Raw genomic sequence first — 115,343 nt, forward strand, 5'->3', positions numbered from 1 at the left:
GGAATGCACAGATGACCTGAACAGAGTATGTGATGATATTGCAGGCTGCACAGGCGACACAGCTATTGCGCTTTCAAGAATCGCTGATAATGGTGAGTTTTTTGAAACAAAGGCAGCTTACGGCCAGGATGTCGTAACAGGCTTCCTTCGTCTAAACGGAGCTACCGTTGGCGCTGTTGCAAACAGAAGCGAATCTTACGATGCTGATGGCAATAAGACAGAGATTTCCGACGGAACTCTTTCTGCAAGAGGTGCAAGAAAAGCAGCAGACTTCGTAAAATTCTGTGATGCTTTTGAGATTCCGGTACTTACTCTTACTAATGTAACAGGATTTAAAGCTACACTCTGCAATGAGAAGATGATGGCTAAATCCGTAGGTGAGATGGTACATGCTTTTGCATCTGCGACTGTACCGAAGGTAAATGTTGTAATTGGTAAAGCATACGGAACTGCATACGTTGCCATGAACAGCAAATCTGTCGGAGCAGATATGGTTTATGCATGGGATACAGCTGAGATCGGTATGATGGATGCTTCCCTTGCAGCAAAGATCATGTATGAGGGAGCTGACGCTTCTACACTGAATGAGAAGGCAGCTGAGTACAAAGAACTCCAGAACGGTATCGCATCTGCAGCAGCAAGAGGATATGTGGATACTGTGATCAAAGCAGAAGATACAAGAAAATATGTAATCGGTGCTTTTGAGATGCTGTTCACAAAAAGGGAAGACCGTCCATCCAAAAAGCATGGAACAGTCTAAGTGAGGTGAGCGTATGAGACAGTTTTATAAAAAGATCTCTTCTGTCTGCATGGCACTTCTTTGCGTGGCTGCACTTCTGATCGGATGCACAGCTACTGCATGGGCTGCTGATGAGATTGATGATTCTGTAAAGAGTCAGCTTGTCACAACAACCAAGGGCCTGACGGATGCGATCATCGCAATGTCCGAGGATGATATCCAGGGATATCTGGAATCAGAGGATGCTTTCACACAGAGTGCTGCAAGTGCATGGGATGGCTCCAGAGAAGAGCTTGGTGAGAAAAAAGGTGATATCGAGGAGAAAGATATCACAGTGGAGTATTCCGATGATCAGTATACCGTTGTTGTTCCGGTATCCTTCGAGAAAAACAAAGCGAATTTCACTTATGTATTTGATAAATCAGGAACCCCGACTTCTCTTACAGTTGATGTGAATTATACACTGGCACAGAACATGGAGAAGGCAGCGATGAATACAGTGATGGGTCTCGGAACAGTATTTGTGATCCTGGTATTCCTGATCTTCGTGATCTCTCTTTTCAAATATATTCCCGGACTTGTGGAAGGAAAGAAAAAAGAGAGCAAACCGGCTTCGGCAGCCGCAGCACCGGCTCCGGTTGCAGCACCAGTTGCTGAGCCTGCTGTTGAGGATGTGACAGATGATGGTGAGCTTATTGCCGTGATCGCTGCAGCGATCGCTGCTTCTGAAGGCAAAACAAGCACAGACGGATTCGTAGTACGTTCCATCCGCAAAGTCAACCGCAGAAAAAGATAATCATTATTTAGGAGGATTTTAAAATGAAGAGTTATACAATTACTGTTAACGGAACAGCATATGAAGTTACTGTAGAAGAGAACGGAAACGCAGCAGCTCCAGTTGCAGCAGCACCAAAAGCAGCAGCTCCGGCTCCTAAGGCAGCTCCGGCAGCACCAAAGGCAGCAGCTCCGGCAGCAGGCGCAGGTTCTGTTAAGGTTTCCGCAGCGGTTCCTGGAAAAGTTGTAAAAATCGTTGCATCTGTTGGACAGAGCGTAAAAGCTGGTGACAGCGTAGTGATCGTTGAGTCCATGAAGATGGAGATCCCGGTTGTTGCTCCTCAGGACGGAACAATCGCCAGCATCGATGTTGCAGAGGGTGCTGCCGTTGAAAATGGAGATACTCTTGCAACAATGAACTAAACAGGAGGTAGACAAATGTCTTATGTAACAAATACCCTGTCAAACCTGATCCATCAGACAGCATTTTTCAACCTTACCTGGGGAAACTACCTGATGATCGCAGTGGCATGTGTGTTCTTATATCTTGCCATTAAACATGGTTTTGAGCCGCTGCTGTTGGTTCCGATCGCTTTTGGTATGCTTCTGGTAAATATTTATCCGGACATTATGCTGAGCATTGAGGATTCATCCAATGGCGTTGGCGGACTTCTTCATTATTTTTACTTAATGGATGAGTGGAGTATTCTTCCTTCACTGATCTTCCTGGGTGTCGGTGCGATGACAGACTTCGGTCCGCTGATCGCAAACCCGATCAGCTTCCTGATGGGAGCAGCTGCACAGCTTGGTATTTACCTTGCATACTTCCTTGCAATTTTCCTTGGATTTAATGGTAAAGCAGCAGCAGCGATCTCTATCATTGGTGGTGCTGACGGCCCGACTTCCATTTTCCTTGCAGGTAAGCTTGGACAGTCTTCTCTTATGGGACCGATCGCAGTGGCAGCATATTCCTATATGTCCCTGGTACCGATCATCCAGCCTCCGATCATGAAGGCTTTCACAACAGAGAAAGAGCGTAAGATCAAAATGGCGCAGCTCCGTCCTGTTACAAAACTTGAGAAGATCCTTTTCCCGATCGTTATCACAATCGTTGTTTGCCTGATCCTTCCGACAACAGCTCCCCTTGTTGGTATGCTGATGCTCGGAAACCTGTTCCGTGAGTCCGGAGTTGTTAAACAGCTTTCTGAAACAGCTTCCAACGCTCTTATGTACATCGTAGTAATCCTTCTCGGAACATCTGTAGGTGCTTCCACAAGTGCTGAGGCGTTCCTGAACGTAGATACACTGAAGATCGTAGTTCTTGGTCTTGTTGCCTTTGCCTGCGGTACTTTTGGTGGTGTTATGCTTGGTAAGCTTCTCTGCAAGGTTACTCACGGAAAGATCAATCCTCTGATCGGATCAGCCGGTGTTTCTGCCGTTCCTATGGCAGCCCGTGTATCCCAGAAGGTTGGTGCTGAGGCAGATCCTACAAACTTCCTGCTGATGCATGCGATGGGACCGAACGTTGCTGGTGTTATCGGTACAGCGGTTGCTGCCGGTACATTCATGGCGATCTTTGGTGTCTAACCCATTGTCTTATAAAAATTTGTAAGGAGAATAATTATGGCAGAAATAGAGAAAAAACCTGTGAAAGTTGTGGAAACGATCCTGCGTGACGCTCATCAGTCCCTGATCGCTACACGTATGAGCACAGAGCAGATGCTTCCGATCATTGAGAAGCTTGACAAAGTCGGCTACTATGCAGTAGAGTGCTGGGGCGGTGCTACTTTCGATGCTTCCTTACGTTTCCTGAAAGAGGATCCGTGGGAAAGACTTCGTAAACTTCGTGACGGTTTCAAAAACACAAAGCTTCAGATGCTGTTCCGTGGACAGAACATCCTTGGATATCGTCCATATGCAGATGATGTAGTAGAGTATTTTGTACAGAAATCCGCAGCTAACGGTATCGATATCATCCGTATCTTTGACTGTATGAATGACCTTCGTAACCTTCAGACAGCTGTAAAAGCAGCAAACAAGGAGAAAGCACATGCACAGGTTGCAATGGCTTACACACTTGGTGATGCTTACACACTTGATTACTGGACAGATCTTGCAAAACGTATCGAGGATATGGGTGCAGATTCCATCTGTATCAAAGATATGGCAGGACTTCTTGTTCCGTACAAAGCTACAGAGCTTGTTCAGGCTCTCAAAGAGACTGTTAAGATCCCGATTGATCTTCATTCTCACTATACATCCGGTGTTGCTTCCATGACATATATGAAGGCAGTAGAGGCAGGTGTTGATATCATCGACACAGCAATGTCTCCGTTTGCTCTTGGAACATCCCAGCCGGCAACAGAGGTTATGGTTGAGACCTTCAAGGGAACACCATATGATACAGGATTTGATCAGCAGCTTCTCGCTGAGATCGCTGACTACTTCCGTCCGATGCGTGATGAGGCTCTTGATACAGGTCTTCTCAATCCGAAGAACCTTGGTGTAAACATCAAGACTCTTCTGTATCAGGTACCAGGCGGAATGCTTTCCAACCTGACATCACAGCTGAAAGAGCAGCATGCCGAGGATAAATTCTACGAAGTACTTGAGGAAGTTCCGCGTGTACGTAAAGACCTTGGTGAGCCACCGCTTGTTACACCGTCCTCTCAGATCGTTGGTACACAGGCTGTATTTAACGTGATCATGGGCGAGCGTTACAAGGTTGTCACAAAAGAGACAAAAGACGTGTTAAGTGGTAAGTATGGCGCAACAGCCAGACCGTTCAATCCGGAAGTACAGAAAAAATGTATCGGAGATATTGAACCGATCACATGCCGTCCGGCAGATCTTCTGGAGGATGAGCTTGATAAGCTTGAGAGCGAGATGGCACAGTACAAGGAGCAAGATGAGGATGTTCTCACATATGCACTGTTCCCACAGGTTGCCATGGACTTCTTTAAATATCGCCAGGCTCAGAAGACAAAAGTTGATGAGACTGTAGCAGATACCAAGAACGGCGCATACCCGGTATAAAGCACACATAGAAATGCAGATGCATTTCAAAACAGGAAAAGGAGCTTGCTGTATGCAGGCTCCTTTGTGCATAAAAAAGATAAAAAAGGCAGGATAACAGGTAATGTCCAAAGTTGCGATCATAGGCGGCGGCGCCGCCGGAATGCTCTGCGGTGTATATACTGCGCGCAGAGGACACCAGGTTCACATACTGGAAAAAAATGAGAAACTCGGAAAAAAGCTTTTCATCACCGGAAAGGGACGGTGCAACGTCACCAATGATTCAGATACCGAAGAACTTTTTCCGGCAGTGATGTCAAACCGCAAATTTCTTTACAGTGCTTTCTACACCTATGGAAGCAGAGATGTGATGGAATTTTTTGAGAAGGCAGGAGTGCCGCTGAAAACAGAGCGTGGAAACCGGGTTTTTCCGGTATCGGATCATTCATCAGATATTATCCGTGCGCTTGAGCGGGAACTGAAAAAAGCCGGAGCGCAGATCCATCTTCATACAGAGGTAAAGGAAGTTTGTACACAGGATGAAAAAGTTACCGGTGTATTACTTTCGGACGGTACCTTTTTTGAAGCGGATACTGTGGTAGTTGCCACAGGAGGGCTTTCCTACCCGTCCACAGGTTCCACAGGAGATGGATATCGTTTTGCTGCTGAGACGGGACATAAAGTTGTTTCCCAGTCACCATCACTGGTACCACTGGTGGCAAAAGAAGATTATGTCTCCAAACTTCAGGGCCTTTCCCTTCGGAATGTGGAGCTTACAGTAAAATCCGGCAAAAAAGTTCTCTATAAAGATTTCGGCGAGATGATGTTTACTCATTTCGGAGTGACAGGACCGCTGATTCTTTCCGCCAGTGCCCAGATTGGCAAAAAGCTGGAAAAGGAGCCTTTGGAGGCTTTCCTGGATCTGAAGCCGGCGCTTGATGCAGAACAGCTTGATGCCCGGATCCTGCGTGAATTTGATGCAAATCATAACAAGCAGTTTAAAAATGTGATCGGTGTTCTTTTTCCGTCTTCTCTGACTCCGATCATGATCGAAATTGGCGGTATCCCCGGGGAAAAACCGGTACATGAGATCTCCAGGGAAGAGCGTCAGGCTTTTGGCCGTCTGATCAAGGCTTTTCCATTTACGATCACGGGAATGGGAGAGTTTAAGGAAGCGATCATCACAAGAGGCGGTGTGTCAGTAAAAGAGATACAGCCATCCACAATGGAATCCAAAAAAATAAAAAATCTGTATTTTACAGGTGAAGTACTGGATCTGGATGCAGTGACCGGTGGCTATAATCTTCAGATCGCATGGTCTACAGCGTATGCGGCAGCTCAGGCGATAGAATAACAGAAAAGAGGAAGGAGCAACGATTATGGGTATTAATATTGCAATTGACGGACCGGCAGGTGCAGGAAAAAGCACAATTGCAAAAAAAGTGGCAAAGGAGCTATCCTTTATTTATGTAGATACAGGGGCAATGTATCGTGCCATGGCACTTTATCTTCTGGAAAAAGGGATCAGCGGTGACGAAAAAATCTCTGAAGCCTGTCACGATGCGGATATCTCTATCCGTTATGAGAACGGTGAGCAGCAGGTGATCCTTAACGGAAAGAATGTAACTGCGTTCCTCCGTAAGGAAGAGGTAGGAAATATGGCATCTGTAAGCTCTGCAAATCCGGAGGTGCGTGCACATCTTCTGAAGCTGCAGCGCAATCTTGCAGCCGAGAATAATGTAGTTATGGACGGAAGAGATATCGGAACCACCATTCTTCCCAATGCGGAAGTGAAGATCTTTCTGACTGCAAGTGCCAAAACCCGCGCAAACAGACGATATCTGGAGCTTACAGAGAAGGGTGAAGCCTGCGATATGGATGAGATCCTGAAAGATATCGTTGACAGAGATGAGAGAGATATGAACCGCACTGTTTCCCCGCTTAAAAAAGCAGAGGATGCTGTTCTTGTTGATTCATCTGAGATGGGAATTGACGAAGTGGTTGAGAGTATCCTTTCCGTATACAGAAAAAGGGTGAATGGATGAACGTAAAAGTTGCAGAAACTGCCGGCTTCTGTTTCGGCGTACAAAGAGCAGTTGACCGTGTTTATGAGCTGATCGGTTCCGATGCAGCACCGATTTATACACTGGGCCCGATCATCCATAATGAGGAGGTTGTCTCAGATCTCGAAAAAAAAGGTGTGGCTGTGATCTGTGAGAAGGATCTTGGCAGCCTGAAGGGCGGCACTGTTGTGATCCGTTCCCATGGAGTAGGCCGCAGGGTTTATAACACGATCAAAAAATATGGTCTCGGATATGTAGATGTTACCTGTCCTTTTGTGCTGAAGATCCACAAGATCGTTGAGAGAGAAAGCTCCAGAGGTGCCCATATTGTGATCATCGGTGATCCGGGCCATCCGGAAGTACAGGGGATCTGCGGATGGTGTCAGGGACCATATACAGTGATCAGAAATGCTGAGGATGCTGAGAAATTCAATATTTCTCCGGAAAAAGAAGTATGTGTAGTGTCCCAGACGACATTTAATTACAACAAATTTCAAGAATTAGTTGAAATTCTCCGCAAAAAGAGTTATGATAATAATGTTTTAAATATTTTAAATATTTTAAACACTATTTGTAATGCTACCGAAGAACGGCAGAAAGAAGCTAAAGCGATAGCCGGAGAGGTAGACACTATGCTGGTCGTAGGTGGCCGACATAGTTCCAATACTCAAAAGCTGTTTGAAATATGTAAAAAGGAATGTGGAAATACTTACTATATACAAACACCTGTAGACTTGGATTCTGAAATGTTCCAATGCAGTAGTTGTGTAGGTATTACAGCAGGGGCTTCCACCCCAAAGAAAATTATTGAGGAGGTTCAAGAACATGTCAGAGTTAAGTTTTGAACAGATGCTGGAAGATTCCGTAAAAACAATCAGAAATGGAGAGATCGTACAGGGTACCGTCATCGATGTTAAAGATGATGAGATCATCCTGAATATCGGCTATAAAGCAGACGGTATCATCACAAAGAACGAGTACACAAACGATTCAAGCGTTGTGCTTACAGACGTTGTTAAACCTGGCGATACCATGGAAGCAAAGGTTCTCAAAGTAAACGACGGAGAGGGACAGGTTACACTTACCTACAAACGTCTTGCAGCAGAGAAAGGCAACAAACGTCTTGAGGAGGCATTCGAGAACCAGGAGGTTCTGAAGGCTCCTGTAACACAGGTACTTGACGGTGGTCTTTGTGTCAATGTTGAGGAAGCAAGAGTATTCATTCCTGCAAGCCTTGTATCTGACACATATGAGAAAGATCTTTCCAAATATGCAGATCAGGAGATCGAGTTCGTTATCACAGAGTTCAACCCAAGAAGACGCCGTATCATCGGTAACCGCAAACAGCTTCTTCTTGCTGAGAAAGCTGAGAAACAGAAAGAGCTTCTTGCTAAGATCAACGTAGGCGATAAAGTTGAGGGCGTTGTTAAGAATGTTACAGATTTCGGTGCATTCATCGACCTCGGCGGAGCAGACGGACTTCTTCACATCTCTGAGATGTCCTGGGGCAGAGTAGAGAACCCGAAGAAGGTATTCAACGTAGGTGATAAAGTTACAGTTCTTATCAAAGATATCAACGGAGACAAGATCGCACTTTCCCTTAAATTCCCGGAGGAGAACCCATGGCTTACAGCTGCTGAGGACTTCGCAGTAGGAAACGTAGTAAAGGGCAAAGTTGCACGTATGACAGATTTTGGTGCATTTGTTGAGCTTGCACCTGGAGTAGATGCTCTTCTTCATGTATCTCAGATCTCCAGAGAGCACGTTGCGAAACCATCTGATGTACTTTCCATCGGTCAGGAGATCGAGGCTAAGGTTGTTGATTTCAATGGCGAAGACAGAAAGATCAGCCTCAGCATGAAAGCACTCGAGGATAATTCTGCAGAGCAGACAGAGGAGTAATTTCTCAGAAGCTGTACAGCAGATGAATATTTTGAATTTCAGAGGCCGTCACATTTATTGTGACGGCCTTTTTTTGATTGGAATTGCGTAACAGAGATATTATTTAAGAACAGAAAGATAATATGGCAGGCAGTGTTTCAGATAGATTTTCTGTTTTAAAGGATCATGCAGAAAAGCTTCTGTTACAGGAAACCAGGTATAACAGTTGTCCCTTTTGGCAGGCCTTCGGAGCTTTTTATCCATGCAGGCACTTAAGGCTTTTGGTATGGCAGTGTCTTCGGAAGGGATGTAATCGTAATCCTTATAATTGGAGTAGTATTGCTTTAAACGTCCATTTTGAGACTTTACAAGAAGACGGACACGGTTATTCTGTCCGATTATGTAGAATTCTTCACTATGATTTGAAAATTCAACAGGCAGATCGTAATGCATTCTAATTGTAAAGGCCAATTGATCGTCTTGAATTTCACAATTTAGTGATTCGTAATCTTCATTGAAAAGAGCAAGATAGGATAGCATGGAGAAAATTTTTCCAAGTCCAAGAAGATCTTCCCGGTTATGTCCCATAACGATCTCTGCCGCTTCCGGTTTCTTTCCGGAAGCGAATTGTTTGTAAAGGCGGATGCAGGCACCCCCATCACAGTAGTTCCGTTCAGTGATACCGAGAAATGATTCCATGGAAGGCTGATTCATCCGTGAAAGCTTCAAAAGTCCCTTGAGCGGCTTTAGTTCCCGGTAAAGGTCCAGAGAAGGCAGCTTTGCAAAAGGGGAAGGCAGTCCGTAGATCTGATATCGCGCATCCAGATAAGGCTGGTCAAAGCTGTCACCGTTATACTGGATCGTACATGAAAAATCCTGAAGGAATCCAGAAAATGTTTTCAGAAGTTCAGGTTCTTCCTCTTCGTTTTCAATCATCCACTGGTACATCTGCCAGTTGTTTTCTTCGTAGGCTACAGCACCGATCAGATACAGAAAAGTGGAATTTCGTGATAGTCCTGTAGTTTCAATATCATAGAAAATCGGTACAAAACGCTCTGAAAGCCCATGGTTTTTAGTCAATTTTTTAACAGTCTCAAAGTCCGGAAACCCTTGTAAAATCGGCATTTTTTTAACGATCATGTTAATTTTCTCCTTTATGGATTGTATCTGATTATACACAAAAAAATTGCTTTTCAATAGTGCAATTTAAAGTGAAATGAGTTATAGTTATTAGTAGAGTTGATGATAAAAAACAGGAAATGGTACTGGATTTATGTAGGGATTGACAGTGAAAAAATGACTATTATCGCTTCATAAATTAGTTATTCATTTACAGCTTTTTATGAGCTGGTGAATATCTTCTACCGAAGTATATCACAGGATCGTGTCTGGATTCAATCTTTCATACATATCCTGCTCAAAGCAGAAGCTATTTTGTTACTGTTCGCTGGTAATGTTTCGCGAAATGATTTATGGGAGCGAAATAGATCTTGTTTGTCTTGGATGAAATAAGAAAAGGAAAATCAGAAACACAGAATCAACTTTAAAAAAGAGTATATGCGCAACGCAGAAATACCATGTACATGTACTTGCAAAAATAAAGGAGGAGATGAGATCTATGGCATTTTTAACCTTCAGGGGTGGTATCCATCCTTATGACGGCAAAGATTTGTCAAAAAACTGTCCTGTCGAGAAGTATCTGCCGAAGGGAGATCTGGCAATTCTTGTTTCTCAGCACATCGGAGCTCCGGCCAAGCCGATCGTAAAAAAAGGTGATCATGTGCTTGCAGGACAGAAAATCGCAGAAGCAGGAGGATTTGTTTCCGCACCGATACACTCGTCTGTATCAGGAACCGTAAAGGGAATCGAGAAACGTCTGACCGCAGTAGGCGCCATGGGTGATGCGATCATCATTGAGAATGACGGTCTGTACGAATCTGTGGAATATGCACCTGCAAAGCTTTCGGATCTTTCCAAGGAGGATATCCTGAAAAGGATTCAGGAAGGCGGAGTTGTTGGTCAGGGTGGTGCAGGTTTCCCGACACATGTAAAGCTTTCACCAAAGGAACCTGACAAGATCGATCATATCCTGGTCAACGGTGCGGAATGTGAGCCTTATATCACCAGTGACTACCGAAGGATGATGGAAGAACCGGAAAGCATTGTTGGTGGTCTGGAAGTAATCCTGAAAGCTTTCCCGAAGGCAGTGGGATGTATCTGTATCGAGGACAACAAACCGGATTGTATTGCCAGGATGAAAGAAGCCATCAAAGGCAAAGAGCGTATGGAAGTAAAAGAGCTTAAGACCAAATACCCACAGGGTGGTGAACGTACGCTGATCTATGCGGTAACAGGCAGAGAGATCAATTCCACCATGCTTCCGGCAGATGTAGGATGCGTGGTTGATAACGTAGAGACTGTTACTTCTGTTTATAAGGCAGTGATCCTCGGACAGCCGGTCATCAGCCGTAATGTAACGGTTACCGGAGACGGAATCCGCACACCGAAGAACTTTTCCGTTCTTACAGGAACAGATCTGTCTGAACTGGTAGATGCTGCAGGCGGACTGAAGGAAAAGATCGCAAAAGCAATCTCCGGCGGACCGATGATGGGATTTGCGCTGTATGATCTTCATATTCCATGTACGAAGACAACTTCTTCCCTGCTTTTCCTGGAGCGTGACGCAGTTTCCGAGGCGAAGCAGATCCAGACTGCATGTATCAATTGCGGACGTTGTGTAAGCGTCTGTCCGGGCCATGTGGTTCCGGCCCGCCTTGCAACTCTTGCAGAACACGGTGATATGGCAGGCTTCGAAAAAATGGATGGTATGGAATGCTGCGAGTGCGGCTGCTGCAGTTACATCTGTCCGGCCAAACGACCTCTGACTCAGAGTATTAAATCTATGAGAAAAATGGTTCTTGCAGAGCGCAAGAAAAAGAAATAGGGGGAGGAATAACAATGGAACAAATGTATAACGTATCATCTAATCCCCATATCAGGGATAAAATGACCACCAGCCGTATTATGCAGCTGGTAGTGATCGCACTTCTGCCGACAACACTTTTCGGTATCTGGAACTTTGGAGTGCATGCACTCCTTGTAGTGCTGGCGACGGTTGCATCCAGTGTGTTTTTTGAATGGCTGTATGACCGACTGATGCATAAAAAGAATACAACTACTGATTTCAGTGCAGTTGTAACAGGACTTCTGCTTGCACTGAACATGCCGCCCCAGATCCCGATCTGGATGCCGATCCTTGGCAGTGCTTTTGCGATCATTGTTGTAAAACAGCTGTTCGGTGGACTTGGACAGAACTTTATGAACCCAGCCCTTGCAGGAAGATGTTTCCTTATGATCTCTTTTGCTGGAAAAATGACTAACTTTGCAGTTTCCAAAAGCTCCCATGCTGTTGTAGATGCGGTTACACAGGCAACACCTCTGGCAGCGCTTAAAAGCCAGGGATTCATTGAGGGGACTTCTATTCCTGTAAAGAATCTGTTCCTTGGTAATATCCAGGGTACCATCGGTGAGACTTCTGCCCTGGCGATCCTCATCGGTGCAGTGATCCTTCTCGCATTTAAGATCATCGATCTGAAGGTACCTCTTACATATATTGGAAGTTTTGCAGTATTTGTCATTTTCTATATGTTGGGAACAGGCAAAGGCTTTGATGTAAACTATCTTTTCAGTCATATCTTTGGAGGCGGTCTGATGCTTGGTGCCTGGTTTATGGCAACCGATTATGTGACGACTCCGATCACTCCGAAAGGTCAGCTGGTATATGGCTGCTGCCTCGGTATCGTGACAGCGGTATTCCGTCTCTTTGGTGGTTCCGCAGAGGGCGTTTCCTATGCGATTATTTTCTGCAATCTTCTGGTTCCGCTTATTGAAAAAGTAACAAAACCGGTTGCTTTTGGAAAAGGAGGCAAGAAATAATGGGTAAGATTATCAGAAATACATTGATCCTTACGATCATTACAGTAGTTGCCGGCCTTGGCCTTGGACTGGTTTACGAAGTTACCAAAGAACCCATTGCAAGAACCGAGGAACAGGCAAAAAAAGAAGCATGGCAGACTGTATTCAGTGATGTAAGCCTGGAAGATTTTAAAGCTGTAGATGTAGACAAGGAAGCAGCAGATAAAACAGTTTCAGATCTTGGAATCAAAGCAACCGTAGATGAAGTCTGTGAAGCAGCAGATGAAGGCTATGTAGTAACTGTAACCGATAAAGAGGGTTACGGCGGTGATATCCAGATCACAGTTGGTGTAACAAAAGACGGTACCGTCAGCGGCGTTTCCATTCTTTCCATCAGTGAGACTGCCGGACTTGGAATGCGTGCTACAGAAGCGAAGTTCCAGGAACAGTATGTTGGAAAGAATACCGACAAATTCTATGTATCCAAGGACGGCGGCGAAGGTGAGCCTATTGATGCTATCAGTGGTGCGACCATCACATCCAGAGCTTTTACCGGTGCAGTCAATACAGCTATCGGCTATTGCAAAAACGCATTTTAGGAGGGTAGTTGAATATGAATAATTGTGGTGAAAGATTAAAAAACGGCATTATAACCGAAAATCCGATTTTCGTCCTGATGCTTGGTATGTGTCCTACCCTTGCGGTAACGACTTCTGCGATCAATGGTATTGGTATGGGACTTTCCACAACCGTAGTTCTGGTTATGTCAAACATGCTCATCTCCATGCTGCGTAAGGTTATTCCAGACTCCGTCAGAATGCCGGCCTTTATCGTAGTTGTAGCATCTTTTGTAACTATCGTACAGTTTCTGATGGAAGGCTTTACTCCTTCTCTTTATGAGTCACTTGGAATTTACATTCCACTGATCGTTGTTAACTGTATCATTCTGGGACGTGCAGAGAGTTATGCTTCCAAGAACCCTGTCCTTCCGTCTATCTTTGACGGACTTGGAATGGGTCTTGGCTTTACAGTGGGCCTGGTTGCCATTGGTCTTGTAAGAGAGATCCTTGGTTCCGGAAAGGCTTTCGGAGCACAGATCATTCCGGTTGCTGATGCAGCTACCGGTGCTGCCGGCTATACCCCGATCACTATCTTTATCCTTGCACCTGGAGCATTTCTGGTTCTTGCCGGACTTGCAGCGATCCAGAACAAAGTAAAGATCAACATGGCAAAGAAGGGCAAAGATGTTTCCAAGATCCAGTCCGGCTGTGGCTCCAATTGTGCGACCTGCGGCGGATGTCCTTCCGACAAAGAATAAAAAGGGGGAATAGAAAATGGCAAGCTTGATGTTGATCGCAATTGGTTCTGCGCTTTGCAGTAACGTTGTATTGAGTCAGTTCCTGGGAATCTGTTCTTTCCTTGGAGTTTCCAAGAAAACAGAAACCGCAGCCGGCATGGGTGGTGCAGTTGTGTTTGTTATTACTATTGCATCCTTTGTTGCAGGACTGCTTTATAAATTCATCCTGGTACCGACCCATTTTGAGTATCTGAAAACGATTGTATTTATCCTGGTTATCGCGGCACTGGTACAGATCGTAGAAATGTTTCTCAAGAAATTTGTACCATCCCTTTACAAGGCACTTGGTGTATACCTTCCTCTGATCACAACAAACTGTGCAGTTCTTGGTGTAGCACTGAACAACGTTAAATATGAATACAGCATTCTTGAAAGTGTTGTCAACGGATTTGCCACAGGTGTAGGTTACCTGATCGCAATTGTATTACTTGCGGGAATCCGTGAAAAAATGGAATACAACGATATTCCGGAATCCTTCCAGGGTATGCCGATCGTTCTGCTTACGGCAGCACTGATGGCTATTGCATTCTTTGGATTCTCCGGAATCGTATAGGAGGAAGAAGAGCATGAGTATAACAGGAATTATTATGGCTGCAGTCATTGTCGGCGGTACTGGTTTATTCATTGGTATCTTCCTCGGACTTGCAGACAAGAAATTAACCGTTAAGGTAGATGAAAAGGAAGAAGCCATTCTCGGCGTTCTTCCAGGAAATAACTGTGGTGGTTGTGGATATCCGGGATGTTCCGGACTCGCTGCCGCAATTGCAAAGGGAGAAGCTCCTGTAGATCAGTGTCCGGTTGGCGGTGCTCCGGTTGCAGCCAAGATTGGCACGATCATGGGACAGGAAGTAAAAGAAACCGCACGTCGGGTTGCTTTTGTAAAATGTGCGGGAACCTGTGATAAGACGACTGTGAAATATGAGTACACAGGTGTGGAAGACTGCGAGATGATGGCTTTCATCCCTGGCAGCGGTGCAAAAAACTGTACATTCGGATGTATGGGCTTTGGAAGCTGTGTAAAGGCATGTCCGTTTGATGCGATCCATATAGTGAATGGGATTGCGGTCGTAGATCAGGAAGCATGTAAAGCCTGTGGCAAATGTGTTGCCAAATGTCCACGTCACCTGATCGAGCTGGTACCATATGACAAACAGACACGTGTAGCCTGCAGCTCCCACGCAAAAGGTAAGGCAGTTACAGCTGCCTGCGAGCTTGGCTGTATCGGCTGTAAAAAATGTGAAAAGAATTGTCCGTCCGAGGCGATCACAGTTACCGATTTCTGTGCACACATTGATTACGATAAGTGTACAGGCTGCGGTAAATGTAAGGAAGTTTGCCCAAGACATGTGATTCTGTAAAACAAAAAGGACTGCCTGTCACGGAAGTTTTCCGAGTGACGTGGCAGTTCTTTTTTTGGAATAAAGCATGTTGTGCCCGATAATGCATAAATAAAATAAATACATACAAACTTTTGGTTATATTTCAATGAAAAATTGCAGTTTCCGGTTAAAAATATTTGACCGGTGAATTTCAAGGGGCTATAATAGGATATAAATATTCAGTATACTTCAAGGAGAACGAAATTCATGAGTAAGATTATTTTAACTGGCGACCGCCCGACGGGGCGCCTTCATGTAGGTCATTATGTTGGATCTCTGGCAGAGCGTGTGAAGCTGCAGAATTCCGGCTTATATGATGAGATTTATATTATGATCGCAGATGCCCAGGCACTTACAGATAATGCAGAGCATCCGGAGAAAGTACGTCATAACATTCTTCAGGTTGCTCTGGATTATCTGGCATGCGGGCTTGATCCGGAGAAATCCAATATTTTTATCCAGTCCATGGTTCCGGAGCTGACAGAACTTACCTTTTATTATATGAATCTGGTTACGGTAGCACGAGTACAGCGTAATCCTACCGTTAAATCCGAGATTAAGATGCGTAATTTTGAAGCCAGCATCCCGGTAGGCTTTTTCTGCTATCCGATCAGTCAGGCTGCTGATATTACTGCTTTCCGTGCGACACATGTACCGGTAGGTGAAGATCAGCTTCCGATGCTTGAGCAGTGCAAGGAGATCGTCCATAAATTCAATACCGTTTACGGTGATACACTGACAGATCCGGAAATTGTTCTTTCTTCCAATAAAGCATGCTTACGTCTTCCGGGAATTGACGGAAAGGCTAAGATGAGTAAATCTCTCGGAAACTGCATCTATCTGTCTGATGAAGAAGATGTTGTAAAGAAAAAGATCATGTCCATGTTTACAGATCCGAACCATCTTCGTGTTCAGGATCCTGGTCGTGTAGAGGGAAATCCGGTATTTATCTATCTGGATGCCTTCAGCCGCCCGGAACATTTTGCTGAATTTCTGCCAGAGTATCAGAATCTGGATGAACTTAAGGCTCACTATCAGAGAGGTGGCCTTGGTGATGTGAAAGTCAAGAAGTTCCTGAATAATGTTATGCAGGCAGAGCTTGGACCGATCCGTGAAAGAAGGAAAATGTGGGAGCAGCGAACCGAAGATGTGTTCGATATCCTGAAAGCCGGTACAGAGGTTGCCAGAGAAAAAGCTGCCGCAACGCTTCATGATGTTCGTTCTTCCATGCGGATCAATTATTTTGAGGATCAGGATTTCCTTAATCAGTGATAGAAAACAGCGAGAGGAATCACAGGCTTGTATACAGGATCAACCCGGAGATTGTATTCCGGGTTGATTTTTTTTGAAAATTATGTTACTATTGCGTTCATATGGGAAACAGATGTTCAGCTGTTTCAGGGAAGGAGCCTTGAGATTTGATTTCTTTTGTAAAAGGTACCGTAGCAGATATCGGTGAAAATTGTCTGGTTGTGGAAAATGGCGGAATTGGTTATGAGATTTATATGACAGGACAGGATCTTGGGAAAGCACGGATAGGCGATGAAAAGAAGATCCATACCTTTCTCTATGTGCGGGAGGATATTCTGCAGCTATATGGTTTTTTTTCGAAGGATGATCTTGGCATGTTCAAGCTTCTGATCGGTGTCAACGGAGTCGGACCTAAAGGCGCTCTGGGTATCCTTTCCGGGATCAGTGCAGACGAGCTTCGTTTTGCAGTGCTTTCCGATGATGTAAAAACAATCTCCAAGGCCCCTGGAATCGGGAAAAAGACAGCCCAGAAAATGATCCTGGAGCTGAAAGACAAGCTGAAGCTGGAAGATGCTTTTGAGATGAAACTGGCGCATCAGCAGGAAGAAGCAGCTGAGGGAGCATCTGATCTGAGGGATAGTCGTCAGGAAGCGGTGGAGGCGCTTGTCGCATTAGGATACAGTTCTGCAGATGCCCTTCGTGCAGTACGAAAGGTACCGGAAGATGTGCCGGCAGATGATGTAGAAGCAATTCTTCGGGCTGCACTGAAAAATTTTTAACAAATGTAGCAAGAATTCTCCCACATCTTCAGGTGGTGAGATGAATTGCACATCTGAGCATATCTGCTCAAAAAAATCTCTATAGTATAAAAGAAACACTTGTTCTCCCTTCCCTGATGTAGTATACTGAAAAAGAACAATTAGTTCATAAATACATATCCGTCGATATAAGAAAAAGGACGATAAATATAATGGAGTTAGACCATGAAAGATGCATTCTGGGGTCAAATCTTCGGTCTGCTCAGTGCAGGTGGAGCAACGATTGAAACGATACGGCAGTATATAGAAAGCCAGGGTGAGAAGAATGAACCGCACCGTAAAAATAAGGATCTATCCAAATAAAGAGCAGAGAGTTCAGATAGAGCAAACAATCGGCTGCAGCCGCTTTATCTATAACCAGATGCTTGCAGATAAGATCAGCTATTACCAGAAAGAAAAAAAGATGCTCCGGAACACACCGGCCGGATATAAAAAGGAATATCCATGGCTGAAGGAGGTGGATTCCCTTGCCCTGGCGAATGCGCAGTTGCATCTGGAAAGTGCGTTCCGGAAGTTTTTTCGGGAACCAGCCTGCGGATTTCCACGTTATAAATCAAAGAAGCATGCAAGAAATTCATATACGACCAATGCACTAAACGGAAATATCCTTTTGCAGGATACCCATCTGAAGCTTCCAAAGATGTCCGTCATAAAGATAAAACTTCACCGTCAGATTCCATCAGACTGGAAACTGAAGTCTGTAACTGTGAGCCGTGAGCCATCCGGGAAATATTTTGCCAGCCTTTTGTTCTGCTGTGAGAACCAAACAGTGGAAAAAAGACCGGCAGAGAGATTTCTTGGGATCGATTTTGCCATGCAGGGAATGTGTGTATTTTCTACAGGAGAAAGAGCCGGGTACCCTATGTTTTACAGAAAAGCAGAGAAAAAACTTGCAAGAGAACAGAGAAAGCTCTCCCACTGTGAAAAAGGAAGCCGGAACTATCAGAAACAGAAAAAAAGGGTAGCTTTATGTCATGAAAAGATAAAGAACCAGAGAAAAGATTTCCAGCATAAGCTCAGTAGGGAGCTTGCGGAAAGATATGATGCAGTATGTGTGGAAGATCTGAATCTGAAGGGAATGTCCGGAGGACTGCACCTTGGGAAAGGTGTGCAGGATAACGGGTACGGGCAGTTTCTGTTCATGCTGGGATACAAGCTGGAAGAATGTGGAAAACATCTTATAAAAGTAGACCGTTATTTTGCATCCAGCAAGATCTGCAGTGTATGCGGACATAAGAAAAAGGAACTGGCATTGTCGGATAGAATGTATGTTTGTGAATGTGGAAATAGGATGGACCGGGATGTGAATGCAGCAGTCAATATCCGTGAAGAAGGAAAAAGAATCTATAAAGAATGTGCCTGACGGCACAAGAAAAAAATCCGTAACCGGATAAACATAAAAAACAAAACCGCGGGACACGCGGGGATAGCCTGTTTTAGCTTTGCCCTAAAGGGTAATCGAGCAGGAAGCCCCCACTTCAAAATCGTAAGATTTAAGTGGTGGGAGCATGTCACCGCCGTGAGTAAGAGCAAACATGCTCGCACTGAAATGAAATAGAACGGAGCATAGCAAATGGAGAACAGGATCATTACAACAGATGTTACAGAAGAGGATTTTTCCCTGGAGGGAAATTTAAGGCCTCAGAGTCTGGATGAGTATATTGGTCAACAGAAAACAAAAGATACCCTGAAAATTTATATCGAAGCAGCAAAGCAGCGTCATGATTCACTGGATCATGTGCTGTTTTATGGACCTCCGGGGCTGGGAAAGACTACACTTTCCGCGATCATTGCCAATGAGATGGGAACACATATGAAGGTAACATCAGGTCCTGCGATTGAAAAGCCAGGCGAAATGGCTGCGATCCTGAACAACCTTCAGGAAGGAGATGTGCTGTTTGTAGATGAGATACACAGACTGAACCGGCAGGTAGAAGAGGTTCTTTACCCGGCAATGGAAGATTTTGCTATCGATATCATGATCGGCAAGGGAGCATCCGCCCGTTCCATTCGTCTGGATCTTCCGAAGTTTACATTGGTAGGTGCAACAACGAGGGCAGGTCTTCTTTCCGCGCCGCTTCGTGATCGTTTTGGCGTAACACAGAGACTGGAGTTTTATGATAAAAAAGAACTGACGACGATCATTCTACGTTCCGCTCAGGTGCTTGGCGTGGAAATCGAACCCAATGGAGCTGCCGAGATCGCCAAGCGTTCCAGAGGAACCCCCCGTCTGGCCAACCGTCTTCTGAAGAGAGTACGTGATTTCGCCCAGGTGAAGTATAATGGTGTGATCACCTACGATGTTGCCTGCTTCGCATTGGATCTTCTGGAAGTAGATCAGTATGGCCTTGATAAAACAGACCGTCGCATTCTCCAGACCTTGATCCTGAATTTTCAGGGCGGACCCGTGGGGCTTGAAACACTTGCCGCATCAATCGGAGAAGACTCCGGAACACTGGAAGATGTGTATGAACCCTATCTTTTACAGACAGGTTTCCTGAACAGAACTCCACGTGGAAGAATGGCTTCCGTGCTGGCATATACCCATCTTGGATATCCTCGTCCTGATTTATCGACAAAATAATAGAAAAACTTCTATACATTTTTGCGGGAATCAGTTATAATAAAAGAAATTGCGGGTTGTAAGACCGGCAATGCAGAGGAATGTTATTGAGGAAATTACCAGTAACAGATAAATTCAGGAGGCTTTACGAATGGCGGTAAAGAATACAGCACAGGTTGTTATCGATGGAAAGATCATTACTCTGGGCGGGTATGAGTCCGAGGAATATTTTCAGAAGGTTGCAGCCTATATGAATAATAAGATCAGTGAGCTGAGTCAGATGCCGGGATACTCCAGACAGGCCATGGAGACCAAGCATACATTGCTCAGTCTGAATATTACAGATGATTATTTTAAGGCAAAGAAGCAGGCGGAGATTTTTGAACAGGATCTGCAGCAGAAAGACCAGGAGATGTATGATCTGAAACATGAACTGATCTCTTTGAAAATGCAGATTGAAGAGGCGAAGAAGGCAGAACAGGAAGCTCAGGAACAGAAGAATCTTCTGGACGGTAAGGTGAAGGAACTGGAGAAAGAACTTGATGAACTGCTTAAATAAGGATGGGGGATTGCTTCGGTAATCCTCTTTTGTTTTATGGTCATCGGATTGATTAACAGATGGGAGATGAGGGAATACTTTGAAAAATATGATAACAGAACTGCTCTCGCCGGCAGGTTCTTATGAAAGCTTTGAGGCAGCTATTGGTGCCGGGGCTGATGCGGTATATGTAGGGGGACCGGCTTTTGGAGCAAGAGCTTATGCGCAGAACTTCACCCAGGAAGAGCTGATCACTGCCATTGAGACCGCACATATCCATAACCGTAAATTATATCTTACTGTGAATACACTTTTGAAGAACCGTGAACTGGATGATCAGCTGTTTGAATATCTGCTTCCGTATTATGAGGCAGGGCTGGATGCGGTGATCGTACAGGATCTGGGAGTATTTTCTTTTATACGCCGGAATTTTCCGGATCTGGATATTCACGCAAGCACACAGATGACAGTAACTGGACCGGAGGGAATGCGGTTTCTGGAGGAAAAGGGAGCAACTCGTGTGGTTCCAGCCAGAGAGCTTTCCCTGGAAGAGATATCTGCCATGCATAAGGCAAGTCCAATGGAAATAGAGACTTTTATCCATGGAGCTCTCTGTTACAGCTATTCCGGCCAGTGTCTGATGAGCAGTATTTTCGGTGGAAGAAGCGGAAACCGTGGCCGCTGTGCACAGCCATGCAGGCTTCCTTACAGTGTAACCATGGATCACAGAAAATATAAAGGAGACAAGGATTTTTGTGCATTAAGCCTGAAAGATATCTGCACTCTGGATATTCTTCCGGATATCCTGGAGGCGGGTGTTATGTCTCTGAAGATCGAAGGGCGTATGAAACAGCCGGCGTACACAGCGGGCGTCACAGCAGTATATCGAAAATATCTGGATATGTATTTAAGTGGAAAAGAATATCACGTTCAGGAAAAAGACCGGAAGTATCTTCTTGAGCTTTTCAGTCGGGGAGGATCCTGCAAAGGATACTATGATATGTATCGCGGGCCGGAAATGATGGCTTTTGCCAATGAAAAAAAATCCGGTAATATCCAGCCGGAGATCAGAAAAATAAAAGAAAAAATTCATGGGAATTTAATACTTTCTCCTGAAAGTCCTGTTATACTGGAAATAACCTGCAAGGGCCAGACAGTAACTGCTATGGGCGGTGAGGTACAGTTTGCTAAAAATCAGCCAATGGAAGAACAGAGGATCCGTCAGCAGATGGAGAAACTGGGAAATACAGATTTTCAGTGGGAGGATCTGAACATTGAAATAAATGGAAGGATTTTTGTTCCGGTTAAAGTTCTCAATGAAGTACGAAGAGATGCTCTGAGTCAGCTGCGGGAAGCACTGATCGGATGTCAGAAGAGAGCACAGGTTACGAAGCAGCCGACGAAATCTAAGGATCAGGCTGCTTGTCACAGAAGGGTAACAGACAGCCTGCCTGTATATGTATCCTGTGAACGTTCGGATACTGCGGAAGTACTTTTGAACGAACCGGGGATTACAGGTTTTTATTTTCCTTTTGATACTATGGAAAAATATTTTTCACCGGAACTTGCTGCAAGTAGTGAATTATATCTTTCTACTCCACATATCCATCGCGGAGAAATCCCCGAAAAGTGGCTTCGATCAGCTCAAAAATGGTTGGAGCAGGGTATGAAGGGTTTTCTGGTAAGAAACCTGGAATCTTACGCCGTACTGAAAAAAATGGGATATGGCGGAAAATGTATCCTGGATGCATCCATGTATACCTGGAATGATCAGAGTGTTGATTTCTGGCGGGAAGAGGGAGTTCTTCGAAATACAGTCCCCCTTGAGTTGAATGAGGGTGAACTGAAACACAGAGATAATACTTCTTCGGAGCTGCTTTTATATGGGTATATCCCACTGATGCTTTCCGCGCAGTGTGTAAGGAAGAATCTTTTCGGATGCACAGGAAAATATGAGACGGCTTATCTGAAAGACCGCTATAACAGTGAATTTCCGGTAAAATGCAGTTGTGATCCATGGGGAAAAAACATCTCCGAAAAAGCAAAATACTGTTATAATATCATTTATAATAGCATTCCTTACGGACTTCCGGGTGAAAAAGATCAGGTAAAAAAACTGAACCTTCACTCTTTGCGACTGGCATTTACGATCGAAGAGCCAGAGAAAGCAAAAGCGATCTTGAAAGAATTCCGGACGGTTTATCAGGAAAACGGAAAACCTTCCGGACGCAGGTATACAAAAGGCCATTTTAAAAGAGGAGCCGAGTAAAAGTGTATGATTAATGTAATTACAGAATTATCTAAGTATGTGATCCTCACATTGATGATCGTCTATACCTTTCATTGTTTTTATATGGTGTGGCGGCAGGATGAGGAAGAAAAGAGAGAACTGCTCCATCAGCAGCTGACCATGATCTTTTTTATTGATTTTACAGCATTTCTTGTGATCTATTTAAAAAGCATGGATTTCAGGGTCATCCTGTTCTATATCGAAATGATGATCTTTTTTGCAGCGATCCAGATCCTTTATCGAATTATTTATCAGAATGCATCGCTGCTTCTTTTAAATAATATGTGTATGCTCCTGAGCGTAGGATTTATCATGCTCTGCCGGCTTTCACTTCCGTCTGCAACTAAGCAGCTTCTGATCGTGGCCGCAGGTAGTGCAGTATCACTGGTGATACCGGTAATGATACGAAAAATGAAATTTTTAAAGGATCTTACATGGGCTTATGCCGGAATTGGTATTGTACTTCTGGCGGCAGTTCTTGTTCTGGCAAGCACAAGCTACGGTGCAAAGCTTTCTCTTATGGGAATCCAGCCTTCCGAGGTAATCAAGATAACCTTCGTATTTTTTATGGCATCACTTCTGTGTACCAAGGTGGATTTTCGCAAAGTAGTACTGGCTACGATCGTTGCAGTGATCCATGTAGGGATCCTGGTTCTTTCCAGGGATCTGGGTAGTGCAGTGATCTTTTTTGTCACCTACCTTGTACTGATCTATGTGGCAACCAGAAATCCGAGCTATTTATTTCTGGGACTTGGCGGAGGATGCGTTGGTTCGGTGATCGCATATCATCTTTTTGGACATGTCCGTCAGCGAGTCAGTGCCTGGAAGGATCCGATGGCTGTCTATCAAAATGAAGGTTATCAGATCGTGCAGTCTCTGTTTGCGATCGGAACCGGAGGCTGGTTTGGAATGGGACTTTGTCAGGGCTCTCCGGAGAAGATTCCGGTCGTAAAAAATGATTTTATCTTCAGTGCTATTTGCGAGGAACTGGGTGGCATTTTTGCCATCTGCCTGATTCTTGTATGCACAAGCTTTTTTCTGATGATCGTTACTATTGCACTAAAGATCAGGAATCCGTTTTATAAACTGATCGCACTGGGGCTCGGAACAGAATATGCTTTTCAGGTATTTCTGACCATCGGCGGTGCAACCAAGTTTATTCCAATGACAGGAGTTACACTTCCGCTGGTGAGTTACGGAGGTAGTTCTGTCATGTGTACCATCCTGATGCTTGCGATCATTCAGGGACTGTATATTCTGAGGGAAGATGAGGACGAACAAATTGAAACGCAGCGAAAAGAAACGATTGAAAGAAGAGGAAAGAGAGCAACGCCTGAGAGAAAGAGAAATCGCCAGACTCCGTAGAAAAAAGAACCGGCCTTTAACTTTTGTATCGGCCTTCTTTATATTGATCTTTGTCAGTCTGATCGGATATCTGGCCTATTTTGACGCCATAAAAAGCGAAGATTTTATCAACAGCCCGTACAACACCCGTCAGGATACATTTTCGGACCGGGTAGTACGTGGAAGTATCCAGTCTTCGGATGGTGAGGTTCTGGCACAGACCAATGTGTATGAAGATGGAACAGAAGAGAGAACGTATCCGTTTTCCAATATTTTTGCACATGCAGTAGGATATGATACCAATGGTAAGAGTGGTTTGGAATCGGAAGCAAATTTCCAGCTTCTCACCTCCCATTCATTTTTTCTGGAACAGATGAAAAATGAATTCCTGGGAAAAAAGAATCAGGGTGATACCGTGATCTCCAGTCTGAATGCAGATCTTCAGACAACGGCATACAATTCTCTGGGAGACCGGAGAGGAGCGGTAGTTGTACTGGAACCATCCACCGGACGTATCCTGGCTATGGTGAGCAAACCGGATTTTGATCCGAACACGATCGCACAGAATTGGGATACCCTTGTTAATGATGAAAGTAACAGTAGCCTTTTAAACCGTGCAACCAATGGAGCTTATCCTCCGGGATCAACATTTAAGATCGTCACGGCACTGGATTATTTCAGACAAAAGGGATCACTGGAGGGATATTCCTATCTGTGTCAGGGAAGTATCACAGTGGATGACCACACGATCCAGTGTTACAATGGTGCAGTACATGGACAGGAGGATTTTTATTCCGCATTTGCACATTCCTGTAACTGTGCATTTGCAGATATGGGACTTGGTCTGGGAGGAGATACTCTGAAAAGTACTGCAGAGGATCTGCTCTTTAATAGGGCGCTTCCGCTGAATTCCTATAAAACCAGTCGCTTTACCCTTGATAAAGATTCTCCGAATGCACTTGTGATGCAGACCTCGATCGGCCAGGGTAACACTCTTGTTTCTCCGATGCATATGGCATTGATCACAAGTGCCATCGCCAATGATGGTATACTGATGAAGCCAACCATGATCGATAAGATCGTGAATAATTCCGGTGATGCGGTCAGGGAAACAGAAAAAACAGAATACAAACGTCTGATGACAAGAAATGAAGCCAATATCCTTGGAAAACTAATGAAAAATGTAGTTGAAAACGGTACGGCTTCCGCATTGAACGGACGAGGATATACTGTTGCCGGAAAGACCGGTTCTGCGGAGTTTGATGAAAATGGCTCCAGTCATTCCTGGTTTGTGGGTTATTCTAATGTAGATGATCCGGATATCGCTATTGCTGTGATCGTGGAAAACGGCGGAACCGGAAGTGAAGCGGCAGTTCCCATTGCGGCCGATGTTTTTGATGCATATTATTTCGATTAAATTGAGAACAGTATCTGCTTCTTGCCCCTTGCCTATAAGGTGAAAAAGAGGTATACTATAGCCAGTGCAAAAGACACACGCATTACAGGAGGATTGCAATATGATAGAAGCAACAAGCTGTGGCGGTGTGGTAATTCATCGGGGTAAGATCCTGGCATTGTATAAATCCTACAGGAACCGTTATGAAGGATGGGTGCTTCCCAAAGGAACTGTAGAAAAAGGAGAGACTTTTGAACAGACTGCTTTACGTGAAGTAATGGAAGAAGCAGGTGTTCGGGCCTCTATCGTGAAATATATCGGCAAGAGCCAGTATAATTTCACCGTTCCGGAGGATGTGGTAATGAAAGAGGTACACTGGTATCTCATGATAGCTGATAATTATCATAGCAAACCCCAGCGAGAGGAATATTTTGTAGATTCCGGATACTATAAGTTTCATGAGATCTATCATCTTCTCCGTTTTTCCAACGAGAAGCATATCGTGGAACAGGCCTATCAGGAGTATCTGGAAATGCGAAGTGAGGGCGTCTGGGCGAAACAGCAGAAGTATTTTTAACAACAGGACAGGGCTGTGTACATACGCAGCCCTGTTTGGCATTATAACGGAGGTGAGGGCAGATTGCTGAAATGGATGAAAAACTATTACATAGGAAATGATGTAAAAAATCCTACTAGAATAAGAACCAGGATCACTGCTGGTAAATTCGTGCCGGATATCTACGTTGTTACTTTGTCTGATAATCCCGGAAATATTTTGGAAATTCTTCCCGCAGGCATGCTTGTACAGCGAAGCGCCAGAGCCACCTGTCCTTTGATCGTTGGAATGGCTAGAGGGAAATCCGGTGCTATACAGATGGTACAGGATATGATCGAACAGGTTTATACCGAAACTGGAAATTTTAAAATAAAAGAATATCTGAAAAACAGGTGAACCAATGCTGCATATATTATGGCTGATAATAAAATGGATATTGATCCTTCTGGGGATTCTGATCGGGCTGATCTTTCTGATCCTGCTGCTTCTTTTATTCTGTCCGATCAGATACAGAGGGAAATTAAAAAAAGACCGTACGGATAGTCTTCGTGAAATACATGCTACCGGTGAAGTGAGCTGGCTGCTTCATATAATTTCTGCACAGGTATTCTGGGAGCAGGGCGTTCTGAAAACAAAATTATGTTTTTTAGGGATTCCTTTGGAAAAATTTAAAAATCTGTTTCGTAAAAAAAGGGAACCAAGAGCTCTTTCCAACTCCGGAAATCAAAATGCCAAAAAACAGGCAGAGGCTTCCAGAAGCCATGAAAAGACATCAAAAAACGAAAATCAGAACGATACCGCAGAGCTGCAAATGTCTGAGCCTCAGGAAGATACTGTTGAAGATATAAATGAAATTTTGGAAAATGTAATAATGGAGCCGATATCGATTTCCGAAGAAATATCGGAAGAATCGGAAGATGAAAAGAAGCTTCGGACAAAGATTGCAGATTTAATTTTGAATATAGTGGGAAGAATAAAAACTGCAGTTGGAAATCTGATCCGAATCGTACAGAATTTTCTTGGAATCCCCAAAAGAATTCTGAAAAAAATTCAAAGTCTTGCATTAACAATCCGGAATTTCTGTGATAAGATAAACTGGTGGAAGGAGTTTTTAGACCATCCCCGAACCAGAGAGGCTCTTTCCTTTCTGTGGAAAAATGCAAAAAAACTGATTTATCATGTGCTTCCGACAAGGATCACCGGAAAAATCACATTTGGCAATGAAGATCCGGCAGTTACAGGTATGGTATTGGCTGTATTAGGAATGACGATTCCTTTTCATAAAAACAAGATCGAAGTAGCGCCTCTTTTTGATGATGAAAATGTTCTTGAAGGAGAGATCCTGTTAAAGGGAAGGATTTATGGAATTGTAGTTCTCAAAACAGCAGCAGAGCTTTATTTCAATAAAAATATAAAATACGTCATCCACCGATGGAGACATAAGGAGGTAAATCATGGAGAAAGAGAATAATTTCAAAGATACCGTGAATTCATTATTTAAAGGAATGGATGGCTTTGTATCGGCCAAAACAGTGGTTGGCGATGCCATTCATGTAGGTGATACCATTATCCTTCCTCTGGTCGATGTATCCTTCGGCGTGGGAGCCGGAGCTTTTGAAGGGGACAAGAAGAATAACGGCGGCGGAGGTCTTGCCGGAAAGATGTCTCCCTGTGCAGTGCTTGTGATCCAGAATGGAAGCACCAAACTTGTAAACGTAAAAAATCAGGATGGTCTTACCAAAGTCCTGGATATGGTGCCGGATTTTGTGAACCGTTTTGCACCAGGTGCAGGCAATGCTGAGGATACAGACGGGAAAGAAGAGTAGTATTCCATTCAGATTTCATGCATATACTGTAATAAAAAACAGGAAATGAGCAGACAGGAGTGGGAAAGCTAACTGGTTTTATGCTGTTTTTTATTGGTGTGGGCATGGTTCTTGGTATCCTTATTACAGAGAATTTTATTGTGATCGCAATGGCAGTCGTATGTCTGCTGTGCGGATATCATATGTTTTGCAGATAAGCGGGAAGTGTGCACCTGGCATACTTCCCGCTTGTGATTTATATGTCTTAAAGATAAAAAAAACAGCCCCCGCATTCTACGGGGGCATACGATATTACTTACGCTCTTTCAACTTTTCCGGATCTTAAACAAGAAGTACATACATACATTTTCTTTGCTCCGCCGGCAGTTGTTTTTACTCTGACGGATTTAACGTTAGATTTCCACATTTTGTTGGATCTTCTATGGGAATGACTCACATTGTTTCCGAAATGAGCTCCTTTATCGCAGATTGCACATTTAGCCATGAATAGCACCTCCTTTTATCAACAGTCACCATTTTAACAGATGAATTGCTCTTTTGCAAGCAAAAAAAGGAAATTTATCAAAAATTCTGCAAAGAGTTTTAAGGAAAGTATTCCATACCTCCGGGAACAGGGCGGATCATGGTGGAATTAAGCGTTGTGTGTATGGTTTAGATCAATTTGAAACATAGAAAATTACCCAGTGCGAATTAATTTATCGTTTTTTCTTTGGCCTGGTCTCTTTCCTGAATCTGAATAGAACATATTCTTGTTGAACTGGCATATGAGGATAGGAAAAACGGGAAAATGCAAAAGAATTTGGCAGGTAGTTCGGAATCCGAAAATGTGGTATGATTATAGGTGGGATATCAGAAGCGTCAGGAGTTGAATAGATTGTGAAGACGGAAGAAATTTTTAAATATGTGCAGAAACAGTACGGAACAGTCCCGGAATATTTATGGAGTACATCGCCAGACAGTGCAGTACTTCGACATAAAAACGGAAAATGGTATGCAGTGATCATGACTATTGAAAAATCGAAACTGGGATTAGAAGGAAAGGATCCGGTTGATATCATGGATGTAAAGTGTGATCTGGACATGACGAATTTGATTATTCAGACTCATGGATTTTTACCTGGATACCATATGAACAAGCAGCACTGGATCACGATTTTACTGGATGGTTCGGTTAGTAAAGCAAAGATACTGGACTTTTTGGACATGAGTTATGACCTGATTGATGGCGCAGGCAGAAAGGAAAACAAATGAGAAAAGCAATCGTATATGCATCTGTACATCATGGAAATACAGAAAAATTAGTAAAAAGTGTAGCAGAAGCGTGCCAGATCGATTTGATCGATGCTGTAAAACAACCCGATGCAGATGTGAGCAGTTATGATATGATTGGGTTTGCATCAGGAATCTATTTTTCAAAATTTCATCAGTCGATATTGGGATTTGCAGAGAAGAATCTACCGGACGACAAAAAGGTATTTCTGATCTGTACTTATGGTGGAAGTGCGAATTATAAATCCATTGAGCAGATTTTGGACAAGAAGCGTTCCAAAGTGATAGGAAAATTCGGGTGCAAGGGTTATGACACATTTGGTCCATTTAAACTGGTTGGTGGAATTGCAAAAGGGCATCCAGATGAAGAAGATATAAAAAATGCAGTTGCGTTTGTAAAAGGATTATAAGTAGATAAACGAAAAGGAAAAACCGGCTTCATAGTATCGGCCAGTATGCTCCATCGCAATTCGGGGTTTCCCTTCAATAGAGTGGATGAGCTTAATTTTTTATAAGATAAAACAAATTGAATTCTATCATTGCGTAATCATAAAAAAAGCAATATATTCATACCGTGAAGTCTGCAAAGTGTTGATTTTAAGCCATTTCTGGATATGTGATTGATTCAGAGATATGGTTTTGTGACGTTTTGAGTTGACTTTTTACCGGTAATAGCATATGATAATAACAGCTAAGGAATGTGGTGAGATTCCAAGTGGCAAAGTGAAAGCCCTCAGAGTTGCAGCTCTGGGGGCTTTCTTGCTCGTTACGGTGAGTTATTCCGTTTAGGCTGTTGCTGCCTATCGTCTACCGTCCAGCCGTTTGCATATGTAGTAGCTAACTACGCCTGCTACAACGGAGACAAGGAATGAGGTGAGAATTTCTTCCATCGTGGCCACCTCCTTTCTGCTGGAGGTTCGACAGCTCTTTTAGTATAGCATAGGTTAGAACGATTTGAAATATAGAAAATTACCCGGTATTGTGGCTTTTTATTTTGACAATTTTTGTGACAAATAAAAGAAAACAGACGCAATCAGACGAAGAGTTGCCGTATACAAAAGCACTGGAAACCATTGAAAATAAAGGACTTTTTTCTATAAGATAAAACAAGTTGAACTCTATCATTGCGTAATTATAAAAAAAAGGTTATAATAGTTTTATATAATTTAATCTGAATGAAACAATGGAGGTAACCATATGAATGGACGTATAGATTCCGGATTGGGTCAGATCGTAATTGATACAGATGTCATTGCGACTTATGCCGGCAGTGTGGCGGTAGAGTGTTTTGGTATCATCGGAATGGCAGCTATCAGTATGAAGGATGGCCTGGTCAAGCTTTTGCGTATTGACAGCCTGAAACATGGTATCAGTGTTAAGATCACGGATGATAATAAGATCCGGCTGAATTTTCATGTCATCGTAGCATATGGCGTGAATATCAGTACTATTGCGGACAATCTTGTCAACAATGTAAAATATAAAGTCGAAGCCTTTACAGGAATGGAGATTGAAAAGATCAACATTATGGTTGAGGGCGTGCGTGCAATAGATTAGTTTTAGAGGAGGAACTTGTGGTGAATAACAAAACCATAGATGCTAAAATACTTTCCAGAATGTTTCTGTCCGGAGCAAAGAATCTGGAAGCGAAGAAAGAGTGGATCAATGAACTGAATGTGTTTCCTGTACCTGATGGAGATACGGGAACCAATATGACGCTTACCATCATGTCTGCTGCTTCTGAAGTAGGTGCTCTTACAGATCCGGATATGGAATCCCTGGCAAAGGCAATTTCTTCCGGTTCCCTCCGTGGAGCCAGAGGTAATTCTGGTGTTATCCTGTCACAGCTTCTGCGTGGATTTACCAGAGGTGTGCGTAAACTTACAGATCTGGATGCACCTGCCATTGCCGCAGCTATGGAGCGAGGCGTTGAAACTGCATACAAAGCAGTTATGAAACCAAAAGAGGGAACCATTCTTACTGTAGCCAGAGCTGCAGCAGACAGAGCAGCAGAGCTTGCTGATGCTGCAGAAGATCTGGATGCTTTTTTCGACGGGATCTTTCAGCATGCAGAGGAAACTCTTGCCAGAACACCAGAGATACTTCCAGTCCTGAAAGAAGCAGGTGTTGTGGATTCTGGCGGACAGGGACTTCTGGAAGTTTTCCGTGGTGCCATCGACGGATATCATGGAAAAGAAGTGGATTATTCCCAGTTTGAAGCAGCAGCTCCTAAGATCACAAAGATTTCTCCTCAGGCAGAGGCAGATATCAAATTTGGATATTGTACAGAGTTTATTATCCTTCTTGAAAAACCGCTTCCACAGGATGAGATCGACCGTTTCCGTGAATTTCTGGATTCCATCGGTGATTCCATTGTTTTGGTAGCTGATGATGAGATTGTCAAGGTACACGTGCACACCAATCATCCGGGACAGGCTTTTGAACGCGCACTCACGTATGGTCAGCTTTCCCGTATGAAGATTGACAATATGAGAGAAGAACATCAGGAAAAACTGATCAAAGATGCGGAAAAACTTGCAAAAGAACAGGCAGAAAACAAAGAACCTCCAAAGGATCATGGATTTATTTCCGTATCCGTAGGTGAGGGACTTTCTCAGATCTTCCGTGAGCTTGGCGTAGATTATCTGATCGAAGGCGGCCAGACTATGAATCCGAGTACCGAAGACATGCTCAATGCTATTGAGAAAGTAAATGCAAAAACAATTTATATTTTCCCGAATAACAAGAATATTATCCTTGCAGCTAACCAGGCAAGAGATCTGACTGAGGACAAGGAGATCATTGTAGTACCAACCAAGACAATCCCACAGGGAATTTCCGCAATGATCAGCTTTGTTCCGGAGAAGGGCGGCGAAGAGAACCTTGCTTCCATGACCGATGCGATTTCCAGAGTGAAGACCGGACAGATTACTTATGCAGTCCGTGATACACGCATTGATGACAAGGAAATCCATGAGGGAGATATCATGGGAATCGGTGATGCAGGTATCCTTGCAGTAGGCAGAGATCGACTTCAGGTAGCGGAGGAGATGGTAGCAGAGATGGTTGACGAGGAATCTGAGATCATCAGTGTTTACTATGGTGAAGATGTATCTGAGGAAGATGCAGAGGCACTTTCTGATTCTCTTACCGAGAAATATCCGGAGTGCGAGGTTGAGCTGAACCAGGGTGGACAGCCAATTTACTACTATCTGATTTCTGTAGAATAAAGAGCACAAAAAATGAATGATAAGACACCTTTACGTGAATTAAAAGGCGTGGGTGAGAAAACAGAGAAGCTTTTCCAGAAGATCGGGATCACGACTGCGGAAGAGCTTCTCCGTTATTATCCGCGGACTTACGATATATATGAGGAGCCTGTGGAGATTGCATCAGCAGAGGAGGACAAAACAGTCTCTATCCGTGCCACTATAGCAACAGGTATTTATATTAACCAGATACGCAATCTCCAGGTTCTGACAACAACTGTGGCAGATGCAAGCGGCCGATTGCCGGTTGCCTGGTTCAATGCGCCTTATTTGAGGGGAACACTCAAAAAGGGCAGTGTGTTTATCCTCAGAGGAAAGATCATCAGAAAAAAAGGCCGTCCGCAGATGGAACATCCGGAGATTTTTACCCCGGCAGCTTATGAGGAGATCATTCACAGTATGCAGCCTGTATATGGTCTGACGAAAGGACTTTCCAACAAGATGATCACGAAGTTGGTCCATCAGATTTTGGATACAAGGCCTCTCCATGGGGAATATCTGCCGGAGGAGATACGGGAACGCTATCAGCTCGCAGATGCCAATTATGCGATCCGGACTATCCATTTTCCGAAAAATATGCAGGAGCTTCTCACAGCCAGGAAACGTCTGGTATTCGATGAATTTCTGCTTTTTGTGCTGGCAATACAGCTCTTGAAGGAGAAAACAGAAGAGGCTCCAAACACTTTTTCAATGAAACCAGTATGGACAACCGAGGAGATCATAGAAGGGCTTCCCTATGACCTGACCGGAGCCCAGAAGAATGTCTGGCATGAGATCGAACGGGATCTGAGCGGTCATAAGCTGATGTCCAGGCTTGTACAGGGGGATGTTGGTAGCGGCAAGACCGTGATCGCATTTTTAGCTATGGTACTTTCAGCAGAGAATGGATTTCAGAGTGCATTGATGGTACCGACAGAGGTTCTGGCAAATCAGCATTACGAAGGCTTTCTGAGGCTGATGGAAGAACAGAATATCGCTTCCTGCCATCCGGTGCTTCTGACAGGATCTACCACAGCCAGACAGAAGCGTGAGATCTATCAGAAGATTGCAGACGGTGAAGTGAATGTGATCATCGGAACTCATGCCCTGATCCAGGAAAGGGTGGAATATAAGAATCTGGGGCTTGTGATCACAGATGAGCAGCACAGATTCGGCGTTCGCCAGAGGGAAGCGCTGACGACCAGAGGAAATCCGCCTCATGTACTTGTTATGAGCGCAACCCCCATTCCCCGGACACTGGCGATCATTTTATACGGAGATCTGGATATTTCGATCATTGACGAGCTTCCTGCAAAAAGACTTCCGATCAAGAATTGCGTAGTAGGAACTTCCTACCGTCCCAAGGCGTATTCTTTTATTGAAAAGCAGGTGCAGATGGGAAGGCAGGCTTATGTGATCTGTCCTATGGTGGAAGAGAGCGAAGGCCTGGAGGCAGAGAATGTTACAGATTATGCCAGAAAGCTTCAGGAGATCCTTCCAGGGGAGATCAAAGTAGAAATCCTTCACGGAAAGATGAAGCCAAAAGAGAAAAACAGGATCATGGAGGCGTTTGCTTCCGGCGAGATCCAGGTGCTGGTATCTACTACAGTTGTGGAGGTTGGAGTGAATGTGCCAAATGCTACCGTTATGATGGTGGAAAATGCAGAACGTTTCGGGCTTGCCCAGCTTCATCAGCTTCGGGGCCGTGTAGGGCGTGGAGAGCATCAGTCTTACTGCATTTTTATCCAGGGAAATAATGAAGAAAATACTTCTAAACGTCTGAAGATCCTCAATGAATCCAATGATGGATTTTATATAGCCGGAGAAGATCTGAAGCTTCGGGGCCCAGGAGATCTTTTCGGTATCCGCCAGAGCGGACTGATGGAATTTAAGATCGGTGATATCTACAATGATGCGGGAATCCTGAAGAATGCAAGTGAAGCAGCTGGTGAGATCCTGGCACTGGATTTTGATCTTATCCTGCCTCAGCATAAGGCTTTAAAGGAGCATCTCAAGGGGTATATGAGTGAAGAACTGGAAAATCTGGGGATCTAATTGGATGGAGCAAAGCGAAGAATCAGAACTTCGTTTTAGTATAAAAAGAAAAAGGGAGAAAACAGGATGAGGAGAAAAATGATCAAAAAACTTCTGTGTGTCGTTTTATCAGGGTCTATGATCTTTGGCAATGCAGGGATAACCATGGCTTCAGAGACAGAACCGGAAACAGTCCAGGAAAATGTAAATGAGGAGACTGACAGTCCAGAGGAAAGTTTTTCTGAGGAAGATATTTTTGAAGATGGAATCTCAGCAGACGATGAAGCAGCAGAATTACCTGATAGCACAGAACAGGAATTAGAAGAAGAGCCGGAAGAAGCGGATAATATAGAAATGTCGGAGGACACTGAAAATCTTTCGGAAGAACCGGAAACAGAAGAAATGGCAGAAAGTGATGACTTTTCTGATGGAGAAGAAGATGCTGTAAGTGCTTCCGCAAGCATGATGGATGGAGGAATCACCGGAGATATTGCTTGGTCAATTGATACATCCGGATGTCTTACATTAAAAGGAAACGGTGACTATGATACCTCAGATTATTATTGGGATGCAGAAAGGGGCTGGAGTAAATGGCAGGATGATATTAAAACAGCCATAGTTGAAATTTCCGGAATCACAAAGACAAGAGCTATGTTTAAGGGATGCAGGAATCTTACCAGGATCACTTTTAAAAACTGTGATTTCAGTAAGGTGACAGACATGGCCTTTATGTTCTCAGATTGTGAAAGCCTTACACGGCTGGATACTGGTTCATTGAAAACCGGAAATGTATCTCATATGCAGGGAATGTTCCGAAATTGCAGTAAATTAAAAACTCTGGATGTCAGTAAATTTGATACTTCAAAAGTTAATGATATGAATAGCATGTTTTTAGGCTGTGAAAGCCTTACACAGCTGAATGTCCGGAATTTTAATACTTCCAGAGTGACAAGGATGAGCGGAATGTTCCGTGAATGTCGGAATCTTAAACAGTTGGACGTCAGTAGATTTAATACAGCGAATGTTACGACTATGGAGGAGATGTTTTATTGCTGTGAAAGCCTTACACAGTTGAATGTCAGTAATTTCAATACAGCAAATGTTGTATATATGAACGGTATGTTCGAACGGTGCGAAAGTCTTACACAGTTAAATGTACGAAACTTTAATACATCAAATGTAGAAGATATGGGCAAAATGTTCTGTACTATGAGCAAGCTCAAGTCTCTGGATCTGAACAGTTTTAATACTTCTAATGTACAGAATATGTATTTCATGTTTTATGGAAATGAGTCTTTAACAAGCCTCAATATTAAAAATTTTGATACATCCAAGGTAGTAGATATGAATTCTATGTTTGGCGAGCTTAAAAAAATGACTTCTCTGGATGTTTCTGAATTTAACACATCAAAAGTAAAATCTATGGAAGGAATGTTTTCACGCTGCTATGCGTTAAAAGCTGTGGACGTGAGCCATTTCAATACTTCTGAAGTGGTAAAGATGGGATATATGTTTAACTCCTGTAGCAGCCTGGAATCTCTAAACCTCAGTAAGTTTAATACATCTAGCGTCAATGATGCAAGATATATGCTGTACTATATGGATAATCTTAAAACACTGAAAACGATCCCGAACCTGAAGTGCTCTATAGAACTTCCATTTACCATGTCAGACAGCTCAGGCAAAAAATATACGACCATGCCAACGAACAGTAAATGTATCACTTTAAAGGTAGTTGCTTCAAAACCAGTAGTTAGAAAGAGCATCAAAACGGCAAAGGTAACTGTAAAAACCGCAACTTACAATGGAAGTCCGCAGAAGCCAGGTGTAACTGTTAAACTTGGAAATACAACATTAAAAAGCGGCACAGATTATACAGTAACTTATTCTAATAATACAAAAACGGGAACAAAAGCTGTTGCAAAAATCACAGGAAAGGGAAGTTACAAAGATTCTGTTTCTAAATATTTTACCATCAAAGCATGCAGTCTTGACGGTAAAGTTCAAGTTAATTTGAAGACAACGATTTACACCTGGGATGGACAGGCAAAAACTCCCGCATTTTCTATTTATATGCCGAAAGCCAATGCGGCCGGAATGATCTCATTACAGAATGAAAAAGATTATACATATAAATATCTTAATAATAAAGAACCTGGAACAGCAACCTTACAAATCACAGGAAAGGGCAATTTTACAGGTACAAAAAAAATAGCTTATAAGATCAGCAAAGCAAAACAGCCGGTAAAAGTTACACCAGGAAGTATTACAAAACTTTATACAGACAAAGGCAAATCCTACAAAATCAGTGTTTCAGGAAAAAAAGAATTTGCAAAAGTGACATATTCAACCACTAATGCAAAAATTGCATCTGTAAAAAATAGCAAGATTATGCTTAATGGAGAGGGAGTGGCAACAGTTACTGTAAAAGTTGCGGCGACCAAACATTATCAGGCACAGAATATTGCAATTAAGATTAATGTGCTGAAAAGACAGAATATTACCACTGCTGTAAAGAATGGGGCAAAAATAGCGTATTCCACTACAATGAAATCTCTTGGTGCCAAAGTTCCTTCAGAAGGTGGGAAACTTACTTATAAGTCCTTAGATACCAGTATTGTTTCTGTGGATTCCAAAGGTAATTTGAACTTTAAAAAGGCAAAGAAGCTTGGAAAAGTTACAATCCAGATCACTGCAGCGAAATCTTCTTCCTATGCTCCGGCAACCAGGAAACTGACGATCACTACGGTAAAAGGAACTCCATCTGTCAGCTGTGTACAGCAGCAGGAACGTAAGATCTATGATGGAGCATTCAATCTCGGGGCAAAAGCAGATCAGAATGCAACATTGGTTTATTCCAGCAGCAACAGTGCTATTGCATCGGTAGCTTCTGATGGAACGGTTACTTTGAAGGAATGGCAAGAAAACGATATTCAGAGAGAAGTGCAGATCACAGTTACTACAAAAAGTACAACGTTTTATAATGCAGCGAAGCCGGTAATTGTTAATCTTACTGTTATTAAAAAGAAAAATCTGCAGCAGAGAATTGAAGATGAAAAAATCAAATTTCCTGATGGGAAATTTTGGAACCATGTTGTAAACAGTTATTCAGATCTGACAGATAATCTGGACAGCAGCGGAGCTCCTGAAAGATTTCAGGATACGATCAGTGATGTTCCATGCAAACATCACGGAACTCAGAGCGGAATTGATCCGATACCAGGTAATGGCGAGTATGATTGCAATAAGTTTGACGGGGCTATCCAGTGTGATGGGTTTGCAAGAAAAGTATTTTATGATATCTGGGAAGGGCAGAGAGTATCAGGCCTTCAGAGAATATATGATAATAATGTTCAGGTAGGAGACTATGTGCGCATCAATAATAATGGACATTCGGCTATCGTTACAGAAGTTTACAGTGATTCATTTAAAGTGATAGAGTGTAATCTGGATGGGGACGGACGTCATCATAATTGTCTGCTGCGTCATAACTGGACATATAGTAAAAGCAGTGTAACTTATCGTGTACATGCTGTAAATTACAGCCTTAACTAATAGACTTTTGAAACTTTTCTTTACAAAACTTTCAAATCGTAGTATTGTATTGCATGAGAAAAGATTAACAAATCCCTTGTAAGGAGGCTATAAACATGGCTAGAACAAAGAAAGCTGCAACCAAGACAACTGTAAAAACGGCTTCAATAAGCGAGACTCCTGCAAAATCTGTAGTAACCGCATCCGAAGAGAAAGCCGTTAAGGCTGAGACAACGAAGACAGACGATGCAAAAGCTTCTGTAGAAACAAAAGCAGCTGAGAAGACAGCTGAGGTAAAACCTGCCGCTGAGAAACCAGTAGAAGAAAAAACAGCAGAAGTAAAATCTGCTGAAGAGAAAACAACAGCTGTAAAATCAGAAGAGCCAGCTAAGAAAACCGCTGCCAAGAAGACAACAACACGAAAAACAACTGCAGCTAAGAAAACAACAACCAAGACGGCTGCTAAGACAACAGCAGCTAAGAAAGCTGAGCCAGTGACAGAAGTATATGTTCAGTACTGGGGCAAAGAGATACATACTTCAGAGGTTGCTGACAGGATCAAAAAGATCTGGACAGAGGATATGGGCAAAAAAGCCTCTGAACTGAAAGACCTCAAAATCTACATTAAACCGGAAGATAATGGTGCACATTATGTGATCAACGGAGATGTTACAGGATTTATCGGACTGTAAAAAGAATCTCTGATAAAAAGTATATAAAAGAGTATGTAAGATGGCCTGCTATAGAGTCAAACTATAGCAGGCTATTTTTTTTGTGTATTTGACCAAATGAGAATAGCATGATATGATTCACCTAACAAATAAACATACTAATTAGATAGGGATATGGTGAAATGAAACAGGTATTATGCTTTGGAGATTCCAATACATGGGGATATGACGGAGAGAGCAGAGAGAGACTACCGTGGGGAGTACGCTGGACAAGCCTTCTCCAGGAAAAACTGAATAAAGAAGAATATCGCGTGATCGAGGAAGGACTGTGCGGAAGAACAACGGTTTTCGAAGATCCGCTCCGCGACGGAAGAAAAGGAACTGCACTTCTTCCCACACTTCTGGAAACACATGCCCAGGCGGATGTGATCACTCTAATGCTGGGAACCAATGACTGCAAAACTGTTTTTGGAGCATCCGCAGATGTAATTGGAAAGGGAATCACAAGACTGCTGGATCAGATCCAGGAATACGCACCAAGAGCGAAAGTCCTTCTCATGTCTCCCATCTATCTGGGAGAAAAAGTATGGCAGGAAGGATATGACCAGGAGTTTTCCAGAGAGTCTGTGATCGTTTCCAGAAATCTGCAGCCTGTTTATGAAAAAATCGCAGCTGAACGTCATATCAGTTTCCTTCCGGCAGCATCCTATGTACATTGCTGTGACGCAGATCAGGAACATCTGAATGCAGCAGGACATAAGAAATTTGCAGAGGTTGTATATCGAAAAGTACAGGAATTGCTGTAAATGAATATAGGATTTTAAGACTTTTGGATCTTATATAAAATAAAAAGATGTTGTCTGGCAGTTTTTCAGTTCTGTCAGACAGCATCTTTTTTGCATGAGCTTAGATCAACTCAGCATAGCAATGAAACTACCTGCGCGTACAGATTTAGTACTGCTGGCCGCCCTGGGAGCTGCCGGACATCTGGCGTTCCTGTGCCTCAATCATCTTTTTGACCATATATCCGCCTACGGATCCATTCTGTTTGGAAGTCAGGTTTCCGTTGTATCCGTCTGTAAGCGGAACACCCAGCTCGTTTGCTACCTCATATTTGAAACGGTCAAGTGCGCCCTTTGCTTCCGGTACAACTGCTTTGTTAGAAGAAGTGTTACTTGGCATAATTCATTTCCTCCTTGGTTGTTATTTGGTTTGATGTTACATTGCTAGTATGTGAAAACCATAAAATAATACACTGGCAGTTAAAGGAAATTTAACATATAAAATATTTCCGTTCATAAATTATACCGCGGTAAAAAAAACGAATGTATGGTTGCTTTTTGACGGGAGTTGCGGTTATAATAATCTCCGCATCACATATAATATCTGTCAGACAAAAAAGTAAGGGGGTCCCGTGAAAAAGAAGCGTTATCCTACATACAAGAGAAAATATAAACGAAAAAAACAGCCCAGGCGAAAAATACTTACAGCCATTATCCTGTGTGTCATCCTTGCAGTATGTAATGGCTGGATGCCGCCGCGGAGCCTGAAAGAGGTAAAAGATCAAAGCCGGATCTTCGGACAGGTATTTCTTACATATATAGAAGAAAATGCACAGATCCTCTGGGAAGATATTTCGGAATCCGCTTCCGATGCAGTGACAGGATTACTGAAACAATCTCAGACGAAGACAGGAGGGCAGACAGAATCTGTTTCTCTGGATCAGATTCCGGAATACAGCGGCAGTCCATATGTGGAGATCAATGGAAATATACCCTCTTTTTCTGATGAAAAAAGCGCAGGACCTGCATACGAATTTTATAGTGAACTAGATTCCCTGGGGCGCTGTGGTTATGCAGAATCCAAGATCACACCTGAGCTGATGCCTGATGAAGAGCGAGGAGCGATCGGAATGGTGAAGCCTACAGGATGGCATACTGTAAAATATGAAAATGTAGATGGCAGGTATCTGTATAATCGCTGCCATCTTATCGGATATCAGCTGACTGGAGAGAATGCAAACAGGAAAAATCTTATCACAGGAACCAGATATCTCAATGTGACGGGAATGCTTCCTTTTGAAAATGAGGTTGCAGATTACGTGCACAGTACAGGAAATCCCTGCATGTATCGTGTAACTCCGTTTTTTAAGGGAGATGAACTGGTAGCCCGGGGTGTGGAAATGGAAGCCGAATCCGTTAAAGACCAGAAGATATCTTTCCATGTTTTTGTTTATAACATACAGCCGGGAATTGAAATTGATTATACTACAGGAAACAGCTGGGAAGAATAGAGTATATGGAGTAACGCCGGGGAAAATATTAATTTTTCATGAATTTACATGAATTAAATTGCACTTTTTTGGGCGTTATGCTAAAATCAGTTACAGAGTTATATGATTTTACCTATATAAAGGGGAGAAAAGGGATGTAACCCAAGGGCAGAGAATGGAGAGGTGAATTATGAATTTAGGAATTATTGCGCATAACAGTAAGAAAGTTCTGATTGAAGACTTCTGTATTGCATACAAGAATATCCTTGCCAAACATGAAGTATATGCAACCGGAACAACAGGAAGAAGAATTGAGGAAGCAACCAGTCTTCACGTTCACAAGTTTCTTGCCGGAAGTATAGGCGGAGACAAGCAGTTTATGGAGATGGTAGAGCGTCAGGATCTGGATATGGTGATCCTGTTTTATAACCCTGTCATGATGGACCCGGTAGAGCCGGATATCATGAGCATTGTTAAACGCTGCGACCAGTACAACATTCCGGTTGCTACAAATATTGCCACTGCGGAACTTCTGATCCTTGGACTGGCCCGCGGTGATCTGGATTGGAGATTAAATCTGAAATGAGAGTCATAGCAGGAAAAGCACGTAGATTAAACTTAAAAACCATTCCCGGAAATGAGACACGACCAACAACAGACCGTATTAAGGAAACTCTTTTTAACATTCTCCAGCCTGAAATACCGGGTTGTCGGTTTCTGGATCTGTTTTCCGGAAGCGGAGCGATCGGTATTGAAGCTCTGAGCCGTGGAGCCGAGTATGCTGTGTTTGTGGAAAAAAATCCCAAAGCATGTACTTGCATCCGCGAAAATCTTTCATTTACAAAACTCACGGATGGTGGTAAACTGCTGAACATGGATGTGCTTCAGGCACTGCGTTCACTGGAAGGCGGAGAACCATTTGACTGTATTTTTATGGATGCACCATACGAACAGCATCTGGAACAACCAGTCCTTGAGTATCTGGCTGACAGCACTCTTGCAGATGAAAACACGCTGATCGTTGTGGAGGAAGATCTACATACGGATTTTTCTTATGTAGAGGACCTTGGATATCATCTGGTACGTTCCAAGGAATATAAAACCAACAAGCATGTTTTCCTAAAAAAATGAAAGAGAGACAGACATATGATAACAGCAGTATACCCGGGAAGCTTTGACCCGGCAACCTATGGCCATCTTGACATCATTAAGCGGGCAAGCATTTCATTTGACCGGGTTATAGTGGGAGTTTTGCATAATTCTGCAAAAAGTCCGTTGTTTTCTGTAGAAGAACGTGTTAAGATACTAACAAAGGCGACAAAAGATATCCCGAATGTGGAGGTGAAAGCATTCGAGGGCCTGTCAGTGAACTTTGCCAGGGAAAACTATGCCCAGGTGATCGTTCGAGGGCTTCGTGCTGTCACGGATTTTGAATATGAACTGCAGATGGCCCAGACTAATCGTGTTCTGGCACCGGATGTGGACACCGTTTTTCTTACAACCAGTCTGGAATATGCATACTTAAGCTCCACGATCATGAAAGAAGTTGCTAATTTCGGAGGAGATCTGAGCAAATTCGCTCCACGTGAGATTACGGATGCAGTCGAAGAGAAATTGAAAAAAAGAGAAACAGAGAAATAAGGAGAGTGTATTATGAGCAGCAGAATTGAACAGATTATTCAGGAGATTGAAGAGTATGTGGACAGCTGTAAATTCCAGCCTCTTTCCACTACCAAGATCGTAGTGAACAAAGAAGAGATTGAGGAGTATTTACGTGAACTTCGTCTGAAAACTCCGGATGAGATCAAACGTTATCAGAAGATCATCAGCAATAAGGATGCGATCCTTGAGGATGCTCAGGCTAAAGCTGACAGTCTGATCGCAGATGCTCAGGCCAAAGCTCAGGAACTTGTTACACAGCATGAGATCATGCAGAAAGCATATGCACAGGCAAATGAGACCATAAATGCTGCAAACAAGCAGGCTCAGGAGATTCTTGATTCTGCAACACAGGATGCAAACAGCATTCGTCTCAGTGCGATCACATACACAGATGATATGATGGCTAATATCGGTTCTGTCCTGAATCAGACACTTGAAGATGCCGGTGGTAAATACAAAGCATTTATTGATGCTCTGCAGAGCTGCCTTGAGGTTGTTAATCATAATCGTCAGGAGCTTGCACCACAGACTGCTCAGGCAGCGGCAATTTCCAATACCTTCCAGGATGATGACAGTTCTTCTATAACAAAAGAAGACGAAGATCTGTTAGACGATATCGGAGAAAACTAGGATCAGGAATATCGCACTGGCGTTCAGACATTTTGAAATAGCGTAGGGGATCAGTGACAAACTGTTTTCCAATACGCTTTTTGTCTGAGCCATGACGCAAAAGCCACCAAAAGAAGTCAGGAGCATAGAAGCAAGGTATCTGCTTTTCCATGGCAGTGGTGCGCCGGCAATCTGTTTCAGCCCGGTAGTTAGTTCCAGTGGTGCTGTGAACAGCATACAGCTTTGTGCATGAAATGGCCAGTAAAAGCTGATACTGGCGAGTATCAGTGAGAAGAGGAGAATATAGCCCCCGAGACGTGTGATGGTTTCAAATCCGTCCATGATCGAGACATCCAGGATGACTCCTATGGAGTCCTGTTGGTATGTCTCTTTTTTTATCTTGTTTACGCAGACAGAGTCCACGGTATGCCCGCGATATACAACGAAACGAAAAAACAGCATACAAAAAAGATCTGCCGCCAGAAAAGTGAGGATCATCTGTACTGCTGATATCTTATTTTTCAAGAGTATCCCGGAAAGATAGGAAATGATAAATGCGGGACTTGCATTACAGCTAAACGTAAGAAGATATTCCCCTTCTCTGCGGGAAATCTGCTGGTCTATGTACAGATCATGTGCCAGTTTGGCTCCCATAGGATATCCGCATAACAGACCCAGGATCAGAACATAGGCTCCAGCAGGTGAAAGCCCGAAAAACGTTTTCCAGAAGAAAGCAGATGGTTTCAGAAGCTTCCGGATATTTCCAGTTTTTAATAATGCTCCTGTCAGGATCAGAAATGGCAGCAGAGTGGGAATCATGATATTCAACCACAATCCAAGTCCATTTTTTACTCCGGTAAGAGCTTCTTTTGGGTGAAAAAGCAGAAAAAACAACAGGCAGATATAGAAAAATATGATTATTTTTCGTTTCATAAAAACAGGTCCTTGCTTTTTTTACAGTATATGATTATTATAAAAGACAAATGAATTTATGAAGCAGAAGGAGGCAGAATTTATGCCAGTATTAGAAAATTGTGAACCAAAGAGAGTTTTTCATTATTTTGAAGAAATCTGCAAGATTCCTCATGGTTCCAGAAATACAAAACAGATCAGTGATTTCCTTGTGGAATTCGCGAAGGATCATGGATTCAGATATGTACAGGATGAGCTGAATAATGTAGTGATCTACAAGCCAGGCACACCAGGATATGAGAATTCTCCCACAGTGATCATCCAGGGCCACATGGACATGGTATGTGAAAAACGACCAGATGTAGATCATGATTTTACAAAAGATGGTTTGAACATCTCTGTAAAAGATGGTTATATCACAGCCAACGGAACAACTCTTGGCGGTGATGATGGTATTGCAGTTGCTTATGGCCTTGCCCTTCTTGACAGTACAGATATTCCACACCCTCCGCTTGAAGTACTGCTCACTGTTGATGAGGAAATTGGTCTTCTTGGTGCAGTCGGTCTGGACTGCAGCGTGCTGAAGGGAAGAAGATTTATCAATTTGGATTCTGAAGCGGAGGGAAGTCTCTGGATCAGCTGTGCCGGCGGTCTTTCCGGTATCAGCCATATCCCTGTCCAGCGTGTAGAAGGAGAAGGAGAAAAGGTACAGGTCAAAGTCTGTGGACTTATGGGCGGACATTCCGGTGCCGAGATTGACAAGAACAGAGCGAATGCCAATAAACTTATGGGACGGTTTCTTTACGGACTTAAGAAAAAAGCGGAATATGCCCTTATTTCTCTTACAGGCGGACAGAAAGACAATGCCATTACAAGAGAGTGCACCGCAGAATTTCTTACGGATTCCGTTGCTGAGGTAAAAGCTTACGCAAAAGAGCTCCAGGAGCAGCTCCGTGAAGAATATACTGGTTCTGACGAAAACATTACTTTTGAAATAACAGAAAAGGGTACTGCAACAGCAGAGGTTCTTCATCCTACAAGTCAGGAAAAGATCGTATTTTATCTGCAGAATGTACCATTCGGAATCCAGAAAATGAGCGGAACCATCAAAGGCCTGGTGGAAACCTCCAGCAATATCGGTATCCTCCGTCTGGATAGGGACGAGCTTTTTGTAAGTTCCAGTGTAAGAAGCTCTGTAGACGCTGCATGCAGTGCATTATCTGATAAAATTGAATATCTCACAGAATTTCTTGGTGGTGACTATGAAGTACAGGGGGCATACCCGGCATGGGAGTACAGAAAGGAATCTCCATTACGAGATAAAATGGTTGCAGTTTTTGAGGAAATGTACGGACATAAGCCTGAAGTCGTAGCGATCCACGCAGGCCTTGAATGCGGGCTTTTCTATAAAAAAATGGAAGGACTGGACTGTGTATCTCTTGGACCGGATATGAAGGATATCCATACATCCGAGGAGGTTCTCAGCATTGCTTCCACAGAAAGAGTATGGAACTATCTTGTACAGGTTCTCAAAAATCTGAAAGACTGATTCCGTTCGAAGTATGTTCGAACTTTTACCCTGGAGAGACGTAAGGTTTCTCCAGGGTATTTTTATGCCCTGATAAAAAAATATTCATAAAATACAGAATTATACATATATATAGATTTGTGGATGCATCACACAAAAAGGAAAATAATTCTATATTTTTTTAATAAAAAATTGATAAACAATCCCTTTTTTTTCAAAACATATGTTATAATAAAAAATGTATGCCGCTGTCACCAAAACCAAAAAGAGACTGGCGGCAGATGATAAGGAGCGAGCAACATGGAAATACAGTTATGGCGAAGTATTTTGTGCCCTTACGAGCTGGCTGTCAAAGAACTGACAGTCAAGTTTAAACATATGATAGAAGAGTATCACGAAAATGATCGTTATTCTCCCATTGAACAAGTCAGTGGAAGAGTAAAAAGCGTTTCCAGTATCCTGGAGAAAATGCAGCGTAAAGATATCCCGATTGAACAGCTGGAAACAGAAATGGAAGATCTGGCAGGAGTACGGATCATATGTCAGTTTGAAGAAGATATCGATACCGTTGCTGCGATCATCCGAAAAAGAACAGATATGGAAGTCAAAAGTGAAAAGAACTATCTGACGCATATCAAGCAGAGCGGTTACCGGAGTTATCACATGATCCTTTATTATACAGTGGAGACTATTCATGGGCCGAAACGGCTTCAGGTAGAAATACAGATCCGTACCATGGCAATGAATTTCTGGGCAACGATCGAACATTCCCTTCAGTATAAATACAAAGGTGATATGCCTCCTCATGTAGCAGAACGTCTTAGTAAAGCATCCGATGCGATCATTTCGCTGGATCATGAAATGTCTTCTGTGCGCAATGAGATCATGGATGCCCAGAATTCATCTCAGATGCAGTCCAATCTTGTAAAGGATATTTTGAATAATATTGAAAATCTCTACCGTGTTTCCAGTGAACGGGAAGTCAGCAAAATACAGGATGAGTTCCTGCGAGTATTCAAAACCAAGGATTTGCGTCAGCTGGAACGCTTCCACAGGCAGCTGGATATCATTGCAGAGGGTTATCGTGCCCAGGCAGTCCATCACAGCATATGAACACAGGGCAGACAGTACTAATACACATACATACGAGGAATTATAAATGCAGGATTTTTTACCAGTTACAAGAGAAGATATGAAGTCAAGAGGCTGGGATGAGTTGGATTTTGTCTACGTGACAGGAGATGCCTATGTGGATCATCCGTCTTTTGGATCTGCGATCATTGGACGTCTTCTGGAAAGCAGAGGATATCGTGTAGGCATGATCCCTCAGCCTGACTGGCGAAAGAAGGAGAGCATCCAGGTGTTCGGGGAACCGCGCCTGGGTTTTCTCGTTACAGCAGGAAACATGGATTCCATGGTGAATCATTATACGGTTTCCAAAAAGCACCGAAGCACAGATGCCTATTCTCCGGGAGGAAAAATGGGATTAAGACCGGACAGGGCTTCTGTTGTATACAGCAATCTGATCCGGCAGACCTATAAACATACGCCTATCATTCTTGGTGGGATCGAAGCCAGCCTTCGAAGAATGGCACATTACGATTATTGGGAAAATAAGGTCAAGCACAGTATTCTGATCGATTCCGGTGCGGATCTGATCTCTTATGGAATGGGGGAACATTCCATCCTGGAGATCGCAGAAGCCCTGCAAAGCGGGATTCCGGTCCAGGAGATCACATATGTGGCAGGGACGGTTTTTAAAAGCCACGATATCAGCAGGGTTTACGATCCGGTGGTCCTTCCGTCATTTGAACAGGTACAGACCGATAAAAAAGCTTACGCGGACAGCTTTGCCATTCAGTACCGAAACACGGATCCATTTACAGCAAAGCCTCTGGCAGAATCTTATGGGAACCGTGGATATGTGATACAGAATCCACCATCTCAGCCCCTGACACAGATGGAAATGGACGATGTTTACGATCTGCCTTATACAGGACGATATCATCCCATGTACCAGAAAGAAGGCGGGATTCCGGCACTGAAAGAGATCAAATTCAGTCTGACCAGCAACAGAGGATGCTTTGGAAGCTGTAATTTCTGTGCGCTGACCTTTCATCAGGGCCGTATCCTTCAGACAAGAAGTCACGATTCCATTCTGAAAGAAGCTGAAAAGATGACGGAGGATCCGGATTTTAAAGGCTATATCCATGATGTAGGAGGCCCTACGGCTGATTTTCGTTATCCTTCCTGCAAAAAGCAGCTGACAAAAGGAGTCTGCAAGGAGCGGCAGTGCCTGTTTCCTTCTCCGTGTAAGAATCTGACGGTAGACCACAAGGATTATCTTCAGCTTCTCAGAAAGGTCAGGAATATCCCCAAAGTTAAAAAAGTTTTTGTCCGTTCCGGCATTCGGTTTGATTATCTGATGGCAGACCCGGATAAAACTTTTCTTAATGAGCTTGTGAAATATCACGTCAGCGGTCAGCTGCGGGTAGCACCGGAGCATGTTTCTGATGAAGTCCTGAAGTTTATGGGCAAACCCAGGCACGAGGTTTATGAGGGCTTTCTGAAGGAATATGAAAAAGCAAATGCGCGGACTGGTAAGCAGCAATATGCCGTTCCGTATTTCATGTCGTCCCATCCCGGGTGTACAATGAAGGAAGCCGTGAAGCTTGCAGAATACGTCCGTGATCTTGGATTTACGCCGGAGCAGGTTCAGGATTTTTATCCAACGCCATCAACACTTTCTACCTGTATGTATTACACAGGAATCCATCCGCTGACAGGCGAAAAGGTATATGTGCCGAAAAATCCACACGAAAAAGCAATACAGCGAGCACTGATGCAGTATAAAAATCCGGAAAATCGCGAACTGGTCCTGGAAGGACTTAAGATGACCGGACGTATGGATCTGGTCGGCTTTGGACCGAAATGTCTGATCCGTCCCAGAGAGCTTCATAAAAAAGCCAAAAAAACACAGACAAGGAGTTCGGCACATGAAAGATACCAGAAAAAGAAAAACAAAAAAAGGTGATTTCGGTTATTTTAACAGCGAAAAAAAACGAAGACTCCTGATCACCGCAGGATTATTTTCGCTTCCACTGCTCATTTTCTTTGTGGCGTGGGCCGTCAACGGAACAAGAATGACAGTCTGGACGGTTCTGACCGTAGTAGGCTGTCTGCCAGGATGTAAATCCATGGTAAGCCTGATCATGATCCTGTTACGTCATCCTATGGATGAAAAGCTCTATAAAGAGATCCGCAAGCATGCCGGTGACCTGGTCATGTCCTATGAAATGTACATGACTTTTTATGAGAAAAGCGGTTATCTGGACGCTGTTGCCGTGTGCGGAAATACAGTAGTGGGTTATACCAGTGATCCAAAAGCAGATATCGCCTACCTTGCAGAGCAGTCACAGAAAATCATCCGTAAAAACGGATATAAAGTAGATGTAAAGATCCTGAAGGACCTGAAGCCCTATCTGGAACGTCTGGATTCCATGAATGAGCACAAAGAATCTTTGAGAAACGGAATTAAATTCACACCGGATGAACGATACCCGGATCTTTCCAGAGAAGAACTGATCAAACATACGATCCTGGCAATCTGTCTGTAGGAGCATTATATAATGAAAGAATTTATCATTAACGAAAACGAGGCCGGACAGCGTTTTGACAAATATTTGGCCAAGCTTCTCCGTGAAGCTCCAAAGAGCTTTTTCTATAAAATGATGAGGAAAAAAAATATCACGCTCAATGGAAAAAAAGCCACCGGGAATGAAAAGCTGTTTTCAGGAGATCATGTAAAACTGTTTTTAAGTGATGAAACATTTGAAAAATTCAGCGGAAATGATTCTGCTCCACGGGCACATTATGCTCTGGATATCATTTACGAGGATGAAAATATCCTGTTGATCAACAAACCGGCAGGAATGCTTTCTCAGCCTGCTGATGACGGAACCCCTTCACTGGTAGAATATCTGACTGGCTATCTTCTGAAAAATGGCTCTCTTACAGAGAATGATCTGAGAACCTTTCGTCCTTCCGTATGCAACCGCCTTGACCGCAATACCAGCGGGCTGATAGCGGCAGGCAAAAGCCTTTCCGGTCTGCAGGAACTTTCAGGGATGTTCAAGTCCAGGGAACTTCATAAATATTACCTCTGTCTTGTGGAGGGAGTTTTAAAAGAAGAAAGATATATCAAAGGTTATCTGGCAAAAGATAAAAAAAGCAATAAAGTAACCATCTATAAACAAGAGAAAGAAAATGCCCTTCCAGTGGAAACAAAGTATTATCCGTTGGGTACCAATGGAACCCGTACCCTTCTTAAGGTTGAACTGATCACAGGACGTGCACATCAGATTCGAGCTCACCTTGCTTCGGAGGGACATTCGATTGTTGGTGATCCCAAATATGGAAAAGCCGATAAAAAACTGAAAGGACAGCTGCTTCATTCTTTTCGAATGGAGTTTCCATCTATGAAAGGAAGCCTGTCATATTTATCCGGGAAGGTCTTTACGGCACCGCTTCCGGAAATCTTTCTCAGAACACTAAAAGAGGAAAAGTTGGAGGAGAGTTATTATGAAAATCTGGAATGAAATATGGGATTACGTCAAGATGATCATCATCGTGGTAGTTGTAGTCCTGGTTATCAACAATGTAGTACTGATCAATGCAAAGATCCCGTCAGAATCTATGGAAAATACCATTATGACCGGGGATCGTATCTTTGGCTATCGTCTGGCCTATGGTCTGAATATGGATGTATTTGGTCACGAGATCTCAAAAAAATGGAAAGATCCGGAACGCTTTGACATTGTGATCTTCAAATATCCGGATGATGAGTCCCAGCTGTTCATCAAACGTATCATCGGTCTTCCAGGAGATAAAGTAGAGATCAAAGATGGTAAAGTTTATATCAATGATTCAGAGACACCTCTGGATGATTCCTTTGTGTCGGAAACTCCTCTTGGAAGCTTCGGACCATACGAAGTACCGGAAAACTGTTACTTTATGATGGGAGACAACCGTAACAATTCCAAGGATTCCCGATACTGGCAGAATACATATGTACAGTTTGATCAGATCGTCGGAAAGGCGGAGATCCGTTATTTCCCATCCATCAAACTTCTAAATTAAAGGGCAGACTTTATGGCAACATGGAACAGCAGAGGACTTCGTGGTTCTACTCTGGAGGAACTTATCAATCGTACCAATGAGCAGTACAGGGAAAAGGGACTGGCCCTCATCCAGAAAATTCCGACCCCTATCACTCCGGTTAAAATGGATAAAACCTCCCGGCATATCACGCTGGCATATTTTGAACAGAAAAGTACCGTAGATTATATCGGAGCAGTACAGGGAATCCCTGTCTGCTTCGATGCAAAAGAATGCTGTGTAAAAACTTTTCCCCTTGCGAACATTCATCCTCATCAGGTAGCATTTATGGATGAGTTTGAAAAGCAGAAGGGGATTGCTTTTTTTCTGATCTATTTCAGCGCAGATAATGTTTTTTATTATCTTACCCTTCGTAAGCTGAAGGAATTCTGGAAAAGGATGGAAGACGGCGGACGAAAAAGTTTTCGTCGGGAAGAGCTGGACGAGGAATTTTATCTTTCCGGAAAAAATGGATTTCTGGTTCCTTATCTGGAAGGGATCCAGAAAGATCTGCAATTACGGGATTGACTTTTGGAAAGGTTTCCTATATAATCAAATTTAAGTTTTTCTGTGGTAGCATGGTAGCGAATTAAAGTGAAACACAGAAAATCTCAAAACGTGTTACGGAGGAAATGAACATGCAGCGTATTTTTCATACACCTGAAGGTGTGCGGGACATTTATGGAGAGGAATGCAGCCGCAAAAAACGGCTCCAGAAGGAGCTCCACCAGGTGTTTTCAAGATATGGATATGAAGATATAGAAACACCGGGATTTGAGTATTTTGAAGTGTTCAGCAATGAAGTAGGAACGATCCCATCCAAGGATTTATATAAATTTTTTGACAGAGAGGGAAACACACTTGTTCTCAGACCCGACTTTACACCGTCCGTTTCCAGAGCATGTGCAACTTATTTTGATCCGGAAAAAGGACCTGTAAGACTTTGTTATACCGGAAATACATTTATCAACAATTCCAGTTACAGAGGTCAGATGAAGGAAAATACTCAGATGGGTGTTGAGCATATGGGAGATGATTCTGCAGCAGCAGATGCTGAGATCCTTGCTATGACCGTGGAGTGTCTGAAGGCAGCAGGACTTACCGAATTCCAGGTTAGCGTAGGCCAGGTAGATTATTATAAATCCCTGCTTGCAGAGGCAGATCTGGAGCCGGAGATAGAAGAGCATCTTCGTGAGCTGATCTCTCAGAAGAATTATTTTGGTGTGGAAGAGCTTCTTAAGGGACAGAATTTAGGCGATAACCTTTCCAAGGCTTTTGCTGAACTGCCTCAGATGTTCGGTTCAGCAGAAGTGCTGGAAAAAGCAAAAAAACTCACCTCCAATCCGGAAGCACTTTCTGCAGTAAAACGACTGGAAGAAATTTATGAGATCCTGAAAGTATACGGCTGTGAGAAATACATTGCTTTTGATTTTGGAATGCTCAGTAAGTTCCGTTATTATACAGGGATCATTTTCCAGGCCTATACATACGGAACCGGTGAACCTCTGATCAAGGGCGGACGCTACAACGAATTGATGAAGCATTTCGGAAAACCGGCTTCTTCCATTGGATTTGCCATTGTGGTTGATAACCTGATGCTCGCGCTTTCCAGACAGAAGCTGACCGTTCCGTCCGGTGATAAGACCATTGTGATCACTTATGATCCGGGAAATCTGAAAAAAGCGATCCAGGAAGCAATGGAGCTTCGAAATAAAGGCAAAAAAGTGGCATTGTGCCCGGCAAAGGAGGAGCAGGACTGATGAGATATCTTACATTTGCCCTCACAAAAGGGCGTCTGGCCAGCAAAACACTGGATATGTTTGAGAAGATCGGTATTACATGTGAGGAGATGCGTGACAAAGATTCCCGAAAGCTGATCTTTACCAATGAGGAACTGAAGCTGAAATTTTTCCTTGCAAAAGGTCCGGATGTGCCGACTTATGTAGAGTATGGTGCAGCAGATATTGGTATCGTAGGTAAGGATACCATTCTGGAAGAAGGAAGAAAGCTATATGAGGTTATGGATCTTGGATTTGGAGCATGCCGCATGTGCGTATGCGGCCCTGAAAGCGCCAGAGAAGTCCTGAATAACAATCAGCTGATCCGTGTAGCTACAAAATATCCAAATATTGCAAAGGATTACTTCTATAACAAAAAGCATCAGACTGTGGAGATCATTAAGCTGAACGGTTCCATCGAGCTTGCACCGATCGTAGGACTTTCCGAGGTTATCGTGGATATCGTGGAAACCGGAAGCACCCTTCGCGAGAATGGCCTGAAGGTGCTGGAAGAAGTCTGCCCGCTGTCTGCACGTATGGTAGTCAATCAGGTCAGCATGAAAATGGAAGATGAACGGATCCGCAAACTGATCACAGAACTTCGAGGTGTGATCAAATAAACTGAATAACAGATGAACCTCCAAAATACAGAAAGAAGGCAGAATTTATTATGCGTAAGGTAAAACTCACCAAAGAATCTACAAAAGATATCCTGGAAACTCTCTTAAAAAGAAGCCCTAATAATTATGGAAAATACGAGGATGCAGTAGCAAATATCCTTGCCAAAGTAAAAGCCGAGGGAGATACCGCGTTATTTGCATTTACCAGAGAATTTGATAAAGTCGAAGTGACAAAGGATACGATCCGTGTAACCCCTGAGGAGATCGAGGAAGCATACAAGCTGGTAGATCCTTCCCTGATCGATGTGATCAAAAAAGCATTGGTGAATATCCGCAGCTATCACGAAAAACAGCTTCAGAACAGCTGGTTCACAAGCACAACAGACGGAACCATGCTTGGTCAGAAGGTAACCGCTCTGAACTGTGTAGGTGTTTACGTTCCCGGTGGAAAGGCTGTATATCCGTCTTCCGTGCTGATGAATATCGTTCCTGCAAAAGTTGCCGGTGTTGACCGTATTGTAATGACAACACCTCCTGGAAAAGACGGAAAAGTAAATCCAAGCACACTTGTTGCTGCCAATGAAGCCGGAGCAGATGAAATCTATAAAGTGGGTGGTGCACAGGCCATCGGAGCACTTGCATATGGAACCGAGAGTATTCCAAAGGTTGACAAGATCGTAGGACCCGGAAATATTTTTGTTGCGCTTGCAAAAAAGGCAGTTTATGGATACGTAAGCATTGATTCTATTGCCGGCCCAAGCGAGATCCTCGTTCTTGCAGATGAGACTGCAAATCCTCGTTATATTGCAGCAGATCTTCTTTCTCAGGCAGAACATGATGAGATGGCATCTGCGATCCTGATCACAACAAATGAGGAATTTGCAGATCAGGTAGATAAAGAAGTCAGAGGTTTTGTTGAGGTACTTTCCAGAAAAGCCATTATTGAGAAATCCCTGGAGAACTTTGGTTATATCCTGATCGCAGAAGATATGGACGAGGCCATTGAGGCTGCCAATGAAATTGCTTCTGAACATATGGAGATCGTCACAAAGAATCCTTTTGAAGATATGATGAAGGTACGAAATGCAGGTGCGATCTTTATCGGAGAGCACAGCTCTGAACCCCTTGGAGATTATTTTGCAGGACCAAACCATGTGCTTCCTACCAATGGAACTGCCAAATTTTTCTCCGCACTTTCTGTAGATGATTTTATCAAAAAATCCAGTATTGTATATTATTCCAGGGAAGCACTCCGAAAGATCCACAAGGACATTATCCAGTTTGCCACATCGGAACAGCTGACTGCACACGCAAATTCCATTGCAGTCCGTTTTGAGGAAGAGGACAAGGAGAACGAATAATGGCAAGAGAAGCACTGATTGAAAGAAACACAAAAGAAACGCAGATACGTCTGCAGCTGAATATTGATGGAACAGGAAGTTCCGATATTGATACAGGCATTGGCTTTTTTGACCATATGCTGGACGGTTTTACGCGCCATGGACTGTATGATCTTACGCTGAGAGTCCACGGTGATCTGAATGTAGATGATCATCACACCATTGAAGATACAGGGATCGTCCTTGGAAACGCTATCCGTGAGGCAGTTGGCGACAAAAAAGGAATCAAACGTTACGGCAGCTGTATCCTTCCTATGGATGAAGTGCTTGTGCTCTGCGCAGTAGATCTTTCCGGAAGACCTTATCTTGGATGGGATGCAGCGTTTTCTACGGAAAAAATAGGAGATATGGCTACAGAGATGGTAAAGGAATTCTTTTATGCAGTATCCTATTCCGCAGCAATGAATCTTCACATCAAGGTTCTTTCCGGAGGAAACAGCCATCATGTGGCAGAGGCCATGTTTAAAAGCTTTGCGAAAGCCCTTGATGCAGCAACACAGTACGATTCCCGGATCACAGACGTGCTTTCTACCAAGGGAAGCCTCTGATACAGAAGGAGACCACTTATGAACAAACAGTTGATCCCATGCCTTTATCTTCATTCAGAAAAGGCGGTAACCGGATTTGGACAGAGAAATCTTTTCGGAGACGGAAATGTAGAAACACTTGCAAAATTTTACGGTGACAATGGGGCAGATGAGCTTCTGGTATTTGACTTTTCTTCCGCAGATGCAGAGCATGACCGTGCGATCGGAAAAATCCGTGATATCTGTCAGGTATCTGAGATCCCGGTGATCGCAGCGGGAAATATCAAACGTATGGAAGATGTAAAAAAGCTGATCTATGCGGGATGTGCCAAAGTTGTACTGAATTTTTCGAAAGAGAATAATATCAAGCTTCTGGAAGAAGTATCCCGGCGCTTTGGAAAAGAGCGTATGATGATCAGCATCTCTGATCTGAGAGAATTCACAGAAAATCAGGATCTGATCGAAACATATGCAGACACTGTTCTGGCTTTGGACACTGTCGAAAATGAAATTGCAGAGATTTCTCAGATTTCCATTGTTCTTCATACCGATGAAAACAGATCTGAGAACGTTCTGGAGCTTTTAGGAGAACCAGCTGTGTCCGGACTTTGCGGTGCTTATGTAAGCAGTCTTGAAAATGATCTGCATACATTTAAGGAAACCTGCGAAGAAGCCGGAATTCCGGTAAACACATATAAAAGTAATATTGCATGGTCGGACTTTAAATTAAACAGTGACGGAATGGTTCCGGTTATTGTCCAGGATTACCGGACGGATGAAGTACTGATGCTGGCCTATATGAATGAGCTTGCTTTTAACACAACATTGAAGCTTGGAAAAATGACATACTGGAGTCGCAGCCGGAATGAGCTCTGGACCAAAGGTCTGACATCCGGCCACGTACAGTATGTAAAGTCTCTTACCATTGACTGTGATAATGATACGATCCTTGCCAAAGTGGAGCAGGTGGGCGCAGCCTGCCATACAGGAAACCGTACTTGTTTCTTCAAACCGCTGATGAAAAAGGAGTACGATGATACCAATCCTCTTCACGTGTTCCAGAATGTGTATGATGTGATCACTGACCGAAAAGAACATCCAAAGGAAGGTTCCTATACCAATTATCTTTTTGATAAAGGAATCGACAAGATTTTGAAAAAAGTCGGTGAAGAATGCACAGAGATCGTCATTGCAGCCAAAAATCCGGATAAAGAAGAGATTAAATACGAAATTTCAGATTTTCTTTATCATATGATGGTACTCATGGTGGAAAAAGGAGTCAGCTGGGAAGAAATCACCAAAGAATTGGTAAAAAGATAAATTATATATCATTCAGGAAAAAAGCTTTTGTACGTCGGATCAGAATGAACGGTTACGAAAGCTTTTTTCTGTTTTCCCGGAATCTTAAAAGAATATGTACAATTTCGGTTAGGCATGATATACTTATCGTCAAAAGTGCGGAAATATAAAAAAGGAAAAGGGAAACAACCAATGATCAAAATTGATGACTGGGTGATTGAAAAAGGAGAGAAGGCACAGGGGAAAATTAAGATCACAGGATACGGCATAGCAATGCCGGCAACTGTGATATGCGGAGTGAAAGACGGACCGACGATACTGATCACAGCAGGAATACACAGTGCGGAGTATGTGGGGATCCAGGCGGCAATGGAACTTGCAAAAGAATTTCAACCGGAAGAACTGAAGGGAAATGTGATCATCGTTCCACTGGTCAATGTCAGCGGCTTTGAGCATCGCACCATGAGTCTGGTCTATGAGGATGGCAAGAACCTGAACCGCGTTTTCCCCGGAGATCCTGAGGGAACAGCTGCAGATCGTATTGCCTATGCTATAGTGACAAAGCTTTTTTCCATAGCAGATTATTATATCGACCTGCATAGTGGAGATGGGTTCGAACAGCTTCATCCCTATGTTTATTATGTAGGGGTTGTAGATGAAAAAACAGCAGAGAAGTCATTACATATGGCACGGCATATCGGCGTAAAATATGTGGTCCGTTCCACAACTGCCACAGGTGGCGCCTACAATTATGCTTCTTCTCTTGGAATTCCAAGTATTCTTATCGAAAGAGGCGGACACAGCTACTGGACCTGGGAGGAAGTAGAACAGGATAAAAGAGACGTCCGTCACCTTGTTTTTCATCTCCAGGGAAAGGCGTGTCATGGTCTGAAGCATTACCGTCAGATGCTTCTTGAAAATGTAGTCTATGAATATGCGCCGTATACCGGATGCTGGTATCCGTCCAAGAAGCCTGGAGAATACTTTTTTAAGGGGGAAGAACTGGGTGAACTGAGAGATTACTATGGGAATTTACTTTACACATCTATTGCAACTGAAAACGGAGTCGTACTTTATCAAACAGCCAGTCTGAACATTATTGAAGACGGACCAATGATCGCATATGCAGCGATCACGGAGACTCTGACCTGATAGTAAACAACCTTTTCAGAACGCTTCTGTCTGAAATCATATTGAAACAGTAAGAAAACCGGGTTTTACCATTTGCTATTCTATTTGTAAAAATAGCGAGGTAAAATCCGTGTTTTTTTAGCAGATCAGATAAATCCAATTGTCATATCCCCCATGGGGGATATATACAATTCAAGCATCTTTAACAAAATTTATGAGTTTTCTAAAAATATAACATTTTTCCATAGACATAAACTATAGTTTTATCATATAATGTTGCAGTAATTTAACAGCATTTGCTGATTTTCACATCAGCCGTTGTAAGTTCTGAGAGGATTAATAGGGAAACCGGTGTAAATCCGGTACGATCCCGTCACTGTAAGGGGGAATCCTCAGACAAAGTACCACTGGTCGAGTGCGTGAGAAATAGACCGGGAAGGTGTCTGAGGGTAAGGATCCTAAGTCAGGAGACCTGCTTGCAATTGTTTTAAAATGATTCTTACGGAAGATAGGAAGCATATTTATTTTGTATGCCCGTATTTCGTCACGGGCTTTTTTCGTGCAAATTTTCTAAAATTCCATGCATATTCTGCATATTAAGAATCCAATAGTTTCTTTTATCTAACTCAATTAAAACGGCAATGTTAAAATCGCATCAAATGAGGAAAGGAGTAAAACGTGACAAAGAAACAAGTAGGAAAAAGATTTCTCCAGATCATCATTGTATTATTTGGAATCAGCTTTTTCACATTTGGACTGACCTACCTGTCACCTGGTGATCCTGCGGAGATCATGCTGACAGAGTGTGGTAATCTTCCTACACCAGAGCTTCTGGAACAGACAAGACATGAGCTTGGCCTTGATCAGCCCTTTCTCGTGCAGTATGGTTCCTGGCTGAAGGGTGTTGTTACAGGAGATATGGGACAGTCCTATTCTTTCAAAATGCCGGTAACAGATAAACTGGTATCCTGTTTCTGGCCGACGCTGAGGATGTCGTTGCTGGCACTTCTGATGATGGTCATTATTTCCATACCGCTTGGAATCCTGGCCGCTGTATATCAGAACAAATTCCCGGATTATTTTGTGAGAGGAATTACCTTTGTGGGAGTATCTGTTCCAAGCTTCTGGCTGGGCCTGATCCTTCTCAGCATCTTTGGTGTTCAGCTTCGCTGGATCAATGTTGCAGGAGGCAGTACGGATTTTAAATCCATGATCCTCCCGGCGCTGACTCTTGCACTTGCTATGTCTGCAAAATATACCAGACAGGTAAGAAGTGCAGTACTGGAGGAACTTCACCAGGATTATGTCACAGGTGCAAGAATGCGTGGAATCAAGGAAAGCGTCATTCTCTGGAAACACGTTCTTCCTAATGTTATGCTTCCGCTGGTAACGCTGCTGGGACTTTCCCTTGGAAGTCTTCTGGGAGGTACTGCAGTTGTAGAGATCATTTACAACTGGCCTGGAATGGGAAATATGGCAGTAAAGGCGATTTCCTGTCGTGACTATCCTCTTGTACAGGGCTATGTACTCTGGATCGCGATCCTGTACATGTGCATCAACCTGCTTGTGGATCTGTCCTATACTTATCTCGATCCAAGACTTAAGGAGGATAGATAATTGAAAAAGGTATTACGAACATTCAAAGAAAATAAACAGTTCACTCTTTTCTTCATTCTGGGTCTCGTGGTGATCGGAATTGCGATCTTTGCGCCGCAGCTCTCACCATATGATCCACTGGATGCAGTTATGACCGAATCTCTGCAGGAGCCAAGCTCCGCTCATCCGTTCGGAACGGATAAGCTTGGACGAGATCTTCTTTCCCGTGTTATCTTCGGAACAAGAACCTCTCTGATCATGACCTTATGTCTGGTTGCGGTGATCTTTGTCATCGGTACATTTTTAGGAGTTATTGCCGGATATTTCGGCGGCGTTGTGGATGCAGTGATCATGCGTATCGCAGATATGATGATTTCCTTCCCTGGGCTTGTACTGGCCATTGCCATTGCCGGTATGCTTGGACCAAACCTGGTCAATGCCGTTATCTCCATTGCGGCTGTAAGCTGGACAAAATATGCCCGTCTTGCACGAAGTATGGTCTTGAAAGTCAAGAAGAGTCTTTACATAGAGGCAGCTATAGTAAACGGAACAAAGACCTGGAAAATTCTTCTTGTACACATTCTTCCCAACATGGTAACCCAGATGGTGGTAACTGCGGCAGCAGATATCGGAACTATGATGCTGGAGCTGGCTTCCCTTTCATTCCTGGGATTTGGTGCAACTGCGCCGACACCGGAGTGGGGACTGATGCTGAATGAAGGAAGAACCTACATGGCAAAGGCGCCATGGCTTATGATCTACCCTGGTATCGCTATCGTGATCTGTGTTGTTGTTTTCAACATGCTTGGAGACAGCATCCGTGATGTACTGGATCCGCGCCAGGATCAATAAAACAACTCTGTAACAAACCAACACCATATGATCAGTATATTATCTTTAGGAGGATGAAATGAGAAATAATGTAATTAAAAAAGTGCTGGCTGCTACACTTGCATGTATGATGACTTTTTCCATGACAACAGTGGCTCAGGCAAAAGGTGACAAAAAAAGTGATAAGGAGATCACCATCGGAGTAACAAGCTTTGCAGATACACTGGAGCCGACAGAGCAGTATTTCAGCTGGGTTGTATCCCGTTATGCGATCGGTGAGTGCCTTACAAAATTCGATGAGAACGGTGAGATCGTTCCATGCCTTGCAGAAGAGTGGGAGAACAGCGAAGACGGAAAGACATGGACCTTCAAGATCCGTGAGGGCGTAAAATTCTCCAACGGTGACGATATGACACCGGATATGGTAAAAGCTTCCATCGAGCGTACCGCTGAAAAAAGTGACCGTGTTCCGGAATTCTTTGATCTTGACAGCATCGAGGTTGACGGACAGAACCTGATCTTCCACCTGAACAGAGCAAATGCAAACATGGCCGGATGCCTTGCAGACCCGCTGTTTCTGATCGTAGATACAAATGTAGATGATTCTACATTTGCCATGGAAGGACCGATCTGTACAGGACCTTACGCAGTAGAGTCTTTCAGCCCGACGGATTCCTGTATCGTAGTAAAAAATGAGAACTACTGGGATGGAGAAGTTCCCCTTGATAAAGTTACACTGAAATGTGTGGATGACCAGACAACACGTTCCATGGCTCTTCAGACAGGTGAGATCGATATCGCTTACAACCTGAAAACAGAGAACCTGGTTGAGTTTGAGGGAAATGACAATTACGACATCCAGGAGCTTCAGTCTCTTCGTTCCACCTATGCATTCATGAACCAGAATGAGGATCATGCACTCAGCGATAAGGCTCTTCGCCAGGCACTTCTTCGTGGCCTTGACAAGGAAACATACTGCAACACTCTTCTTGAGGGGGGTGCAACAGCTGGTAAAGCACCGGTTCCTCCAACACTTGACTTTGGATTCGATGATCTGAAGGATGAGAATTCCTATGATCCGGACAGCGCAAAGAAGATCCTTGATGAGGCCGGATACAAAGATGTTGACGGTGACGGATTTGTAGAAACTCCTGACGGAGATCCTCTTGTTCTTGATTTTGTTATCTACACAAGCCGTGCCGAGCTTGGTGTATACGCACAGGCAGCACAGGCCAGTCTGAAGGAGATCGGTATCAACGTAAACCTGAATACAGTAAGTTATGAGACACTTCTTGACATGAGAGATTCCGGTCAGTATGACCTTCTGATCTGGAACGTGCTGGTAGCAAACACTGGAGACCCTGAGAACTACTTAAGAGAGAACTGGTACAGCTCCTCTGCAAACAATACTGCAGGATACAATAACCCGGAGGTTGACAAGCTTCTTGACGAGCTTGCGCAGACATTTGATGAGGACAAGAGAAAAGATCTCATCATCGATATTCAGCAGGATATCATGGATGATGCTGCAACTGTATTCTTTGGTTATGAGACAACCTACCTCTTCTCCAACAAAAAGGTAACAGGTGTTAAAATGTATCCGATGGATTACTACTGGCTGACAAAGGATATCACTCTTGCCGAGTAAAGGAGCGTTTATTTATGCTTGAGATCAAGGATCTTTCCGTTCAGTACGGAAAACAGGCACCTACCATTGAACATTTCAACCTTTCCATGAAGAAGGGTGAGATCATCAGTGTGGTAGGCGAGAGTGGAAGTGGAAAAACAACCGTGATCCGTGCTGTCCTCGGCGCACTTGCCGGAGGTGGCCGGGTCAGCACCGGAGATATTCAGTTTCACGGACATTCTCTGCTTTCCAATACAAAGGATGAATGGAGAAATTTAAGGGGTACCCGCATTTCCATGATCTTCCAGGACTGCGGCGGAACCCTGAACCCTATCCGTAAGATTGGAAGTCAGTATGTGGAATATATCTGTACACATACGGATGTATCCAAAGCAGAAGCATGGAAGAAAGGCTGTTCCATGCTTCAGAAAATGCGTCTTCCGGACGCGGAAAATATCATGAAAAGTTATCCACACCAGCTTTCCGGTGGCATGCGCCAGCGAGTTGGTATTGCCATGGCCATGACTTTTAACCCAGAGCTGCTTCTTGCAGATGAGCCGACCAGTGCGCTGGACGTTACTACACAGGCACAGATCGTACGCCAGATGATGGAGCTCCGTGATGATTTCGGAACCGGCATCATCATCGTTACCCATAACATTGGTGTAGCGGCTTATATGGCCGATCAGCTGGTTGTTATGCAGCACGGAAAAGTTGTGGATCAGGGAACACGTGATGAAGTCATGAATCATCCGACCAGTGACTATACAAAGAAACTGCTGGCTGCAGTGCCGGAAATGGAGGGACAGCGTTATGTTTAAGGAATCCGATATCGTGCTCAGTGCAAAACATATCGTAAAACAGTTTCCGGCTTCCGGCGGCAGAACTTTAACAGCCTGCAACGATGTGAACCTGAACGTTTATAAAGGAAAAACTCTGGGAATCGTAGGAGAGAGTGGCTGCGGTAAATCAACCTTTGTCCGCATGGTCATTTCTCTTGACAAACCGACCAGCGGAGAGATCCTTTACCATGGAAAAAACCTCTCTGATCTTTCCAAAAAAGAAACCTGGCTGAACCGTCAGAACATGCAGATGGTCTTCCAGGATCCGTTGGCGTCCTTTGACCCGAAAATGAAGATCGTGGATATTCTTACAGAACCTCTGATTAATTACGGAAAGCTGAAAAGAAGCGAAAAGGAAGCGAAAGCCAGAGAGCTTCTGGAAATGGTAGAGCTTCCCGGAGATTTTGCAGACCGTTATACCCATAACATGAGTGGCGGACAGCGTCAGCGTATCAGTATTGCCAGGGCACTTTCCCTGGAACCAGAGATCCTGGTATGTGACGAGGCTACCTCTGCACTCGACGTTTCCGTACAGGAGTCCGTGATCCGGCTTCTGGTACGTCTCCAGAGGGAGAAAAACATCAGCATGCTTTTTATCTGCCATGACCTGGCTCTGATCCGTTCCTTTGCTCATCAGATTGCTGTCATGTACCTCGGGAATATCGTGGAGGTAATTCCTGGAGAGGACGTGGCAAAAAAATCTCTTCATCCGTATACGCAGGCTCTTTTGGAAGCACAGTTTTCCATTCATATGGATCAGAACAAAATGATCGAGAGCATCGAAAGTGAGGCCCCCAGCCCTCTGGATGTTCCTCATGGCTGCCCATTCCAGAATCGTTGTGAACACTGTATGGAGAAATGCAGGACGATCCGTCCTGTGCTTACAGAAGTAGAGCCCGGACATGAAGTAGCCTGCCATTATGTAACGGAAAAATAAAGAAAGGCACAAAACAGTATGATTTTTAAAAACTTTAAAGTACTGGGCATTCTGCTGTTGCTGCTTGCCGTTTTTACAGTTGGCGGAAAAAAAGTTTCTGCTGCTGTCGAAGACGGAGATATCCAATATACAATAGGTGTTGTAGTATATAATCAGAACAGCCCGGAAATGAACATGTTCATGAACTATTACAGAGAATATATCCAGCAGGGATTTCCGGTAAAGTTCTATTTTTCAGGAAATATCAATTCTGCGGAGGATGAGTGCGATTTCATCCGCGCAATGAAACAGCAGGGTGTGAGCGGGATCATTTCTTTTTACGGACAGGATATCCAGAAGATCGTAGAAACCTGCGATGAGGAAGAAATGTATTATGTTCTTGGTTCTGGAAACGTCAGTGATGAAGATTATGACAAGATAAAAAACAGCCAGTATTTTCTTGGAAGCGTAGGGCCGGATGCAAAAGCAGATTATGAAGCCGGCTATAATATGGCAGAGTATTTTGCAGATGCAGACACCAGCAAATATATTGTGCTGACAGGTGGTTCCTCCGCTGGAAACTACATGCATCTTCAGAGAGCGATCGGTGTTCTGGAAGCTCTGGCTGAGAAGGAGGGGCTGACTTATTCCGAGGATGTTGAGAAGCTTGCGGCATCTGAGGAAACAACCGTTGTAGATACAGGAAAAGATGATATCAGCATTACCATCTGTCCTGGCTATATGACAGCCCCAAAAGGAATCAATAATCTGAAACATGCTTTTGTAGACGGAAATTATGATGCAGTTCTCTGTACCTTCAATGTAGATGAGATCATGAAGATCGTTACAGCAAAAGAAGATGAGCAGGGCTCCAATATCAAGATCGGAGCAGTTGACTGCTTCTCCCAGGAAAACCATGATGAGATCAATACTGAGGATTCCTTTGGAAATCCTAAAATTGATTGCATTGCCGGTAAATATGCATCCATGGGCGGTCCTGCTTTTGCGATCCTGTACAATGCAATGGCCGGTTATCCGGAGGCAAATACAGACGACGCTGATTCTAATACAGTGCGTCTGTATCAGGGCTTCTGGAGTGCATCCGATAAAGCTTCTTTCAATAAGCTTTACGGATATACACAGGACATTTATGAAAATGCATACAGCTGTGCAGATCTGATGAAAGTGATCAAGTCATATAATCCAGACACTACACCGGATGATATGAAAGCACTGACAGAAGCATATACAGTGGAAGATGTGCAGAAGCGTATGGAAGAAAAATAAACAGGGATTTTGAAAAAGAGCTGGGCCGCCTTATATGGTTCAGCCCTTTTTCATCATATAAAATACTTTTTTATGTAAAAAAACGAAAAATCCTCTTTACTTTCTAAAGTTAATATAATAAAATCTATAAATATGTGTAAAACTGGTTTAAAAGCAGAAATCATGGGGATGCATAAGCAAAATCCCTCATGTTTTGTAATTTTAAAGCAGAAACATGGAAGGGAGAGAAACAATGACAACAGCACATATTTGTATAATGGCAGCCATTATCGTCTATCTGGGTGCAATGATCTTTGTAGGTTATCTATGCTCCAAGAACAATAATGACAGTTCTGATTTCTATCTTGGAGGACGAAAGCTTGGACCACTTGTCACAGCTATGAGCGCAGAGGCTTCTGACATGAGCAGCTGGCTTCTGATGGGCCTGCCGGGACTTGCTTATCTTACCGGTATTGCAGATGCAGGCTGGACAGCCATTGGCCTTGCGATCGGAACTTACGTAAACTGGAGGATCGTGGCAAAAAGAATCCGCCGCTACACACATGTGGCAGGAAATTCCATTACATTGCCATCCTTTTTCAGTAATCGTTACAGAGATGAGAAAAAGATCCTGCAGTCTATCGGAGCGATTTTTATCGTGATCTTTTTTATTCCGTATACAGCTTCCGGATTTGCAGCCTGTGGTAAACTTTTTGCAAGTCTCTTCGGTGTAAAATATCTGCCAGCTATGATCATCAGTGCACTGGTCATCGTTGGATACACCACACTGGGAGGATTCCTGGCAGCATCTACCACGGACTTTATCCAGAGTATCATCATGTCCATCGCTCTTGTGATCGTATTTGTATTCGGGATCAGCACAGCAGGTGGTATTGAAGCAGTTGCAGACCATGCAAGATCACTACCCGGATATCTGACTATGTTTACTACATATGATCCAACAACCGGAACAGAACAGGCATATCCACTGCTTAATATCATTTCCATGCTTGCATGGGGACTTGGATATTTCGGAATGCCGCATATTCTTCTTCGTTTCATGGCGATCGAAGACGAAGAGAAGCTTACACTTTCCAGAAGAGTAGCAACTACATGGGTAGTGATCTCACTGGCAGTAGCAGTACTGATCGGTGTGGTAGGACTTGGAATGACAGCAGCAGGAGAGTTTGACCTTCTGGAAGGCTCCGCATCTGAAACAATTATCGTTCAGATCGCAGATCTTCTCAGTAAACATGGTGTAATTGCAGCAATCCTTGCAGGACTCATCCTTGCAGGAATCCTGGCATCCACCATGTCAACTGCAGATTCTCAGCTCCTGGCAGCATCCTCAGCAGTTTCTTCCGACCTTCTCGGAAGCATCCTGAAGGATAAAGAAACAAAAAAAGAAAGCATGGTAGCCGATAAGATCACGCTTCTTCTCATCGCAGTAGTAGCCATGTTTATTGCACGTGACCCGAACAGCTCTGTGTTTACTATCGTATCCTTTGCCTGGGCAGGCTTCGGAGCCGTATTCGGCCCGGTGGTACTTCTGGCATTATTCTGGAGACGTTCCAACTGGCAGGGAGCCCTGGCAGGAATGATCTGTGGCGGTTCCATGGTATTTATCTGGAAATACGGAATCAGCACGCTCGGCGGCGCCTGGGGAATCTATGAACTTCTTCCCGCATTCCTGGTGGCCATTGCAGCAAACATCATCGTCAGCCTCATTACCAAGGCACCATCCAAAGAGATCACCGACGAATTCGACCTGGTAAACCAGAAATAAAATATTTTTCGATAATAGTCAATAATTCACACGGATACAAAACAAGCCCGATACAGATTATAGTAAAGATATCTGTATCGGGCTTGTTATCTTTTTATTTAATAAATAAAGTCACACCGCCAAAGTTTTTCCCTCAAGCTTTTTTAACAACTGCTCCATTGTTAAATTCAACACCGGATGTCGAAGATACGGTGCGATCTCCACCATAGGCTTCAAAACAAAATCCCTGTTTTCCATATCAATATGAGGCACATGTAGTTCCACTGTATCAATGATCTCATTATCGTAAAACAGAATATCCAGATCCAGTGTCCTTGGTCCCCAGTGAATGATCCTTTTCCGGTCCGCAGCCTGTTCCAACACATGCAGCCTGTCAAGAAGCTCCTCCGGAGAAAGCAGCGTCCGGACTCTTAAGGCTCCGTTGAGAAACTCATCCTGCTCCACATCCCCGTAAGGCTCCGTTACAAGATACTCGGAAACCTTTTCAACAACAATCTCTTTCATATCCCGAAGACCCTGGATCGCATTGTCCAGGTATTTCTTCTTATCCCCCATATTGGAACCAAAAGCAATATAAGCCGTATGCCAGCCTCGGGTAATTTCCACAGCAACAGTTTTCAGTGGAAGTCTTACCGGAGCCCAGGGCTTTTCAATACGAAGGGTGACCTTTTTTAACAATGGGAGAGAAAGTAGCAGCATCTCTGCCAGATTCTCCACAGCAGCCTCCAGAAGTTTATAAGTATTTTTCTGAAGAAAATCGGTGATCATATGACTGACTTCCCCATAATTGATGGAAGCAGAAAGATCATCTGTCAGCCCTGCCGGACGTGTTTCTGTATACATAACAGCAGAAACAACAAATTTCTGTCCGAGAGCTGTTTCCTCCGGAAACACACCATGGTTTGCAAAAATTTCAAGATCTCTGATTTCGATTTTATCCATCAGTTCCTCCTAGCGCCCAAGAATAGCTTCTGTCATCTGGATGACACGTTTATTTTCTTTGATGTCATGAACACGGACAAATGCACACCCCTTCATAACACCGATCACCGATGTGGCAAGGGTTCCCTCTACACGCTGATCTACAGGAAGATCAAGCGCAAGTCCGATCATGGATTTTCTGGAGGTACCAAGAAGCACCGGATATCCCAGCTTCCGGAAAAGCTCCAGATTATCCATGGTCATCAGGTTCATCTCATATGTTTTACCAAATCCGACACCAGGATCAAGGATGATCTTATCATCGGCAATACCGGCACGCTTGGCAATATTGACACATTCCTGGGTTTCTGCCAGCATATCCACAATAAAATTATTGTATTCAGTATTATCTTTGTTATGCATCAGACAGCAGGGAGCCTGATATCTGGCAATGACAGGAGCCATTTCAGGATCATATTTCAGTCCCCAGATGTCATTGATAAGATCTGCTCCGTGTTTCAGGGCTTCTTCCGCAACACATCCCTTATAGGTATCTACAGAGATGGGGATATCAAAACGCCCTTTTACTGCTTCGATAACAGGAAGAATACGCTCGATCTCCTCCTGTGCGCCAACCGGTGTATGTCCCGGACGTGTGGATTCCCCACCGATATCAAGAATATCAGCACCTTCGGCGATCATAGCTTCTGTATGTTTCAGGGCATGATCCATATCGTTCCATTTTCCGCCATCTGAGAAAGAATCCGGTGTGACATTTAGGATACCCATAATATATGTTTTGTTTTTTACATCAAACTCACGATTTCCGATTTTCATGGAAAAACCTCCTAATATTGGATCGTCATATTTTTTTTAGCAGGAGACCAGTAACATTCCGGCTCTGCTTTACAGGAAAAACAGTTTCTGGAGCTTTTGTCCGCAGTATAGAGCAGTTTTCCAAGAACTGTCGGATCCGTCTGAGCTCTGTGACCACGTATTGCCGCAATGATCGCTTCCATCTCTTCCATAGAAAATCCAAGCTCGTTTAAGATCTGTCCTGCGATAGCAGCACCGGCCTCATCATGAGGAGTGCCATCTTCATACTGTCTGGCCCGTCCGATATCGTGAAGAAGGGCAGTACAGTAAATCAGTTCCTTTGAAATAGGAGCATTTTCCTCAAGTGCCCGGATATAGGCAAGGCGTGCCACATCCAAAAAATGCTCCGGTGTATGTCTGCAGAATTCACGGTCAGTCTCCAGAAGCTGAAGCTTATTAAGCTCATTCTGATAGAGCGGATGATTCCAGATCTGATTCACTCTGTCCATCAGTCCTTGACCATAGCAAGGAACTGTTTCTGAAGCTCCATATTTTCTTTAAATTCACCTCTGGTAACAGTCGTAACCGTTTTGCTTCCCGGCTTTTTGATTCCACGCATGGTCATGCAGGTATGCTCCGCTTCCAGCATAACCATGATTCCCTTAGGAGCGAGAACACGTTCCAGCGCATCTGCGATCTGCACAGTCAGACGTTCCTGGATCTGCGGTCTTCTTGCATACACATCAACGGTACGGGCCAGCTTGCTTAAGCCGGTAACCTTGCCATTTGGGATATATGCGATATGAGCTTTACCGTAAAAAGGCATAAGATGATGTTCGCACATGGAATAAAAGGTAATATCCTTTTCCAGAACCATTTCATTGTTCTCTACATGAAACTGTTTCTGAAGATGTTCATCCGCTTCATTATCAAGTCCGCCATAAATTTCCTCACACATGCGGGCGATACGTTCCGGAGTTCCCTGCAGTCCCTCTCTGTTTACATCCTCGCCGATTCCCTCGAGAAGAAGCTTGATCGCCTCTTCAACTTTTGCTTTGTCTACCATAAATAACAACCTCCATTTGTTAAAAAAATCACGTTTTTCGGAGACTGTCTCTTTTATTTTTGCGCATAAAAAAAGATATCTCCAATTGTAATAGAACGTATGTCGAAAAAGCCCTACACAATATGAGATATTCTCTTATATTGCTGCAACGGGTGCGGATCTCATACCGTAAGACGTACTTTTCGTTCTGGCGACAACTCCCCATTCGCCAAACACTTGACGCATAAAATCCTATTTTGCATATCATTCATTTCATGGACAAGTATACCATATACTGATATAAGAAGAAAGGGAAAATGATAAAAAAATATCACAAAAATAGGGAATATGTTCTATGAATTATGCGATAGAATCTATGGATATGTCAGATTTTTGCAGATTATATTCCGACAAATATAAAAAGAATTACAAAGTAGAAAATCCCGGAACAGAAAACCGCTGTTCCGGGATCACAAAGCTGTTAATGACGTATCATTTTCATCAGATTCACAATTCTGTCAAGCTTAGCTGCCTCTGCCGGACTTTTCCCCATTTTCAGAACTTCTATGATAGTGGAGATCTCATCAGAGTTGAAATTTAAGCCCGCATTTTTTCCTTTAGAAGCTGCGCCCATGATAAAAGGCAGAAGTTCGGACGGATTTTTCCCCAATCCCTGATCTGCCAGTCCCTGAAGCATGGAAAGCTTCTGAGGGTCCATTCCGGAAAGCCGGGGATTATTTTTCCAGTCATCACTCATGGATTCTCACCTCCTGACGAATCTTCATTCATGATCTGAAGCATCTGGATCGTAGCCATAAGACTGGTGATATGATCGATCTGACGGCGATTTTCTCCGCCACAGCACTTACGGATATCCTGCAGCATTTCCAGAGGATCGGTGCCGGAAAAACCGGTAGCCTGCAGATCGGCTGTTCTACGGCTGCTTTGAAAAAGCGACATGGTATTCCGAAGTTCCCGGACTTTCGTATACACAGATAAAAACCGCTGCCCGGAAGAAGGAAGGTACGGGATCATGGCTTTCAGCATCTGATCCTGGTCACTTTCCACCATTTCATCCAGAGCAGTACGTGCGATAGGCTCCTGTTCCATAAAAAAATCCTTTTTCCTGAAATCTATGAATTTGCAGAAAGAAATATGACAGAAACCTTCTCTGGTCATATTATATATAGAAGAAATTTTTCAAAGGAATGTGATTATGGAATCTGAAAAAAAACAGGAACTTGTCATTGATGGAAATTCTTTTTATGAAATAGATCTGAAATGTCTGAAAGAGAAAAAACAGAAACAGGAGGAAGCAGAAAAACGGCAGCAGAAAAGGCAGAGGAAATAACCTCTGCCTTTTCAAAAGATCAGCAGCAATTGTTGCAGCCGCATCCATTTCCGCACAAAAGCAGAAGAAGGATGATGATCCAACAGCTGTCGTTGCAGCCGTTGTTATTACAGCCACAGCCACTGTTGTTTCCACAGCAACACATCAGACAGATGATCCAAAGGATACAGGAGCAGCTGTTTCCACCGTTTCCAAACAGGGAATTTCCGCAGCCATTATTACAGCCACAGTTATTGTTACATCCACATCCTGTGCTGCATCCGGAATCACAACCACATCCGCAATCACATCCACAATTGGTAGCCGCTAAGTCACTCATCGATAAGTCCTCCAGCAAATTTTATTTACACTTCATCATATGGCAGGAGTCCGTCCACAGTTACAAAAAAGTTGACAGTGTTTATTCATTACGATATAATAAACGAAATGTAACATTTTTGTAATTTTTGAGACAAACTAGCTTTTATATCTAAAACAGGAAATGGGGAAAATTATGAAGAGTTTCAGAACCAAAAAATGGCTGAAGGGTCTGATGCTTGCCATGCTGCTGATCGTGGGAAGCACAGTCTTTTCTGCTTCTGCAAAAGAGGTACAGGCTGCCACTGCAGGCTTTAAAACTATCGATGGAAAAACATACTACATAAAAAGTGATGGGAGCAAGCAAAAAGGCTGGCTGACCCTGGGCGGATACAAGTACTACTTTAACACAAAGACTGGAGTACAGGTAAAGGGCTGGATGAAGGTCAATGGCAAATATACTTACTATTTTACAAAAGGCAAGGGGGTTATGGCAACCGGCTGGATGACAGATTCCAAAGGCCATAAACGCTATTTCAACCCCAAAACAGGTAAGCTTACCACAGGCTGGGTAAACTGCAGCAAGGGAAGGAAACGTTATTTCACAAAAGGCGGAGGCATTATGGCAACCGGCTGGCTCACCAACAGCAAAGGGCAGAAACGTTATTTTTACAAAACTTCCGGTTATATGGCAACCAAATGGGTAAAAAACAAATCCAAAAATATCAGCTACTATTTTGCCACCAGTACCGGTTATATGTATACTGGTCTGAAGACGATCGATCAGAAGAACTATTATTTTAAATCCAACGGTGTCATGGCAGTAAGTACCTCCGTGACAGTGAATGGAATTACATACTCCATCGCAGCAAACGGAGTGGCCACTGCGAAGACTACCAAACCTAATGTAAATGTCGGAAACGGAAATGTTGAAATTTATGATACCAGAAACAGCAGATATTACACCATGGTCAAGGAATATAAGAGTCATCCCGGAATTGCAAACGGAAAGACCTCAGATGAAGCACTTCTGGCCGCGCTTTGCGAATCAGAAGCAGGCGATCAGGGCAAGATCGGAATGGAAGCAGTAGCACTTTGTGTTCTGAATCGTACGATCAAATCAGACAAGGAATTTCCATCTACGATACGAGGTGTGATCTATGAGAATATCGGAAGCAGCACAACCCCACAGTATTCTGTAGTGCGGAACGGGGCCCTTCTCAAACGTCTCAATGGTCAGTTTGAAAACCGTACTCTTGCTTATCAGGCTGCAAGAGAAGCAATGACTATTTTCAATAAACATGTCACTTCCGGCAAAGCCAGAACACTCAGAGGATTTAAACAGAAAGATTTTAATTATATGTATTTCATGATGACCAGCTATTTCTGGAACCAGAATCTGAATTTCAGCAAAGTGAAATATGAAACTTATAAAGGCCATACATTTTTTGTAGACTGGGTATAAGCAACATAGTCTCCGGCAGTAAACTTTGAACAAACAGGCGTATGGACATAAAATTGAAAATTTAAGGAGAAGCAAATATGCAGGTAAAAATCTATACGGATGGTGCAGCCCGGGGAAATCCGGATGGACCGGGAGGCTACGGAGCAGTTCTTCAGTACATCGATACCAAAGGCCAGTTACATGAACGTGAACTGTCCAGAGGCTACAAAAAAACCACAAACAACCGGATGGAACTGATGGCAGCCATCGTAGCACTGGAAACACTGAACCGCCCCTGCCAGGTGGATCTGTATTCCGATTCCAAATATCTGGTAGATGCTTTTAATCAGCACTGGATCGATTCCTGGCTAAAGAAAAACTGGAAACGTGGAAAAAACGAAGATGTGAAGAACGTAGATCTCTGGAAACGCCTTTTAAAGGCCAAGGAGCAGCATCAGGTAAGCTTCCACTGGGTTAAGGGACATGCAGATAATCCGTTAAATGAACGGTGTGATCAGCTTGCCACATCAGCGGCAGACGGCAATGACCTTTACGTAGATGAAGGAATAAATGGCTTACAGAAATAAAAGTTCCACTTATCACTCACAGAAAACCCGAAACATACCGCGCGAATTTATGCGATCAGCGTAAATTCTGTGCATCGCGAAGCGTGTTACTGAGAACAGAGTAAAAAGTAATATTCTGCCACTTTAAGTTGTCAAAGCAATATTAAAATTTCTTGACAAACAAAAAAGCAGTTTGTATACTTCATATAGTATAGTAAAAGGCTTGGAAGGGAAAAAGTAGCTTGAGGAAAACCCCACAGAGAGCAGCCGGCAGGTGAGAGGCGCAGGGTAGAACTTTTGTGAATACATCCCGGAGCTGCGCACCGAATCGGGACTTGATACTGTAAATTATAAACTTTATAATAATAACGTATTATAGATAGGCTGCGACGGAATGGCACCCGTTATTGTGCTGAAGTGTTTTATATCTTGATATATATGGATATAACGGGATGTAGATTCACTTTATGAGGCAGGAAATGCGAGTTTTCTGTAAATTTAGGTGGTAACGCGGGACCCGGTTCTCGTCCTAAACGGACAGGAACCGGGCATTTTTATTTTTTACGCTGATACTGTAAATTATAAACTTTAATAAAAGCGTAAACATAAAAGCTATACAGGAGGAAAGAACAATGACAGTTTGGGAAGAACTGAAAGCACGTGGCCTGATCGCACAGGTTACAGACGAAGACGAGATCAAAGAGATGGTAAATAACGGAAAAGCCACATTCTATATTGGCTTTGACCCTACAGCAGACAGCCTTCATGTAGGTCACTTCATGGCTCTTTGCCTGATGAAGAGACTGCAGATGGCAGGAAACCGTCCGATCGCCCTTCTCGGCGGCGGAACAGGAATGATCGGTGACCCGTCCGGAAGGACCGATATGCGTCAGATGCTGACAAAAGAAACCATCCAGCACAATATTGACTGCTTCAAGCAGCAGATGAGCCGTTTCATCGATTTCTCTGATGGAAAAGCTCTTATGGTAAACAATGCTGACTGGCTTATGAACCTTAACTATGTAGAGCTTCTCCGTGAGGTAGGTGCTCACTTTTCCGTAAACCGTATGCTGACAGCAGAGTGCTACAAACAGCGTATGGAGCGAGGCTTAAGCTTCCTGGAATTTAACTACATGATCATGCAGAGCTACGACTTCTACATGCTGTACCAGAAATACGGCTGCAACATGCAGTTCGGTGGCGATGACCAGTGGAGCAACATGCTTGGCGGTACCGAGCTGATCCGCCGTAAGCTTGGCAAGGATGCCTATGCCATGACCATCACACTGCTTCTCAATTCTGAGGGCAAAAAAATGGGAAAAACACAGTCCGGAGCTGTATGGCTTGATCCGAATAAGACATCCCCGTTCGATTTCTACCAGTACTGGAGAAATGTAGACGATGCTGACGTTATCAAATGTATGCGTCTTCTTACTTTCCTTCCTCTTGAGGAGATCGACGAGATGGCCAAATGGGAAGGTAGCGAGCTGAACAAAGCCAAGGAGATCCTTGCATACCAGCTGACAGAGCTTGTACACGGTGAGGAGGAAGCCAAGAAAGCACAGGAGGGTGCCCGCGCACTGTTCTCAGGTGCAGATACTTCTCATATGCCTACAACAGAGCTTTCAGAGGAAGATTTTGACGAGGAAGGAAAAATCGACCTGATCACACTTCTTGTAAAAGCAGAGCTGGTACCAAGCCGTTCCGAGGGGCGCCGTGCGATCCAGCAGGGTGGTGTATCCATCGATGGTGAGAAGCTCACCGATATTTACCATACGGTTGAGAAGGATGCTTTTGCAGGGGACGGGATCGTTCTGAAACGAGGCAAGAAAAAATTCAAAAAAATCTGTGTAAAATAATTTCCCATATCTGTGACATTTCCTGGATAAAGCTACGGCATTCCGGAAATGCTGACAGGTAGGGTTGACACAAGGAGGATAACAACATGAAAAAGTACGGAGTGAACGAACTTCGTAAGATGTTCCTTGACTTTATGGAGAGCAAGGGCCATCTTGTAATGAAAAGCTTTTCCCTGGTTCCTCAGGGAGATAAGAGTCTTCTGCTGATCAATGCAGGTATGGCTCCGCTGAAACCATATTTTACAGGTGCTGAGAAGCCGCCAAGAACAAGAGTGACAACCTGCCAGAAATGTATCCGTACCGGAGATATCGAAAATGTAGGTAAAACCGCACGTCACGGTACTTTCTTTGAAATGCTTGGTAATTTCTCTTTTGGTGATTACTTCAAGAAAGAAGCCATCCACTGGTCCTGGGAGTTTCTTACTGAGGTTGTAGGGCTTGATGCAGACCGTCTCTACCCATCCATTTACCTGGATGATGATGAAGCCTTCAATATCTGGAACAAAGAAGTAGGGATTCCGTCTGAACGTATTTTCCGTTTCGGAAAAGAGGATAACTTCTGGGAGCATGGCGCAGGTCCATGCGGTCCATGCTCTGAGATCTACTATGACCGTGGCGAAAAATACGGCTGTGGTAAACCCGGATGTACGGTAGGCTGCGACTGCGACCGTTACATGGAAGTATGGAACAACGTTTTCACACAGTTCGAGAACGATGGAAACGGAAACTACACAACCCTGAAACAGAAAAACATCGATACCGGTATGGGACTTGAGCGTCTTGCTGTAGTTGTTCAGGATGTTGATTCTATTTTTGATGTAGATACAATTTGTGCACTTCGTAATCTTGTATGCGAGATCGCACATAAAGAATATGAGAAAAACTATGCAGATGACGTTTCCATCCGTCTGATCACTGACCATATCCGTTCCGCAACATTTATGATCTCCGATGGAATCATGCCAACCAATGAGGGACGTGGATATGTTCTCCGCCGTCTGATCCGCCGTGCAGCACGTCACGGACGTCTTCTTGGCATCGAGGGAACTTTCCTTGCAAAATTAAGTGCACAGGTGATCGAGAGCTCCAAAGCCGGATATCCGGAGCTTGAGGAGAAGAAAGAGTTCATCTTCCGTGTACTGACAAATGAGGAGAATCAGTTCAACAAAACTATCGATCAGGGACTTCGTATCCTTTCCGACATGGAAGAGGATATGAAAAAAGCAGGTGAAAAGACTCTTTCCGGTGACAACGCATTCAAGCTTTATGATACGTACGGATTCCCTCTTGACCTTACAAAAGAGATCCTTGAGGAAAAAGGCTACGGCATTGACGAGGAAGGCTTCCAGAAAGCAATGGAGGAACAGAGAGTCAAGGCACGTACTGCCCGTGAAGTAACCAACTATATGGGTGCAGACGCAACCGTATACGATGATATTGATGTAAACGTAACAACAGAATTCGTCGGCTACGATCATCTTACCTTTGATTCCAAGGTTACTGTCCTTACCACAGAAACAGAGATCGTAGATTCTCTCACAGAGGGACAGAAGGGTACCGTATTTGTAGAGCAGACTCCTTTCTATGCAACAATGGGTGGACAGGAAGGTGATACCGGTGTGATCGAGACTGCAAACGGTAAATTTGTTGTTGAGGACACCATCAAACTCCGCGGCGGTAAATTCGGCCACGTAGGACATATGGAATCCGGTATGATTTCCTCAGGTGAGACAGTATCCCTGAAGGTAAACGAAGAAGCAAGAAAAGATACCGAGAAAAACCACAGTGCAACACATCTTCTTCAGAAAGCACTGAAAACCGTTCTTGGTTCCCACGTAGAGCAGAAGGGTTCTCTGGTAACTCCGGACAGACTTCGTTTTGACTTTGCTCATTTTCAGGCTATGACAGCAGAAGAACTCCAGGCAACAGAAGAGCTTGTAAACAAAGAGATCCAGGCAGGTCTTGATGTTCATACAGATGTCATGGATGTGGAAGAAGCCAAGAAATCCGGAGCAATGGCTCTCTTTGGTGAGAAATATGACCAGAAGGTACGTGTAGTATCCATGGGAGACTTTTCCAAAGAGCTCTGTGGTGGTACTCATGTAAAGAATACAAGCTCCATCATGCTCTTTAAGATCGTGTCCGAATCCGGTATCGCAGCTGGTGTACGCCGTATTGAGGCACTTACCGGCAAAGCAGTTATCGAATACTACAGAAAGCAGGAAGAGCTTCTCCATGAGGCTGCAAAAGCATTAAAGGCCAATACAGCCGAGGTTGTAGAAAAAATCAGTCACCTGCAGGCTGAGGTAAAGGCTCTTCAGAGCGAAAATGAATCTCTCAAGAGCAAAGCTGCCCAGAGTGCACTTGGCGATGTCATGGATAAAGTTGTTGAAGTAAACGGCGTAAAACTTCTTGCAGCCAAAGTTGAGGGCGTTGACATGAATGGCCTGAGAGACCTTGGTGACAAACTGAAAGAGCAGCTTGGCGAAGGAGTTGTCCTTCTTGCAGCAATAAACGGCGGCAAGGTAAATCTCCTTGCAATGGCGACTGACGCAGCTCAGAAAGCAGGCGCCCATGCAGGAAATCTGATCAAGGCTGTAGCAGCCATCGTTGGCGGTGGCGGCGGCGGACGTCCGAACATGGCACAGGCCGGCGGAAAGAATCCGGAGAAGGCACAGGAAGCTATGGACGCAGCAGCAGGAATCCTTGAAAAACAGCTCACAAAATAACAAAATTGTGCGTGATCTACAATTTTGACATTTTTTTCATAAAAATCGAAAAAGATGTTGACGAAACCACATGTTATGCTATATAATAACACTCGTGCAAGAAAAATACCCAGACAGTTGTATTTTAGCACAATCTACAACTGGAGGGAGGTTAGGTGTGAGTCTATGTCAAACGTTATCGTAAAAGAGAACGAGACTTTAGATAGCGCTCTTCGCAGATTCAAGAGAAGCTGTGCTAAAGCGGGAATCCAGCAGGAAATCCGTAAGAGAGAGCATTACGAGAAGCCAAGCGTTCGTCGTAAGAAAAAATCTGAAGCCGCAAGAAAACGTAAATATAATTAATTGTGCGCAAAAATCCCTGGCTATATGGTCAGGGATTTTTAATTAAATAGAAACAGGAACGTTTGACGAAGGAAAGAAATATGAATTTGTGTATTAAACTGATTATCAAACCATTGCGATCGCTCCTTAAATTATTATTTAATCGAATTTTTTATGTAGCTCTGGCTCTTGTTGTGCAGCTGGCATGGCTGCTGATCGCCCTTTTCCGGCTTATGGAATACTCCAGATGGGTGACGATCGGAATGCAGGCCATAGGTTTTCTGGTTGTTCTGTGGATCGTAAATAAAAAGATCAATCCATCTTATAAGCTCGCCTGGACGATGCTGATCCTTATTTTTCCGGTATTTGGTGTTTCCCTGTACCTTCTTTTCGGTAAGTCACGGATCGGCGCTGTAATGGAGCAGCATTATCAGAATCTTATTGATGAAACTGCTGAATACCTGGAAGGCTCAGAGCTCACAAGAAAACGTTTAAACGAAGACGACCGTTCCATGAGGATCCAGTCGGATTACATCTGGCAGTATTCAAGATATCCGGTTCACGAGAATACCACAGCAGAGTATTTTCAGGTAGGAGATGATATGTTTCCGGTTCTGGTGCATGAACTGGAGCAGGCAAAGCATTTTATTTTTATCGAGTATTTCATCATAAATGACGGGGTAATGTGGCAGACGATCCTTAATATCCTTGAAAAAAAGGCTAAAGAAGGAGTGGATGTCCGACTGATCTATGATGGCTTCGGCTGCCTTACCACATTGCCATACAAGTATGATCAGGAGATGCGCCGGCGAGGAATCAAATGCGAAGTATTCAACCGGTTCCGTCCGATTCTTAATATAATCCAGAATAACCGTGACCACCGTAAGATCTGTGTGATCGATGGCTGGACCGGTTTTACCGGCGGCATCAACCTGGCTGACGAATATATCAATCAGCGAAAACGGTTTGGCCACTGGAAGGATACAGCCGTTATGCTGAAAGGAGAAGGCGTCTGGAATATGACAGCTATGTTCCTATATATGTGGGGAATCGTTACCAGAACAGATACTTCTCTTGATTTCGGAAATTATGTTCCGCACAGGTGGCACCCCAACGAATTTCCGGGAAACGGTTATGTCCAGCCATTCTGCGATTCCCCCCTGGACGATGAGATCGTAGGAGAGAACGTTTATCTTAATATTATCAATCGCGCCAAAAACTATGTTTATATCTGCACACCATATCTGATCATAGATAATGAGATGATGACCGCCCTGTGCCTCGCTGCAAAAAGCGGTGTAGATGTCCGGATCATGACACCAGGTATCCCGGACAAAAAAATGGTATTCCTGCTGACACAGTCTTATTATAAGCAGCTTCTGGAAGCAGGTGTAAAGATCTACGAATACCAGCCGGGATTTTTACATGCAAAATCTTTTGTCTGTGATGACAAAGTAGGCGTCGTAGGAACCATAAATCTGGATTACCGAAGCCTTTATCTGCATTTTGAAGATGGTGTCTGGATGTATAAGAATGATGTGATCCTGGACATCCGGGATGATTTTACAGAAACCCTGGAGTACTGTGATCCCATTGATCTGGCATTCTGCCAGAAGAGAAATATTGTGGTACGTGCCATTCAGAACGTATTGAGAGTTTTTGCACCGCTATTATAAAAACTCTTTGACAGACAACTGTAAATTCTGTATGATATATCAGACGGGAGTTTAATGCTCCCGTCTGATATTGTCTAAAGAAAAATAATTTATAGATACATATGAAATTTTTAGTTATTGGAGGAATTGATTTGAGCCAGAACAAAGAAACAGAGATCCAGCTTCAGTACATTGAAAAATGTAAAGAGCTTCTTGCCAAAAGCAGTACGAAACGTCCCACCTTCCACATCCAGAATGAAGGATGCCAGATGAACTCCATCCAGACAGAGTCTATTGCGGCCATCATGGAAAAAATGGGATATGAAATGGTAGATACCGAGGATGCTGATGCAGTTGTATTTAACACCTGCACAGTCCGGGAAAATGCCAATCAGAAGATCTATGGACATCTTGGACATTTAAAGAGCATCAAACGGGAGCACCCGGATATGAAGATCGTACTGTTCGGATGTATGATGCAGGAGCATCACGTAGTGGAAAAGATCCGCAAGGATTATAAATATGTAAATCTTGTATTCGGAACCCATAATATCCACAAATTCCCGGAGCTTTTTTACCGGACGCTGCAGACCGACGACCAGATCATTGATATCTGGAAGGAATCCGATGAGATCGTAGAGGGCATGCCAACTTCCCGCAAATACTCCTTCAAAACAGGAGTCAGCGTAATGTTTGGCTGCAATAACTTCTGCAGCTACTGCATCGTTCCTTATGTCCGCGGCCGCGAAAAGAGCCGCGAGCCACAGGCCATCATCCGCGAGATCGAGGAACTGGTCGCAGATGGCGTTACTGAGATCATGCTTCTTGGCCAGAATGTAAACTCCTACGGTAAAACTCTGGAAACACCGGTGACCTTTGCAGAACTTCTGAAAGAAGTGGAAAAGATTGAAGGGCTGAAGCGTATCCGTTTTATGACTTCCCATCCGAAGGACCTGTCCGATGAGCTGATCCAGACCATGGCAGAGAGCCAGAAGATCTGTCACCATCTGCATCTTCCGCTGCAGTCCGGAAGCAGCAGAGTCTTAAAGGAAATGAACCGCCGTTACGACAAGGAGAAATATCTGGAGCTGGTAAATAAGATCCGTAAGGCGATCCCGGATATTTCGCTGACAACAGATATCATGGTCGGATTTCCGGGAGAAACAGAAGAAGATTTCCAGGAAACACTGGATGTTGTAAGAAAAGCAAATTACGATACTGCCTTCACATTTATTTATTCCAAACGAAGCGGAACCCCTGCAGCCGGCATGGAAAATCAGGTGCCGGAGGACGTGGTAAAAGACCGTTTCAGCCGTCTTCTTACCCTGGTACAGGAAAAGGGCCGGGAAAATTCCTCCCGTTTCCAGGGAACCATTCAGGAAATCCTGGTAGAAGATGAAAACCGTGAGAAGGGTACTCTTACTGGCCGTACCCAGCATAATCTTCTGGTTCATTTCCCGGGAGAAAAAGATCTCATCGGCAAATATGTAAAAGTAAGCCTGGATACCTGCAAGGGGTTCTATTATTTCGGACATATCGTGGAAGAGTAGAATTATAGACAAGTCCCCACCCAATGCTTATTGCTTTTCGCAACCCCGTTGGGGACTTACCTGATTCGGCTAATTATAAGTTTATATTGCCCGCTCATTGCCATTATCGGATGAGCGGGCTTTTTTATTATAAAAATACTGTTTCTATTGACAAATACCCCATAAGGGTATATATTATTCCATATAAATAGGATACCCCATGAGGGTATTTATGGGAAAGGAGAGACAGCTTATGTCTGAAAAGAAAGTCTGTCCCTGCTACTGTGAAAAACACACTGCACGCTCAGAAGAGGAGAAAAAAAAGCTGATCAACCGTCTGAAACGTATTGAAGGCCAGATCAGAGGCATTATAGGAATGATGGAGAATGATGCCTACTGTAATGATATCCTGATCCAATCTGCCGCAGTCAATGCTGCAGTGAATGCGTTTAATAAAGAGCTGCTTGCCAGCCACATCCGCACCTGCGTTGCCCGGGATATCCGGGAAGGTAAGGATGAGACCATTGATGAGCTGGTAGCAACCCTCCAGAAGCTGATGAAATAAAGGGACAAACTGGATTTTAGGAGGTACTGAAAGAAAATGGAACAATATAATGTAACTGGTATGAGTTGCGCCGCCTGCTCTGCCCGTGTGGAAAAAGCCGTATCAAAAGTTCCGGGGGTAAATAGCTGTTCCGTCAGCCTTCTGACCAATTCCATGGGAGTTGAGGGAACCGCTTCATCCGGCGAGATCATTGCCGCAGTGGAAGCCGCCGGATATGGTGCATCCTTAAAGGGCGGAGCTGCCGGAGCAAAGATTTCCATGTCTGCGGCAGAAGAAGCGCTGGAAGATCATGAAACTCCAATCCTAAAGAAACGCCTTATCACATCCGTGGGATTTTTGCTGGTGCTGATGTATTTCTCCATGGGGCACATGATGTGGGGATGGCCACTGCCGAAATGGTTTGACGGCAATCACGTAGCCATGGGACTGGTACAGCTGCTCCTAGCTGGTATCATCATGGTGATCAACCAGAAATTTTTCATCAATGGATTTAAGAGTCTGTGGCGCCGTTCCCCAAATATGGATACTCTGGTAGCTCTTGGCTCCATGGCATCCTTCCTGTGGAGCGTCTATGCATTGTTTGCCATGACAAGAGCACAGGTAGATGGAGATTCTGCTGCAGTTATGAATTACATGATGGATTTTTATTTTGAATCTGCAGCCATGATCCTCACACTGATCACCGTAGGAAAAATGCTGGAAGCCCGTTCTAAAGGAAAGACAACGGATGCACTTAAAAGCCTTATGAAGCTGGCACCCAAAACTGCGGTCGTGGTACGAAAGGGACAGGAATTTACCGTTCCTATTGAGCAGGTTCAGAAAGGAGAAACCTTTGTCGTCCGCCCGGGAGAGAATATTCCGGTGGACGGAATGATCCTGGAAGGAACCACCGCAGTCAATGAATCCGCACTGACCGGCGAGAGTATCCCGGTTGATAAAGAAACCGGAGATATGGTTTCTGCGGCAACTGTGAATCAGTCCGGATTTATCAAATGCGAAGCGACCAGAGTGGGAGAGGATACCACCCTTTCCCAGATCATCAAAATGGTCAGTGATGCGGCAGCCACCAAGGCACCGATCGCAAAGATCGCAGACCGTGTTTCCGGTGTGTTTGTACCGGCAGTGATCACAATCGCAGTGATCACAACGATCATCTGGCTTCTTGCAGGACAGACCTTCGGTTATGCTCTGGCAAGGGGGATTTCCGTTCTTGTCATCAGCTGCCCCTGCGCACTTGGCCTTGCAACACCGGTTGCCATTATGGTCGGCAACGGTATGGGTGCCAAAAACGGAATCCTTTTCAAAACAGCTGTTTCCCTGGAGGAAGCAGGAAAAGTCCAGATCGTCGCTTTGGATAAAACCGGAACCATTACAAGCGGTCAGCCGGAGGTAACAGATATTCTCCCGGCAGAGGGAGTTACAGAAACAGAGCTTCTCACTCTGGCCTGTGCACTGGAGAAAAAAAGTGAACATCCTTTGGCAAAAGCCGTTCTCAAAAAAGCCGAGGAAGAGAACCTTGCCACAGGTGAAGTAACCGGCTTCCAGGCACTTCCGGGAAACGGACTTTCCGCTATACTTGGAAGTGACAAACTGACAGGCGGAAGCATGAAATTTATCAGCAGCCAGACAAAGGTTTCCGCAGACCTTAACAGGAGAGCCGAGCAGCTTGCAGAGCAGGGAAAAACGCCCCTTCTTTTCACACGAAACGGTAAACTTCTGGGAATCATCGCAGTTGCGGATGTGATCAAGGAAGACAGTCCCCGTGCAGTAAAAGAGCTTCAGAACATGGGAATCCGTGTAGTTATGCTTACCGGTGACAATGAGCGTACCGCAAAAGCCATCGGAGCTCAGGCAGGAGTTGACGATGTGATCGCAGGAGTTCTTCCGGATGGAAAAGAAAGTGTGATCCGCGCTCTGAAGGAGCAGGGAAAGGTTGCCATGGTCGGTGACGGTATCAACGACGCGCCGGCACTTACAAGAGCCGATATCGGAATTGCCATCGGTGCAGGAACAGATATTGCCATTGATGCGGCAGATATCGTTCTGATGAAGAGCCAGTTAAGCGATGTTCCAGCGGCAGTACGTTTAAGCCGTGCCACACTTCGGAATATCCATGAGAATCTTTTCTGGGCATTTTTCTACAATATAATCGGCATTCCCCTTGCAGCAGGTGTCTGGATCCCACTTTTCGGATGGACCTTGAATCCGATGTTCGGAGCTGCGGCCATGAGTCTTTCCAGCTTCTGTGTTGTAACAAATGCACTGCGTCTGAATCTGTTTCAGATCCACAATGCAGCCAAAGACAAAACGATCAAAAATCCGGTAACATTACACATCAGTCATGATGAAAATATAAAAGAAGAAAAGGAGAACAAAACAATGGTAAAGGTAACGGTCAATGTAGAAGGAATGATGTGCGGACACTGTGAGGCACACGTAAACAAAGCCATCCAGGCAGCTTTCGGAGCAGAAGACGTAGTTTCTTCCCACGAGAACGGAACAACTGTATTCTCTGTACCTGAGAAGGTTGACGAGGCAAAGGTTGAAGAAGTGATCAAGGAAGCCGGTTACGAGTTTAAGGGAATCACCCAGGAATAAACCGGATTTTTAAACCACATATTTGCCAAATGGCCAAAAGAAACAGTTCTGTAAAAGCGGAGCTGTTTCTTTTGTCTCATACAGAAAAAATTTTCCACTTCTATAAATCCGGCTAATATCTTTATAGTTTATTCTGAAAAAGCAGGATTATCCGCCAAATTGGTTTTTATTTTCAATTCTCTTATGCTATACTGATAGCGATTATGGATATAGGAACGATAACAGAAATCGTTAACATCATAGTAGTAGAGAGGAGCGCATTATGAGCGGATTTTTTGGAGTAGCATCGAAGGATGACTGTGTACTGGAGCTTTTTTACGGAGTGGATTACCATTCTCATCTGGGAACACGCCGCGGAGGTATGGCTGTTTACGGAGAACATGGATTTGACCGTGCCATCCACAACATTGAGAACACGCCTTTCCGTACAAAATTTGACGGAGATGTGGGTTCCATGAAGGGAAATATGGGAATCGGATGTATTTCTGATTATGAGCCTCAGCCCCTTCTGTTCAGTTCCAGGATCGGCAGCTTTGCCCTCACTTTTGTGGGAAAGATTAATAATTACGATGAACTTCTGCAGCAGCTGTATGATACGACCAAGGTACATTTTCAGGAGATGACCAATGGAACAGTCAATGTGACCGAACTGATCGCTGCACTGATCTGTGAAAAGGACAACTTTGTGGAAGGTATCCAGTACGTACAGGGACTGATCGACGGCTCCATGACTCTGCTCCTTATGACAAAAGACGGAATTTATGCAGCCCGTGACAAGATGGGCAGAACTCCTGTGGAAATTGGCCGCAAAGAAGGGTCATACTGTATTTCCTTTGAAAGTCATGCCTATATCAACCTTGGATACGAAGATTATAAAGAACTTGGCCCCGGAGAGATCGTATTCGTAACAGCAGACGAAGTCAAAACTCTGGTTGAGCCCGGAAAGAAAATGAAGATCTGTTCCTTCCTCTGGGTTTACTACGGATATCCGACAGCCTCTTATGAAGGTGTAAATGTAGAGGAGATGCGCTACCGCTGTGGAAGCATGCTTGCAAAGAGAGACGGCGATTCCGTGCACCCGGACATTGTAGCCGGTGTTCCGGATTCCGGCATTGCCCATGCCATCGGATACGCCAATGAATCCGGCATTCCTTACGCAAGACCATTCATTAAATATACACCAACCTGGCCCAGATCTTTTATGCCGACCAATCAGAACCAGCGTAACCTTATTGCCAAAATGAAACTGATCCCGGTACGTGCGCTGATCAAAGATAAAAAACTTCTTCTCATAGACGATTCCATCGTACGTGGCACCCAGCTTCGCGAGACAACCGAATTTCTGTACCGCAGCGGAGCCAAAGAGGTTCATGTCCGTCCTGCCTGCCCGCCAATCATGTACGGCTGCAAATATTTAAACTTCTCACGTTCCAAATCTGAGATGGAGCTGATCACTCGTCAGGTGATCGAGAAGAGAGAAGGCCTCAACTGTCCACAAGAAGTTCTGGATGAATATGCAGATCCACATACAGAGAAATACGAGCAGATGGTACAGGATATCTGCGAGATGCAGAATTTTACCACCCTTCGCTATCACAGACTGGATGATCTTCTGGAATCCATTGGGATCGATCCTTGTAATGTATGCACATATTGTTTTAATGGTAAAGAATAAAAAATGTTTTGAAAATAGAGCTGCTGTTTCAGATGAGCCTCCTTAACTCCCGGTTGCATTTTGGATATCTGCGGCTTATAATAAATGCGGATATATCTTTTGTGATATATCCGCGTTTTTTATATCAGTTTTTTATGTCATGGGAAATTATTTCGTAATGTTCCAATGACAGAGTATCACAAAAAAAATTTTCAGGAGCATAAACATGATTTTTCCTATAAAAGCCGTGATATTTGATGCAGACGGCGTCCTTCTGGATTCGCTCTCTGTTTGGAAGGAGCTTGGAAAACGATATATTACAGATCTGGGATATCAGCCGGTTGCGGAAATGGACGAAATCCTTTTTCCTATGAGTATGGAGCAGGGAGCGGACTGGCTGAAAAACAGGTTTACTCTTGCGTATTCCGAAGAAAAGATCGTGATGGATCTGAAATCCCGGATCCGTAAATACTATTTTGAAGAGGTCCCGGCAAAATCAGGTGCCAGAGAACTTCTTCAATGCCTTGCAGAACAGAAAATCCCGGCTGCGGTGGCAACCTCAAGCCCCAGGGAACATATCTGCCGGGCGCTGGAAAGAAACGGACTTCTTTCCTTTTTTGATAAAATCTATACCACCAGTGAGATCGGAGAAAGCAAACATTCTCCGAGGGTCTATCTTACAGCTGCAGAAGCACTGGGAACGGAGCCATCCCGGACGCTGGTTGTGGAGGATTCTCTCTACGCGTTGCAGACTGCCGGAAATGCAGGATTTCTGACTGCCGGTATTTATGACGCATTAGGAGAACCGGATCAGGAACAGCTGAAAAAGGATGCCTATATCTACTGTCGGGATCTGACAGAGTTACAGAACCATATATTCACAGAAAACGGAGGAAACCAAAGATGAAAACAGCATTAACCATCGCAGGCAGCGATTCCAGCGGAGGAGCCGGGATCCAGGCCGATATTAAAACCATGATGGCAAACGGAGTATACGCCATGAGTGCCATCACCGCGCTGACTGCCCAAAACACCACCGGTGTCACAGCCATCCAGAATGCAACCGCAGAGTTCCTGGGTCAGGAGCTGGACTGTATTTTTACGGATATCTTTCCGGATGCAGTAAAGATCGGAATGGTTTCCGAAAGTGATCTGATCCATATGATCGCAGGAAAGCTCCGACAGTATCGGGCAAAAAATATCGTGGTGGACCCGGTTATGGTTGCCACAAGCGGTGCAAGACTGATCAGTGAGGAGGCGGTGGATGTTCTGAAGGAAGAACTGTTTCCTCTTGCAGATCTTCTCACCCCCAATATCCCGGAAACCGAGGTGCTTACCGGACGGAAGATCAAAAGCGCCGATGATATGATCGAAGCTGCAAAACAGGTTTCCAAGCAGTATCACTGTGCAGTTCTCTGCAAGGGCGGACATAAGCTCAATGATGCCAATGATCTTCTCTATGTGAATGGAACATATCAGTGGTTTGAGGGAAAAAGGATCGATAATCCCAATACCCACGGAACAGGATGTACTCTTTCCTCGGCCATCGCATCCAACCTTGCAAAGGGATTTTCCATGGTGGAATCTGTAAACCGTGCCAAGGACTATATTTCCGGAGCCCTTGCTGCCATGCTGGATCTGGGAAAAGGAAGCGGCCCTATGGATCATGGCTTTGCGATAAAGAACAGTTATACAGAGGAGGCATAAGATTATGACAGTTACAGAACGGATCACAGCTCTTCGAAAACAAATGAAGGAAAAGGGAATCGATGCTTATCTGGTTCCGACCGATGATTTTCATGGTTCTGAGTATGTTGGGGATTATTTTAAATGCAGAAAATACATCACCGGATTTACCGGTTCTGCCGGAACTGCCGTGATCATGCAGGACATGGCCGGACTCTGGACAGACGGAAGATATTTTATCCAGGCTGCACAGCAGTTAGAGGGAACTCCGGTTACTCTGTTTAAGATGGGAGAACCGGACGTACCAACGATCCACAAATTCCTGGAAGAAAATCTGAAAGAGGGAATGTGTCTCGGCTTCGATGGCCGTACCGTAAGCGCAGAAGAAGCAGAGACGCTAGAAAAAATCCTTCAGAAAAAACAGGTACATTTTTCTGTAAATGAGGATCTCATCGGAAATATCTGGGATGATCGTCCGGCACTTTCCTGTGAACCGGTAATGGAATTATCCGAAAAATGGGCCGGAAGATCCAGAGCAGACAAGATCCGTGAGATCCGCAGCAAACTGAAAGAGAAGGGCGCAGACCTCTTTATCCTCACTTCCCTTGATGACATTGCATGGCTTTTAAATATCCGCGGAAATGATATCCACTGCTGCCCGGTAGTTCTTTCCTATCTTGTGCTGGATGACAGTGAGCTCCGTCTTTTTGTCAATGAAAAAGCCTTTTCGGATTCTGTTAAGGAAGCACTTTCCAAAGACGGTATTGCCATTTATCCATATGATGATATTTACACCTATGTACAGACGATCCCCGAAGAGAAAAAGGTATTTCTTTCCAGAAGCAATGTAAACAGCCGGCTGGTCAGCAGTATTCCAAAGACGGTAACGATCCTGGACGGTGAAAATCTGACCCTTCTCCCAAAAGCCATCAAAAATGAAACCGAAGTCCAGAATGAAAAGACTGCCCACCTCAAAGATGGCGTTGCAATGGTGAAGTTTATCCACTGGCTGAAGAAGAATGTGGGAATGAAGGAGATCACCGAGCTTTCCGCTGCTGATAAGCTCTATGAATTCCGTTCCGGACAGGAGAATTTTCAGGGAAACAGCTTTGATCCCATCATTGCCTACGGTGCACATGGAGCCATTGTCCATTACAGTGCAACAGAAGAAACCAATATTCCACTGGAGCCAAAAGGGCTGGTTCTGATGGATACAGGCGGACATTATCTGGAGGGCACTACTGATATCACCCGCACCGTTGTACTTGGCCCGGTTACTGAAAAAGAAAAAAAATATTTCACAGCAGTACTCCGTGGACACCTGAACCTGGCAGCAGCAAAATTCCGTTACGGCTGTACCGGCCTGAATCTGGATGCCCTGGCTAGAGGACCTCTCTGGGCTATGGGAGAGGATTACAACCACGGAACCGGCCATGGCGTAGGTTATCTTCTCAATGTACACGAAGGACCGCAGAGCTTCCGCTGGAAAAGCCCTGCCGCGCTTCCGGCTCCTGTTCTGGAAGAAGGGATGATCACCTCCGATGAACCGGGATATTATGCGGAAAATGAATTCGGCATCCGTCACGAAAATCTTGTAGTTTGCAAAAAAGCCGAAAAAACATCCTACGGCCAGTTTATGAAATTTGAGCCACTGACTCTGGTCCCATTTGATCTGGAAGGTGTCGATCCGGAACAGATGGAAGCAGGAGAGCGCAAATTGCTCAATCAGTATCATGCCCTTGTATACGAAAAGATTTCTCCGTATCTGAATGAAGAAGAACAATCCTGGTTAAAAAAAGCCACACAGGAAATATAACCCGGAATTCACCTTAATATTTCCTTCCGACAGATACCATAAGAAACGCAAAACCATTTCAGGGATAAGAATAAATCCAACCAGGGAGGTACTTAGCGCCTATGAAAACAGAAAATAGAATTGATCACTACATCGATCTCCACGCACATCTGGACGGCTGCATTACCACAGAGATAGCCAGAAAACTTGCCTCATTGCAGCAGATCACGCTTCCGGCTGCCACAGATGAAGAGCTTCTTTCTCTCCTTTCTGTGCCGGATACCTGCGAAAATCTCAATGATTTTCTGAAATGCTTTGACCTGCCTCTTTCCCTTCTTCAGACAGAAGAGGCATTGGAAGAGGCTGTTTATCTTATCCTTTCTGAAATGAAAGAAGACGGTGTGATCTACGCAGAACTTCGTTTTGCCCCACAGCTCCATACACAGAAGGAAATGACTCAGGAAACAGCGATCCATGCTGCATTACGTGGTCTGAAAAGAGCTCCCATCCCCGGTAATCTGATCTTATGCTGTATGCGCGGTGATCTTAACCAGAAAGAAAATCTGGAAACTCTGGAGCTGGCAAAAAAATATCTTGTTGAAGATGGCGGCGTGGTTGCTATCGATCTTGCAGGAGCCGAGGCACTCTTTCCAACAGAAAATTACGAGGCGCTTTTTGCAAAAGCAAGAGAATATCAGATTCCATTTACCATCCATGCAGGCGAGGCCGGAAATGCAGAGGATGTAAAAACAGCTGTCCATATGGGGGCAGTCAGGATCGGTCATGGTGTGAGGATCGCGGGAAATAAGGAAGTGATACAGCTTGTAAAGGATAAGGGGGTTTTTCTGGAAATGTGCCCTACAAGCAACCGCCAGACAAAAGCTATGGAAGAAATGTCTGCTTATCCGCTGAAAGCATTTCTCGAAATGGGACTTAAGGTAACCTTAAATACCGATGATCCGGCGATCGAAAGAACAACCCTTTCCCGGGAATTCCGATATATGGAATCTCTGTTAAATCTTACCCAGGAGCAGAAAAGGCTGCTGCTTCTGAATTCTGTGGAGGCAGCCTTTACTTCCAGGAACAGAAAATGGAAACTGAAAGAACAGCTTCTTTTCTGAACTGTGTGAAAACTATCAGGCGAAAGGATAGCCCTGGACACCAATTTTGAGTTGGTCTTAATTCTGAAAACCCGGAACTTCATGAGGGAATGATACGATTTGACATTATATTCTATGTCAGGATGAAGGATGGATTATCGCAGATTATTATCAATGTAGAAGCCCAAAAGGACGAACCAAATGGGTATGATATATTGAATCGGGCAATCTTTTATGTAAGCCGTATGATTTCCTCACAAAAGGAAAGAGATTTTTCAAATTCAAATTATAATGATATCAAGCGAGTTTATTCCATCTGGATTTGTATGAATATGCCGGAAAATAGTCTGGAACACATTCACCTGGTGAAAGATAGTATTGTAAATTCCCATGCATGGAAAGGCAAACTGGACTTGGTTAATATCGTAATGATCGGACTTGCCAAAGAACTTCCGAAGCATGAGGAGAAATATGAATTACATAGATTACTGGGAGCATTGTTATCTCAGGATTTAACAGCAAACGAAAAACTGGATATCATTGGAAATGAATATGCAATTCCAATGGAAAAGGATTTTAGAGAGGATGTGAGTATTATGTGTAATTTGAGCCAGAAAATTAAAGAGACTGGAATTGAAACCGGAATTGAGATGGGTAAACGGGAAATGATTATGAAAATGTACAACAAAGGTTATACAGCTGCTCAGATCGCGGATGTAGCTGAAATGGACGAAAAAAAGATAAAAGATATCATAAAAAATGCTGAATTGTTGACAGTATAAAAGATTGAACAGAACTATAAAAGTTCTGGACAGCTACACTATCTGTAAATTATAACATATTATGTATCAGCTGCGATACAGGTATTTCCACAACAGTTACAAAAAGATGGTGAACCGGACTGAATCCACCATCTTTTTTCTTTATCTTCTGTTATTAATAACCTCTCTCGCCATATCTGCAAGTTCTCCGGCAGATAATTTTCCATCTATTTGCAGCAAATCATACTGGATGCCATCCTTATTCCAGTTAACGCTTTGAACCTGACTGACTTCAATCTGAGAAGCACTGTCATCGTAACTGAATACAACTTTTCCACTGGACTGGTCTTTTTTATCTTGTTCTGTCAATTCGTAATCATCTGATACCACTTTATTTATATAATGTACATAATACAAATTTGTTCCATTTACAGTGGCAATAATATCACCTGACGGAGTAAGTTTTGAGTTAAATTTCTGCTGTTCAAACAATACAACATCTCCATTCTTCTGATAATCAAAGGACACAGATTTAAAATTCTCAATTACATTTGCATTGCCATCCTTAAAACTGTTTTTTATAATATTGCCCTCTTTGAAGCAGTACCCGTTCTCAAAGGTATCAATCAATACCGGTCTATACCCAATATCCTTTGTAATCTGTTCTGACGTTGGAAGAGATGTATAATCAGCACGTGATGCAGATGAACCTGTCCACATTGAAATCTTTCCTGTTGCTGCCATAGCAGTAACTCCAATTGTAAGTGTTGCAGCTATCAACAAAGGTAATATTTTCTTTTTTGATCTCATAGTCGTTTGCTTCCTTTCTGTATCTGCGAAGTCAAGTTTTGCATAAACTCTCTGTCTGATATTCTCTGTATCAATATCAAGAGCATTGCAGGAAGTATCTGCCTGTTTTTGTATTCCCAATTCTTTAAGCAAATTTTTTCTTCTCATAATTTTTCCTCCGCATCCGATAACATTTTTCTGAGTTTTCTTTTTCCTCTTGAAAGTCTGGTCTTAACTGTAGAAATATTAAGTCCCATTGCTTTTGAAATATCCTTGATTTTTTCATCAAATTTATACCGCCTTACAAAAATCTCGCTGTCAGGTTCGCCAAGGCTCATAACTGTTTCCCTTACATAATTATTGTGAAAATTCTCTTCCATGAAATTTTTGCCATCTGACAGTTCAATATCTTCAAGAGATGTATGATCCATCTTTCTGTTTATCCGTTTCAGAGCAAAATTCCGGGCAACAGCAGCAAGATATGACCGTAATGTACCTTTCTGCAAATCTATCCTCCCGGTATTCTTCCAAAGTACAACAAACACATCTGCCACAATTTCTTCAATATCCTCTTTCGGCAGTGAATTGCCGGCCATATGATACAAAACAGTACTCAAATACGGCGTATAAATTCGGATTGCTTCATCTATGGAATTTTTTTCTCTGTTCCTGAGACGCTGCAAAAGTTCTGCTTCATCTGTCATATCAATCCTACTTTCTTTTTAATATTTTCAAAAATTAAAAGCTTTTAACCTTTACATTCTTATATATCCTGTCAAAGAGCAAAAAGTTTCAATTTTAGAAAATTATGATATTGATACACCACTTTACAACTTTTTTATAAAAAAATATCGTACAGGATTTCCTGATGCATAATGAATTTGGTATAAAACATTACAAAGGAAAGTGACCCTGTACGGCAAAAACATTATACAGCGAAAAAAGCACTGATAGGTAGACTTCAGCAATATTTTTTGATCTATTTTGAAACTTTTTCTGTTCCGACAGCAGATACCTTATTTCTGCTGATATTATCTATACTGAGCCGCACACAACGGTTCCAACTATCTGAATGGACACTGCTTTGTGAGAGTCATGCTCTGCGTACCTGTCTGGAATGGAGATAAAGTATCTCATCTTTCCGTTCCTCTTGGTTATCGTATGTGGCAGAAAAAAGAGTCTAAACTGGAACTGGCAGCCTCCATGATCCGGCAGGTTATGCCTGAATTTCACAGCAAAGATCATGTCATCATCCCTTGTGACAGCTGGTATACAAAACAGAACCTGGTATCCATCGTTGATGAATATCCGAATCCGGATCTGATTGGCAATGCAAGGAGTGATTCTGTCATGTATGATCTTACTTATGTCTATTTTTTTGTTTGTAAAATTTCTGAAAATATTCTGGTGAAATGGTAGTATAATACGGAGAATGAAAAAAACGTAAGAGAGTAAAAATGAAACTACCGGATAAATTAGCACCGTTTCTGGAATTATTGCACATATACAGAGAAACTGGGTGAGAAAACAGTAAAAGCATATCGGATTGATTTAAGCAGTGTTTTGTTTTTGTCGCCTGTGAAAAGCAAGACAAAGAGAAGCTTGAGGAATATATTACGGAATTACATAAAAAATACAAACATAAACAGAACAGCGATTAAAAAAAGTAGATATTTCGTTGGCAATGGAAGAGGCAACGGAAAAAAATACTTTTATGAGAACCGATTTCCTTTCCGATGCATCTAATTAGTGTAAAAGTAAACATGAGTAGTAATCCAGCTGGACAAAAGGAGAAGACAAAGTTATGACAAAAGATGTATTTATTAAGGAGGTTCGGGATGCAGAAGCCATGCTGTATCATATATCGAAGTCCATTCTGAAGAATGACTCTGATTGTGGGGATGCTGTGCAGGAAACAATTCTTAAGGCATATGAAAAACTTTCCACTTTAAAGAAAGAAAAATATTTCCGAACATGGATCACAAGGATATTGATCAATGAATGCAAAGGGATTCTTCGGAAAAGAAAAAATGTTATTCCATATGAAGAATATATGGACAATATGAAAATGACTGAGGAGGACAGATACAGTCATTTGTATATGGCGATTATGGAACTTCCGGAGGATCTGAGGGTTTTGGTAACATTGTATTATTTAGAAGGATTTTCCTTGAAAGAGATCAGTGAGGCTCTGGATATTCCGGAAGGAACGATCAAAAGCAGACTTTCACGTGCAAGAGAGTTTTTGAAGGTGCAGTTATCCGAAGAAGAGAAAAGACCGGCAACTGGGAAAAACAGCAAGCAATTAAAGAGAATAACAGGAAAGGGGAAAATGTCATGTTAGAGAAGAAATGGAATAATATCGCACCGGAAGTACCACAGGATTTTCATAATAAATTTGAAGATACACTAAAACAGATTGAACAGGCGGATTCAGTTGATAAAAAATACAAAAGAAAAAAAATCAGTGGACGATTATTGATTGCAGCAGCAGTAATCTGTACTGGTATGGCTGTCACTGTGGCTGCAAAAGAGTTCTTTAAATGGAGTGATTACCTGGTGAAAAGACTGAATCCATCGGAGGAACAGCAGGAGACACTGCAGGAATCAACTTATATTCAGAATATAGACCAGTCTGTAACACAAAATGGTGTGACGGTTACCCTGACAGATTCTATTCAGGATCAGGGATTCCTGTATGCTTTTTTTGAAGTGAAAACAGATGACAGTATTTCTATGACTGATCATACTTCTTTTGAGGAGATGACACATTTTAAGATCGATGGAAAAGAAGTATATGCAGTGGACGATAACAGATTTGGAAGTTTCAATACTGGGGTAGGACAGGATGTGTTACTGAAAACAGATCAAAATTCTGCACATCTTAAATATTTTAACGCCTGTATATCTTATGACGGTGATTATGATCTGAGTAATAAAACAGTAGAAATCACATTAAAGAATCTTACGGAGGAAGGAGATTATGATACGACTGTTATTACAGATGGAACATGGGATTTTAAATGGACTCTGGGTGCAGTAAAGCCTCCGACAACTCTGGAAGTGAACCGGAAATGTGATTTTGGAGGTTATGAAATCACAGTGAAAAAAATGGAAGTAACGCCCCTTTTATGGTCATTATATCTTGATTATGATGAAGCTATGAAGGTGTATGAAGATGAAAAAAACAAATTTGAGTACGCAGGTACGGATTATGGCATGGATCTTTATGCCAGAACTAGTATTGACCAGGTGCGTTATAAAGATGGAACGGTTTTAACACTTGATAGGACCATGGGAGGCATCGCTGGCGGTGGAGAAAAACAGGATAAGGAAAATGGTGTCATGATCATCAGAAACAGCTTCCCGCAACTGGTTGATGTAGATAACCTGCAGGCGGTACATTTTGGGAACATTGACCAGTGGCTTGAAGTGCGGGAATAAAAGTTTTTTCGGTGATACAGAAAAATCCTCCCATAATTAGAGAATGAGAAAATACAAAAAGAACCGATACAAGGTCTTTGCAAGACTGATATCGGTTCTTTTTGGCTAAGTCTGCCAACTGTAAAATTTTGTTTATATATTAACGCATCCTGTTCATGTACAGGAAACGGATTCTAACGTATACTGAAATTATTGATTACAAGGTCTACATGAACTGCAAATACAGATTCCGGGTTATATCCGGAAGCCATATTTTGCACTTACCGGTAAAATCTGTAATAGTTGGCATAAAAATTCATTACATATTCGATATAAGCTTTAAATCTTTTCATTGTCTGTTCCTCCTTACTTTATCTTATGGCTGTATTATAAAGCAGGTTGACCGGGAATTCATGCCAAATAGAAAGAAAAAACAGACAAATCTTGCCAAAAAAGGAGTGGGTAAATGTTTCCTGTATATGAGGAGAAAAAAGAAAAGATGACAGATATGAAATCATCAAGAGAAAAAATCTGGATGAACGATGCAAAGCCATTTGGTTATGAGATTCTGGATATAAAAATTGGTGGCGTAATTACAAGACTTAAAAGTACAGGATACCGGATTGACAATTATCTGAATGGAAATGTGCTTCGTCTGGAAGAGGAAAGACTTCCCTATTTTACCAAAGGAATGGACAAGCGGGAGAACTTATGGAATCGCATCATCAGTGGATGCGATTTGAATGACACGATCTGATAAAGGTAAATGAAAGGAATCAGGCTACGTATGAAAATTCTAGTGATTTTAATAATTTTTGTATTTGCATTGTCTCTCTTTCGAATGATTCTGGAATGGAGTAAAAATAATAATTCTTCCGTAGAATCTGTGGATGCTGTTGTATCAGAAAAAATAGGGGAAATATATCAGCAGCAGATACCAAATGCAGGTGACCCGACAGGAAGTCATGGTTTTACAGTGCATGATATCCCCAGCTTTAAAATCAAATTCCGCATGACGGACTATACAGAAAAAGAATTTGATGTTGACAAGAAAGCATTTAAAAATATAAAAAAAGGAGATTCCGGAGTGCTGACTTATCAGGGATGCAGATATTTGGGATTCATAAAAGACTGATTATTTGCTCCCAGATGTTCTCACCAGCGTTATAAACGATCAGAAAATAACGGTTTATACAGGAAATCAAAACTATTCTCACAGAATGGTTTTGGTTTCCTTTTTTGCTGTTACAAATCAGTTACAACTGCATTATAGAATTTAATGTATAATTAACCTGTGAAAAGATAGTTATAAAAACATGTGAGGTAATAATTATGAAGGCAAGAATTCTTGTGATAGAAGACGAAATGTCAATCAATGACCTGCTATGTATGAATTTGGAGATTGCAGGGTATGAAACAGTGGGATATCTGGATGGAAATGAGGCATATGAAGCAATTATTCAAGATCATGCGTTTCAGTGTGCACTTGTAGATATCATGCTTCCCGGAAGAGACGGATATAGCCTGTTACCGAAACTGAAGCAGTATGAAATCCCCGTAATATTTCTTACCGCAAAGGGAGATATCGCGAGCAAGATAAAGGGATTAAAAGACGGTGCAGAAGATTATATTGTAAAACCATTTGAAATGCTGGAAGTGATGGTCCGTCTTGAAAAAGTACTGGAACGTAATGGCACTGTACAAGAACAGATTCAAATTGGTGATGTCATCATTGATACTGCTAGTCGTACTGTTACAAAAATGGGCATGGAAATCTATTTAAAGCCAATGGAATATAACTGCCTCATGGTGTTCGCCAAAAATCCGAATAAAGCACTGACCAGGAATCAGATTCTGCAGGAACTGTGGAATGAAGAGTTCTGCGGAGAAACAAGAACTGTGGATGCACATGTGGGTCGTATCAGGAAAAAGCTTGGCTGGCAGGATAAGATTAAAACAATTCCCAGAATCGGTTACAGACTTGAGGTGGATTTATGAAACTCTTAATAAAGATCTTTTCTCAGACTACATGTATCATTTTGTTGGTATCGTCAGGGATCTTTCTCTATACCACTTATTGTTGGAAAAATCAGAGTATACAGAATATCAACAGTTATGAAAGCAGTATATTCAGAACAAATATCTTACAGTTTGAAAATAAAACAAGCCTTTCTGACAATCAGAAACAGAATGCCGACAACGAAATGCGCCCCCAAATAGTTACTTATGCTTTTCGGCAGGTTTTTCATGACAGCGCGGTTTTATATCTTGATGGAAAAATGATCTATAATGGAACTGTTTATGAATTCGATGTAAAAAAGTTAAGAGAATTATGTGAAAGTAAGGCAAACATGGTGGATCATGGCAGCAACAGTGACGGTCATGGCCCTATGATCAGTCAGATAAATGGAAGGACACTTTTGTTATTTTACTATGGCAATGTAAATATGGGATATCAGATTGTTACTTATAAAGATATAACAGATGTAATAGAAAAAAGTCATCTGCTGTTTTTTCAGACGGGTGGATTTACTTTATCTTTGATCGTGGTGATGGGAATTGTCCTTTATTTGAGCCTTCGAAAAATCACAGCACCGCTTACAAGCCTAAGAGAAGCTACGCTTCTTGTTTCTGAAGGTATTTATGATTTTAAAGTACCGTCAGAGGGCAATACAGAACTTGCGCAGGTAGGTGCAACCTTTAATTTTATGACAGGTAAAATAAAAGAACAAATTGAAAGTCTTTCTAACATAAACCGGACACAAAAACAGCTTATTGGAAGTCTGGCTCATGAGCTGAAGACCCCAATGACTGCAATCATAGGCTATGCAGATACATTGCTTACTGTGCGCCTAACCCCGGAAAGGCAGGAGAAGGCTCTGATTTATATTGAAAATGAATGTCGCAGGCTTTCAAGACTTTCTATGAAAATGCTGGAATTAACCGGACTCTACGAAGCTTCGGAAGACTCATTCAATCCAGCTGAAATACAGGTGGATAATTTCCTGAAAGAAGTAAAAGAACTCATTGATTGCAGGCTTCAAGAAAAAAACATCTCTCTTGATGTATTTTGTGAACCAAAAGAATTGGTAAAGAAGTTCGATCAGGACTTAATGATAAGTGTAGTGACAAATCTAATTGATAATGCAGTCAAAGCTTCCAGGAAAGAATCTAAAATTGTGCTTGAGGCAACCCCAGACCATCTGATGGTTCAGGATTTTGGAAAGGGAATACCGAAAGAGGATCTGGAAATGGTGACGGAACCATTTTATATGGTAGACAAATCTCGTTCCAGGGCAAAAGGAAGTGTAGGGCTCGGTCTTTCTTTATGTCAGAAAATTATAGAACTGCACGATTTCCAACTGAAGATTGAAAGCAATCCGGGAAAAGGAACTACCGTCTCTGTTTTCTGGTAATCACACTAACGTTTACATATCAGTTACAAATCGCGAAAGATTTGGTGTAATGCTCGATGATATACTTATAACAACCTTAGAAAGGAGATTTTACCAGAAATGAGAAAAAATATTAAAAAGTTTGCAGGAATAGTGCTTTGTATTGGAATGTTTACAGGATGCGCACAGACCCCGGATTCTTCTTTGGTAAAGCCGAAGGGGAGCAAGGCTGTAGATGCTTATACGGAAGCGGATGATGTTAGCGGTTCTAAAGGAGAAGCATCTGAAAGCAAGAACGATGACGGTTCAGAGTCAAAGACAACCATCAGGAATCTCATTGATGCTCCTCAAAATTATAAAAGCCATGTGGAAGATGACAGTGCCAAGCTCGTGGTAAATACAGATGCAAGCGTAGAAATTCCGGAAGTGGAAAAGATATCTGCTATTTCTGTCACCGCGGCAGAAGTTACCCAGGAGCTTCTCGACCGTATTACAAACGCATTCTTCTCAGAGGCAAAACTTTATACCATGGATAGTTATTACGTGAAGACAAAGGATGAAATTAAAAAAACTCTGGATGAACTAAAAGAAGACGTTGCAAACGGAAACCTGGATCCGTATAACTATGGAACAGATGATGATGGGAATTATGTCTATGATATCTATGAAGATATTGAGACATGGGAACAGGAATATGAAACTGCTCCGGAAAAGAAAACCCTGACAGAGGCAAAACCTGTTGCCGGAAATCCTTTCGATTGTATTGCACAAATGCCAGACGATTCACAATACTATTATAAAATATCTTCCGCTGGCTCCGATACCTTGTCAGTCAAGATCAAGAAAGCAGCAAACAAGGGCGGGGAAAAAATACCGGAGGATGCAATGTGGTGTGATTACGGATATTCTGAAGAGGAAGAAAAACCCACAGAAGAATCTATCGGGCTGTCCCTGGATGAAGCAAAAAAACTTGTAAAGGAAAAAGTTGAAAAAATGGGCATCACAGATTTACAGTTTTCTAACTGGAATTACGCGGTGTGCAAAAGTTTTGAAGGCGATAATAGTTCAGGTAATTTTGGAAAAGGATATAGAATTGATTATGCACGTACCATAAATGGTGTGCCGGTAACTCAGACAATTGCAGACGGTGGGGCATTGGAAGATATGGACAGCACAATGGAAACATGGTCTTATGAAAGTCTCTGTTTCTATGTCGATAAAGATGGCATAGAAAGCATGACTTATTCAAATCCCTACACAATTGGTAAAATAAAGACAGAGAATTTAAATCTTCTTTCATTCAGCGAGGTTATGAAAATTTATGAAAAAATGATGGTGGTAACAAACGCTGATAATATGCAATATGAAAATTCCAGGGTCTATAATATTGATCGGATCGTTCTTGGCTATGCCAGAATATATGAGCCGTCTACTGACGCACACACAGGTATTTTGATCCCCGTCTGGGATTTTTTCGGCAGCATGACTTCAGAAAGTGAATATAACGGAGAAACAGAATCAAATACCAGTAAAGATCCGAATGAAAGCTTCCTTACCATTAATGCCGTGGATGGCAGTATTATAAACCGGAATCTGGGTTACTGACATGAGACAGGTATTTGGAATTGTAAGGTACAATTTCTTCGGATTTTTACGCAATCCCAAAGTTATTTTTATATTTCTGTTAGAATTTGTACTTAGTTTCCTGCTTACAGGCAGAATCATGGTTGTAATGGAGACCTACGATACACCGGTACAGGCCATTGAACCATTTATCTGGACATTTGGGGATGGGATAGCAGTACTGTCCAGTTCGCTGCTCTTGCTTCTTATGTTTTCTGACCTGCCGAAGATGACACCTATTACTCCGTACCAGCTGACCCGGACAACCAAGAGGAAATGGCTTTTAGGTCAATTCATTTATGTTATTCTTGTAACTGTTTTATATACGGTTTTGATGCTGTTGTTTACGGCCGTGCTGTGTATGAAAAAGAGTTATCCAGGTAACCTGTGGAGCGAAACTGCGGCTATGCTTGGTTATTCAGAGTTAGGAAAAAACCTGCAGGTCCCTTCTACAGTAAGGGTCATGGAAAGTATCTCACCCTATGGCTGTATGCTGCAGGTTTTCTTCCTTCTGTTTTGTTATTCGCTGACCTTAAGCTTTGTAATCCTTGTAGGAAATCTCTATAAAGGGAAGACTAAGGGGATGATTTTTGGCCTTCTTTACAGTGTTTTTGGTTTTTTATTGGACCCGAAAGTACTGGCTGCAATTTTACATAAAGAAAAATACGAAATGTATCAGGTAAATGTATTAATCTGCTGGATCAGTCCTCTGAACCAGGCAGTATACGGAAAACATAACTTGGGTTATGATCCATTGCTCCCGAAAATCCCGCATTCCTATATGTTTTTTCTGGGTATTTTAGTTCTTCTTGCAGTTTTTGCAATTAACCGGATGAAAAAATATACCTTTGAATTTCTTGGAGAAAAGACATGATCGGAAGGGGGAAAACCTATGTGGGGTGAAACAAAACGTATGTTTTTTAATAAGAATTTTCTGGCAGCATGGCTGATAGCCTGCATTTCCATAGCCATTGGACAGACTTATCCCAGCTTAAAAAAAGCACTGACATGTGGTACTTTTATCAGTATACTGGAAGGTTCCTTAAAAAGTCAGGCAGTATCTTTTGCCATTCCGGTAGCAGCCGTATTGCCATGGAGTGATTCCATTCTGCAAGAATATAAAAGTGGATTTTTAAAGGAGATACTTCCCAGAACGACTCGCAGACAGTATATCGAAGGTAAAGTTTTTTCCATTATGGTATCTGGTTTTATGGTCTGGACGTTATCTATACTAACGGTACTTTTTATCAATTTTATTGTGTTCTATCCGCTGGAGATACAGGGTGCTATTCAGAAAGAAGCACTTCTGGACTTGCTCATGAAGGCATTCCGGACAGGACTTATCGGAAGTATCATAAGTACTTTCGGTGGAAGCTGCGGGATTTTATGGGATTCTGCTTACATGGTATATGGAATCCCTTTTGTAAGCTTCTATTTCGGAATTATTCTTTATGACCGCTATTTTAAAAATCAGATATGGTTTTATCCAGTAGAATGGATACTGGCTGATAAAAATTGGGGACCGGACAAAATAGGAGTTTGGCTATTTCTACTGTTGTTTTTATTAGTAATGCTGGGAATTCTGGGAGGTGTTTTATATGGAAGATTGGAAGAAATCTGAAGGGACATTTAATCTGGCCTGTGATCCGCAAAGAGTAAGTGGAATGATGCAGAACACCTGCGTAAAAATAGAACACGTGACCAAACGTTTCGGTGAAGACATCGTGTTACAGGAAGTAAATCTTTCCTTGAAAACAGGGAACGTCTATGGGATTGTTGGAAATAACGGTTCCGGAAAGACCGTCCTTATGAAATGCATCTGTGGGTTTCTCCCTGTAACTACGGGCACTATTTTTGTATTTGGAAAAAAAATAGGCCATGATGTGGATTTTCCTGAAAGTCTTGGAGTTATTATCGAGACTCCCGGTTTTCTTACACAATATACGGGCTTTAAAAATCTGGAGATCCTGGCAGACATGAATGGCCGGATCTCGAAGGCCGATATCCGCATAGTCTTAAAAAGGGTAGGATTGGATCCGGACATGAAGAAACCAGTCGGAAAATATTCCCTTGGAATGCGTCAACGCCTTGGTATTGCACAGGCCATTATGGAAGATCCTCTGTTTTTGATCCTGGATGAGCCGTTTAATGGACTGGATAAACATGGCGTGGAAGAAATAAGAGAACTGCTGCTGGATTTAAAAGCAGCAGGAAAAACCATTTTGTTGGCAAGCCATAATGAAGAGGACATCAGAATCTTATGTGACCACGTATATGAAATGGATGGAGGAATCTTAAGAGAAAGGACTGCCTGATAATGAAAAATTTATTTGTAAAAACGGCATTAGTATTGTGTACGACAATAATATTTCTTCCAGCTACCGTTTTTGCCACAGAGCCTCAAAACACGGAAGTTACATCTGCTGAAGAAGGATTTACGGACTCAGATCCGTCCGTATCTTATGAGAATGACAACTCGTTAACCCTTGATGAAAAAGAGGATGAATCTACGAGTACCGAACCTCCGAGTACCGAACCTCCGGCAGAGGATGAAAAGACTCCTGATAAAGCTGATACCGATAAAGAAAATCCGGATCCGGATATTTTTACATCAGGAGATGACTTTGGTGATGGTTCTAAATCGAATCCTTTTCATGTTGTAATAGACAGTGATAATCCGGAAGACGGTGACGCCCCGCAGATAACAGATCCGGTTATAGACAACGGGTATTCGGGCGGTGGGGGAGGAGGTAATTCAACATCAGACTCATCAAGTGAAAAAATATTACATAAACCGCAGGTATTATTAGAAGACAGCAATCTTTCAGGTGGACGATTGGAGGCTGGTTCTACAACAGAAATGTCGCTGACATTTCGAAATAAAAGCTGCAGTCAAAATGTATTTGGTTTAAAAATTTCCCTTTCTACAGAGAACAAAGGAATCGAATTTGAGAAAAACTCTTTTTATGTACAAGTCCTGGCTCCTGGTGAAGCAATTACTTTGGAACAGATGATTACTATAACAGAAAACTGTGATCCTGGCCAGGCTGTCATTACTTTTTCTCTGGATTATGAAGATTCGAAAGCAACGGCAACCACCGGTACAGAATTACTGTCTTTTCAGATCATCCAACCGGTTCGTGTTAAGCTGGAAGCTTCAGATATTCCATCTGTTTTATACACTATGGATACAGTAGAGATCCCGGTAAAAGCAATGAATCTCGGAAGAGACAAAATATACAATGCAAGTGTCAGCTTAAAGGCTGATGAATTAAGTTCAAACGATACTGCATTCTTAGGGACCATAGAGGCCGGAGATTTATCCCAGGGAAGTCTTCGCATATATGTAAAAGGAAAAACAGGAAAATGTGCAGGTCAATTAATTCTTACGTATGAGGATGCCGATGGCAAATCATATGAGGAAGAAATAAAATTTGATTCTGAAATCAAAGAAACCCAGATAAAGTCCTTAAAGGTTGAAGATGACCAGGAGAAAACCAATAATTGGTGGTATTCCATAGCTGCAGTTGTTGCAGTACTGCTTATTTCCATAATCCTGCTTCTGGTCAGAAAGCTTCATAAGAAAAATATCCTTCTTGAAGAAGCGAGAAAGGCGGCTTCTCATTGAAAAGAAAAAAAATAGACAGCTTTACCTTATTTGTCATACTTCTGCTGGCATTGATACTTACATTATTAGGAGTGCTACTGGCAGGTATGAAAGAAGAAAAACGGCAATTTACTGTGTTGCTCCCACTTGGAGATCTGGCTTATGATGAAGATTTTTTGCAGAAAGCGAAGAAGATAAAAGGTATAAAAGAAATCTGGCCAGTCATAGAAGTCCCGGTTGTCATCAAAATTGAAGATTATACGGAAACAACGACTTTTTCAGGAATTGATATGAATGCGTTTGGAAAAAATCCAACTCAGAATGAACTGGGGAAGATGCCGTTGTTATTGCTGGGAAATGGTTCCCTACGGGATATGAAAGACTATAATAATCATGCCATTTCAAAAAAACAACAGGAAAAATTTTTAGAGATGGGTGAAAACCTGAATATTTTTTATTTCCTGGATGAAAAAGAGAAGGATACTTCCAAAGCCACAGATGATCTTACCACTTTATCCGGCAATTCCGCAAGAGAACCGCAAACCTCATATATGCCCTGTAAAGCCGCTGTAGTAATAGAAGGCAACGAAATCTACATACCCATTTCCCAGGCACAGGATCTCTGCAGAGAAATAGGAGAGCCTTCTGAAATCAGTAAAGTATATCTAAAAATAAATGGAAAAAATAACCTGGAGAACGCAAAGAAAATACTTTCAGGAATTTAACATAATATATAGCAAGAAGTCTCTTTCCTTTACAGATGTGCAATGAATTGTAAAAGCACTGTACGAACGCTGTAAAAGCAAAAAAGAACACTTGGTTGGTGATGCAGTTCATGGTATAATAGTATCAGTTGATAACATAAATGATAAAAAAGCTAATTTTGTTAAAAAAGGATCACAATGTACATTTAGAATATCAGATTTACCGCCTTTTGATCATGTGGTTGTAATGTTCCGTGCATAGCCCAGAATGGAACTAAGTAAATTTATCAATGTCTGTCCCTTTTTCAAAATCTGAGATTTAATTGGCAGAAGTATATCACATGATAATGTTTATGGTATGGAAAAAAGCTTTCGTTGTAGCCTATGGTTTTGCATGGAAAGTTATTGGATAAAAGATACTGATTAATACTTGGTAAAATGAGGGAGCTCACAAATGAAAAAAATTACAATTGCCTTAATTATGGTTATATCATTAATAGCACCAATTCAGACAATGGCGGAGAGTGTTACCCAGAACGGTACAATAATAGAGCCTTTGGAACAGAATATTGAACAGATCATCGATGAAATCACTTCTGAACCGCGTCCAATAAATTCTGATGCAATACAGAATGTAAAAGAATATATTAGTGAATATTTTGGCAATCTGGGATATGACAATATAGAATACCAGAAATTCGAATATAACGATGAAAACAATGAGAATGCAATAAGGCATTCCTCGCAGGCGGATGTGTTTCTGGCATCAACAGCCGAGAATGCAATTGTTGACGGCATTGGTGAAAATATCATTGTGACAAAAAACTCATCTATTGATACTACAAAAAATCTGATCATAAGTGCCCATTATGACAGTGCAGAAGATTCGGTGGGCGCCAATGATAACGGTTCCGGAGTGGCAGCAGTGCTTGAACTGGCAAGGATTTTAAAAGATACAGAGATACCGTATAATATAAAATTCATCCTGTTCTCGGGCGAAGAGAAATATATGCTGGGTTCAAGATGGTATGTTGGTAAGCTGACGGAGGACGAGCGGAAACAGATCATCGGAGTAATAAATATTGATACTATTGCAGAAAAAAGTGATCTGGGTTATATGGCGATGATCGAAGGAAACAAAAGACCAGACAATGCGGAATATGATGATGAGGGATTGAAAAAACTGGCAGAATTAAATAAAAACAGTATGTCAGAACTATTTACACCCAGTGACAGATTTTTCCTGACAATGGCAACCAACAGTGACCATTATCCGTTTGCATTAGTGAATATCCCGGCAGTATCTATTGTCCAGGACTGGCAAGATGGTTTGAACGTGAATGATAGTTCTGATGTAAAAGAAAATATGGATATGCAGAGAATTGTGGAAGTGATTGATCAGGTTATGGAAGTACTTCCAACGATCAATTAAATTTATATCAAAAATCTCCCACTAATGGTAGTGCCAGATAAAAAACATTGTAGAAGTCAGTAATATTAATGTTTTTCATGGTGCTAGCACAGTGTGAAGTCGAAATAATCAAATACTGACAGAGACTAGGAGGTGGAATAATGAAAAAATGGATCGTGATGCTGGCGGTACTTGTTATGTTCTGTCTGGCGGGATGCGGGGAAAAGCCGATGACAGCAGTGTATTTTCATACAGATGATAACAGCTGGTATTTTGCGGATCTGGACACGGACACGATTTTCTCCGGAACGATACCGGATAAGCTTACGGATGAGAATGGAAAGAAGCTGACAGAGGAAGATATGACAGACGGAGATGTTTACCTAATCTATGGAGATGGTATCATGCTGGAAAGCTTCCCGGGACAGTATCCGGGAATCACAAAGATGGTACGGAAAGAACAGGGCAATCAGGAAAAGGCCGATCATTACCGGAAGGAGCTGCTTTCCATGATGCGTCCGGTGACTGGAGAGTGATAAAATAAAGCTTTTTTAGAAAAATATTAAAAGAAAATATATATCCATTTCTTCTATATTTTGATAAACTATATATTAAGGCCACTGAGAAGAATAAATTTTAACAAATGTAGCAAGAATTCTCCCACATCTTCAGGTGGTGAGATGAATTGCACATCTGAGCATATCTGCTCAAAAAAATCTCTATAGTATAAAAGAAACACTTGTTCTCCCTTCCCTGATGTAGTATACTGAAAAAGAACAATTAGTTCATAAATACATATCCGTCGATATAAGAAAAAGGACGATAAATATAATGGAGTTAGACCATGAAAGATGCATTCTGGGGTCAGATCTTCGGTCTGCTCAGTGCAGGTGGAGCAACGATTGAAACGATACGGCAGTATATAGAAAGCCAGGGTGAGAAGAATGAACCGCACCGTAAAAATAAGGATCTATCCAAATAAAGAGCAGAGAGTTCAGATAGAGCAAACAATCGGCTGCAGCCGCTTTATCTATAACCAGATGCTTGCAGATAAGATCAGCTATTACCAGAAAGAAAAAAAGATGCTCCGGAACACACCGGCCGGATATAAAAAGGAATATCCATGGCTGAAGGAGGTGGATTCCCTTGCCCTGGCGAATGCGCAGTTGCATCTGGAAAGTGCGTTCCGGAAGTTTTTTCGGGAACCAGCCTGCGGATTTCCACGTTATAAATCAAAGAAGCATGCAAGAAATTCATATACGACCAATGCACTAAACGGAAATATCCTTTTGCAGGATACCCATCTGAAGCTTCCAAAGATGTCCGTCATAAAGATAAAACTTCACCGTCAGATTCCATCAGACTGGAAACTGAAGTCTGTAACTGTGAGCCGTGAGCCATCCGGGAAATATTTTGCCAGCCTTTTGTTCTGCTGTGAGAACCAAACAGTGGAAAAAAGACCGGCAGAGAGATTTCTTGGGATCGATTTTGCCATGCAGGGAATGTGTGTATTTTCTACAGGAGAAAGAGCCGGGTACCCTATGTTTTACAGAAAAGCAGAGAAAAAACTTGCAAGAGAACAGAGAAAGCTCTCCCACTGTGAAAAAGGAAGCCGGAACTATCAGAAACAGAAAAAAAGGGTAGCTTTATGTCATGAAAAGATAAAGAACCAGAGAAAAGATTTCCAGCATAAGCTCAGTAGGGAGCTTGCGGAAAGATATGATGCAGTATGTGTGGAAGATCTGAATCTGAAGGGAATGTCCGGAGGACTGCACCTTGGGAAAGGTGTGCAGGATAACGGGTACGGGCAGTTTCTGTTCATGCTGGGATACAAGCTGGAAGAATGTGGAAAACATCTTATAAAAGTAGACCGTTATTTTGCATCCAGCAAGATCTGCAGTGTATGCGGACATAAGAAAAAGGAACTGGCATTGTCGGATAGAATGTATGTTTGTGAATGTGGAAATAGGATGGACCGGGATGTGAATGCAGCAGTCAATATCCGTGAAGAAGGAAAAAGAATCTATAAAGAATGTGCCTGACGGCACAAGAAAAAAATCCGTAACCGGATAAACATAAAAAACAAAACCGCGGGACACGCGGGGATAGCCTGTTTTAGCTTTGCCCTAAAGGGTAATCGAGCAGGAAGCCCCCACTTCAAAATCGTAAGATTTAAGTGGTGGGAGCATGTCACTTGCTTTGTGGAACAGATTGATATTTACAGGGAGGAATCGTATTTCAGATTCTTCAAGTACATAAGAGTTCACTTTTCGTTGTATTTTAAAGAAAGAGAGACATGGAAACTTTGGAACAACAGCGAAAGTATCTTTGAAAAAGATCAAGGGATTACAATAAAATGATATGTAAATGAAGAGTAAGGGGAAAAATGCTGATTACGGATATTATTAACATTTTGGGGAATGAATTTAGTAGTATATATTGCGTAAATCGTCAAGATCAGTACATTCAGATTTATAGACATCTAAATGAAAACACAGAGTTAGATGAATTAATGAACGAGAAGAAAACATATGAAACCGTAATACAAAAGTATATAGAGACCAATGTATTTGAAGAAGACAGAAATAAAATGCTGGTTGCTACGGATTTTAATAATATATGCAAACAACTGCAACTGGTCTCACAGTTCACAATACATTACAGGATAAAAAATGGTAATGATATTTTGCGTTATCGTATGAAATGTGCAAGAATTGGAAATGCAGATACATTCGAAAAAATAGTGTTTGCGTTTGCAAGTGAGGATTCAGATATAAGATTAGATGAGTTAGGCATTATGAACTTGAGCAGCACCGGTGAGAAAAGAAAAAGCATCTTTTCTCTGCTTATTAAGTGATGATTGTGAGCTGGATCATCGGAGAATGGACAATGTTATTAATGAGTTTGTAGAGAATGCTCCGATTAAAGGAATAAAGATTAAATATGGTATTTACAAAAATATAGATAAGAATCTTTCAATAGCTACCATATATGATTATGCATCTATGGCGGCAGAAACAGTTATGGAAGATTATAATCATGACTATGCGTATTATACAGATGAACTGGCGCAGAAGAGACTTTATAACCAAATGATAGAAAACGATTTTACAGATGCTTTGAAAAATAAGGAGAGATTGGTATAGACGATATTATTTGGATTATTAATCGGCAGGGATAGTCACTTTCCCTTTATATTCCTGCAGGTTTTACATAAGAAGATGGATTTCGGTCAGCAAAGGCAGCTCCCACAATGCCTTTTGGATATCCGCTTCTGCAAGTTGTAGTAAGTAATTGCTTCCCATCAAAATCATGGGGAAAGCGAACTGGTCTGAAAGACCGCCAGTTAGTGTGATGATGATAAGGAGATTTTGAAACTGATGACAGACAGAGATTATGCAATTAAATCAGTGAAAGAAATTACCTTCCATATGGCAAGTCATGCACAGGATTAAGACATTATACTGATATTAAAGAACTGATGACAAGCTACCAGAAACTGATTTTAGAAAACCAGTTGTATTGGAAGAACTGGATATGGAGTGCCAGGAGAAAATCAATGAAGATATGGCATATGCATTGAGTTATTTGAGCATTTATAACAATCAGCTGAATGTGCCAAAGATGCACCGGGAAATGAATAACCTGATGATCATTTATGGCTTGTCTGATATGATCTATCGTGGAATGACACTGGTGAAGTTCTATGCACCGAATGGTGTGATGCTCAGTGAAATCCTTCATTCCTGTTTTTGCAGTCATTATAATAAGACAGATGTGGAAGTACAGCAGGAGCTAGGAATAGGCAGGACTTCTTTTTATAAAATGAAGAAGCAGGCACTTGGATATTTAGGATTTTATTTTTACGAGATCGTGGTACCGCAGGCAAAGGATAAAAGATTTAAACCGTCACTGGGCGTTGAGGAAGAGTAGGTTAGTAATATGAGATACGAAGATTCGATGAAAGGTGTAGCTGATCAAATAATCAAAGAACAGCAGCGAGCCAGTAAAATTAAAAACAATCCAGAAGAGTTCCATTGGCATGACGAATATGCAACGTTGAATTTCTTTCGGTTTATCTGCAAAAATATCGGTAACTTGAGAAATGGAGAAATTGAAAAAATGGTCACACGTTTAAAGTACATAGATCAGAAAGCAGTGGAAAACCATGTGAATGGTGCTGTTTGGGCATTTGATTATGATAAGATGTTCTGTGTATTGATGGAAAATGAAATTTGTCGAAAGGTGTGTGAAAAGAATAAATATAACAGTTGGATGAACCTGATGGGACAGTATTGTGTTTCAAGGACTTAAAGACGAAGAAAGTTGTTGGAGAGAAATAATTTCCAGCAACTCTGTCTTTAATGAATAGAGTTCATTTTTTTATTCAACTATTCCCATGATATATACAATATGTAAATGTGCAATTCAAATATCAGTTTATGCTAAGTACAAAAATAATAATAATTACTATTATTGACAAAAGAATAATTATCATGTATAATACAGATATACAAGAAACAAAGTGTTAGAAAAATTGCTAGGAACTTGGTAACAAAAATAAATCGACATTGAAAATGGAAAATGACTATGAAAAAATATGAATGTGAACCATGTGGATATATTTATGATCCGGCAGTAGGAGATCCAGACGCCGGTATCGCTCCAGAAACTGCATTTGAGGATATTCCAGATGACTGGACATGCCCAATCTGCGGATTAGGAAAAGATGTTTTCGTTCCTGTAGAAGACTAAGCAGAAAATGCAGGTACGAAACTGCCAGACATTAAAAGAGCCTAAGAGAACATATAAAAGAAATGGAGGTCAAATTATGACTTACGATTTAAACATTACCTTTGATGACAATTTAGTAACAGGAAATAAAACAATCGATACACAGCACAAAGAATTGATTGACCGTATCCAGAACTTTGTAACTGCCTGTCAAAATGGCGACAGCAAAGTAAAAGCAATCAAAATGCTGGATTATCTGGATGAATATACTGACTTTCATTTCAAAGAAGAGGAAAAGCTTCAGGAAAAATCCGGTTATCCAGAGCGTGAAAAACATTATGAAAAACATGAAGAGTTTAAAAAGACAATTCAAGAACTGTATGAATACCTTCAGGAGTATGAAGGACCAACAGATCGGTTCAGTGAACTTGTACAGAAAAATGTAATCGACTGGCTGTTTGGACACATTAAAACATACGACCGCTCTGTGGCAAAATTTATCTTTATGAAACAAAATCCAGACCGATGCTAAAATAAACCAGGGAACGAGTTCACTCAGAATGTAGACAACGTGATGAAGTAAATTAGGGGCTGTCACAATGCAGCCCCTTTCCTGTTATAGCGATATTCTAGGTAATATATTGCGCTGGCATGACATATTATTTTACTACTACTATATGGGAAGAGCAAGCAGCTCTTCTTTTTTTTGTCCTTTTTATCCAATTTTAAGTTGTAAAGTCTCTTTTCATTCGACAAAATTCTCCACAGACAGAGGATATGCGACGAGCATTGATATGAACATCTATTTATGGAAAGAGGATATTGAAGACGGGGAATCGGTAATGACAGCCGAATATAGACCTGTAGAATACGGAAAGGACTATGATGTTGTCAATAATCCTGATAAATTTCAACTATATATAGATGGAAAAGAGATTAAATAGTAATCTCCTGAAAGCAAGCTTTTTGTCAATTATTTCAAAGAAAAATTAAAGGATAACAATACATAGTTTTGACAATGATATTTTGAAAAAATTTATAGGAATGCTCTATTATCAAATTGACATAGGAATATGGTAGCGTATAATTAGAATTGAATACACTGAAAAAATGGAGGAATTACATGAAAGCACATAAATATTGGTCAGTAGGAGCATTGATCACAATGCTTGGGACTTTTTACACTGGATATAAAAAGCAAAAATCAAGTCACAAATACTTTGCTTTAAGTTCTATGTTATGTATGGTAATGGCGATATATACAGGTCATAAAATGATTACCGGGAATAGGAAGAAAAAGGCGAATAAAGAGAAAGATACAGAAAGGGAGGGATAAATAATGTTGGAAGTAGGGGTTAAGGCACCGGATTTTGAGTTGCCAGATCAAAATGGGAAAATACATAGATTATCGGATTATACAGGAAAAAAAGTGATTTTATATTTCTATCCCAAGGATAATACAGCGGGATGCACGAAACAGGCATGTGGGTTTTCTGAGCGATACCCTCAGTTTACCGAAAAAGGAGCAGTTATTCTTGGAGTCAGTAAGGATTCTGTATCCTCTCATAAGAGATTTGAGGAAAAATATGGATTGACATTTACACTTTTAGCAGATCCAGAGCGGAAAGTTATTGAAGCATATGATGTATGGAAAGAAAAGAAAAATTATGGCAAAGTCTCTATGGGAGTAGTAAGAACCACATATCTTATTGATGAACAGGGGATTATTATAAAGGCAAATGATAAAGTCAAGGCTGCAGATGATCCTGAAAATATGCTCAAGGAATTAGATTAATGAAGATAATATTATCCCCTGCTAAAAAGATGATTACAGATACTGACAGCATAGCGCCGGATGGATTGCCTGAATTTATTGAAAAGACGACAGAGATACAAAGTTGGTTGAAAAGTAAGTCAAAAGAAGAACTGAAGACTATCTGGAAATGTAATGACAAAATTACAGAACAGAACTTCAATAGATTGGAAAACATGGATCTTTATCATTTACTTACCCCAGCTGTCTTATCATATGAAGGAATTGCTTTTCAATATATGGCTCCATCCGTGTTTGAGGACAGTCAATTCGAGTATGTACAAAATCATTTGAGAATAATATCTGCATTTTATGGTGTGCTAAAACCAAGGGATGGTGTGACACCTTATCGTTTGGAAATGCAGGCGAAGGTTGGAATAGGAGAAACAAAAAATCTGTATGAGTACTGGGGAGATTTATTATACCGCTCAGTGATTGATAACAGCAGGATTATAATCAATCTGGCATCGAAAGAATACTCTAAGTGCATAGAAAAATATCTGACACGACAGGATAGATACATTACGATTACATTTTGTGAGTTATCAGGAGATAAACTGGTGACAAAAGGTACATATGCTAAGATGGCCCGTGGTGAAATGGTTAGGTTCATGGCTGAAAACAGAATTGAAAATCCTGAGGATATTAAGAAATTTGATAGACTAGGCTATTCATTCCGCTCTGATTTATCATCAGATGCAGAATATGTTTTTGAACGGAAAAAATGATGATTGAATGATTATTTTAAATAAAAGGTAATCAGTAATATTGATTATTATAATAATAGTAATTATTACTATTATTTATTGACAATAAACAGATTGAGATGCACCACGAAGAGAGATATCGTGCACTTCTTAAGAATATTGAAACTGCACAGGTGTTTGAAAAGAGTGAAGTTAAGGTATGGGAATGCCGTAACTGTGGACATGTTGTGGTAGGAACAAAGGCACCTGAGATATGTCCAGTATGTAACCATCCACAGAGTTATTTCGAAATACGTGAAGAGAACTATTAAAGAGAAGGAGATTATTACAAAGAAGAAAGTGATTATTAAAAAAAGCAGTAATGATAGGCTGTGGCTTTGTTGGTTCTGCATCGGTTGGTAAAGAAGCATTAAAGTTTAAGAATCGACGGATGCTTTGAAGAAAGTTATAGAAACAATTGGATTTTAAATTTTAAACATAGGAAGATAAAAAAGATGGAAGTAAAATATTATGTATGCAATCATTGTGGAAACATTATTGAAATGTTAAAGGATCAAGGCGTACCAGTAATGTGTTGCGGAGAGGCTATGCATGAGTTAAAAGCTGGAGTGACAGATGCTGCTGTTGAGAAGCATGTACCTGTATATACAGTGGACAAACAGCATGTACATGTTGTGGTCGGTGAAATAAAACATCCAATGCTTGATAATCATTTCATTGAATGGATTACACTAAATACAAATCAGGGTATTTATAGAAAACAGCTAATTCCAGGACAGGAACCTATTGCGGATTTCTGCCTCTGTGATGGAGAATATGTAGAAGAAGTATACGCATACTGCAATCTTCATGGACTCTGGAAATGCTAAAAACACTTGACTTTCGTGCTAAGATTACAAAATAATTCAGATACAACAGTAATATATGCTGTGTATTAATATATTTATAAGGAGGAATAAACTAATGAAATATGTATGTGACGTTTGCGGATGGGAATATGATGAAGAGGAAGGTTATCCTGAAGGTGGTATTGCACCAGGAACAAAGTGGGAGGATGTTCCAGAAGATTTTGAATGCCCATTATGTAATGTTGGAAAAGATCAGTTTTCAGAAGTTGAATAGAAGCCTAATCTTGTGTTAAATACAGATGGATAAACCAAAACCCTGGTGCGTGAGCAACAGGGTTTTTTATTGCGATATTTTGTGATGATATCACAGAAAATAATCTACCTTTTGCTTATAATGTAGTTAGAAACTAAGTAAGGAGGTAGTCTAAATGAGATTAAAAGATAAAGTTGCAATCATTACGGGTGGAAGCCGTGGTATAGGATTTGCTACAGCTGATAAATTCTTGAAGGAAGGTGCTTCAGTTGTGTTGGCAGCAAGTTCACAGGAATCGGCAGATGTTGCTGTAGATAAATTAAAAGAAAAATATCCCAATGCAATAGTTGCTGGAATTAGTCCAAATCTGGCAAGCATGGAGTCTGTCAGAAAGGCTTTTAAAGAGGCAACTGAAAAATATGGATGTGTCGACATACTGGTAAATAATGCAGGGATTTCAGAAAACACCTCATTTATGGATTATACAGAGGAGACTTTTGATAAAGTCATGGATCTAAATGTAAAAGGAGTATTTAATACTACTCGTGTAGCAGCAGAATGTATGGTGGCAAGAGGCAAGGGGGTCATTCTCTCAACTTCTTCCATGGTGAGTATTTCGGGACAGCCAAGTGGGTTTGCTTATCCGGCATCGAAGTTTGCAGTAAACGGATTGACTGTATCATTAGCAAGAGAACTAGGACCTAAAGGTATTCGTGTTAATGCTGTTGCACCTGGGATTACAGAAACTGATATGATGAAGGCCGTGCCAAAGGAAGTTATCGAACCTATGATTGAAAGAATTCCATTGCGTCGTCTTGGACAGCCAGAAGATATTGCCAACGCGTTTGTGTTTCTTGCTTCAGATGAGGCGAGTTACATTACAGGTGTTATATTAAGTGTAGATGGTATGGCAAGAAGTTAAGTTAATGAGGTATGGTGATGTAATCACGGAAAATAAATGAAATTAAGACTATAATAAATCTACAAAAAGAGAAAGATAAGGAGGACTGTAAAATGTCTGCTATTAATATCAATAAAAATAATTTTCAGAACGAAGTACTGAATTCCGATAAACCCGTTCTTTTAGATTTTTGGGCATCTTGGTGTGCGCCTTGCCGTATGGT

General features: G+C 42.5%; 120 protein-coding genes, 2 pseudogenes, 2 riboswitches and 1 other annotated feature (2 of these 125 running past the window's edge). Of the genes and pseudogenes, 109 read left to right on the forward strand and 13 right to left on the reverse strand.

Annotated features, from left to right (window positions below):
- The 9 genes from CCC17_RS13530 to rpsA form a co-directional block, all read left to right on the forward strand.
- On the forward strand, positions 1-760 hold the 3' portion of the coding sequence (locus tag CCC17_RS13530) for an acyl-CoA carboxylase subunit beta (RefSeq protein WP_022426761.1). 677 nt of this gene lie to the left of the window's left edge; only the last 760 of its 1,437 coding nucleotides appear in the window; its start codon lies beyond the left edge, outside the window; the stop codon is at positions 758-760.
- Between the two features lie 13 nt (positions 761-773).
- Positions 774-1,535 (forward strand): OadG family transporter subunit, encoded by a 762-nt coding sequence (locus CCC17_RS13535; RefSeq protein ID WP_287083264.1) that lies wholly within the window; start codon positions 774-776, stop codon positions 1,533-1,535.
- A 23-nt stretch (positions 1,536-1,558) separates the two neighbouring features.
- The gene (locus CCC17_RS13540; protein WP_118071451.1) at positions 1,559-1,936 is read left to right on the forward strand and encodes a biotin/lipoyl-containing protein; all 378 of its coding nucleotides are present in this window, start codon (positions 1,559-1,561) and stop codon (positions 1,934-1,936) included.
- 15 nt (positions 1,937-1,951) lie between these two features.
- Complete coding sequence (locus CCC17_RS13545; protein ID WP_015524871.1) at positions 1,952-3,100, forward strand: sodium ion-translocating decarboxylase subunit beta; 1,149 nt, start codon at positions 1,952-1,954, stop codon at positions 3,098-3,100.
- Between the two features lie 36 nt (positions 3,101-3,136).
- On the forward strand, positions 3,137-4,549 hold the full coding sequence (locus CCC17_RS13550) for an oxaloacetate decarboxylase subunit alpha (protein ID WP_015524872.1): 1,413 nt from the start codon (positions 3,137-3,139) through the stop codon (positions 4,547-4,549).
- A gap of 103 nt (positions 4,550-4,652) precedes the next feature.
- Positions 4,653-5,882: an NAD(P)/FAD-dependent oxidoreductase gene (locus CCC17_RS13555; RefSeq protein WP_287083265.1), complete on the forward strand. Its 1,230-nt coding sequence runs from the start codon at positions 4,653-4,655 to the stop codon at positions 5,880-5,882.
- Between the two features lie 25 nt (positions 5,883-5,907).
- Entirely contained in the window at positions 5,908-6,573 is a 666-nt protein-coding gene (gene cmk, locus CCC17_RS13560) for a (d)CMP kinase (RefSeq protein ID WP_270390689.1), read from the forward strand.
- The gene (gene ispH, locus CCC17_RS13565) at positions 6,570-7,436 is read left to right on the forward strand and encodes a 4-hydroxy-3-methylbut-2-enyl diphosphate reductase (RefSeq protein WP_138277486.1); all 867 of its coding nucleotides are present in this window, start codon (positions 6,570-6,572) and stop codon (positions 7,434-7,436) included. The genes cmk and ispH overlap by 4 nt, the downstream gene beginning before the upstream one ends.
- On the forward strand, positions 7,417-8,493 hold the full coding sequence (rpsA, locus tag CCC17_RS13570; protein ID WP_015524876.1) for a 30S ribosomal protein S1: 1,077 nt from the start codon (positions 7,417-7,419) through the stop codon (positions 8,491-8,493). The genes ispH and rpsA overlap by 20 nt, the downstream gene beginning before the upstream one ends.
- A gap of 99 nt (positions 8,494-8,592) precedes the next feature.
- Here the strand turns inward: rpsA and CCC17_RS13575 are convergent, their stop codons facing one another.
- Complete coding sequence (locus CCC17_RS13575; protein ID WP_287083266.1) at positions 8,593-9,612, reverse strand: ribonuclease H-like domain-containing protein; 1,020 nt, start codon at positions 9,610-9,612, stop codon at positions 8,593-8,595.
- A 478-nt stretch (positions 9,613-10,090) separates the two neighbouring features.
- Between CCC17_RS13575 and rsxC the strand changes: the two genes are divergently transcribed.
- The 19 genes from rsxC to CCC17_RS13670 all read left to right on the forward strand — a co-directional run bounded on the left by rsxC (position 10,091) and on the right by CCC17_RS13670 (position 27,902).
- Entirely contained in the window at positions 10,091-11,416 is a 1,326-nt protein-coding gene (gene rsxC / locus CCC17_RS13580; protein WP_021650509.1) for an electron transport complex subunit RsxC, read from the forward strand.
- Between the two features lie 14 nt (positions 11,417-11,430).
- Positions 11,431-12,408, forward strand: a complete 978-nt coding sequence (locus CCC17_RS13585; RefSeq protein ID WP_021650508.1) for an RnfABCDGE type electron transport complex subunit D — start codon at positions 11,431-11,433, stop codon at positions 12,406-12,408.
- Entirely contained in the window at positions 12,408-12,986 is a 579-nt protein-coding gene (locus tag CCC17_RS13590) for an RnfABCDGE type electron transport complex subunit G (protein WP_287083267.1), read from the forward strand. Before CCC17_RS13585 ends, CCC17_RS13590 begins: the two co-directional genes overlap by 1 nt.
- Before the next feature lie 14 nt (positions 12,987-13,000).
- Positions 13,001-13,705 (forward strand): electron transport complex subunit RsxE, encoded by a 705-nt coding sequence (gene rsxE / locus CCC17_RS13595; protein WP_015524883.1) that lies wholly within the window; start codon positions 13,001-13,003, stop codon positions 13,703-13,705.
- Positions 13,706-13,721: 16 nt separating this feature from the next.
- Positions 13,722-14,297, forward strand: a complete 576-nt coding sequence (locus CCC17_RS13600) for an electron transport complex protein RnfA (protein ID WP_015524884.1) — start codon at positions 13,722-13,724, stop codon at positions 14,295-14,297.
- Positions 14,298-14,310: 13 nt separating this feature from the next.
- A complete protein-coding gene (locus CCC17_RS13605; RefSeq protein WP_287083268.1) occupies positions 14,311-15,102 on the forward strand; it encodes an RnfABCDGE type electron transport complex subunit B in 792 nt (263 codons plus the stop codon).
- 228 nt (positions 15,103-15,330) lie between these two features.
- Positions 15,331-16,395, forward strand: coding sequence for a tryptophan--tRNA ligase (trpS, locus tag CCC17_RS13610; RefSeq protein WP_015524886.1), 1,065 nt, complete (start codon positions 15,331-15,333; stop codon positions 16,393-16,395).
- A 146-nt stretch (positions 16,396-16,541) separates the two neighbouring features.
- Complete coding sequence (gene ruvA / locus CCC17_RS13615) at positions 16,542-17,153, forward strand: Holliday junction branch migration protein RuvA (RefSeq protein WP_022426699.1); 612 nt, start codon at positions 16,542-16,544, stop codon at positions 17,151-17,153.
- Positions 17,154-17,457: 304 nt separating this feature from the next.
- Positions 17,458-18,555 (forward strand): RNA-guided endonuclease TnpB family protein, encoded by a 1,098-nt coding sequence (locus tag CCC17_RS13620; RefSeq protein ID WP_287083269.1) that lies wholly within the window; start codon positions 17,458-17,460, stop codon positions 18,553-18,555.
- 210 nt (positions 18,556-18,765) lie between these two features.
- The gene (ruvB, locus tag CCC17_RS13625) at positions 18,766-19,776 is read left to right on the forward strand and encodes a Holliday junction branch migration DNA helicase RuvB (protein WP_015524888.1); all 1,011 of its coding nucleotides are present in this window, start codon (positions 18,766-18,768) and stop codon (positions 19,774-19,776) included.
- A gap of 130 nt (positions 19,777-19,906) precedes the next feature.
- The gene (locus CCC17_RS13630; RefSeq protein ID WP_015524889.1) at positions 19,907-20,314 is read left to right on the forward strand and encodes a cell division protein ZapA; all 408 of its coding nucleotides are present in this window, start codon (positions 19,907-19,909) and stop codon (positions 20,312-20,314) included.
- A gap of 88 nt (positions 20,315-20,402) precedes the next feature.
- On the forward strand, positions 20,403-22,562 hold the full coding sequence (locus tag CCC17_RS13635; protein ID WP_287083309.1) for a peptidase U32 family protein: 2,160 nt from the start codon (positions 20,403-20,405) through the stop codon (positions 22,560-22,562).
- Between the two features lie 6 nt (positions 22,563-22,568).
- Positions 22,569-23,948, forward strand: a complete 1,380-nt coding sequence (locus CCC17_RS13640) for an FtsW/RodA/SpoVE family cell cycle protein (protein ID WP_015524892.1) — start codon at positions 22,569-22,571, stop codon at positions 23,946-23,948.
- Positions 23,851-25,344, forward strand: a complete 1,494-nt coding sequence (locus tag CCC17_RS13645; protein WP_287083270.1) for a peptidoglycan D,D-transpeptidase FtsI family protein — start codon at positions 23,851-23,853, stop codon at positions 25,342-25,344. Before CCC17_RS13640 ends, CCC17_RS13645 begins: the two co-directional genes overlap by 98 nt.
- A gap of 100 nt (positions 25,345-25,444) precedes the next feature.
- Positions 25,445-25,900, forward strand: a complete 456-nt coding sequence (locus tag CCC17_RS13650; protein ID WP_015524893.1) for an NUDIX hydrolase — start codon at positions 25,445-25,447, stop codon at positions 25,898-25,900.
- Positions 25,901-25,963: 63 nt separating this feature from the next.
- A complete protein-coding gene (locus CCC17_RS13655; protein WP_110103921.1) occupies positions 25,964-26,275 on the forward strand; it encodes a hypothetical protein in 312 nt (103 codons plus the stop codon).
- 4 nt (positions 26,276-26,279) lie between these two features.
- Positions 26,280-27,350 carry a DUF2953 domain-containing protein gene (locus CCC17_RS13660; protein WP_287083271.1) on the forward strand — a complete coding sequence of 357 codons (1,071 nt, stop codon included), beginning with the start codon at positions 26,280-26,282 and terminating at the stop codon, positions 27,348-27,350.
- The gene (locus CCC17_RS13665; RefSeq protein WP_015524896.1) at positions 27,334-27,705 is read left to right on the forward strand and encodes a GerW family sporulation protein; all 372 of its coding nucleotides are present in this window, start codon (positions 27,334-27,336) and stop codon (positions 27,703-27,705) included. The genes CCC17_RS13660 and CCC17_RS13665 overlap by 17 nt, the downstream gene beginning before the upstream one ends.
- A gap of 59 nt (positions 27,706-27,764) precedes the next feature.
- A complete protein-coding gene (locus tag CCC17_RS13670; RefSeq protein ID WP_158293338.1) occupies positions 27,765-27,902 on the forward strand; it encodes a hypothetical protein in 138 nt (45 codons plus the stop codon).
- Positions 27,903-28,000: 98 nt separating this feature from the next.
- Here CCC17_RS13670 and rpmB read toward each other — a convergent pair whose 3' ends face one another.
- Positions 28,001-28,189 (reverse strand): 50S ribosomal protein L28, encoded by a 189-nt coding sequence (gene rpmB / locus CCC17_RS13675; RefSeq protein ID WP_015524898.1) that lies wholly within the window; start codon positions 28,187-28,189, stop codon positions 28,001-28,003.
- A 392-nt stretch (positions 28,190-28,581) separates the two neighbouring features.
- Here rpmB and CCC17_RS13680 point away from each other — a divergent pair, with 392 nt between their 5' ends.
- The 8 genes from CCC17_RS13680 (at position 28,582) to CCC17_RS13715 (ending at position 39,267) form a co-directional block, all read left to right on the forward strand.
- Entirely contained in the window at positions 28,582-28,956 is a 375-nt protein-coding gene (locus CCC17_RS13680; RefSeq protein WP_287083272.1) for an MmcQ/YjbR family DNA-binding protein, read from the forward strand.
- Positions 28,953-29,384: a flavodoxin family protein gene (locus CCC17_RS13685; RefSeq protein ID WP_287083273.1), complete on the forward strand. Its 432-nt coding sequence runs from the start codon at positions 28,953-28,955 to the stop codon at positions 29,382-29,384. Before CCC17_RS13680 ends, CCC17_RS13685 begins: the two co-directional genes overlap by 4 nt.
- A gap of 787 nt (positions 29,385-30,171) precedes the next feature.
- Positions 30,172-30,531: an Asp23/Gls24 family envelope stress response protein gene (locus CCC17_RS13690; RefSeq protein WP_015524900.1), complete on the forward strand. Its 360-nt coding sequence runs from the start codon at positions 30,172-30,174 to the stop codon at positions 30,529-30,531.
- Between the two features lie 20 nt (positions 30,532-30,551).
- Positions 30,552-32,204 carry a DAK2 domain-containing protein gene (locus CCC17_RS13695; protein ID WP_110925762.1) on the forward strand — a complete coding sequence of 551 codons (1,653 nt, stop codon included), beginning with the start codon at positions 30,552-30,554 and terminating at the stop codon, positions 32,202-32,204.
- A gap of 12 nt (positions 32,205-32,216) precedes the next feature.
- On the forward strand, positions 32,217-34,277 hold the full coding sequence (recG, locus tag CCC17_RS13700) for an ATP-dependent DNA helicase RecG (RefSeq protein ID WP_173722255.1): 2,061 nt from the start codon (positions 32,217-32,219) through the stop codon (positions 34,275-34,277).
- A gap of 78 nt (positions 34,278-34,355) precedes the next feature.
- The gene (locus tag CCC17_RS13705) at positions 34,356-37,811 is read left to right on the forward strand and encodes a BspA family leucine-rich repeat surface protein (protein ID WP_161215681.1); all 3,456 of its coding nucleotides are present in this window, start codon (positions 34,356-34,358) and stop codon (positions 37,809-37,811) included.
- Between the two features lie 95 nt (positions 37,812-37,906).
- On the forward strand, positions 37,907-38,482 hold the full coding sequence (locus tag CCC17_RS13710; RefSeq protein ID WP_173733329.1) for a DUF6465 family protein: 576 nt from the start codon (positions 37,907-37,909) through the stop codon (positions 38,480-38,482).
- Between the two features lie 161 nt (positions 38,483-38,643).
- A complete protein-coding gene (locus tag CCC17_RS13715) occupies positions 38,644-39,267 on the forward strand; it encodes a GDSL-type esterase/lipase family protein (RefSeq protein ID WP_059085705.1) in 624 nt (207 codons plus the stop codon).
- Between the two features lie 145 nt (positions 39,268-39,412).
- Here the strand turns inward: CCC17_RS13715 and CCC17_RS13720 are convergent, their stop codons facing one another.
- Positions 39,413-39,643, reverse strand: a complete 231-nt coding sequence (locus CCC17_RS13720) for an alpha/beta-type small acid-soluble spore protein (RefSeq protein WP_022426343.1) — start codon at positions 39,641-39,643, stop codon at positions 39,413-39,415.
- A gap of 475 nt (positions 39,644-40,118) precedes the next feature.
- On the opposite strand from CCC17_RS13720, the pseudogene CCC17_RS13725 reads away from it, so the two are divergent.
- The 5 genes and pseudogenes from CCC17_RS13725 to CCC17_RS13745 all read left to right on the forward strand — a co-directional run.
- Positions 40,119-40,748 (forward strand): annotated as a pseudogene (locus CCC17_RS13725) (DNA/RNA non-specific endonuclease); the annotation flags it as partial.
- A 175-nt stretch (positions 40,749-40,923) separates the two neighbouring features.
- On the forward strand, positions 40,924-41,319 hold the full coding sequence (locus tag CCC17_RS13730) for a methylglyoxal synthase (protein ID WP_015524908.1): 396 nt from the start codon (positions 40,924-40,926) through the stop codon (positions 41,317-41,319).
- Complete coding sequence (gene rsmD, locus CCC17_RS13735; RefSeq protein ID WP_015524909.1) at positions 41,316-41,864, forward strand: 16S rRNA (guanine(966)-N(2))-methyltransferase RsmD; 549 nt, start codon at positions 41,316-41,318, stop codon at positions 41,862-41,864. The genes CCC17_RS13730 and rsmD overlap by 4 nt, the downstream gene beginning before the upstream one ends.
- A gap of 15 nt (positions 41,865-41,879) precedes the next feature.
- Entirely contained in the window at positions 41,880-42,374 is a 495-nt protein-coding gene (gene coaD / locus CCC17_RS13740) for a pantetheine-phosphate adenylyltransferase (RefSeq protein ID WP_287083274.1), read from the forward strand.
- A 12-nt stretch (positions 42,375-42,386) separates the two neighbouring features.
- Positions 42,387-43,025: a hypothetical protein gene (locus tag CCC17_RS13745; protein WP_015524911.1), complete on the forward strand. Its 639-nt coding sequence runs from the start codon at positions 42,387-42,389 to the stop codon at positions 43,023-43,025.
- Here the strand turns inward: CCC17_RS13745 and CCC17_RS13750 are convergent.
- On the reverse strand, positions 43,002-43,937 hold the full coding sequence (locus tag CCC17_RS13750) for a sporulation integral membrane protein YlbJ (RefSeq protein ID WP_021651491.1): 936 nt from the start codon (positions 43,935-43,937) through the stop codon (positions 43,002-43,004). The genes CCC17_RS13745 and CCC17_RS13750 overlap by 24 nt on opposite strands.
- Positions 43,938-44,019: 82 nt before the next feature.
- On the opposite strand from CCC17_RS13750, the gene CCC17_RS13755 reads away from it, so the two are divergent.
- From CCC17_RS13755 to putP, 20 genes are all read left to right on the forward strand, one after another.
- A complete protein-coding gene (locus CCC17_RS13755; RefSeq protein ID WP_287083275.1) occupies positions 44,020-45,465 on the forward strand; it encodes an aminoacyl-histidine dipeptidase in 1,446 nt (481 codons plus the stop codon).
- Between the two features lie 279 nt (positions 45,466-45,744).
- On the forward strand, positions 45,745-46,557 hold the full coding sequence (locus CCC17_RS13760) for a GTP pyrophosphokinase (protein ID WP_015524915.1): 813 nt from the start codon (positions 45,745-45,747) through the stop codon (positions 46,555-46,557).
- A gap of 46 nt (positions 46,558-46,603) precedes the next feature.
- Positions 46,604-48,478 (forward strand): YgiQ family radical SAM protein, encoded by a 1,875-nt coding sequence (locus tag CCC17_RS13765; RefSeq protein ID WP_059085707.1) that lies wholly within the window; start codon positions 46,604-46,606, stop codon positions 48,476-48,478.
- Positions 48,441-49,061 (forward strand): hypothetical protein, encoded by a 621-nt coding sequence (locus CCC17_RS13770; protein WP_144093082.1) that lies wholly within the window; start codon positions 48,441-48,443, stop codon positions 49,059-49,061. The genes CCC17_RS13765 and CCC17_RS13770 overlap by 38 nt, the downstream gene beginning before the upstream one ends.
- Before the next feature lie 12 nt (positions 49,062-49,073).
- A complete protein-coding gene (locus CCC17_RS13775; protein ID WP_021651486.1) occupies positions 49,074-50,042 on the forward strand; it encodes an RluA family pseudouridine synthase in 969 nt (322 codons plus the stop codon).
- Positions 50,026-50,583, forward strand: coding sequence for a signal peptidase I (lepB, locus tag CCC17_RS13780; protein ID WP_022426337.1), 558 nt, complete (start codon positions 50,026-50,028; stop codon positions 50,581-50,583). The genes CCC17_RS13775 and lepB overlap by 17 nt, the downstream gene beginning before the upstream one ends.
- Positions 50,584-50,595: 12 nt before the next feature.
- Complete coding sequence (locus CCC17_RS13785; protein WP_015524919.1) at positions 50,596-51,129, forward strand: Holliday junction resolvase RecU; 534 nt, start codon at positions 50,596-50,598, stop codon at positions 51,127-51,129.
- Positions 51,130-51,239: 110 nt separating this feature from the next.
- A complete protein-coding gene (gene hisZ / locus CCC17_RS13790; protein ID WP_287083276.1) occupies positions 51,240-52,361 on the forward strand; it encodes an ATP phosphoribosyltransferase regulatory subunit in 1,122 nt (373 codons plus the stop codon).
- A complete protein-coding gene (gene hisG / locus CCC17_RS13795; RefSeq protein ID WP_015524921.1) occupies positions 52,361-52,999 on the forward strand; it encodes an ATP phosphoribosyltransferase in 639 nt (212 codons plus the stop codon). The genes hisZ and hisG overlap by 1 nt, the downstream gene beginning before the upstream one ends.
- 50 nt (positions 53,000-53,049) lie before the next feature.
- Positions 53,050-54,360, forward strand: coding sequence for a histidinol dehydrogenase (gene hisD / locus CCC17_RS13800; RefSeq protein ID WP_015524922.1), 1,311 nt, complete (start codon positions 53,050-53,052; stop codon positions 54,358-54,360).
- Positions 54,360-54,947 carry an imidazoleglycerol-phosphate dehydratase HisB gene (gene hisB / locus CCC17_RS13805; RefSeq protein WP_015524923.1) on the forward strand — a complete coding sequence of 196 codons (588 nt, stop codon included), beginning with the start codon at positions 54,360-54,362 and terminating at the stop codon, positions 54,945-54,947. The genes hisD and hisB overlap by 1 nt, the downstream gene beginning before the upstream one ends.
- An 18-nt stretch (positions 54,948-54,965) precedes the next feature.
- Complete coding sequence (gene hisIE / locus CCC17_RS13810) at positions 54,966-56,246, forward strand: bifunctional phosphoribosyl-AMP cyclohydrolase/phosphoribosyl-ATP diphosphatase HisIE (RefSeq protein WP_015524924.1); 1,281 nt, start codon at positions 54,966-54,968, stop codon at positions 56,244-56,246.
- 171 nt (positions 56,247-56,417) lie between these two features.
- Positions 56,418-57,377, forward strand: a complete 960-nt coding sequence (locus CCC17_RS13815; RefSeq protein ID WP_118368729.1) for a M14 family metallopeptidase — start codon at positions 56,418-56,420, stop codon at positions 57,375-57,377.
- 284 nt (positions 57,378-57,661) lie between these two features.
- A riboswitch (cobalamin riboswitch) is annotated at positions 57,662-57,850 on the forward strand.
- 184 nt (positions 57,851-58,034) lie between these two features.
- A complete protein-coding gene (nikB, locus tag CCC17_RS13820; RefSeq protein WP_021651480.1) occupies positions 58,035-58,973 on the forward strand; it encodes a nickel ABC transporter permease in 939 nt (312 codons plus the stop codon).
- Positions 58,974-59,804 (forward strand): nickel transporter permease, encoded by an 831-nt coding sequence (nikC, locus tag CCC17_RS13825; protein ID WP_173722916.1) that lies wholly within the window; start codon positions 58,974-58,976, stop codon positions 59,802-59,804.
- Between the two features lie 58 nt (positions 59,805-59,862).
- Positions 59,863-61,431, forward strand: a complete 1,569-nt coding sequence (locus CCC17_RS13830) for an ABC transporter substrate-binding protein (RefSeq protein WP_287083277.1) — start codon at positions 59,863-59,865, stop codon at positions 61,429-61,431.
- A 14-nt stretch (positions 61,432-61,445) separates the two neighbouring features.
- Positions 61,446-62,231 (forward strand): ABC transporter ATP-binding protein, encoded by a 786-nt coding sequence (locus CCC17_RS13835; RefSeq protein ID WP_287083278.1) that lies wholly within the window; start codon positions 61,446-61,448, stop codon positions 62,229-62,231.
- Positions 62,224-63,189: an ABC transporter ATP-binding protein gene (locus CCC17_RS13840; RefSeq protein ID WP_287083279.1), complete on the forward strand. Its 966-nt coding sequence runs from the start codon at positions 62,224-62,226 to the stop codon at positions 63,187-63,189. The genes CCC17_RS13835 and CCC17_RS13840 overlap by 8 nt, the downstream gene beginning before the upstream one ends.
- Before the next feature lie 18 nt (positions 63,190-63,207).
- Positions 63,208-64,455, forward strand: a complete 1,248-nt coding sequence (locus CCC17_RS13845) for a hypothetical protein (protein WP_287083280.1) — start codon at positions 63,208-63,210, stop codon at positions 64,453-64,455.
- A gap of 232 nt (positions 64,456-64,687) precedes the next feature.
- Positions 64,688-66,220, forward strand: a complete 1,533-nt coding sequence (gene putP / locus CCC17_RS13850; RefSeq protein WP_110103526.1) for a sodium/proline symporter PutP — start codon at positions 64,688-64,690, stop codon at positions 66,218-66,220.
- 111 nt (positions 66,221-66,331) lie between these two features.
- Here putP and folK read toward each other — a convergent pair whose 3' ends face one another.
- The 6 genes from folK to CCC17_RS13880 all read right to left on the reverse strand — a co-directional run bounded on the left by folK (position 66,332) and on the right by CCC17_RS13880 (position 70,112).
- Entirely contained in the window at positions 66,332-67,162 is an 831-nt protein-coding gene (gene folK / locus CCC17_RS13855; protein ID WP_173753537.1) for a 2-amino-4-hydroxy-6-hydroxymethyldihydropteridine diphosphokinase, read from the reverse strand.
- Between the two features lie 9 nt (positions 67,163-67,171).
- The gene (gene folP / locus CCC17_RS13860) at positions 67,172-67,978 is read right to left on the reverse strand and encodes a dihydropteroate synthase (protein WP_092070547.1); all 807 of its coding nucleotides are present in this window, start codon (positions 67,976-67,978) and stop codon (positions 67,172-67,174) included.
- 11 nt (positions 67,979-67,989) lie between these two features.
- A complete protein-coding gene (locus CCC17_RS13865) occupies positions 67,990-68,466 on the reverse strand; it encodes an HD domain-containing protein (RefSeq protein ID WP_186582509.1) in 477 nt (158 codons plus the stop codon).
- The gene (gene folE / locus CCC17_RS13870) at positions 68,466-69,023 is read right to left on the reverse strand and encodes a GTP cyclohydrolase I FolE (RefSeq protein ID WP_015524935.1); all 558 of its coding nucleotides are present in this window, start codon (positions 69,021-69,023) and stop codon (positions 68,466-68,468) included. The genes CCC17_RS13865 and folE overlap by 1 nt, the downstream gene beginning before the upstream one ends.
- Before the next feature lie 144 nt (positions 69,024-69,167).
- Positions 69,168-69,264, reverse strand: a riboswitch (THF riboswitch).
- Between the two features lie 219 nt (positions 69,265-69,483).
- On the reverse strand, positions 69,484-69,759 hold the full coding sequence (locus tag CCC17_RS13875) for a hypothetical protein (protein ID WP_287083281.1): 276 nt from the start codon (positions 69,757-69,759) through the stop codon (positions 69,484-69,486).
- On the reverse strand, positions 69,756-70,112 hold the full coding sequence (locus CCC17_RS13880; protein ID WP_022426549.1) for a hypothetical protein: 357 nt from the start codon (positions 70,110-70,112) through the stop codon (positions 69,756-69,758). The genes CCC17_RS13875 and CCC17_RS13880 overlap by 4 nt, the downstream gene beginning before the upstream one ends.
- 106 nt (positions 70,113-70,218) lie before the next feature.
- On the opposite strand from CCC17_RS13880, the gene CCC17_RS13885 reads away from it, so the two are divergent.
- Entirely contained in the window at positions 70,219-70,353 is a 135-nt protein-coding gene (locus CCC17_RS13885; RefSeq protein WP_021651468.1) for a hypothetical protein, read from the forward strand.
- A gap of 19 nt (positions 70,354-70,372) precedes the next feature.
- Here the strand turns inward: CCC17_RS13885 and CCC17_RS13890 are convergent, their stop codons facing one another.
- A complete protein-coding gene (locus tag CCC17_RS13890; protein ID WP_015524939.1) occupies positions 70,373-70,672 on the reverse strand; it encodes a hypothetical protein in 300 nt (99 codons plus the stop codon).
- Between the two features lie 174 nt (positions 70,673-70,846).
- Between CCC17_RS13890 and CCC17_RS13895 the strand changes: the two genes are divergently transcribed.
- The 15 genes from CCC17_RS13895 to CCC17_RS13965 all read left to right on the forward strand — a co-directional run bounded on the left by CCC17_RS13895 (position 70,847) and on the right by CCC17_RS13965 (position 90,933).
- Positions 70,847-72,115: a cell wall hydrolase gene (locus tag CCC17_RS13895; protein WP_173722922.1), complete on the forward strand. Its 1,269-nt coding sequence runs from the start codon at positions 70,847-70,849 to the stop codon at positions 72,113-72,115.
- Between the two features lie 77 nt (positions 72,116-72,192).
- Positions 72,193-72,681, forward strand: a complete 489-nt coding sequence (rnhA, locus tag CCC17_RS13900; RefSeq protein ID WP_022426546.1) for a ribonuclease HI — start codon at positions 72,193-72,195, stop codon at positions 72,679-72,681.
- A 194-nt stretch (positions 72,682-72,875) separates the two neighbouring features.
- Positions 72,876-73,195 (forward strand) — a binding site (T-box leader).
- 97 nt (positions 73,196-73,292) lie between these two features.
- A complete protein-coding gene (tyrS, locus tag CCC17_RS13905; RefSeq protein WP_015524942.1) occupies positions 73,293-74,519 on the forward strand; it encodes a tyrosine--tRNA ligase in 1,227 nt (408 codons plus the stop codon).
- Positions 74,520-74,605: 86 nt separating this feature from the next.
- On the forward strand, positions 74,606-77,248 hold the full coding sequence (alaS, locus tag CCC17_RS13910) for an alanine--tRNA ligase (RefSeq protein ID WP_021651462.1): 2,643 nt from the start codon (positions 74,606-74,608) through the stop codon (positions 77,246-77,248).
- A gap of 165 nt (positions 77,249-77,413) precedes the next feature.
- Complete coding sequence (gene rpsU, locus CCC17_RS13915; RefSeq protein WP_004222305.1) at positions 77,414-77,590, forward strand: 30S ribosomal protein S21; 177 nt, start codon at positions 77,414-77,416, stop codon at positions 77,588-77,590.
- Between the two features lie 80 nt (positions 77,591-77,670).
- Complete coding sequence (cls, locus tag CCC17_RS13920; protein WP_173734096.1) at positions 77,671-79,245, forward strand: cardiolipin synthase; 1,575 nt, start codon at positions 77,671-77,673, stop codon at positions 79,243-79,245.
- Positions 79,246-79,346: 101 nt separating this feature from the next.
- Entirely contained in the window at positions 79,347-80,774 is a 1,428-nt protein-coding gene (gene miaB, locus CCC17_RS13925; RefSeq protein ID WP_129975873.1) for a tRNA (N6-isopentenyl adenosine(37)-C2)-methylthiotransferase MiaB, read from the forward strand.
- Between the two features lie 232 nt (positions 80,775-81,006).
- Positions 81,007-81,318 (forward strand): metal-sensing transcriptional repressor, encoded by a 312-nt coding sequence (locus tag CCC17_RS13930; RefSeq protein ID WP_129975875.1) that lies wholly within the window; start codon positions 81,007-81,009, stop codon positions 81,316-81,318.
- A gap of 36 nt (positions 81,319-81,354) precedes the next feature.
- Entirely contained in the window at positions 81,355-83,916 is a 2,562-nt protein-coding gene (locus CCC17_RS13935) for a heavy metal translocating P-type ATPase (RefSeq protein ID WP_287083282.1), read from the forward strand.
- 262 nt (positions 83,917-84,178) lie between these two features.
- Complete coding sequence (locus tag CCC17_RS13940) at positions 84,179-85,591, forward strand: amidophosphoribosyltransferase (protein WP_129975879.1); 1,413 nt, start codon at positions 84,179-84,181, stop codon at positions 85,589-85,591.
- Between the two features lie 205 nt (positions 85,592-85,796).
- The gene (locus CCC17_RS13945) at positions 85,797-86,477 is read left to right on the forward strand and encodes an HAD family hydrolase (RefSeq protein ID WP_129975881.1); all 681 of its coding nucleotides are present in this window, start codon (positions 85,797-85,799) and stop codon (positions 86,475-86,477) included.
- Positions 86,474-87,277, forward strand: a complete 804-nt coding sequence (gene thiD, locus CCC17_RS13950) for a bifunctional hydroxymethylpyrimidine kinase/phosphomethylpyrimidine kinase (RefSeq protein ID WP_129975883.1) — start codon at positions 86,474-86,476, stop codon at positions 87,275-87,277. Before CCC17_RS13945 ends, thiD begins: the two co-directional genes overlap by 4 nt.
- A gap of 4 nt (positions 87,278-87,281) precedes the next feature.
- Positions 87,282-89,072: an aminopeptidase P family protein gene (locus CCC17_RS13955; protein WP_129975885.1), complete on the forward strand. Its 1,791-nt coding sequence runs from the start codon at positions 87,282-87,284 to the stop codon at positions 89,070-89,072.
- Between the two features lie 101 nt (positions 89,073-89,173).
- Complete coding sequence (gene add / locus CCC17_RS13960; RefSeq protein ID WP_129975887.1) at positions 89,174-90,172, forward strand: adenosine deaminase; 999 nt, start codon at positions 89,174-89,176, stop codon at positions 90,170-90,172.
- 89 nt (positions 90,173-90,261) lie between these two features.
- Positions 90,262-90,933: a PD-(D/E)XK nuclease family transposase gene (locus CCC17_RS13965; RefSeq protein WP_330577347.1), complete on the forward strand. Its 672-nt coding sequence runs from the start codon at positions 90,262-90,264 to the stop codon at positions 90,931-90,933.
- 141 nt (positions 90,934-91,074) lie between these two features.
- Here CCC17_RS13965 and CCC17_RS13970 read toward each other — a convergent pair whose 3' ends face one another.
- Both CCC17_RS13970 and CCC17_RS13975 read right to left on the reverse strand, forming a co-directional pair.
- Positions 91,075-91,869, reverse strand: a complete 795-nt coding sequence (locus CCC17_RS13970) for a hypothetical protein (protein ID WP_287083283.1) — start codon at positions 91,867-91,869, stop codon at positions 91,075-91,077.
- Positions 91,866-92,405, reverse strand: coding sequence for an RNA polymerase sigma factor (locus tag CCC17_RS13975; protein WP_287083284.1), 540 nt, complete (start codon positions 92,403-92,405; stop codon positions 91,866-91,868). The genes CCC17_RS13970 and CCC17_RS13975 overlap by 4 nt, the downstream gene beginning before the upstream one ends.
- 382 nt (positions 92,406-92,787) lie before the next feature.
- Between CCC17_RS13975 and CCC17_RS13980 the strand changes: the two genes are divergently transcribed.
- From CCC17_RS13980 to trxA, 32 genes and pseudogenes are all read left to right on the forward strand, one after another.
- Positions 92,788-93,120 carry a hypothetical protein gene (locus CCC17_RS13980; protein ID WP_330577348.1) on the forward strand — a complete coding sequence of 111 codons (333 nt, stop codon included), beginning with the start codon at positions 92,788-92,790 and terminating at the stop codon, positions 93,118-93,120.
- Positions 93,121-93,505: 385 nt separating this feature from the next.
- A complete protein-coding gene (locus tag CCC17_RS13985; protein WP_092070500.1) occupies positions 93,506-94,045 on the forward strand; it encodes an RNA polymerase sigma factor in 540 nt (179 codons plus the stop codon).
- Positions 94,039-95,145, forward strand: a complete 1,107-nt coding sequence (locus tag CCC17_RS13990; RefSeq protein WP_118036982.1) for a DUF4179 domain-containing protein — start codon at positions 94,039-94,041, stop codon at positions 95,143-95,145. The genes CCC17_RS13985 and CCC17_RS13990 overlap by 7 nt, the downstream gene beginning before the upstream one ends.
- A gap of 445 nt (positions 95,146-95,590) precedes the next feature.
- Entirely contained in the window at positions 95,591-95,881 is a 291-nt protein-coding gene (locus tag CCC17_RS13995; protein WP_287083285.1) for a hypothetical protein, read from the forward strand.
- Positions 95,882-95,890: 9 nt separating this feature from the next.
- Positions 95,891-96,259 carry a DUF2500 domain-containing protein gene (locus tag CCC17_RS14000; RefSeq protein ID WP_287083286.1) on the forward strand — a complete coding sequence of 123 codons (369 nt, stop codon included), beginning with the start codon at positions 95,891-95,893 and terminating at the stop codon, positions 96,257-96,259.
- A 197-nt stretch (positions 96,260-96,456) separates the two neighbouring features.
- Positions 96,457-97,122, forward strand: a complete 666-nt coding sequence (locus CCC17_RS14005; RefSeq protein ID WP_005423065.1) for a response regulator transcription factor — start codon at positions 96,457-96,459, stop codon at positions 97,120-97,122.
- Complete coding sequence (locus CCC17_RS14010) at positions 97,119-98,540, forward strand: sensor histidine kinase (protein WP_195274590.1); 1,422 nt, start codon at positions 97,119-97,121, stop codon at positions 98,538-98,540. Before CCC17_RS14005 ends, CCC17_RS14010 begins: the two co-directional genes overlap by 4 nt.
- Before the next feature lie 99 nt (positions 98,541-98,639).
- Positions 98,640-100,124 carry a DUF6034 family protein gene (locus tag CCC17_RS14015; protein ID WP_287083287.1) on the forward strand — a complete coding sequence of 495 codons (1,485 nt, stop codon included), beginning with the start codon at positions 98,640-98,642 and terminating at the stop codon, positions 100,122-100,124.
- 118 nt (positions 100,125-100,242) lie between these two features.
- Positions 100,243-101,016, forward strand: coding sequence for a hypothetical protein (locus CCC17_RS14020; protein WP_227222975.1), 774 nt, complete (start codon positions 100,243-100,245; stop codon positions 101,014-101,016).
- An 18-nt stretch (positions 101,017-101,034) separates the two neighbouring features.
- Complete coding sequence (locus CCC17_RS14025; RefSeq protein WP_287083288.1) at positions 101,035-101,763, forward strand: ABC transporter permease; 729 nt, start codon at positions 101,035-101,037, stop codon at positions 101,761-101,763.
- Between the two features lie 43 nt (positions 101,764-101,806).
- Positions 101,807-102,457 carry an ATP-binding cassette domain-containing protein gene (locus CCC17_RS14030; protein WP_044925097.1) on the forward strand — a complete coding sequence of 217 codons (651 nt, stop codon included), beginning with the start codon at positions 101,807-101,809 and terminating at the stop codon, positions 102,455-102,457.
- A gap of 2 nt (positions 102,458-102,459) precedes the next feature.
- Complete coding sequence (locus tag CCC17_RS14035; RefSeq protein ID WP_117592330.1) at positions 102,460-103,770, forward strand: hypothetical protein; 1,311 nt, start codon at positions 102,460-102,462, stop codon at positions 103,768-103,770.
- A gap of 86 nt (positions 103,771-103,856) precedes the next feature.
- Positions 103,857-104,474, forward strand: a complete 618-nt coding sequence (locus CCC17_RS14040; protein WP_179978753.1) for a hypothetical protein — start codon at positions 103,857-103,859, stop codon at positions 104,472-104,474.
- A gap of 433 nt (positions 104,475-104,907) precedes the next feature.
- Positions 104,908-105,885 carry a M28 family metallopeptidase gene (locus CCC17_RS14045; RefSeq protein WP_242872569.1) on the forward strand — a complete coding sequence of 326 codons (978 nt, stop codon included), beginning with the start codon at positions 104,908-104,910 and terminating at the stop codon, positions 105,883-105,885.
- 140 nt (positions 105,886-106,025) lie between these two features.
- Entirely contained in the window at positions 106,026-106,400 is a 375-nt protein-coding gene (locus tag CCC17_RS14050) for a hypothetical protein (RefSeq protein ID WP_015524968.1), read from the forward strand.
- Positions 106,401-106,708: 308 nt separating this feature from the next.
- A complete protein-coding gene (locus CCC17_RS14055) occupies positions 106,709-106,846 on the forward strand; it encodes a hypothetical protein (protein ID WP_287083289.1) in 138 nt (45 codons plus the stop codon).
- Positions 106,809-107,906: an RNA-guided endonuclease TnpB family protein gene (locus CCC17_RS14060; RefSeq protein ID WP_287083269.1), complete on the forward strand. Its 1,098-nt coding sequence runs from the start codon at positions 106,809-106,811 to the stop codon at positions 107,904-107,906. Before CCC17_RS14055 ends, CCC17_RS14060 begins: the two co-directional genes overlap by 38 nt.
- Before the next feature lie 344 nt (positions 107,907-108,250).
- On the forward strand, positions 108,251-108,721 hold the full coding sequence (locus CCC17_RS14065; protein WP_015524970.1) for a hypothetical protein: 471 nt from the start codon (positions 108,251-108,253) through the stop codon (positions 108,719-108,721).
- A 25-nt stretch (positions 108,722-108,746) separates the two neighbouring features.
- A complete protein-coding gene (locus CCC17_RS14070; RefSeq protein ID WP_015524971.1) occupies positions 108,747-109,010 on the forward strand; it encodes a hypothetical protein in 264 nt (87 codons plus the stop codon).
- A gap of 391 nt (positions 109,011-109,401) precedes the next feature.
- The gene (locus tag CCC17_RS14075) at positions 109,402-109,797 is read left to right on the forward strand and encodes a hypothetical protein (RefSeq protein ID WP_015524973.1); all 396 of its coding nucleotides are present in this window, start codon (positions 109,402-109,404) and stop codon (positions 109,795-109,797) included.
- 9 nt (positions 109,798-109,806) lie between these two features.
- Complete coding sequence (locus tag CCC17_RS14080) at positions 109,807-110,178, forward strand: hypothetical protein (RefSeq protein ID WP_059086885.1); 372 nt, start codon at positions 109,807-109,809, stop codon at positions 110,176-110,178.
- 276 nt (positions 110,179-110,454) lie between these two features.
- A complete protein-coding gene (gene rd, locus CCC17_RS14085) occupies positions 110,455-110,619 on the forward strand; it encodes a rubredoxin (RefSeq protein ID WP_015524975.1) in 165 nt (54 codons plus the stop codon).
- 76 nt (positions 110,620-110,695) lie between these two features.
- Positions 110,696-111,130, forward strand: a complete 435-nt coding sequence (locus tag CCC17_RS14090; RefSeq protein WP_015524976.1) for a bacteriohemerythrin — start codon at positions 110,696-110,698, stop codon at positions 111,128-111,130.
- Positions 111,131-111,392: 262 nt separating this feature from the next.
- Entirely contained in the window at positions 111,393-111,542 is a 150-nt protein-coding gene (locus tag CCC17_RS14095; protein ID WP_015524977.1) for a hypothetical protein, read from the forward strand.
- A gap of 179 nt (positions 111,543-111,721) precedes the next feature.
- Positions 111,722-111,934, forward strand: coding sequence for a DUF6219 family protein (locus CCC17_RS14100; protein ID WP_005421604.1), 213 nt, complete (start codon positions 111,722-111,724; stop codon positions 111,932-111,934).
- Between the two features lie 3 nt (positions 111,935-111,937).
- Positions 111,938-112,393 (forward strand): thioredoxin-dependent thiol peroxidase, encoded by a 456-nt coding sequence (gene bcp / locus CCC17_RS14105; RefSeq protein WP_005421605.1) that lies wholly within the window; start codon positions 111,938-111,940, stop codon positions 112,391-112,393.
- On the forward strand, positions 112,393-113,139 hold the full coding sequence (gene yaaA, locus CCC17_RS14110) for a peroxide stress protein YaaA (protein ID WP_005421606.1): 747 nt from the start codon (positions 112,393-112,395) through the stop codon (positions 113,137-113,139). The genes bcp and yaaA overlap by 1 nt, the downstream gene beginning before the upstream one ends.
- An 89-nt stretch (positions 113,140-113,228) precedes the next feature.
- Positions 113,229-113,429 (forward strand): annotated as a pseudogene (locus CCC17_RS14115) (rubrerythrin family protein); the annotation flags it as partial.
- Positions 113,430-113,612: 183 nt separating this feature from the next.
- A complete protein-coding gene (locus CCC17_RS14120) occupies positions 113,613-113,987 on the forward strand; it encodes a desulfoferrodoxin family protein (protein ID WP_015524981.1) in 375 nt (124 codons plus the stop codon).
- A gap of 94 nt (positions 113,988-114,081) precedes the next feature.
- A complete protein-coding gene (locus CCC17_RS14125) occupies positions 114,082-114,240 on the forward strand; it encodes a rubredoxin (RefSeq protein ID WP_005339874.1) in 159 nt (52 codons plus the stop codon).
- 154 nt (positions 114,241-114,394) lie between these two features.
- A complete protein-coding gene (locus tag CCC17_RS14130; RefSeq protein WP_005421611.1) occupies positions 114,395-115,141 on the forward strand; it encodes an SDR family NAD(P)-dependent oxidoreductase in 747 nt (248 codons plus the stop codon).
- A 92-nt stretch (positions 115,142-115,233) separates the two neighbouring features.
- Positions 115,234-115,343, forward strand: the 5' portion of a protein-coding gene (gene trxA, locus CCC17_RS14135; RefSeq protein ID WP_005421612.1) for a thioredoxin. 196 nt of this gene lie beyond the right edge of the window; the window shows 110 of its 306 coding nt (coding positions 1-110); the start codon lies at positions 115,234-115,236; its stop codon lies beyond the right edge, outside the window.

It is taken from the genome of Blautia sp. LMAG:36, from assembly GCF_008680535.1.
Lineage (GTDB): Bacteria > Bacillota > Clostridia > Lachnospirales > Lachnospiraceae > Blautia_A > Blautia_A fusiformis.

What these genes read in the sequence shown, in the direction of transcription:
- CCC17_RS14060 (WP_287083269.1), top strand. Translation starts at nt 106,809, where the DNA reads ATGAACCGCACCGTAAAAATAAGGATCTATCCAAATAAAGAGCAGAGA.
- cmk (WP_270390689.1), top strand. Translation starts at nt 5,908, where the DNA reads ATGGGTATTAATATTGCAATTGACGGACCGGCAGGTGCAGGAAAAAGC.
- CCC17_RS14055 (WP_287083289.1), top strand. Translation starts at nt 106,709, where the DNA reads ATGAAAGATGCATTCTGGGGTCAGATCTTCGGTCTGCTCAGTGCAGGT.
- rpmB (WP_015524898.1), bottom strand. Translation starts at nt 28,189, where the DNA reads ATGGCTAAATGTGCAATCTGCGATAAAGGAGCTCATTTCGGAAACAAT.
- CCC17_RS14030 (WP_044925097.1), top strand. Translation starts at nt 101,807, where the DNA reads ATGATGCAGAACACCTGCGTAAAAATAGAACACGTGACCAAACGTTTC.
- CCC17_RS13750 (WP_021651491.1), bottom strand. Translation starts at nt 43,937, where the DNA reads ATGAAACGAAAAATAATCATATTTTTCTATATCTGCCTGTTGTTTTTT.
- CCC17_RS13600 (WP_015524884.1), top strand. Translation starts at nt 13,722, where the DNA reads ATGGCAAGCTTGATGTTGATCGCAATTGGTTCTGCGCTTTGCAGTAAC.
- CCC17_RS13835 (WP_287083278.1), top strand. Translation starts at nt 61,446, where the DNA reads ATGCTTGAGATCAAGGATCTTTCCGTTCAGTACGGAAAACAGGCACCT.
- CCC17_RS13640 (WP_015524892.1), top strand. Translation starts at nt 22,569, where the DNA reads ATGATTAATGTAATTACAGAATTATCTAAGTATGTGATCCTCACATTG.
- CCC17_RS13880 (WP_022426549.1), bottom strand. Translation starts at nt 70,112, where the DNA reads ATGGAACAGGAGCCTATCGCACGTACTGCTCTGGATGAAATGGTGGAA.
- CCC17_RS13710 (WP_173733329.1), top strand. Translation starts at nt 37,907, where the DNA reads ATGGCTAGAACAAAGAAAGCTGCAACCAAGACAACTGTAAAAACGGCT.
- CCC17_RS13965 (WP_330577347.1), top strand. Translation starts at nt 90,262, where the DNA reads ATGATACGATTTGACATTATATTCTATGTCAGGATGAAGGATGGATTA.
- CCC17_RS13720 (WP_022426343.1), bottom strand. Translation starts at nt 39,643, where the DNA reads ATGCCAAGTAACACTTCTTCTAACAAAGCAGTTGTACCGGAAGCAAAG.
- rnhA (WP_022426546.1), top strand. Translation starts at nt 72,193, where the DNA reads ATGCAGGTAAAAATCTATACGGATGGTGCAGCCCGGGGAAATCCGGAT.
- coaD (WP_287083274.1), top strand. Translation starts at nt 41,880, where the DNA reads ATGATAACAGCAGTATACCCGGGAAGCTTTGACCCGGCAACCTATGGC.
- alaS (WP_021651462.1), top strand. Translation starts at nt 74,606, where the DNA reads ATGAAAAAGTACGGAGTGAACGAACTTCGTAAGATGTTCCTTGACTTT.
- CCC17_RS14015 (WP_287083287.1), top strand. Translation starts at nt 98,640, where the DNA reads ATGAGAAAAAATATTAAAAAGTTTGCAGGAATAGTGCTTTGTATTGGA.
- CCC17_RS13895 (WP_173722922.1), top strand. Translation starts at nt 70,847, where the DNA reads ATGAAGAGTTTCAGAACCAAAAAATGGCTGAAGGGTCTGATGCTTGCC.
- CCC17_RS13845 (WP_287083280.1), top strand. Translation starts at nt 63,208, where the DNA reads ATGATTTTTAAAAACTTTAAAGTACTGGGCATTCTGCTGTTGCTGCTT.
- CCC17_RS13945 (WP_129975881.1), top strand. Translation starts at nt 85,797, where the DNA reads ATGATTTTTCCTATAAAAGCCGTGATATTTGATGCAGACGGCGTCCTT.
- CCC17_RS14080 (WP_059086885.1), top strand. Translation starts at nt 109,807, where the DNA reads ATGAGATACGAAGATTCGATGAAAGGTGTAGCTGATCAAATAATCAAA.
- CCC17_RS13775 (WP_021651486.1), top strand. Translation starts at nt 49,074, where the DNA reads ATGAAAGAATTTATCATTAACGAAAACGAGGCCGGACAGCGTTTTGAC.
- CCC17_RS13685 (WP_287083273.1), top strand. Translation starts at nt 28,953, where the DNA reads ATGAGAAAAGCAATCGTATATGCATCTGTACATCATGGAAATACAGAA.
- trpS (WP_015524886.1), top strand. Translation starts at nt 15,331, where the DNA reads ATGAGTAAGATTATTTTAACTGGCGACCGCCCGACGGGGCGCCTTCAT.
- rpsU (WP_004222305.1), top strand. Translation starts at nt 77,414, where the DNA reads ATGTCAAACGTTATCGTAAAAGAGAACGAGACTTTAGATAGCGCTCTT.
- CCC17_RS14095 (WP_015524977.1), top strand. Translation starts at nt 111,393, where the DNA reads ATGAACATCTATTTATGGAAAGAGGATATTGAAGACGGGGAATCGGTA.
- CCC17_RS14035 (WP_117592330.1), top strand. Translation starts at nt 102,460, where the DNA reads ATGAAAAATTTATTTGTAAAAACGGCATTAGTATTGTGTACGACAATA.
- CCC17_RS13555 (WP_287083265.1), top strand. Translation starts at nt 4,653, where the DNA reads ATGTCCAAAGTTGCGATCATAGGCGGCGGCGCCGCCGGAATGCTCTGC.
- rpsA (WP_015524876.1), top strand. Translation starts at nt 7,417, where the DNA reads ATGTCAGAGTTAAGTTTTGAACAGATGCTGGAAGATTCCGTAAAAACA.
- CCC17_RS13605 (WP_287083268.1), top strand. Translation starts at nt 14,311, where the DNA reads ATGAGTATAACAGGAATTATTATGGCTGCAGTCATTGTCGGCGGTACT.
- cls (WP_173734096.1), top strand. Translation starts at nt 77,671, where the DNA reads ATGAATTTGTGTATTAAACTGATTATCAAACCATTGCGATCGCTCCTT.
- CCC17_RS13955 (WP_129975885.1), top strand. Translation starts at nt 87,282, where the DNA reads ATGACAGTTACAGAACGGATCACAGCTCTTCGAAAACAAATGAAGGAA.
- CCC17_RS13660 (WP_287083271.1), top strand. Translation starts at nt 26,280, where the DNA reads ATGCTGCATATATTATGGCTGATAATAAAATGGATATTGATCCTTCTG.
- CCC17_RS14125 (WP_005339874.1), top strand. Translation starts at nt 114,082, where the DNA reads ATGAAATATGTATGTGACGTTTGCGGATGGGAATATGATGAAGAGGAA.
- CCC17_RS13865 (WP_186582509.1), bottom strand. Translation starts at nt 68,466, where the DNA reads ATGGACAGAGTGAATCAGATCTGGAATCATCCGCTCTATCAGAATGAG.
- CCC17_RS14070 (WP_015524971.1), top strand. Translation starts at nt 108,747, where the DNA reads ATGGACAATGTTATTAATGAGTTTGTAGAGAATGCTCCGATTAAAGGA.
- hisIE (WP_015524924.1), top strand. Translation starts at nt 54,966, where the DNA reads ATGAACAAACAGTTGATCCCATGCCTTTATCTTCATTCAGAAAAGGCG.
- CCC17_RS14020 (WP_227222975.1), top strand. Translation starts at nt 100,243, where the DNA reads ATGGTTGTAATGGAGACCTACGATACACCGGTACAGGCCATTGAACCA.
- CCC17_RS13630 (WP_015524889.1), top strand. Translation starts at nt 19,907, where the DNA reads ATGGCGGTAAAGAATACAGCACAGGTTGTTATCGATGGAAAGATCATT.
- folE (WP_015524935.1), bottom strand. Translation starts at nt 69,023, where the DNA reads ATGGTAGACAAAGCAAAAGTTGAAGAGGCGATCAAGCTTCTTCTCGAG.
- CCC17_RS13535 (WP_287083264.1), top strand. Translation starts at nt 774, where the DNA reads ATGAGACAGTTTTATAAAAAGATCTCTTCTGTCTGCATGGCACTTCTT.
- CCC17_RS13935 (WP_287083282.1), top strand. Translation starts at nt 81,355, where the DNA reads ATGGAACAATATAATGTAACTGGTATGAGTTGCGCCGCCTGCTCTGCC.
- rsmD (WP_015524909.1), top strand. Translation starts at nt 41,316, where the DNA reads ATGAGAGTCATAGCAGGAAAAGCACGTAGATTAAACTTAAAAACCATT.
- CCC17_RS14005 (WP_005423065.1), top strand. Translation starts at nt 96,457, where the DNA reads ATGAAGGCAAGAATTCTTGTGATAGAAGACGAAATGTCAATCAATGAC.
- miaB (WP_129975873.1), top strand. Translation starts at nt 79,347, where the DNA reads ATGAAATTTTTAGTTATTGGAGGAATTGATTTGAGCCAGAACAAAGAA.
- CCC17_RS14000 (WP_287083286.1), top strand. Translation starts at nt 95,891, where the DNA reads ATGAAAGGAATCAGGCTACGTATGAAAATTCTAGTGATTTTAATAATT.
- folK (WP_173753537.1), bottom strand. Translation starts at nt 67,162, where the DNA reads ATGGATAAAATCGAAATCAGAGATCTTGAAATTTTTGCAAACCATGGT.
- hisZ (WP_287083276.1), top strand. Translation starts at nt 51,240, where the DNA reads ATGCAGCGTATTTTTCATACACCTGAAGGTGTGCGGGACATTTATGGA.
- CCC17_RS13545 (WP_015524871.1), top strand. Translation starts at nt 1,952, where the DNA reads ATGTCTTATGTAACAAATACCCTGTCAAACCTGATCCATCAGACAGCA.
- add (WP_129975887.1), top strand. Translation starts at nt 89,174, where the DNA reads ATGAAAACAGAAAATAGAATTGATCACTACATCGATCTCCACGCACAT.
- CCC17_RS13975 (WP_287083284.1), bottom strand. Translation starts at nt 92,405, where the DNA reads ATGACAGATGAAGCAGAACTTTTGCAGCGTCTCAGGAACAGAGAAAAA.
- CCC17_RS13585 (WP_021650508.1), top strand. Translation starts at nt 11,431, where the DNA reads ATGGAACAAATGTATAACGTATCATCTAATCCCCATATCAGGGATAAA.
- CCC17_RS13875 (WP_287083281.1), bottom strand. Translation starts at nt 69,759, where the DNA reads ATGAGTGATGACTGGAAAAATAATCCCCGGCTTTCCGGAATGGACCCT.
- CCC17_RS13930 (WP_129975875.1), top strand. Translation starts at nt 81,007, where the DNA reads ATGTCTGAAAAGAAAGTCTGTCCCTGCTACTGTGAAAAACACACTGCA.
- CCC17_RS13755 (WP_287083275.1), top strand. Translation starts at nt 44,020, where the DNA reads ATGCCAGTATTAGAAAATTGTGAACCAAAGAGAGTTTTTCATTATTTT.
- CCC17_RS13665 (WP_015524896.1), top strand. Translation starts at nt 27,334, where the DNA reads ATGGAGAAAGAGAATAATTTCAAAGATACCGTGAATTCATTATTTAAA.
- CCC17_RS13575 (WP_287083266.1), bottom strand. Translation starts at nt 9,612, where the DNA reads ATGATCGTTAAAAAAATGCCGATTTTACAAGGGTTTCCGGACTTTGAG.
- CCC17_RS13645 (WP_287083270.1), top strand. Translation starts at nt 23,851, where the DNA reads ATGAGGACGAACAAATTGAAACGCAGCGAAAAGAAACGATTGAAAGAA.
- folP (WP_092070547.1), bottom strand. Translation starts at nt 67,978, where the DNA reads ATGAAAATCGGAAATCGTGAGTTTGATGTAAAAAACAAAACATATATT.
- CCC17_RS14120 (WP_015524981.1), top strand. Translation starts at nt 113,613, where the DNA reads ATGGAAGTAAAATATTATGTATGCAATCATTGTGGAAACATTATTGAA.
- CCC17_RS14045 (WP_242872569.1), top strand. Translation starts at nt 104,908, where the DNA reads ATGAAAAAAATTACAATTGCCTTAATTATGGTTATATCATTAATAGCA.
- hisG (WP_015524921.1), top strand. Translation starts at nt 52,361, where the DNA reads ATGAGATATCTTACATTTGCCCTCACAAAAGGGCGTCTGGCCAGCAAA.
- tyrS (WP_015524942.1), top strand. Translation starts at nt 73,293, where the DNA reads ATGACAGTTTGGGAAGAACTGAAAGCACGTGGCCTGATCGCACAGGTT.
- CCC17_RS14130 (WP_005421611.1), top strand. Translation starts at nt 114,395, where the DNA reads ATGAGATTAAAAGATAAAGTTGCAATCATTACGGGTGGAAGCCGTGGT.
- CCC17_RS13770 (WP_144093082.1), top strand. Translation starts at nt 48,441, where the DNA reads ATGAAAGATACCAGAAAAAGAAAAACAAAAAAAGGTGATTTCGGTTAT.
- CCC17_RS14040 (WP_179978753.1), top strand. Translation starts at nt 103,857, where the DNA reads ATGAAAGAAGAAAAACGGCAATTTACTGTGTTGCTCCCACTTGGAGAT.
- hisB (WP_015524923.1), top strand. Translation starts at nt 54,360, where the DNA reads ATGGCAAGAGAAGCACTGATTGAAAGAAACACAAAAGAAACGCAGATA.
- CCC17_RS13990 (WP_118036982.1), top strand. Translation starts at nt 94,039, where the DNA reads ATGTTAGAGAAGAAATGGAATAATATCGCACCGGAAGTACCACAGGAT.
- CCC17_RS13540 (WP_118071451.1), top strand. Translation starts at nt 1,559, where the DNA reads ATGAAGAGTTATACAATTACTGTTAACGGAACAGCATATGAAGTTACT.
- CCC17_RS13705 (WP_161215681.1), top strand. Translation starts at nt 34,356, where the DNA reads ATGATCAAAAAACTTCTGTGTGTCGTTTTATCAGGGTCTATGATCTTT.
- CCC17_RS14090 (WP_015524976.1), top strand. Translation starts at nt 110,696, where the DNA reads ATGACTTACGATTTAAACATTACCTTTGATGACAATTTAGTAACAGGA.
- CCC17_RS14075 (WP_015524973.1), top strand. Translation starts at nt 109,402, where the DNA reads ATGGAGTGCCAGGAGAAAATCAATGAAGATATGGCATATGCATTGAGT.
- CCC17_RS13765 (WP_059085707.1), top strand. Translation starts at nt 46,604, where the DNA reads ATGCAGGATTTTTTACCAGTTACAAGAGAAGATATGAAGTCAAGAGGC.
- CCC17_RS13885 (WP_021651468.1), top strand. Translation starts at nt 70,219, where the DNA reads ATGGAATCTGAAAAAAAACAGGAACTTGTCATTGATGGAAATTCTTTT.
- CCC17_RS13840 (WP_287083279.1), top strand. Translation starts at nt 62,224, where the DNA reads ATGTTTAAGGAATCCGATATCGTGCTCAGTGCAAAACATATCGTAAAA.
- CCC17_RS13995 (WP_287083285.1), top strand. Translation starts at nt 95,591, where the DNA reads ATGTTTCCTGTATATGAGGAGAAAAAAGAAAAGATGACAGATATGAAA.
- thiD (WP_129975883.1), top strand. Translation starts at nt 86,474, where the DNA reads ATGAAAACAGCATTAACCATCGCAGGCAGCGATTCCAGCGGAGGAGCC.
- CCC17_RS13745 (WP_015524911.1), top strand. Translation starts at nt 42,387, where the DNA reads ATGAGCAGCAGAATTGAACAGATTATTCAGGAGATTGAAGAGTATGTG.
- yaaA (WP_005421606.1), top strand. Translation starts at nt 112,393, where the DNA reads ATGAAGATAATATTATCCCCTGCTAAAAAGATGATTACAGATACTGAC.
- recG (WP_173722255.1), top strand. Translation starts at nt 32,217, where the DNA reads ATGAATGATAAGACACCTTTACGTGAATTAAAAGGCGTGGGTGAGAAA.
- ispH (WP_138277486.1), top strand. Translation starts at nt 6,570, where the DNA reads ATGAACGTAAAAGTTGCAGAAACTGCCGGCTTCTGTTTCGGCGTACAA.
- CCC17_RS13620 (WP_287083269.1), top strand. Translation starts at nt 17,458, where the DNA reads ATGAACCGCACCGTAAAAATAAGGATCTATCCAAATAAAGAGCAGAGA.
- CCC17_RS14010 (WP_195274590.1), top strand. Translation starts at nt 97,119, where the DNA reads ATGAAACTCTTAATAAAGATCTTTTCTCAGACTACATGTATCATTTTG.
- CCC17_RS13970 (WP_287083283.1), bottom strand. Translation starts at nt 91,869, where the DNA reads ATGAGAAGAAAAAATTTGCTTAAAGAATTGGGAATACAAAAACAGGCA.
- CCC17_RS13715 (WP_059085705.1), top strand. Translation starts at nt 38,644, where the DNA reads ATGAAACAGGTATTATGCTTTGGAGATTCCAATACATGGGGATATGAC.
- CCC17_RS13940 (WP_129975879.1), top strand. Translation starts at nt 84,179, where the DNA reads ATGAGCGGATTTTTTGGAGTAGCATCGAAGGATGACTGTGTACTGGAG.
- CCC17_RS13760 (WP_015524915.1), top strand. Translation starts at nt 45,745, where the DNA reads ATGGAAATACAGTTATGGCGAAGTATTTTGTGCCCTTACGAGCTGGCT.
- CCC17_RS13550 (WP_015524872.1), top strand. Translation starts at nt 3,137, where the DNA reads ATGGCAGAAATAGAGAAAAAACCTGTGAAAGTTGTGGAAACGATCCTG.
- hisD (WP_015524922.1), top strand. Translation starts at nt 53,050, where the DNA reads ATGCGTAAGGTAAAACTCACCAAAGAATCTACAAAAGATATCCTGGAA.
- CCC17_RS13730 (WP_015524908.1), top strand. Translation starts at nt 40,924, where the DNA reads ATGAATTTAGGAATTATTGCGCATAACAGTAAGAAAGTTCTGATTGAA.
- CCC17_RS13830 (WP_287083277.1), top strand. Translation starts at nt 59,863, where the DNA reads ATGAGAAATAATGTAATTAAAAAAGTGCTGGCTGCTACACTTGCATGT.
- CCC17_RS13650 (WP_015524893.1), top strand. Translation starts at nt 25,445, where the DNA reads ATGATAGAAGCAACAAGCTGTGGCGGTGTGGTAATTCATCGGGGTAAG.
- CCC17_RS14025 (WP_287083288.1), top strand. Translation starts at nt 101,035, where the DNA reads ATGTGGGGTGAAACAAAACGTATGTTTTTTAATAAGAATTTTCTGGCA.
- lepB (WP_022426337.1), top strand. Translation starts at nt 50,026, where the DNA reads ATGAAAATCTGGAATGAAATATGGGATTACGTCAAGATGATCATCATC.
- CCC17_RS14065 (WP_015524970.1), top strand. Translation starts at nt 108,251, where the DNA reads ATGCTGATTACGGATATTATTAACATTTTGGGGAATGAATTTAGTAGT.
- CCC17_RS13815 (WP_118368729.1), top strand. Translation starts at nt 56,418, where the DNA reads ATGATCAAAATTGATGACTGGGTGATTGAAAAAGGAGAGAAGGCACAG.
- bcp (WP_005421605.1), top strand. Translation starts at nt 111,938, where the DNA reads ATGTTGGAAGTAGGGGTTAAGGCACCGGATTTTGAGTTGCCAGATCAA.
- rsxE (WP_015524883.1), top strand. Translation starts at nt 13,001, where the DNA reads ATGAATAATTGTGGTGAAAGATTAAAAAACGGCATTATAACCGAAAAT.
- CCC17_RS13690 (WP_015524900.1), top strand. Translation starts at nt 30,172, where the DNA reads ATGAATGGACGTATAGATTCCGGATTGGGTCAGATCGTAATTGATACA.
- rsxC (WP_021650509.1), top strand. Translation starts at nt 10,091, where the DNA reads ATGGCATTTTTAACCTTCAGGGGTGGTATCCATCCTTATGACGGCAAA.
- CCC17_RS13785 (WP_015524919.1), top strand. Translation starts at nt 50,596, where the DNA reads ATGGCAACATGGAACAGCAGAGGACTTCGTGGTTCTACTCTGGAGGAA.
- CCC17_RS14100 (WP_005421604.1), top strand. Translation starts at nt 111,722, where the DNA reads ATGAAAGCACATAAATATTGGTCAGTAGGAGCATTGATCACAATGCTT.
- rd (WP_015524975.1), top strand. Translation starts at nt 110,455, where the DNA reads ATGAAAAAATATGAATGTGAACCATGTGGATATATTTATGATCCGGCA.
- CCC17_RS13890 (WP_015524939.1), bottom strand. Translation starts at nt 70,672, where the DNA reads ATGAGTGACTTAGCGGCTACCAATTGTGGATGTGATTGCGGATGTGGT.
- CCC17_RS14050 (WP_015524968.1), top strand. Translation starts at nt 106,026, where the DNA reads ATGAAAAAATGGATCGTGATGCTGGCGGTACTTGTTATGTTCTGTCTG.
- ruvB (WP_015524888.1), top strand. Translation starts at nt 18,766, where the DNA reads ATGGAGAACAGGATCATTACAACAGATGTTACAGAAGAGGATTTTTCC.
- putP (WP_110103526.1), top strand. Translation starts at nt 64,688, where the DNA reads ATGACAACAGCACATATTTGTATAATGGCAGCCATTATCGTCTATCTG.
- CCC17_RS13590 (WP_287083267.1), top strand. Translation starts at nt 12,408, where the DNA reads ATGGGTAAGATTATCAGAAATACATTGATCCTTACGATCATTACAGTA.
- CCC17_RS13635 (WP_287083309.1), top strand. Translation starts at nt 20,403, where the DNA reads ATGATAACAGAACTGCTCTCGCCGGCAGGTTCTTATGAAAGCTTTGAG.
- CCC17_RS13985 (WP_092070500.1), top strand. Translation starts at nt 93,506, where the DNA reads ATGACAAAAGATGTATTTATTAAGGAGGTTCGGGATGCAGAAGCCATG.